Annotated in this window: 105 protein-coding genes, 1 pseudogene and 1 riboswitch (2 of these 107 only partly in view); of the genes and pseudogenes, 62 read left to right on the top strand and 44 right to left on the bottom strand. The window is 71.5% G+C overall.

The genetic code is table 11. The features are described 5' to 3' along the window. Together T9R20_RS01965 and T9R20_RS01970 are read left to right on the top strand one after the other, a co-directional pair. On the top strand, positions 1–216 hold the 3' end of the coding sequence (locus tag T9R20_RS01965; protein WP_322410883.1) for a hypothetical protein. The gene continues 444 nt to the left of window position 1, outside the view; the window shows 216 of its 660 coding nt (coding positions 445–660); its start codon lies beyond the left edge, outside the window; the stop codon is at positions 214–216. A 17-nt stretch (positions 217–233) separates the two neighbouring features. Next, the gene (locus T9R20_RS01970) at positions 234–956 is read left to right on the top strand and encodes a DUF72 domain-containing protein (protein ID WP_322410884.1); all 723 of its coding nucleotides are present in this window, start codon (positions 234–236) and stop codon (positions 954–956) included. Here T9R20_RS01970 and T9R20_RS01975 read toward each other — a convergent pair. Next, complete coding sequence (locus tag T9R20_RS01975) at positions 942–2,018, bottom strand: YihY/virulence factor BrkB family protein (protein ID WP_322410885.1); 1,077 nt, start codon at positions 2,016–2,018, stop codon at positions 942–944. The two genes, T9R20_RS01970 and T9R20_RS01975, sit on opposite strands and share 15 nt — an antisense overlap. Positions 2,019–2,226: 208 nt before the next feature. Between T9R20_RS01975 and T9R20_RS01980 the strand changes: the two genes are divergently transcribed. Both T9R20_RS01980 and T9R20_RS01985 read left to right on the top strand, forming a co-directional pair. Further along, on the top strand, positions 2,227–2,751 hold the full coding sequence (locus tag T9R20_RS01980; RefSeq protein WP_322410886.1) for a transporter substrate-binding domain-containing protein: 525 nt from the start codon (positions 2,227–2,229) through the stop codon (positions 2,749–2,751). Next, entirely contained in the window at positions 2,748–3,728 is a 981-nt protein-coding gene (locus tag T9R20_RS01985) for a cation transporter (protein WP_322410887.1), read from the top strand. The genes T9R20_RS01980 and T9R20_RS01985 overlap by 4 nt, the downstream gene beginning before the upstream one ends. A gap of 5 nt (positions 3,729–3,733) precedes the next feature. Here T9R20_RS01985 and T9R20_RS01990 read toward each other — a convergent pair whose 3' ends face one another. After that, positions 3,734–4,651, bottom strand: a complete 918-nt coding sequence (locus T9R20_RS01990) for a LysR family transcriptional regulator (RefSeq protein ID WP_322410888.1) — start codon at positions 4,649–4,651, stop codon at positions 3,734–3,736. A 130-nt stretch (positions 4,652–4,781) separates the two neighbouring features. Between T9R20_RS01990 and T9R20_RS01995 the strand changes: the two genes are divergently transcribed. Then, positions 4,782–4,904 (top strand): hypothetical protein, encoded by a 123-nt coding sequence (locus T9R20_RS01995; protein WP_322410889.1) that lies wholly within the window; start codon positions 4,782–4,784, stop codon positions 4,902–4,904. A 55-nt stretch (positions 4,905–4,959) separates the two neighbouring features. Further along, positions 4,960–5,499 carry a YaeQ family protein gene (locus T9R20_RS02000; protein ID WP_322410890.1) on the top strand — a complete coding sequence of 180 codons (540 nt, stop codon included), beginning with the start codon at positions 4,960–4,962 and terminating at the stop codon, positions 5,497–5,499. Positions 5,500–5,519: 20 nt separating this feature from the next. Here T9R20_RS02000 and T9R20_RS02005 read toward each other — a convergent pair whose 3' ends face one another. Beyond that, positions 5,520–5,963: a YbhB/YbcL family Raf kinase inhibitor-like protein gene (locus tag T9R20_RS02005; RefSeq protein ID WP_322410891.1), complete on the bottom strand. Its 444-nt coding sequence runs from the start codon at positions 5,961–5,963 to the stop codon at positions 5,520–5,522. Between the two features lie 219 nt (positions 5,964–6,182). Here T9R20_RS02005 and T9R20_RS02010 point away from each other — a divergent pair, with 219 nt between their 5' ends. The 4 genes from T9R20_RS02010 (at position 6,183) to treS (ending at position 10,593) form a co-directional block, all read left to right on the top strand. Beyond that, entirely contained in the window at positions 6,183–6,614 is a 432-nt protein-coding gene (locus T9R20_RS02010) for a DUF6325 family protein (protein ID WP_322410892.1), read from the top strand. Position 6,615: 1 nt separating this feature from the next. Next, the gene (locus T9R20_RS02015) at positions 6,616–6,975 is read left to right on the top strand and encodes an SHOCT domain-containing protein (RefSeq protein ID WP_322410893.1); all 360 of its coding nucleotides are present in this window, start codon (positions 6,616–6,618) and stop codon (positions 6,973–6,975) included. A 205-nt stretch (positions 6,976–7,180) separates the two neighbouring features. Further along, positions 7,181–8,017: a universal stress protein gene (locus T9R20_RS02020; protein WP_322410894.1), complete on the top strand. Its 837-nt coding sequence runs from the start codon at positions 7,181–7,183 to the stop codon at positions 8,015–8,017. Between the two features lie 263 nt (positions 8,018–8,280). Next, positions 8,281–10,593, top strand: a complete 2,313-nt coding sequence (gene treS / locus T9R20_RS02025; RefSeq protein WP_322410895.1) for a maltose alpha-D-glucosyltransferase — start codon at positions 8,281–8,283, stop codon at positions 10,591–10,593. Positions 10,594–10,622: 29 nt separating this feature from the next. Here the strand turns inward: treS and T9R20_RS02030 are convergent, their stop codons facing one another. The 6 genes from T9R20_RS02030 to T9R20_RS02055 all read right to left on the bottom strand — a co-directional run bounded on the left by T9R20_RS02030 (position 10,623) and on the right by T9R20_RS02055 (position 20,222). Further along, positions 10,623–11,864: a phosphotransferase gene (locus T9R20_RS02030; RefSeq protein ID WP_322410896.1), complete on the bottom strand. Its 1,242-nt coding sequence runs from the start codon at positions 11,862–11,864 to the stop codon at positions 10,623–10,625. A 75-nt stretch (positions 11,865–11,939) separates the two neighbouring features. Continuing rightward, a complete protein-coding gene (locus tag T9R20_RS02035; protein ID WP_322410897.1) occupies positions 11,940–12,617 on the bottom strand; it encodes an ABC transporter ATP-binding protein in 678 nt (225 codons plus the stop codon). Further along, positions 12,614–13,495 (bottom strand): ABC transporter ATP-binding protein, encoded by an 882-nt coding sequence (locus tag T9R20_RS02040; RefSeq protein ID WP_322410898.1) that lies wholly within the window; start codon positions 13,493–13,495, stop codon positions 12,614–12,616. Before T9R20_RS02040 ends, T9R20_RS02035 begins: the two co-directional genes overlap by 4 nt. After that, a complete protein-coding gene (locus T9R20_RS02045) occupies positions 13,492–16,197 on the bottom strand; it encodes an FtsX-like permease family protein (protein WP_322410899.1) in 2,706 nt (901 codons plus the stop codon). The genes T9R20_RS02040 and T9R20_RS02045 overlap by 4 nt, the downstream gene beginning before the upstream one ends. Continuing rightward, positions 16,194–19,241 carry a hypothetical protein gene (locus T9R20_RS02050; protein ID WP_322410900.1) on the bottom strand — a complete coding sequence of 1,016 codons (3,048 nt, stop codon included), beginning with the start codon at positions 19,239–19,241 and terminating at the stop codon, positions 16,194–16,196. Before T9R20_RS02050 ends, T9R20_RS02045 begins: the two co-directional genes overlap by 4 nt. 108 nt (positions 19,242–19,349) lie before the next feature. Beyond that, a complete protein-coding gene (locus tag T9R20_RS02055; RefSeq protein ID WP_322410901.1) occupies positions 19,350–20,222 on the bottom strand; it encodes a PhzF family phenazine biosynthesis isomerase in 873 nt (290 codons plus the stop codon). A 134-nt stretch (positions 20,223–20,356) separates the two neighbouring features. Between T9R20_RS02055 and T9R20_RS02060 the strand changes: the two genes are divergently transcribed. Genes T9R20_RS02060 through T9R20_RS02080 form a run of 5 tightly spaced genes read left to right on the top strand, consistent with a single transcriptional unit; the run spans position 20,357 to position 26,865 of the window. Further along, on the top strand, positions 20,357–22,738 hold the full coding sequence (locus T9R20_RS02060) for a glycoside hydrolase family 3 N-terminal domain-containing protein (RefSeq protein ID WP_322410902.1): 2,382 nt from the start codon (positions 20,357–20,359) through the stop codon (positions 22,736–22,738). Beyond that, positions 22,735–23,721, top strand: coding sequence for a sugar phosphate isomerase/epimerase family protein (locus T9R20_RS02065; protein ID WP_322410903.1), 987 nt, complete (start codon positions 22,735–22,737; stop codon positions 23,719–23,721). The genes T9R20_RS02060 and T9R20_RS02065 overlap by 4 nt, the downstream gene beginning before the upstream one ends. Further along, on the top strand, positions 23,718–25,445 hold the full coding sequence (locus T9R20_RS02070; protein ID WP_322410904.1) for a dihydroxyacetone kinase family protein: 1,728 nt from the start codon (positions 23,718–23,720) through the stop codon (positions 25,443–25,445). The genes T9R20_RS02065 and T9R20_RS02070 overlap by 4 nt, the downstream gene beginning before the upstream one ends. Then, positions 25,445–25,915, top strand: a complete 471-nt coding sequence (locus tag T9R20_RS02075) for a ribose-5-phosphate isomerase (RefSeq protein ID WP_322410905.1) — start codon at positions 25,445–25,447, stop codon at positions 25,913–25,915. Before T9R20_RS02070 ends, T9R20_RS02075 begins: the two co-directional genes overlap by 1 nt. After that, complete coding sequence (locus T9R20_RS02080; RefSeq protein ID WP_322410906.1) at positions 25,912–26,865, top strand: 3-hydroxyacyl-CoA dehydrogenase family protein; 954 nt, start codon at positions 25,912–25,914, stop codon at positions 26,863–26,865. Before T9R20_RS02075 ends, T9R20_RS02080 begins: the two co-directional genes overlap by 4 nt. A 43-nt stretch (positions 26,866–26,908) precedes the next feature. On the opposite strand, the gene T9R20_RS02085 is transcribed toward T9R20_RS02080, so the two are convergent. The 6 genes from T9R20_RS02085 to T9R20_RS02110 all read right to left on the bottom strand — a co-directional run bounded on the left by T9R20_RS02085 (position 26,909) and on the right by T9R20_RS02110 (position 31,663). After that, on the bottom strand, positions 26,909–27,661 hold the full coding sequence (locus tag T9R20_RS02085) for an aquaporin (RefSeq protein ID WP_322412226.1): 753 nt from the start codon (positions 27,659–27,661) through the stop codon (positions 26,909–26,911). A gap of 35 nt (positions 27,662–27,696) precedes the next feature. Beyond that, entirely contained in the window at positions 27,697–28,359 is a 663-nt protein-coding gene (locus tag T9R20_RS02090; RefSeq protein ID WP_322410907.1) for an arsenate reductase ArsC, read from the bottom strand. Beyond that, on the bottom strand, positions 28,356–28,769 hold the full coding sequence (locus T9R20_RS02095; protein WP_322410908.1) for an arsenate reductase ArsC: 414 nt from the start codon (positions 28,767–28,769) through the stop codon (positions 28,356–28,358). Before T9R20_RS02095 ends, T9R20_RS02090 begins: the two co-directional genes overlap by 4 nt. 55 nt (positions 28,770–28,824) lie before the next feature. Then, positions 28,825–29,712, bottom strand: coding sequence for a metalloregulator ArsR/SmtB family transcription factor (locus tag T9R20_RS02100; RefSeq protein WP_322410909.1), 888 nt, complete (start codon positions 29,710–29,712; stop codon positions 28,825–28,827). A gap of 137 nt (positions 29,713–29,849) precedes the next feature. After that, positions 29,850–30,356, bottom strand: a complete 507-nt coding sequence (locus T9R20_RS02105) for an N-acetyltransferase family protein (RefSeq protein ID WP_322410910.1) — start codon at positions 30,354–30,356, stop codon at positions 29,850–29,852. Next, positions 30,356–31,663 carry an NAD(P)-binding domain-containing protein gene (locus T9R20_RS02110; RefSeq protein WP_322410911.1) on the bottom strand — a complete coding sequence of 436 codons (1,308 nt, stop codon included), beginning with the start codon at positions 31,661–31,663 and terminating at the stop codon, positions 30,356–30,358. Before T9R20_RS02110 ends, T9R20_RS02105 begins: the two co-directional genes overlap by 1 nt. A gap of 82 nt (positions 31,664–31,745) precedes the next feature. On the opposite strand from T9R20_RS02110, the gene T9R20_RS02115 reads away from it, so the two are divergent. Continuing rightward, positions 31,746–32,096 (top strand): metalloregulator ArsR/SmtB family transcription factor, encoded by a 351-nt coding sequence (locus T9R20_RS02115; protein WP_322410912.1) that lies wholly within the window; start codon positions 31,746–31,748, stop codon positions 32,094–32,096. Positions 32,097–32,115: 19 nt separating this feature from the next. On the opposite strand, the gene T9R20_RS02120 is transcribed toward T9R20_RS02115, so the two are convergent. Next, entirely contained in the window at positions 32,116–32,733 is a 618-nt protein-coding gene (locus T9R20_RS02120; protein WP_322410913.1) for a TetR/AcrR family transcriptional regulator, read from the bottom strand. Between the two features lie 170 nt (positions 32,734–32,903). Here T9R20_RS02120 and T9R20_RS02125 point away from each other — a divergent pair, with 170 nt between their 5' ends. From T9R20_RS02125 to paaE, 9 genes are all read left to right on the top strand, one after another. Then, the gene (locus T9R20_RS02125) at positions 32,904–33,644 is read left to right on the top strand and encodes an enoyl-CoA hydratase/isomerase family protein (protein ID WP_322410914.1); all 741 of its coding nucleotides are present in this window, start codon (positions 32,904–32,906) and stop codon (positions 33,642–33,644) included. Continuing rightward, positions 33,641–34,546, top strand: coding sequence for a 3-hydroxyacyl-CoA dehydrogenase family protein (locus T9R20_RS02130; protein WP_322410915.1), 906 nt, complete (start codon positions 33,641–33,643; stop codon positions 34,544–34,546). The genes T9R20_RS02125 and T9R20_RS02130 overlap by 4 nt, the downstream gene beginning before the upstream one ends. Next, entirely contained in the window at positions 34,531–36,603 is a 2,073-nt protein-coding gene (gene paaZ / locus T9R20_RS02135) for a phenylacetic acid degradation bifunctional protein PaaZ (RefSeq protein WP_416182929.1), read from the top strand. Before T9R20_RS02130 ends, paaZ begins: the two co-directional genes overlap by 16 nt. A 5-nt stretch (positions 36,604–36,608) precedes the next feature. Beyond that, on the top strand, positions 36,609–36,998 hold the full coding sequence (paaI, locus tag T9R20_RS02140; protein WP_322410917.1) for a hydroxyphenylacetyl-CoA thioesterase PaaI: 390 nt from the start codon (positions 36,609–36,611) through the stop codon (positions 36,996–36,998). 225 nt (positions 36,999–37,223) lie between these two features. Further along, positions 37,224–38,180, top strand: a complete 957-nt coding sequence (gene paaA / locus T9R20_RS02145) for a 1,2-phenylacetyl-CoA epoxidase subunit PaaA (RefSeq protein WP_322410918.1) — start codon at positions 37,224–37,226, stop codon at positions 38,178–38,180. After that, positions 38,180–38,485, top strand: a complete 306-nt coding sequence (gene paaB, locus T9R20_RS02150) for a 1,2-phenylacetyl-CoA epoxidase subunit PaaB (RefSeq protein ID WP_322410919.1) — start codon at positions 38,180–38,182, stop codon at positions 38,483–38,485. The genes paaA and paaB overlap by 1 nt, the downstream gene beginning before the upstream one ends. Continuing rightward, entirely contained in the window at positions 38,482–39,318 is an 837-nt protein-coding gene (gene paaC, locus T9R20_RS02155) for a 1,2-phenylacetyl-CoA epoxidase subunit PaaC (RefSeq protein WP_416182930.1), read from the top strand. Before paaB ends, paaC begins: the two co-directional genes overlap by 4 nt. Continuing rightward, positions 39,312–39,830, top strand: coding sequence for a 1,2-phenylacetyl-CoA epoxidase subunit PaaD (gene paaD / locus T9R20_RS02160; protein ID WP_322410920.1), 519 nt, complete (start codon positions 39,312–39,314; stop codon positions 39,828–39,830). Before paaC ends, paaD begins: the two co-directional genes overlap by 7 nt. An 11-nt stretch (positions 39,831–39,841) precedes the next feature. Further along, positions 39,842–41,005 carry a 1,2-phenylacetyl-CoA epoxidase subunit PaaE gene (gene paaE / locus T9R20_RS02165; RefSeq protein WP_322410921.1) on the top strand — a complete coding sequence of 388 codons (1,164 nt, stop codon included), beginning with the start codon at positions 39,842–39,844 and terminating at the stop codon, positions 41,003–41,005. 315 nt (positions 41,006–41,320) lie between these two features. Here paaE and T9R20_RS02170 read toward each other — a convergent pair whose 3' ends face one another. Further along, entirely contained in the window at positions 41,321–42,292 is a 972-nt protein-coding gene (locus T9R20_RS02170; protein WP_322410922.1) for an ROK family protein, read from the bottom strand. 52 nt (positions 42,293–42,344) lie between these two features. Between T9R20_RS02170 and T9R20_RS02175 the strand changes: the two genes are divergently transcribed. Genes T9R20_RS02175 through T9R20_RS02185 form a run of 3 tightly spaced genes read left to right on the top strand, consistent with a single transcriptional unit; the run spans position 42,345 to position 44,315 of the window. Next, positions 42,345–42,980, top strand: a complete 636-nt coding sequence (locus tag T9R20_RS02175; RefSeq protein WP_322410923.1) for an SDR family oxidoreductase — start codon at positions 42,345–42,347, stop codon at positions 42,978–42,980. Then, complete coding sequence (locus tag T9R20_RS02180; protein ID WP_322410924.1) at positions 42,977–43,411, top strand: MarR family winged helix-turn-helix transcriptional regulator; 435 nt, start codon at positions 42,977–42,979, stop codon at positions 43,409–43,411. The genes T9R20_RS02175 and T9R20_RS02180 overlap by 4 nt, the downstream gene beginning before the upstream one ends. Then, complete coding sequence (locus T9R20_RS02185; RefSeq protein ID WP_322410925.1) at positions 43,404–44,315, top strand: SDR family oxidoreductase; 912 nt, start codon at positions 43,404–43,406, stop codon at positions 44,313–44,315. The genes T9R20_RS02180 and T9R20_RS02185 overlap by 8 nt, the downstream gene beginning before the upstream one ends. Positions 44,316–44,843: 528 nt before the next feature. Here T9R20_RS02185 and T9R20_RS02190 read toward each other — a convergent pair. Then, a pseudogene (locus T9R20_RS02190) lies at positions 44,844–45,218 on the bottom strand (SDR family NAD(P)-dependent oxidoreductase); the annotation flags it as partial. A gap of 50 nt (positions 45,219–45,268) precedes the next feature. On the opposite strand from T9R20_RS02190, the gene T9R20_RS02195 reads away from it, so the two are divergent. Then, positions 45,269–45,844 carry a helix-turn-helix domain-containing protein gene (locus T9R20_RS02195; protein ID WP_322410926.1) on the top strand — a complete coding sequence of 192 codons (576 nt, stop codon included), beginning with the start codon at positions 45,269–45,271 and terminating at the stop codon, positions 45,842–45,844. Positions 45,845–45,886: 42 nt separating this feature from the next. On the opposite strand, the gene T9R20_RS02200 is transcribed toward T9R20_RS02195, so the two are convergent. Next, complete coding sequence (locus tag T9R20_RS02200) at positions 45,887–46,360, bottom strand: YdeI/OmpD-associated family protein (protein WP_322410927.1); 474 nt, start codon at positions 46,358–46,360, stop codon at positions 45,887–45,889. A 115-nt stretch (positions 46,361–46,475) separates the two neighbouring features. Here T9R20_RS02200 and T9R20_RS02205 point away from each other — a divergent pair, with 115 nt between their 5' ends. Continuing rightward, positions 46,476–47,564 carry a hypothetical protein gene (locus T9R20_RS02205; RefSeq protein ID WP_322410928.1) on the top strand — a complete coding sequence of 363 codons (1,089 nt, stop codon included), beginning with the start codon at positions 46,476–46,478 and terminating at the stop codon, positions 47,562–47,564. 118 nt (positions 47,565–47,682) lie between these two features. Beyond that, positions 47,683–48,675: an NADP-dependent oxidoreductase gene (locus T9R20_RS02210; RefSeq protein ID WP_322410929.1), complete on the top strand. Its 993-nt coding sequence runs from the start codon at positions 47,683–47,685 to the stop codon at positions 48,673–48,675. 36 nt (positions 48,676–48,711) lie between these two features. Here T9R20_RS02210 and T9R20_RS02215 read toward each other — a convergent pair whose 3' ends face one another. Beyond that, positions 48,712–49,143 carry a GIY-YIG nuclease family protein gene (locus T9R20_RS02215; protein ID WP_322410930.1) on the bottom strand — a complete coding sequence of 144 codons (432 nt, stop codon included), beginning with the start codon at positions 49,141–49,143 and terminating at the stop codon, positions 48,712–48,714. A 71-nt stretch (positions 49,144–49,214) separates the two neighbouring features. On the opposite strand from T9R20_RS02215, the gene T9R20_RS02220 reads away from it, so the two are divergent. Next, entirely contained in the window at positions 49,215–50,222 is a 1,008-nt protein-coding gene (locus tag T9R20_RS02220) for a hypothetical protein (RefSeq protein ID WP_322410931.1), read from the top strand. 31 nt (positions 50,223–50,253) lie between these two features. Here T9R20_RS02220 and T9R20_RS02225 read toward each other — a convergent pair whose 3' ends face one another. From T9R20_RS02225 to nhaA, 3 genes are read right to left on the bottom strand one after another with little or no spacing between them, the layout of a single operon-like run. After that, positions 50,254–50,604 (bottom strand): UBP-type zinc finger domain-containing protein, encoded by a 351-nt coding sequence (locus T9R20_RS02225; protein WP_322410932.1) that lies wholly within the window; start codon positions 50,602–50,604, stop codon positions 50,254–50,256. A gap of 34 nt (positions 50,605–50,638) precedes the next feature. After that, positions 50,639–52,282 (bottom strand): FAD-dependent oxidoreductase, encoded by a 1,644-nt coding sequence (locus T9R20_RS02230; RefSeq protein WP_322410933.1) that lies wholly within the window; start codon positions 52,280–52,282, stop codon positions 50,639–50,641. 10 nt (positions 52,283–52,292) lie between these two features. Then, complete coding sequence (nhaA, locus tag T9R20_RS02235; protein ID WP_322410934.1) at positions 52,293–54,185, bottom strand: Na+/H+ antiporter NhaA; 1,893 nt, start codon at positions 54,183–54,185, stop codon at positions 52,293–52,295. Positions 54,186–54,393: 208 nt separating this feature from the next. Here nhaA and T9R20_RS02240 point away from each other — a divergent pair, with 208 nt between their 5' ends. From T9R20_RS02240 to T9R20_RS02270, 7 genes are all read left to right on the top strand, one after another. Beyond that, on the top strand, positions 54,394–55,401 hold the full coding sequence (locus T9R20_RS02240; protein ID WP_322410935.1) for a LacI family DNA-binding transcriptional regulator: 1,008 nt from the start codon (positions 54,394–54,396) through the stop codon (positions 55,399–55,401). Between the two features lie 230 nt (positions 55,402–55,631). After that, complete coding sequence (locus tag T9R20_RS02245; protein WP_322410936.1) at positions 55,632–58,589, top strand: family 43 glycosylhydrolase; 2,958 nt, start codon at positions 55,632–55,634, stop codon at positions 58,587–58,589. Between the two features lie 86 nt (positions 58,590–58,675). Then, on the top strand, positions 58,676–61,102 hold the full coding sequence (locus T9R20_RS02250) for a family 43 glycosylhydrolase (RefSeq protein ID WP_322410937.1): 2,427 nt from the start codon (positions 58,676–58,678) through the stop codon (positions 61,100–61,102). A 150-nt stretch (positions 61,103–61,252) separates the two neighbouring features. After that, entirely contained in the window at positions 61,253–61,888 is a 636-nt protein-coding gene (locus tag T9R20_RS02255) for a hypothetical protein (protein ID WP_322410938.1), read from the top strand. Positions 61,889–62,002: 114 nt separating this feature from the next. Continuing rightward, positions 62,003–63,184 carry a WxL protein peptidoglycan domain-containing protein gene (locus T9R20_RS02260; protein WP_322410939.1) on the top strand — a complete coding sequence of 394 codons (1,182 nt, stop codon included), beginning with the start codon at positions 62,003–62,005 and terminating at the stop codon, positions 63,182–63,184. Beyond that, entirely contained in the window at positions 63,181–63,480 is a 300-nt protein-coding gene (locus T9R20_RS02265) for an LPXTG cell wall anchor domain-containing protein (protein WP_322410940.1), read from the top strand. The genes T9R20_RS02260 and T9R20_RS02265 overlap by 4 nt, the downstream gene beginning before the upstream one ends. 90 nt (positions 63,481–63,570) lie before the next feature. Beyond that, positions 63,571–64,596 (top strand): glycosyltransferase family 2 protein, encoded by a 1,026-nt coding sequence (locus tag T9R20_RS02270; RefSeq protein WP_322410941.1) that lies wholly within the window; start codon positions 63,571–63,573, stop codon positions 64,594–64,596. Between the two features lie 78 nt (positions 64,597–64,674). Here the strand turns inward: T9R20_RS02270 and T9R20_RS02275 are convergent, their stop codons facing one another. Together T9R20_RS02275 and T9R20_RS02280 are read right to left on the bottom strand one after the other, a co-directional pair. Then, positions 64,675–65,130 (bottom strand): CinA family protein, encoded by a 456-nt coding sequence (locus tag T9R20_RS02275; RefSeq protein WP_322412228.1) that lies wholly within the window; start codon positions 65,128–65,130, stop codon positions 64,675–64,677. Continuing rightward, a complete protein-coding gene (locus T9R20_RS02280; protein ID WP_322410942.1) occupies positions 65,130–65,564 on the bottom strand; it encodes a hypothetical protein in 435 nt (144 codons plus the stop codon). The genes T9R20_RS02275 and T9R20_RS02280 overlap by 1 nt, the downstream gene beginning before the upstream one ends. 186 nt (positions 65,565–65,750) lie before the next feature. Here T9R20_RS02280 and T9R20_RS02285 point away from each other — a divergent pair, with 186 nt between their 5' ends. The 3 genes from T9R20_RS02285 (at position 65,751) to T9R20_RS02295 (ending at position 67,387) form a co-directional block, all read left to right on the top strand. Beyond that, positions 65,751–66,044, top strand: coding sequence for a hypothetical protein (locus T9R20_RS02285; RefSeq protein ID WP_322410943.1), 294 nt, complete (start codon positions 65,751–65,753; stop codon positions 66,042–66,044). Positions 66,045–66,136: 92 nt separating this feature from the next. Beyond that, positions 66,137–66,997: an SDR family oxidoreductase gene (locus T9R20_RS02290; protein ID WP_322410944.1), complete on the top strand. Its 861-nt coding sequence runs from the start codon at positions 66,137–66,139 to the stop codon at positions 66,995–66,997. 48 nt (positions 66,998–67,045) lie between these two features. Next, positions 67,046–67,387 (top strand): ATP-dependent DNA ligase, encoded by a 342-nt coding sequence (locus tag T9R20_RS02295; protein ID WP_322410945.1) that lies wholly within the window; start codon positions 67,046–67,048, stop codon positions 67,385–67,387. Between the two features lie 197 nt (positions 67,388–67,584). On the opposite strand, the gene T9R20_RS02300 is transcribed toward T9R20_RS02295, so the two are convergent. From T9R20_RS02300 to T9R20_RS02325, 6 genes are all read right to left on the bottom strand, one after another. After that, positions 67,585–67,938, bottom strand: coding sequence for a hypothetical protein (locus T9R20_RS02300; RefSeq protein WP_322410946.1), 354 nt, complete (start codon positions 67,936–67,938; stop codon positions 67,585–67,587). Between the two features lie 7 nt (positions 67,939–67,945). Then, positions 67,946–68,098 (bottom strand): hypothetical protein, encoded by a 153-nt coding sequence (locus tag T9R20_RS02305; RefSeq protein WP_322410947.1) that lies wholly within the window; start codon positions 68,096–68,098, stop codon positions 67,946–67,948. A 109-nt stretch (positions 68,099–68,207) separates the two neighbouring features. Next, a complete protein-coding gene (locus T9R20_RS02310; RefSeq protein ID WP_322412229.1) occupies positions 68,208–70,484 on the bottom strand; it encodes a glycoside hydrolase family 3 N-terminal domain-containing protein in 2,277 nt (758 codons plus the stop codon). 94 nt (positions 70,485–70,578) lie between these two features. Further along, entirely contained in the window at positions 70,579–71,460 is an 882-nt protein-coding gene (locus T9R20_RS02315; RefSeq protein WP_416182931.1) for a carbohydrate ABC transporter permease, read from the bottom strand. Beyond that, a complete protein-coding gene (locus T9R20_RS02320; RefSeq protein WP_416182932.1) occupies positions 71,457–72,470 on the bottom strand; it encodes a carbohydrate ABC transporter permease in 1,014 nt (337 codons plus the stop codon). Before T9R20_RS02320 ends, T9R20_RS02315 begins: the two co-directional genes overlap by 4 nt. A 1-nt stretch (position 72,471) precedes the next feature. Continuing rightward, positions 72,472–73,761, bottom strand: a complete 1,290-nt coding sequence (locus T9R20_RS02325) for an ABC transporter substrate-binding protein (protein ID WP_322410949.1) — start codon at positions 73,759–73,761, stop codon at positions 72,472–72,474. A gap of 159 nt (positions 73,762–73,920) precedes the next feature. Here T9R20_RS02325 and T9R20_RS02330 point away from each other — a divergent pair, with 159 nt between their 5' ends. After that, on the top strand, positions 73,921–74,919 hold the full coding sequence (locus tag T9R20_RS02330) for a LacI family DNA-binding transcriptional regulator (RefSeq protein ID WP_322410950.1): 999 nt from the start codon (positions 73,921–73,923) through the stop codon (positions 74,917–74,919). Here T9R20_RS02330 and T9R20_RS02335 read toward each other — a convergent pair. The 3 genes from T9R20_RS02335 to T9R20_RS02345 all read right to left on the bottom strand — a co-directional run bounded on the left by T9R20_RS02335 (position 74,891) and on the right by T9R20_RS02345 (position 80,660). After that, a complete protein-coding gene (locus T9R20_RS02335) occupies positions 74,891–76,120 on the bottom strand; it encodes an ROK family transcriptional regulator (protein ID WP_322410951.1) in 1,230 nt (409 codons plus the stop codon). The two genes, T9R20_RS02330 and T9R20_RS02335, sit on opposite strands and share 29 nt — an antisense overlap. Positions 76,121–76,197: 77 nt before the next feature. Continuing rightward, a complete protein-coding gene (locus T9R20_RS02340) occupies positions 76,198–79,530 on the bottom strand; it encodes an endo-1,4-beta-xylanase (RefSeq protein ID WP_322410952.1) in 3,333 nt (1,110 codons plus the stop codon). 101 nt (positions 79,531–79,631) lie between these two features. Continuing rightward, positions 79,632–80,660, bottom strand: a complete 1,029-nt coding sequence (locus T9R20_RS02345; protein ID WP_322410953.1) for a LacI family DNA-binding transcriptional regulator — start codon at positions 80,658–80,660, stop codon at positions 79,632–79,634. Between the two features lie 116 nt (positions 80,661–80,776). Between T9R20_RS02345 and xylA the strand changes: the two genes are divergently transcribed. The 6 genes from xylA to T9R20_RS02375 all read left to right on the top strand — a co-directional run bounded on the left by xylA (position 80,777) and on the right by T9R20_RS02375 (position 86,853). Beyond that, a complete protein-coding gene (xylA, locus tag T9R20_RS02350) occupies positions 80,777–81,964 on the top strand; it encodes a xylose isomerase (RefSeq protein ID WP_322410954.1) in 1,188 nt (395 codons plus the stop codon). Between the two features lie 100 nt (positions 81,965–82,064). Continuing rightward, the gene (gene xylB / locus T9R20_RS02355) at positions 82,065–83,363 is read left to right on the top strand and encodes a xylulokinase (protein ID WP_322410955.1); all 1,299 of its coding nucleotides are present in this window, start codon (positions 82,065–82,067) and stop codon (positions 83,361–83,363) included. A 54-nt stretch (positions 83,364–83,417) separates the two neighbouring features. Continuing rightward, the gene (locus tag T9R20_RS02360) at positions 83,418–84,122 is read left to right on the top strand and encodes a GTP pyrophosphokinase family protein (RefSeq protein ID WP_322410956.1); all 705 of its coding nucleotides are present in this window, start codon (positions 83,418–83,420) and stop codon (positions 84,120–84,122) included. 82 nt (positions 84,123–84,204) lie between these two features. After that, a complete protein-coding gene (locus tag T9R20_RS02365) occupies positions 84,205–85,095 on the top strand; it encodes a transposase (protein ID WP_322410957.1) in 891 nt (296 codons plus the stop codon). Between the two features lie 49 nt (positions 85,096–85,144). Continuing rightward, entirely contained in the window at positions 85,145–86,365 is a 1,221-nt protein-coding gene (locus T9R20_RS02370; protein WP_322410958.1) for a cation:proton antiporter, read from the top strand. Next, a complete protein-coding gene (locus T9R20_RS02375; RefSeq protein WP_322410959.1) occupies positions 86,362–86,853 on the top strand; it encodes a glutaminase in 492 nt (163 codons plus the stop codon). The genes T9R20_RS02370 and T9R20_RS02375 overlap by 4 nt, the downstream gene beginning before the upstream one ends. A 21-nt stretch (positions 86,854–86,874) precedes the next feature. Here the strand turns inward: T9R20_RS02375 and T9R20_RS02380 are convergent, their stop codons facing one another. Then, positions 86,875–87,621, bottom strand: a complete 747-nt coding sequence (locus T9R20_RS02380) for a glutamine amidotransferase-related protein (RefSeq protein WP_322410960.1) — start codon at positions 87,619–87,621, stop codon at positions 86,875–86,877. 78 nt (positions 87,622–87,699) lie between these two features. Between T9R20_RS02380 and T9R20_RS02385 the strand changes: the two genes are divergently transcribed. The 4 genes from T9R20_RS02385 to T9R20_RS02400 all read left to right on the top strand — a co-directional run bounded on the left by T9R20_RS02385 (position 87,700) and on the right by T9R20_RS02400 (position 93,066). Further along, positions 87,700–88,317, top strand: a complete 618-nt coding sequence (locus tag T9R20_RS02385) for a sigma-70 family RNA polymerase sigma factor (protein ID WP_322410961.1) — start codon at positions 87,700–87,702, stop codon at positions 88,315–88,317. Further along, positions 88,304–88,774, top strand: coding sequence for a hypothetical protein (locus tag T9R20_RS02390; RefSeq protein WP_322410962.1), 471 nt, complete (start codon positions 88,304–88,306; stop codon positions 88,772–88,774). Before T9R20_RS02385 ends, T9R20_RS02390 begins: the two co-directional genes overlap by 14 nt. 53 nt (positions 88,775–88,827) lie before the next feature. Further along, positions 88,828–90,483, top strand: coding sequence for a S8/S53 family peptidase (locus tag T9R20_RS02395; RefSeq protein ID WP_322410963.1), 1,656 nt, complete (start codon positions 88,828–88,830; stop codon positions 90,481–90,483). A 129-nt stretch (positions 90,484–90,612) separates the two neighbouring features. Continuing rightward, on the top strand, positions 90,613–93,066 hold the full coding sequence (locus T9R20_RS02400) for a CHAT domain-containing protein (protein ID WP_322410964.1): 2,454 nt from the start codon (positions 90,613–90,615) through the stop codon (positions 93,064–93,066). Positions 93,067–93,256: 190 nt separating this feature from the next. Here T9R20_RS02400 and T9R20_RS02405 read toward each other — a convergent pair whose 3' ends face one another. From T9R20_RS02405 to T9R20_RS02420, 4 genes are all read right to left on the bottom strand, one after another. Further along, positions 93,257–93,868 (bottom strand): LysR substrate-binding domain-containing protein, encoded by a 612-nt coding sequence (locus tag T9R20_RS02405; RefSeq protein ID WP_322410965.1) that lies wholly within the window; start codon positions 93,866–93,868, stop codon positions 93,257–93,259. Between the two features lie 46 nt (positions 93,869–93,914). Continuing rightward, positions 93,915–94,322, bottom strand: a complete 408-nt coding sequence (locus T9R20_RS02410) for a transferase (RefSeq protein ID WP_322410966.1) — start codon at positions 94,320–94,322, stop codon at positions 93,915–93,917. A 152-nt stretch (positions 94,323–94,474) separates the two neighbouring features. Further along, positions 94,475–95,248, bottom strand: coding sequence for a DNA-formamidopyrimidine glycosylase family protein (locus T9R20_RS02415; protein ID WP_322410967.1), 774 nt, complete (start codon positions 95,246–95,248; stop codon positions 94,475–94,477). Then, positions 95,241–99,995 (bottom strand): ATP-dependent helicase, encoded by a 4,755-nt coding sequence (locus tag T9R20_RS02420; protein ID WP_322410968.1) that lies wholly within the window; start codon positions 99,993–99,995, stop codon positions 95,241–95,243. The genes T9R20_RS02415 and T9R20_RS02420 overlap by 8 nt, the downstream gene beginning before the upstream one ends. 114 nt (positions 99,996–100,109) lie before the next feature. On the opposite strand from T9R20_RS02420, the gene T9R20_RS02425 reads away from it, so the two are divergent. Then, positions 100,110–101,171, top strand: a complete 1,062-nt coding sequence (locus T9R20_RS02425; protein ID WP_322410969.1) for a hypothetical protein — start codon at positions 100,110–100,112, stop codon at positions 101,169–101,171. A gap of 2 nt (positions 101,172–101,173) precedes the next feature. Here T9R20_RS02425 and T9R20_RS02430 read toward each other — a convergent pair whose 3' ends face one another. Continuing rightward, positions 101,174–102,769 (bottom strand): ABC-F family ATP-binding cassette domain-containing protein, encoded by a 1,596-nt coding sequence (locus tag T9R20_RS02430; RefSeq protein WP_322410970.1) that lies wholly within the window; start codon positions 102,767–102,769, stop codon positions 101,174–101,176. Positions 102,770–103,387: 618 nt separating this feature from the next. Between T9R20_RS02430 and T9R20_RS02435 the strand changes: the two genes are divergently transcribed. After that, positions 103,388–103,750, top strand: coding sequence for a hypothetical protein (locus T9R20_RS02435; protein WP_322410971.1), 363 nt, complete (start codon positions 103,388–103,390; stop codon positions 103,748–103,750). Positions 103,751–103,783: 33 nt separating this feature from the next. Here the strand turns inward: T9R20_RS02435 and T9R20_RS02440 are convergent, their stop codons facing one another. After that, complete coding sequence (locus T9R20_RS02440) at positions 103,784–104,479, bottom strand: alpha/beta hydrolase (RefSeq protein WP_322410972.1); 696 nt, start codon at positions 104,477–104,479, stop codon at positions 103,784–103,786. 87 nt (positions 104,480–104,566) lie between these two features. Between T9R20_RS02440 and T9R20_RS02445 the strand changes: the two genes are divergently transcribed. The 4 genes from T9R20_RS02445 (at position 104,567) to T9R20_RS02460 (ending at position 107,462) form a co-directional block, all read left to right on the top strand. Next, positions 104,567–105,190, top strand: a complete 624-nt coding sequence (locus T9R20_RS02445) for an NUDIX hydrolase family protein (RefSeq protein WP_322410973.1) — start codon at positions 104,567–104,569, stop codon at positions 105,188–105,190. Between the two features lie 9 nt (positions 105,191–105,199). Further along, on the top strand, positions 105,200–106,036 hold the full coding sequence (locus T9R20_RS02450; RefSeq protein WP_322410974.1) for an ATP-binding protein: 837 nt from the start codon (positions 105,200–105,202) through the stop codon (positions 106,034–106,036). A gap of 88 nt (positions 106,037–106,124) precedes the next feature. Further along, positions 106,125–106,397: a hypothetical protein gene (locus T9R20_RS02455; RefSeq protein WP_322410975.1), complete on the top strand. Its 273-nt coding sequence runs from the start codon at positions 106,125–106,127 to the stop codon at positions 106,395–106,397. A gap of 138 nt (positions 106,398–106,535) precedes the next feature. Further along, on the top strand, positions 106,536–107,462 hold the full coding sequence (locus T9R20_RS02460; protein WP_322410976.1) for a DnaJ domain-containing protein: 927 nt from the start codon (positions 106,536–106,538) through the stop codon (positions 107,460–107,462). A 51-nt stretch (positions 107,463–107,513) separates the two neighbouring features. Here the strand turns inward: T9R20_RS02460 and T9R20_RS02465 are convergent, their stop codons facing one another. After that, positions 107,514–109,031, bottom strand: a complete 1,518-nt coding sequence (locus T9R20_RS02465; protein WP_322410977.1) for a D-alanyl-D-alanine carboxypeptidase — start codon at positions 109,029–109,031, stop codon at positions 107,514–107,516. Positions 109,032–109,065: 34 nt separating this feature from the next. Continuing rightward, a riboswitch (TPP riboswitch) is annotated at positions 109,066–109,176 on the top strand. On the opposite strand from T9R20_RS02465, the gene T9R20_RS02470 reads away from it, so the two are divergent. From T9R20_RS02470 to T9R20_RS02480, 3 genes are all read left to right on the top strand, one after another. Continuing rightward, entirely contained in the window at positions 109,169–109,813 is a 645-nt protein-coding gene (locus tag T9R20_RS02470) for an ECF transporter S component (protein ID WP_322410978.1), read from the top strand. Its footprint overlaps the riboswitch before it by 8 nt. A 3-nt stretch (positions 109,814–109,816) precedes the next feature. Then, the gene (locus tag T9R20_RS02475) at positions 109,817–111,319 is read left to right on the top strand and encodes an ABC transporter ATP-binding protein (protein ID WP_322410979.1); all 1,503 of its coding nucleotides are present in this window, start codon (positions 109,817–109,819) and stop codon (positions 111,317–111,319) included. After that, complete coding sequence (locus T9R20_RS02480; RefSeq protein WP_322410980.1) at positions 111,316–112,104, top strand: energy-coupling factor transporter transmembrane component T; 789 nt, start codon at positions 111,316–111,318, stop codon at positions 112,102–112,104. The genes T9R20_RS02475 and T9R20_RS02480 overlap by 4 nt, the downstream gene beginning before the upstream one ends. Positions 112,105–112,549: 445 nt before the next feature. On the opposite strand, the gene T9R20_RS02485 is transcribed toward T9R20_RS02480, so the two are convergent. Further along, entirely contained in the window at positions 112,550–113,059 is a 510-nt protein-coding gene (locus T9R20_RS02485) for an SRPBCC domain-containing protein (protein ID WP_322410981.1), read from the bottom strand. After that, a protein-coding gene (locus T9R20_RS02490) for an aminoglycoside 3'-phosphotransferase (protein ID WP_322410982.1) crosses the window boundary here: on the bottom strand, positions 113,056–113,750 show its 3' portion. It continues 40 nt past the right edge of the window; only the last 695 of its 735 coding nucleotides appear in the window; its start codon lies off the right edge, out of view; the stop codon is at positions 113,056–113,058. Before T9R20_RS02490 ends, T9R20_RS02485 begins: the two co-directional genes overlap by 4 nt.

Genomic DNA, 113,750 nt, shown 5'->3' on the forward strand with positions numbered 1-113,750 from the left:
GCGATCGCGGGCAGCCAATGGGACATCCTGGCGACGCTCGACAGCTTCCCCCGCATCCCGGTAACGCCCGAGACCGCCACACTCACCGGCATCCTCACGGCCGTCGGCGCGGCGATCGTCGCCCTCGTGGGCGCCGTCCTCGGCGGGATGGCCGGGATGCGCTACCACCGTCGCGTCGACCGCGTCGGGTTCGGCAGGTCGACGACCGCGTCCTGACCGGTCGCTTCCCCGCGATGGCACGCATCGGCACCTCCGGCTGGAGCTACGACCACTGGAACGGCGTGCTCTACCCGCCGGGTCTTCCCTCCCGCGAGCGTCTCGCGCACTACGTCCGTGAGTTCGACACAGTCGAGGTGAACGCCACCTTCTACCGCTGGCCTCGCGACATCACTTTCGCGGGCTGGCGGGCGCGTCTGCCGGCCGGGTTCCGGATGACGGTGAAGGCTCCCCGAGGGCTCACCCATGGGCGGAGGCTGCATCAACCCGAGCAGTGGCTCGACCGCGTAGCGGTCGGATTGCATGCGCTCGCCGACCGGCGCGGACCCCTTCTCGTGCAGCTGCCGCCCGACATGGAGCGCGACGACGAGCGCCTCGACTGGTTCCTGCGTCGCACCCCGTCGTGGATGTGTCCGGTAGTGGAGTTCCGTCACGCGTCGTGGCACGAAGAGGAGGTCTTCTCCCTCCTCGAGCGTCGCGGCGCCGCCTACTGCGTGATGAGCGGTGCGGGGCTGGCCTGCATCCTGCGCGCCACCGCGTCCCTCGTCTACGTCCGGTTGCACGGACCGGATACCGGCGCGCTCTATGCCGGCTCATACTCCGACGCCGACCTGACGTGGTGGGCCGAGCGCATCCGCGAATGGGAGGCCCAGCGGCACGAGGTGTACGCCTACTTCAACAACGACGGCGCCGGAAACGCGGTGCGCAATGCCCGAACGCTCCGGTCATTCCTCGCCTGATCCGCCCGATTGCGCGGCCCCGGTGCGAAGACGGCGGCCTTCCTCGACATCCCGGCGCTCCTTCTCGGCAGCCTTGTCGCTCTTCCGAGTGTCGCGGGGCGGTAGCTGGATGTCCTTCTCGGCGGCGATCCCGCCCTGCAGCTCGCGGCCCCGTTCGAGCTCGGCGTCGAACTCGGCGCCGAAGAGAAGTGCGAGGTTGGCGATCCACAGCCACAGCAGGAAGACGATGACCCCGGCGAGCGACCCGTAGGTGCGGTCGTAGTTGGAGAAATTGGCGATGTAGAAGGCGAACCCGGCGGTGGCCACCACGAGGACCACGATGGCCAGCAGCGCCCCGAGACTCAGCCACCGGAACTTCGGCTGCTTGGCGTTGGGGGTCGCGTAGTACAGGATCGCCACCATCAGGACGACGATGACCGCGAGCACGGGCCACTTGGCGATCGACCAGACGGTCTGCACCACCTCGTCGAGCCCCAGCGCGCGGCCTACCGCCTCGGTGACGGGGCCCGAGACGACGAGGATGATCACGCACACGAGGATCAGCGCGATGCCGATCACGGTGATGACGAGCTGCGCGGGCTTCAGCTTCCAGAACGGACGCCCCTCTTCGATCTCGTAGATGCGATTCATCGCCCGGCTGAAGGCGCCGACGTAACCCGACGCCGACCAGATCGCCAGCAGGACGCCTGTGATCAGCGCGAGCCCGGCCGCCGGGGACTCCGCGAGCTGCTCGATCGGCCCGCGAAGTGCCTGCGCGGTGTCTCCGGGAGCGACCTGGTCGAGGATGCCGAGAACCGTGCCCGCCGCGGCGTCACCCTGTCCGAGCACGCCGAGCAACGAGAACACCGCCACGAGGCCGGGGAAGATCGACAGCACCGAGTAGTAGGTGAGCGCGGCGGCGATGTCGGTGCACTGGTCGGAGGAGAACTCCCGCGCCGTCTTGCCGAGCACGTACTTCCAAGACCGTTTGTGCAGTTCATCGGGCGAATCCGGTTTGCTCGGAGCCTCGGGATCAGGGGCCGCCTCGGTGGTGCGGTCGTGCTCTGCGGTGTCGCTGGTCATGACGTCCTCCCGGTTATCGGTCGCGAGTGCAGCATTGTGGGCCGCACGACGCGTCAGCCGGACGGGACTTGATTTACGCGGCGCCCCGGGCTATCGCGCGACCGTGCGGGAAGGACCGAAGAGAACGACCCATGAGGGCGCGTAGCCGTGTCTGCGTCGTCTGGCAAGTCCCGTGACCATGGCACCCGCGGGTGCGCACGATGGAGTCGTGGTCGATCGGAGGAAGGCCCGTGAGAGCGGCAGGAGGAGTTCGCGACGATCCCTGGCCGCCGCCGCTTTCGGCGTGGCACTGCTGCTCACCGGGTGCGGGCAGCCGCTCATGCCCGCCGACCCTGACGGGACGCTGCAGGACGTCCGCGGCGACGTGCTGCATGCCGGGGTCACACCGAACGGTGACCTCATGAACGTTTCCGGCGATGAACCGTCCGGCTACGAGGCCGACGCGATCCGCGCCTTCGCCGAATCGCTCGATGCCGACGTGGAGTGGACCGTCGGCGCGGAGGAGACGCTTGTTCGGGGCCTCGAAGACGGCACCCTCGATCTCGTCGCCGGGGGCATCACCGATAAGACACCGTGGACCGACAAGGCCGGTGTCACGCGCGCCTATCGCGAGGTGGTCGACGATCAGGGAGGCACGCACATGCTCGTCATGCTCGTGCCGCTCGGTGAGAACGCCTTCCTCTCCGAGCTCGAGGAGTTCCTCTCCGCACATGTGGAACAGGGCGACGGATGACCGCCCAGACGGCGCGGTTCGGACACAGCGAGCTGCCCGAGCACCAGCGCGAGGTGCTTCGCCAGGCGATCCGGCTGGAGTGGATCACCATCGCCTTCCTCGTCGTATCGGTGACGCTGGTGGGGCTCGTCCTCGGCAACTCCCAGGCGATGAAGGCGGCGTGGATCGAAGACCTCCTATCGTTCCTGCCTCCTCTCGCGTTCCTCGTCGCGGTGCGCGTGAGCCGGGCGCTTCCGACTGCGAAGCACCCCTACGGCCAGCATCGCTCGGTGGGCATCGGGCACCTCGTGGCTGCGGTGGCGCTGATGACGATGGGCACCTACCTCCTGGTCGATTCGGCGATCGCCCTGATCCTCCTCGAGCACCCGACGATCGGGACGGTCGAGATCTTCGGGGCGACGATCTGGCTCGGCTGGCTCATGATCGGCGTGATGGCGCTCATCGCCCTTCCGCCGGTCTTCATCGGCCGCGCGAAGATGACGCTGGCCGAAGAACTGCACGACAAGGTGCTGTATGCCGATGCTGACATGAACAAAGCCGACTGGATGACCGCGGTCGGCTCGATCGTGGGGGTCACCGGCATCGGTCTCGGCGTATGGTGGCTGGACGGAGCCGCCGCCATGTTCATCGCAGGCAGCATCCTCTGGGACGGGCTGCGGAATACCGGCGCGGCGATTACCGATCTGATGGATGCCCGCGCCACGACCTTCGACGACGCGGCGCCGCATCCGGTGGCGATCGCGGTCGACGACTACCTCCGGACCCTCCGCTGGGTGGATGACGCGGGCAGCCGCGTCCGCGACGAGGGGCATGTGTTCCACATCGAGGCCTTCGTCGTTCCGCGAAAGGGGCGGATGCCCTCGCTCGACACGCTGGAGGACGCGCGCACGGCGTGCATCGGCCTCGACTGGAAGGTGCAGGACATCGTGGTGGTGCCGGTGCGGAAACTGCCCGACGTGGTCGACCACCGCGGGTGACGCCTTCAGGTCGCGTGAGCTGCCTCGATCTCGGCGGCGTTCGCCCGCAGGATCTCGAGGACCGTGCGCACGGCGAGACGTTCGGCGGTGTCGGGCCGAAGCAGCGCGACGATGTCGCGCTCCGCGTCCACTCCGCGCAGCGGCTTCAGCACCACGCGACTCGGATCGATCCCGCCGGAGGTGGAGCGGGGGATCAGGGAGACACCGAGGCCGGCCGCCACGAACCCCTCGACCATCCGCAGATCGCTGATGCGCTGGAAGATGGCGGCACGACGCCCCGCGGCCTCCTCGATGTCGTGCAGGATGCGTTCGAAGGGGAAGCCGATCGGCACCCCGATCCACGGCTCGTCGACGACGTCGCCGGCGGTGAGATAGCTCCTGCCCGCGAGGCGGTGGTCGGCCGGTAGCGCGATGTCGAGCGCCTCGGTCATGAGCGGCACGACCCGCAGCCCCCTACCGCCCCAGGCGCGCGCGCCGCGGAGGGAGTGGGCCAGCACGATGTCGTAGTCGGCGGTGAGCGAGGGGAAGTCCAGCAGTTCATGATCTCCGTCGGCGCACGACAGGATGAGCCCCGGCGTGCGCGACACCTCGTGCAGAACCCCCGGCAGCAGCACCTGCCCCGCCGACGGGAACGTCGCGAGACGCACCTCGCCGCTGGGGTGGTTGCGGAACTCGTCCCAGAGGGCCGACGCACGCTCGAGCGCGACCGCGACGTCGCCGGCGCTGCGGGCGAGGGCGTGCCCGGCGCTGGTCAACTGGATGCCGCGGCCGACGCGCTCGGTGAGGGGAAGGCCTGCCTCGCGCTCGAGCACCTTGAGCTGCTGCGAGACGGCCGAGGGCGTGCGATGCGTCGCAGCCGCCACGGCGGTGATGCTGCCGCGCTCGGCCAGCTCGCGCAGGAGATCCAATCGACGTACGTCCATGAAGCAAAGCTACATCGACATTGCAGAACTGTTCGCTTGTGCTGAAAGGTTTGCGGGCGCACGATGGAAAGGTCGAGTAGAGCAACGGGGCTCGTCGTACATCGACGTCCACCTTACGAAAGGCCCGATCATGGTCGTCTTCTTCGCTCTCCTCATCGCCACCGCCGTCGCCGCCATCGCCGGTGCGGTCGCGCTCACCATGACCGACGGCTACGGGCGCGTCCCGACCCGCACGTACGCACGCGTCATCTGACCGATCGGCCACGGCGGGCGTCGCCCGCCGTGGCCGCGGCGTAGGCTCGTTGACCATGGCCGCCGGCGCAGTGATGCACACCTTCGAGGTGCAGCTCGCCGATGTCGACCGGGGTGTCTACGACGAGGTGACGGTGCGCGCAGCGCGGCATCCGTCCGAGACCGACGCGTACATGGTCACCCGGGTGCTGGCATACCTGCTCGAGTACGAAGACGGCGTCGCGTTCAGCGGGGGCATCTCGGCCACCGAGGAGCCCGCCGTGCTGATCCGCGATGCGACCGGCCGCATCACCGCGTGGATCGAGGTCGGAGCGCCCGACGCCGGGCGCCTGCACTTCGGCAGCAAGCTCGCCGATCGCACCACCGTGTACACCCACCGCGATCCGGCGAAGGTGCGGGCGGGCGTGGCCGGCAAGACGATCCACCGCGGCGAGGACATCGTGCTGCACAGCTTCGACCGGGGCTTCATCGACGCCGCGGTCGACGCGCTGGCGCGGCGGAACACGATGACGCTGTCGGTGACCGAGCGGCAGCTCTATCTCGACCTCAACGGCACGGCTCTCAGCTCGGCGATCCACGACCAGCCTCTCGTCTGAGCGGCCGAGGCGGGAGTCCCTCAGCGCTGGAAGTGCCCCACGAACCGGTTCTGCTCGATGACGGCGTCGGCGTAGTCGCGCAGGAACTCCTCGCGGCTGGGGGTGCCTGTCACCTCGCGGTCGAGGGCGTACACCCAGAAGTAGTAGTGGTGGCGGCCGTGGCCGGCAGGAGGCTGCGGTCCGTACCATCCGATCTTCCCCGCCCCGTTCGGGCCCGCGGTCGCCGCGGCGGTGTCGACGGTCTGGTCGACCGGCGGCAGACCGTAGAGGACCCAGTGGGTGAAGCCGTTCGGCAGCGGCGCGTCGGGGTCATGCGAGATCACGACCACCTCACGGGTCCCCTCGGGGACGCCGGTGATCTGCAGCCGGGGCTCGGCGTTGCCACCGTCGGCCGAGAAGCGCTCGGGCACGTCGCCGAGGTCGGGGATGTCAGGGCTCGAGATCGTGAGTTCGTCGATACGCATGAATACATCCTCACCCGGGACGGATGCCGTCGGCTCGGCGGACGGCGATCGCCTCGCGTTCTCCCAGCCGACGGTGAAGGAGTTCTCGGGAACAGAGGAGGGTCTCTGTGGAAACAGAGGATGGCGCGGGGCGTCCCCGTCGCGAGAGGATGGCCGTATTCCCGGACACTGCGCGCGGCCTGCCGTCACGCGCCCCGTCGCGACGAGAGAGGACACCCGATGGTCGAGTTCCGGTACGGGCCGGTCGAGCTGTATCTGGTCGGCTTCGACAGCGATCGCCCCCACCCCGACGCCGTGGCAGCGCTCCGCGAGATCATCGAGTCGGGCGCGGTGCGCCTGCTCGACCTGGTGGTGCTGCGGAAGTCGGCCGAGGGCGACATCGAGATGATCGAGGTCGAGGAAGAGAACGCCCTCGGCATCGAGGGGATCGAGCTCTTCGCCGCAGGGCTCACCGCCTCGGAAGACATCGACAAGCTCGCCGAGCTCATCGCCCCGGGCAGCTCGGCGGTGCTCGTCGCCCTGGAGATGACGTACGCGCGCGCCCTCGCCGAGAAGGTCGCGCAGAGCGGCGGGACTGTGCTGACCGCCGAGCGGATCCCCGCACCGGTGGTCAACGCCGTGGCCGACATGATCGACGCAGAGGAGAACTGACATGCCCTTCCGACGCATGGGACGCCCGGGCCTCCTGGGCCTCGCCGCCCGCACCGCCGTGGTCGCCGGGACCGCATCCGCCGTGAGCGGTGCGATGCAGGGATCGCGCGAGCGCAAGTCGCAGGCGCAGTACGAGCAGGAGCAGTACCAGGCCGCGCAGCAGCAGGCGCAGATGGATGCGGCGGCGCAGGCCGCCGTCGCCGCACAGATGCCGCAGGCTGCCGCGCCCGCGGCATCCGCTCCGGCTGCCGGGGGAGGCGACGACATGATCGCGCGCCTGCAGCAGCTCGCCGCCATGAAGCAGGCCGGGGTGCTGACCGAGGAGGAGTTCGCGGCCGCGAAGGCGAAGCTCCTCGGCTGACGCGGGCGGCGCACCGCGCGCGATCCGCGGCTCGCCGCCCGTGGCTCGCGGCTCGCCGCCCGCGAGAATGCAGCTGGGTGCCGAGAGTGCGGGTGAACCCCGAGTCCTCGTCGCGCAGATGCACTCTCGCGGTGACAGCGCAGGTGGTGACAGCGCAGGTGGTGAGCGGTCAGGTGGTGAGGGATAGACGAGGGAAGGGACGATGATGTCCGAGGTGATTGCCGTCGGGCTGACCGACGCGCCCGTGGCCGACCGTGCGCTCGCGTGGGCGGCAACCCGCGCCCGTGACCGGCGGCAGCGCCTGAGGCTGATCTCGATCCTCGGCGGCGCAGTCGGTGTCGTGGGGGAGGATGCCCTCGTGCAGGGCCTCCTCGCGGCGATGCGCGAACGGGCCGAAAGGGCCGCCGCGGGCCTTCGCGCCGAGGGGCTCGAGGTCGAGGTGATCGTCGAGCGCGGCAACCCGACCGAGAAGCTCATCGCCGCCGCCGAGGGGGCGGCGCTGCTGGTGATCGGCAGCGATCATCGCGGCCCGGAGGCCGGTGCGACGCGGGGCCCGCACGGCTTCCGCATCGTCTCCACCGCGTCCTGCCCCGTGGTCGTCGTGCCCGACGTCGAGCTCGGCGAGCGTCGGGGCGTGGTCGTCGGTGTCGACGGGTCCGAGACCTCGGAGCACGCGGTGGCCTGGGCCGCCGCCGAGGCCGACCGTCTCGGCGAGCCGCTGATCGCCGTGGGCGCGTGGGTGCCGCTCCCCTCCCGCAGCCACGGCCACTACCCCGAGCAGTACCTGCAGAACATGCAGGCCCTCACCGAGGAGAACCTGTCGATCGCCCTCGCGGGGCTCCGAGGCCGGTATCCCGACCTCGAGATCGTCGCGCGCGCGGAGCGCGGGCACCCGGCCGAGATGATCAACCGTCACGCCGCGACGGCCCGGCTGGTCGTGGTCGGAACGCACGGTCGCGGCGCGTTCCGCCGTTTCGTGCTCGGCTCGGTGAGCTACGACGTGCTCGCCGATCTCGCGGCCGTGACGGCCGCCGTCCGCTGATCGCCGCGGCGCGCTGATCGGCGCGGCTCCGCGCGGTGGCGCGCGGCGTTTCGCGACGACCCACCACCCCGCCCCAGCGCCGAAACCCACCTCCGGCGCCGAAACCGACCGTGTCGCGATGGGTCTCGGCGGGGCACGTGGGTTTCGAGCGCCGCGCCGTGCCCGGCCGGCCAGGCGGACCGGCACCCACGGACCGCCCTAGCCGTCCCCCGGCCGACACGCCAGACCTCGCGTCCGACGCCGTGAATACGTACGGTCGAAGGATGGCGCGCGACGAGTACCGGCCGGAGGACCTCTACACCGGCCCGATCGACCTCCCCCTCCTGCACGAACTCGACAACGACACCTCCGAACCCGACACCCCCGAGATCAGCTACGACGAACAGCGCTACCCCGCGCGCCCGCGACGACTGCGGCCCCGCGACAACCTGCGTTCCGGCCGGGTGCGGCGCATCGCGACCGACCCGCGCACCGCGAACGGCAGCAACCCGTCGTACGTCGAGTGGCTTGTGCGGCAGTCGATGCTCAAGGATGCCGACGTGCTGGCCCGGCAGCTGTCGGGGCAGCCGTCGATGTGGCGGAACCCCTACGCCCGCCCCGACGCGCGGCGCGCGATCGCGACGAGCGACGTCTGGTTCACCGCCTACCCGATCTCGCTCATCACGCGGCCCGGGCAGTCGTTCCTCGCCGCCCTCGGCGACGACGCGCTGTGGTCGGCCTTCGAGCGCGTCGGGATCACGGCGATCCACACCGGCCCGGTCAAGCGCGCCGGCGGCATCGCCGGATGGCTCGAGACGCCGAGCGTCGACGGTCACTTCGATCGCATCAGCACCGCGATCGATTCGGCATTCGGCACCGAGGAGGAGTTCCGCGCCCTCTGCGACACCGCCGACAGTCACGGCGGCAGCATCATCGACGACATCGTGCCGGGGCACACCGGCAAGGGAGCCGACTTCCGCCTCGCCGAGATGGGCTTCAAGGACTACCCCGGGATCTACCACATGGTCGAGATCCTCGAAGAGGATTGGGCCCTCCTCCCCGACGTGCCCGACGACGTCGACAGCGTCAACCTCGACCCCGCGACCGAGCACGAGCTCGCCGAGCGCGGGTACATCATCGGCGCCCTGCAGCGGGTGATCTTCTACACCCCCGGGGTGAAGGAGACGAACTGGAGCGCGACCGCGCCGGTGCTCGGTCCCGACGGCGTCACCCGGCGCTGGGTGTACCTGCACTACTTCAAGCAGGGCCAGCCCTCCATCAACTGGCTCGACCCCACCTTCGCCGGTATGCGATTGGTGATCGGCGACGCCCTGCACTCCCTGGGCGACCTCGGCACCAGCGCCCTCCGCCTGGACGCCAACGGCTTCCTCGGCGTGGAGAAGAGCGCCGAGGGCCTCCCGGCCTGGTCGGAGGGCCACCCCCTCTCGCACGCGGCGAACCACATCATCGCCGGCATGGTGCGCAAGGTCGGCGGATTCACCTTCCAGGAGCTCAACCTCACCATCGAAGACATCCGCGACACCGGGGCGGTAGGAGCCGACCTCTCCTACGACTTCATCGGGCGACCCGGCTACCATCACGCACTGGCGACCGGACGCACCGACTTCCTGCGCCTCGCGCTCACCTCGTCCCTCGAGCTCGGGGTGCAGCCGGTGCAGCTCGTGCACGGGCTGCAGAATCACGACGAGCTCACCTACGAGCTGATCCACTGGGCGACCCGCCACGCGGAGGAGGAGTACCGCTTCCGCGGTCGCGAGATCACGGGCAGCGATCTCGCCGAGCTCGTGCGCGCCGAGCTCACCGAGAGCCTCACCGGCACGGCGGACTTCAACCGCGTGTTCACGCAGAACGGCATCGCCTGCACCACCACGTCGCTCATCGCCGCCGCCCGCGGCGCCGCGCGGCTCGACGACGTCACCGAAGCCGACATCCCCGCCATCCGCGACGCCCATCTGCTGCTCTGCGCCTACAACGCGTGGCAGCCGGGGGTCTTCGCGCTGTCGGGGTGGGATCTCGTCGGGATGCTGACCGTGCCCGCCGCCCAGGTCGCCGACCTCATCGCCTCGGGCGACACGCGCTGGATCGAGCGCGGAGCCCACGACCTGCTCGACGTCGACCCGAAGGCGACGCGCTCGGCCGCCGGGATGCCGCGGGGACGGTCGCTGTACGGCTCGCTTCCTGCCCAGCTGGGCAACCCGGGGTCGTTCGCCTCACGGCTGTCGGACATCATCGAGCTGCGCCGCCGCCACGGGATCGCGACCGCCACGCAGGTCGACGTGCCGCAGGTCGCTCACGCCGGCATGCTCGTGCTCGTGCACCGGCTCGACGACGGGGTGCCCAATGCCGACGCCCCGCTGCAGGTGACGGTGCTGAACTTCGCCGACGAACCTGTGGAGGGGACGGTCCGCTCGAAGCAGCTCGCGCGGCGCTCCGAGGTGCGCGACGCCGCCACCGACGAGGTGATCGGCCACGTCGACGACCTGCAGAGCTTCACGGTGTCGCTCCCCGCCTACGGCGGGGTGTTCCTCCTCCTCGAGCCGGGCGAGCCCGACGAGGACGAGGATCCGATCGGATGATCCCCTGATCGGATGCCGCGGCCGGTCGTTCAGCCCGCGAGAGCGGCGTCGATCCCCGCCAGCGGCACCGGCAGCCACGTGGGGCGATTGCGGGCCTCGTAGATCGACTCGTACACGGCCTTGTCGAGGACGAGTGCCCGCAGGATGACCGGGTCGAGGCCCACCGACCCGTCGGCGCCGTCGTACGCCTCCACGAACGCGGCGCGGCAGGCGGCCGCCCACACGCCTTCCGGTGCCCCGCCGACCGCGCCGGCGTAGTCGAAGGAGCGGAGCATGCCCGCGACATCGCGCACCGGCAGGTCGGGCACCGCGCGCTCGTGCATGGGGCGGAGCGGTTCGCCCTCGAAGTCGACGATCCGCCACCCGGCGCCGGGTACGGCGAGCACCTGGCCGAGGTGCAGGTCGCCGTGGATCCGCTGCAGGCGGGGCCATGGTCGTGCGAGGGCGGCCTTGTAGACCGTCTCGATCGCCGCCGCGCGGTCGGCGACGGCGGGCACTTCGGCGACGGCCAGCATGAGGCGGCGGCGCCACGTCACCTCGGCCGCGGCGACGGCCTCCGGCCCGCCGTCGGCGGTACCGAGCGCCTGCCCGAGGGCGCCGTGCACCCCAGCGACCGCGACGCCGAGGTCGCGGGCGGCATCGGTGAAGTCGCGCCCCTCGCGTGCGGCCTCCAACGCGATCGCCCACCCGTCGCGGACCCCGGGAAGGAACTCCTGAGCGAATCCGAGCGTGCCGCGGGCGACCCCGCCCTCCTCGCCGCTGTCGGGCCACTCCGCGTCGACACTGCCGAAGAACTTCGGGACGAACGGCGACCCGGCGGCGCTCAGGGCGCGCTGCACCGTGACATCCGGATTCTCCCCGTCGTGCAGAGTGCGGAACAGCTTCAGGATGATGGTGGGCTGACCGTCCTCGTCGAAGACGATCGAGGTGTTCGACTGCTCACCGGTGAGCACACGGCTGCCGGTGACCCGACTCACATCGACCCCCATGGCCTCCAGGGCTGCGATCGCGAACGGCGGATGCTGCGCCGCATCGATCTCGCAACCCGCGGGCGTGCGGGTGATCAGCGCGGGGGTGTCGGGGGTCGTCGGGACGCTGGAGACGGGCACGTGGTAGAGAACCGGCCGGGCGCCGGCGTCATCCATCAGAAGGTAACGGGTCGCGTGTGGCGCCGACTGGGTGTCGAGGAGCCGGAAGCGGGGCTCATGGCTCTTTCCCGCATACCAGCGTTGCTGCGCCACCCAGGCGCCCAGTTCGTCTGCAGAAGGCACCATCCCACCTTGGCGTGTGGAGATGGCCGGGTAAAGCACTGGACGATCGTTGCCAGGAGGCGTAAAGGATCGGGGTCAGACCAGGGCGCCGTCGCGCAGCACGAGGATCCGGTCGGCCAGCGCCGCCATCCGTGGGTCGTGGGTGGACACGATCGCGGCGACCTGCTCACCGTGCACGAGGTCTGCCAGCAGGCGCATCATTGCCTCGGCGTTGGTGCTGTCCAGCTGCCCGGTCGGCTCATCGGCGATGATGACGCTCGGGCGGTTGGCGAGGGCGCGCGCGATCCCCAGGCGCTGCCGCTGCCCACCCGAGAGCTCCGCGGGTCTCTGGGCGCCGTGCGCGGCGATCCCGACCGACTCGAGGAGGTGATCGATGCGCCGCTGACGCTCGGCGTGGCGAACGCCGGCGAGCCGGAGCGGCAGGTCGACGTTCTCGCGAGCGGACAGCTCCCCGAGCAGCGCGGAACCCTGGAAGATGAAGCCGAACTCCTGCCGCCGCAGCTCGACCTGCTGCCGCTCGGCAGTCGCGTCGAGCAGCATCCCCCGCACGCGCACCTCCCCACGGGTGGGGGTGTCGAGACCGCCGAGGAGGTTCAGCAGCGTGGTCTTCCCCGATCCGGAGGGGCCGCGCAGCACCACGAGCTCCCCGGCCGACAGGTCCAGCGAGACGTTCCGCACCGCGCGAACACGCGCCCCTCGCCGCCCGTAGGAGCGGTGGAGGGCGGAGGCCCGCAGGACGACGGCTCCCGTCATCCGGATGCCTCGGGGCTCGATGTCGGATGCACCTCGACATGGTCGTCCTCGAGCTCGAGTCGGACGAGATCCCTCAGCGACAGCGCGCGAAGGTAGTCCTCCGGCAGCTGCAGGCGGCCCACGCGGTCGAGCACCGCGTACTCGCGCGCGTGCGTGCGCTCCTCGCCGTGCTCGTCGACGCGCTGCTCGCGGTGCACCTCGGTCGCCAGGCGCCCGTCGCGGATCTGCACGGTGCGACGCACCTGCCGGGACACATCCTCGTCGTGCGTGACGATGAGCACCGTCGTGCCGAGCTCGCGGTTGACCTCGCGGAGCGAGGCGAACACGATCTCCGAGTTCCTCTCGTCGAGCTCGCCGGTCGGCTCGTCGGCGAAGAGCACCGCCGGCTCGTTCGCCAGCGCGACCGCGATCGCCGCGCGCTGCTGCTGGCCCCCGGACAGCTCGGCCGGGCGCCGGTCGCCGAGGTCTCCGATCGCGAGGACCTCGAGCAGCGCGTCGGCGCGCGCGCGGCGCAGGCGACGGGGTGTGCGCGCCACCGCCAGGGAGGTCGCGATGTTCTCGATGACGGTGAGTGCGGGGAGGAGGTTGCGGGATGTCTGCTGCCAGACGAAGCCCACGGTGCGACGCCGGTATCGGGTGCGCTCCCGGCCCGACATGGTGAGCAGATCGTGGCCGGCCACCGTCGCCGATCCCGCAGTCGGGATGTCGTGGCCAGAGAGGATCGCCAGCAGAGTGGACTTCCCCGACCCGGATGCGCCGACCACGGCTGTGATCTCTCCGGCATCCACCGAGAGGCTGAGCCCCTGGAGAGCCTGCACCTCGACCCCCTCGGCGCTGTAGATGCGCACCAGATCGGTGCACTGGATCTGAGTGGTCATCGCTCTCCCATCCGGAGGGTCGTGGCAGGGGTGTGTCGCGCGGCGATTGCGAACGCGATGACGGCGGCGATCGCCGTCGTCATCGCGACGGCCGCCAGCGCGATCGCCAGCGAGGCGGGATCGATGACGAGAGGCGGGGCGAGACGGCCGCCGACGAAGGGACGGAGGTCGACCACCGCGGTCACCAGGCGCGGGAGGAGGAACCCGATCGCGATTCCCACGAGGACCGCGACCAGGACGGGGGGAGCGAACTCCCACAGCAGGAGCCGTCGCTGCTGGCGGGCATCGGCTCCGATGATGCGCAGCACGGCGACGGAGCGCGCCCGGGCTTGCGCCGCCGACACCGTGGCCAGCGCGATGCCGGCGAGGGTGAGGCCCAGGGCGGCCGCCGCGGCCCAGGGAAGCGCCGCCTCCAGGCCCTGCGTGAGAGGTGACGTGCGGGCGCGCGAGATCAGGTCGGCCGCGGCGACCGTGGAGACCCCTCCGCGCTCCGCCTCGGGAACAGAGGCCGAGACGATCGCGTCGACGCGCTCGCCCAGGGCAGAGGGGTCGGCCCCGTCCGAGAGGGCGACGAGGAGACGGTCGGGATCGCGAGGCTCCCGGGCGAGCGCATCGAGGTGCGACGCATCGACCACTGCCCAGCTCCGTCCCGGACCGGGGAGCGCGGTCACCGGAGCGGAGCCGGCGACCACGACCGGCGACCGGCCGATGCGCGCCCCCGGGCCGAGGGCGGCGGCGACGTCGTCGGAGACGAGAAGGGGCACGCTGCCGGCGCGATCCGCGAGGCCGGAGAGCGCGGGCAGATCGGGGCGGACATCGGCGAGGGCGGTGGTGTCGGCGACGAGGAGTGTCAGCGACGTGGGCGCCGCCGCATCGTCGACACGGACGCCGGCGATCTCGGTGATGGCGCTGACGGCGGCGACCCCGGGCAGGCCCGCAACACCCTCCACGGCCGGAGAGGGGATCGCCGGCGCACTGACGAGGATGTCGGAGCCGAGCCCCTCTTGAGCGCCGGTGACGATTCCCGACCGGATCGTCGACCCGAGGATCGACGAGAAGACGACCACGGCGACACCGAGGATGAGGGCGAACGAGGCGGCGAATCCGAACGAGGGGACGCGCACCGCCCGCGCTGCGCCGAGAAGCGCGACGGCGCTGTCGCCGCGTCGCAGTCGGTGCTGCAGGAGGAGAAGTGGAATCGGGGCGAATCGGAGCGCCACCAGGCAGACCGCCGCAGCGACCAGGAGAGGAGCGAGGACGAGCAGCGGGTCGATTCCCGCACCGGCGGATGGGTCGACACCGCGCCGGGCGAGCAGGATCACCGAGAGTGCGGCGAGAGCGACCACCCCGCCATCGATGAGGAGTCGGCGACCCCCGATCCTGTGCGGGTCGCGACGGGTCTGTCGCCGGGTCGCCGGGGCGGCTCGGAGCGCGAAGAGTGCGGGGACGGCGGCCGCGACGAGGGCGGGCAGGGCCCAGCCCGACACGCCGACGGGCTCGGGGACGAGCGCGGTGGCGACTCCGACGCCGACGACCGCCGCGGGCAGGGCGATCGCGACGCCTTCGAGGCCGAGTGCCGCACGGAGCTGCAGGTCGCTCGCCCCGCGGGCGTGCGTCAGATCGAGGATCGGTCGTCGGCGGGTCGCGACGGCGTCGATGCCGAGCGCGAACACCGCCAGCACGACGCCGAGAAGCCCGGAGAGAGCCAGGGCGAGAAGCGCGGTCACCGTGGCCGTTCGCCCCGTCGCCTCTTCGATCTCGTCGCCGAGCAGGGTGGTCACGGTCACCTCCCCGCCGTAGGGCATGACGATGCCGCCCGCCAGCGCGCTGCGGAGCTGGTTGAGAACGCGCTCGGCGTCGGTCGCCTGAAGAGTCTCGGCCGAGACGGGGTAATAGGCAAGGAACGTGCCGGTCGTCAGGCTGGTCGTCAGCCCGCCGAGCGATGCCGTGTCGACGATGACGGTTCCGCGCACCGTCGCCGGCTCGCCGGGCGCGGTCTCCACGATCGGCTGGGCCAGGTCGGAGACCTGGGCCCAGTGGCTCGCGTCGGGGTCGAGCGGGTCGTACAGTGCCGTGACCACGAGCTCGAGCGCTCCGTAGCGAAGCGTCTCGCCCACCGTGATGCCGGCGGCCTCGGCCGTCGCGGTCGAGAGGGCGACCTCGAGCGGGGGATCCACGCCTCGTGCCGACTCGTCGCCCGCCCAGGCGGCGGGGGGCGTGCCCGCCACGATCTCGACGCGGTCGCGCCAGCCGGGATCCACGGCGAGACGGGCGAAGAATCGCGTCTGTCCCTCCGGATCAGCGCGAGCGGGGGAGTCGCCCACGGGAACCGCGTCGCGCGGCTCGGAGCGGGCGACCCACGCCGGGTCGCCCGTGAGAGACCGGAGGGGCTCGGTGAGATCCTCGCCGAAGGCGGCGATCGCGGCGTCGGTCGGCGCGACCAGCCGATCGACAGGGGTCCCGGCGAGTCCGGGAACGAGCCCGATCGTCCCGACGGCGCGGATGTCGCGGATCGGCGCGGGCATCGCCGAGATGCTCTGCTGCAGTTCGGCGGTACCCAGACGTGCGCCCAACCGCGGTGCGATCGCTGCGGCGAAGACGGCGGCCGACACCAGCAGCGCGATGAGCAGCGTCGCTCCAAGGCCGTCAAGGCTCAGGCGTCCGAGGAGCGCGAGTGTCCCCACCCTCGATCGGCGGGTCATCCGACGTCCTCCGCTCGTCCGGGACTGCGGGCATCGCGCCTGGTCCGAGCGACCGCGCCGAGGGTGACCCCCAGCGATGCGCCGATCAGCAGGAGGATCGCCACCGTGCCCGTCCGACCGTCGACGAGGAGCGCCATCCCCCGCCCGAGGGCATCGTCCGGCACCGCCGCGCGCGCGAGCTCGGGGATCGTGAGCAGCGCGACCGCCGCGCCCGCAGCGAGCCCGACGGCGACTCCTGCGCCGATGACGAGCAGCCACTCCTGGGCGCGGATGCTGCCCTGCGCCGACGCACCGAGCCCGAGGGCGCGGAGCGTCGCGAGCTCCGACCGTCGTGAGCGTCGGACGCCTCCCGCGACCGCGACCATGGTGGCGACCGCGAGGAGCGCTGTGACCGCGGCGACGGTCCACAGGACGACGACCGAGGCGCCGACGATCCGCCTCGTGGCCGCAGGATCGGCGGTGACGATGCCGGCCCCGGGGGCGACGACCTCTCGGATGGCGAGAGCGGCAGCCTGCGGATCGTCCGCATCCACCCAGAGCGAGGACGGGGCGACCACGCCGCGGGGCGCTCGCAGCGCGTCGAGCTGGAGCACAGTGAGGTCGACCAGGAGCGCGACCGGCTCGGCCGCGGAGGGGATGGCAGGGGCGATCGCCGTCACCACTCCGGTGTAACGCGCGACCCGCTCGATACCGAACGAGAGGCGGTCGCCGACGGTGAGACCGTACTGCTCTGCGAGTGCATCGGAGATCGCCACCGGTGGCTCGGCCAGACCGGCGGGCTCTTCCACGGGGGCGACCCGCACGTCGGTCACGCCCGGCCTCGCGAGGAAGCCGCCGTCCGGTTGCGGATCCGGCGGGACGAGGATGTCGCCGACCCGGGCCGCCCACTCGGTCTCGGCGAAGAGCGGGGGCGATCCCGACGGGCCGGCGACGAACGTCGGCGGACCGACGCGCGCTTCGTCGCCGACCACGGCGTCCTCACCGAAGGCCACATCGAGCGCGACGACGTGACGGGCCGCGTCCGTGGCCGAGGAGCCGACGGGAAAGGTCGCGACCACCGTCCCCTCCGCACCCCCGTCGACCGCCGCCGCGTCGACCGACCCGGGGATCCGTCGGAGTACCCCGTGATCGTCGAGGAGGACGAGGTCGAAGGCGGGTGCCGCAGTCAATCCGCTCACGGTCGTGGTCATCCGGATCTCTTGCACCCCCACCGGCACCTCGGGCCCGCCCGGGTCGACTCTCACCGCCGCCATCAGTTCGGCGGGATCGACGAGCGTCATCGCCGCGGCGGGTACGGCATCGAGGGCGCTGACATCGGCAGCGACCAGCGCGCCCGATCCGTCGCTCAGCTGCAGCGGCGCACCCTGCACCGGGAACACGGCGCTGACTCCTGGGGCCCGGGCGACGCGATCGACGTCATCCGGGGTGAATCCGCCGCGACCGGCGACGACCTGCACGGGGGCGCCGGCTCTGACGGCGCTGGTCTGTGTGAAGGCGACATCCCAGGTCCGCGTGTAGGCGGCCGCCGTCACAACGGTGCCCGTCGCGACGGCGAGCACCGCCACCACTGCCGCCAGCTGTGAGGGCGCCCGCGCGACGGCGCGGGTGGCGAGGAGATTCGTCACCCGGCGGCGTCCCGCGCCCCTCTCGACAGACCGTGCGACGAGCGGGAGGGCGAGGAGGAGCAGGAGCACGCCCGCGACCAGGGCGAGCGCCGGCGCGGCAGCCGCGACCGGGTCGACCCCCGGCGCGCCGTTCGCATCGCGGATGACCGGAGACCCGTACAGCCGCAGCTGCCAGACGGCGATTCCTGCCGCCAGCGCGACGACGAGGGTCGCCGCGGGAGAGATCGCTCGTCGCAGGCGTCCTCGAGCGACGGTGCGCATGGGGGGTCCCGACGCGCGCGCGGCGCACACCGCATGGGCGGCCGCGGTGATGACGACGAGGACGCAAGCCGCCGACGCTGCCACGGCCGGTGAGGCGATGGACCCGAACACAGAAGGGAGCGCCGCGGTCACTGCCGCCGCGACGAGCGCACCGAGGATCGCGCCGCCGGCGGCGGCGACGCCGCCCTCGACGGCTCCGGCCCGGGCCGCCGCGAGTGCCGACCGACCGCGCGCCCACAGCAGTGCGTGCTCGGTGATGCGCCGTGCCGTGAGATAACGGGCGAGCTCCACGAGGGTGATGACCGTGGCCGCGAGAAGGAGGACCACCGCGACCGGGGTGATCGCGCGCATCCGCTCGACGTCCGCCGTGACAGCCTGGGCGGTGCCGGTGAAGGCACCCGGCGTCGACAGCCCGTCAGTCGGGACGCCCGCCGCGGCCAGGCGTGACCGAAGCAGTGGCCAGCTGCGCAGAATCTCTTCGAGACCACCGACGGTGACGTCTTCCGAAGCGGGCACCGCCACCCACTGCACGCGCGGACGGGCATCGGCGAACGTCCCCCAATCGGGGTCGTCCAGGGCGAAGGGTCCGATCTCCGGGCCGGCGCCCCGTGTCATCCGCTCATCGCCGAGCCACTCGGGGGCCTGCGGATCGTCGACGAGCCAGGTGCCGACGATCACCACGGTGCGGCCGCCGAGGGTGACCTCCGCCCCCGGGCCGAGGCCGAGTCGCGCCGCCGCATCGGCCTGCATGCTCGCCTCGTCGGGGGTGGCTGCCTCCCTGCCCGTGACGATTCGGGCCGCTCCGGCGAGGCCGTCGGTCGTGACGACCAGCGCGTCCTGCTCGTCGATCGGTGGGCCGAAGGGCATCTCCGCCCATACCGACGAGGTCACGGAAGCGTTCACCGAGTCGGGGACGGCTGCGCCGATCACCTCCCGCACCGTGTCGTCCTGCGCGACGGGGTCCGGGGCCAGGGGCAGGCGCGCTGCCAGGGCGAGGTCTGCTCCGGCACGCAGGGTGAGACTTTCGCGCGAACCGGCGTCCGCCGTCACATCGAGCCGTCCGAGCAGCAGGAGGAGGGCCGCGGCCACCAGCCCGACGACGGCGGCGACCGCGGCGAAGACCAGAGCGTAGGGACGAGCCCGCCTTAGCGACAGCACCTGGGGTCCCCTCACTACTGCGTGTGAGGGGAGTTTACGTCGCGGCCTGCCGCTGTCGAGGGGCTCGTCGCGCGCAAGTTCCGAACGGGCTCGCGCGTACTCGGAGGGTCAGCCTCCGACCGCCGGGTCGGGAAGACGCACCGCCGATCCGGAGACCACGATCCCGCCGGCGGCCGGAATGTCCACGGTGAGGCGGCTCGGCCGGCCGACGTGCGATCCCTGCGAGATGCGGATGCGACGCGGCGGCGTCACGGCTCGCGTCTCGCGCAGATACCCGCCGAGGGCGGCGGCGCCCGCGCCCGTCGCGGGGTCTTCGCTGATCTCTCCGACGGGAAAGACGTTGCGCACGTGCCACTCGGTCTCGGTCTCGGGCCAGGCGACGATGATGGTGGCCGCCCACGCTTCTGCATCCATGAGTTCGCGGGCGGCGGCGGGGTCGAAGATCATGCGATCGAATACGGTCCGCGAGCGGAGGACGAGCAGCGGATGTCGGTTGCCGGCGAACGCCAGAGCCGGCGCGTGCGCCGCGGCGAGGTCGGCGCTCGCCAGGTGCAGCACCTCGAGGATGCGACGCAGTGCGTCCTCGGAGAGTTCTTCGACGAAGGGGTCGACGCTCGTGAAGGAGATGACCCGACCCGCGGCGGTGTCGTCCACGCGGATGTCGATCCGTCCGACCGGGGTGGCGAAGGCGTAGTCACCGCCTCCGTTCGTCTCGGCGAGCGCGGCTGCCGTCGCCACCGTGGCATGGCCGCAGAAGGGCACCTCAGCTCGCGGGGAGAAGTACCGGAGCGACGCGTCGCTCCGATCGCCGCGGGTGACGAAGGCTGTCTCGGAGTAGCCGACGTCGGCAGCGACGCGGAGCATCTCGTCATCGGTCATCCCGTCCGCGTCCAGCACGACACCGGCGGGATTGCCGCCGGCGGGATCGGAGGAGAAGGCAGCCCAGCGCTGCACGTGCGACGCCGAAGGCGATGAGTCCATCACGCCTTCACCGTACGCCCCGGGGCGGTGCCCACTCCCGCAATCCGGGATGTCCACCCCTACAACGTTGTATCAAATCGCGATAGCCTAGATCCGCCAATTGTTGTTACAAGCGACAAATGCGGGAGTCGAGGATGACGGATGTGACGGATGTCGCCGACAGGGCGTCGTCAGGGGCCGGGCGACCGCGCTGGGCCGATCCGTCCCTCGATCCCTCCACCCGCGTCGAGATGTTGCTCGCGGCGATGACCGACGAGGAGAAGATCGCGCAGCTCGGCGGCTACTGGGCCGATACACGCGATTCGACGCAGCTCATTGCGCCGATGCAAGACGTGCTGTCGCGCGGCCGGCCGCCGTTCGACGAGGCGGTGCGCGACGGGATCGGGCATCTCACCCGGGTGTTCGGCGTGACGCCCGTGGCCGCCCGCGACGGCATGCAGAAGGTGCAGGACGCCCAGCGCCACCTGCGTGAGAACACGCGCCTGGGCATCCCGGCGGTCGTGCACGAGGAGTGCCTGACCGGCTTCACGACGTACGGCGCGACGGTCTATCCCGCCTCGATGGCGTGGGCGGCGACCTTCGACGCCGACCTCGTCCGCGAGATGGCGGCCGCGATCGGCGCCGACATGCGCGCGGTCGGCGCGCACCACGGCCTGTCGCCGGTGCTCGATGTCGTCACCGACTACCGATGGGGCCGGGTGGAGGAGACCCTCGGCGAAGACCCGTACGTCGTCGGAACGCTCGCGACCGCCTACGTCCATGGCCTGCAGCACAGCGGCATCATCGCGACGCTCAAGCACTTCGCCGGCCATGCCACCTCGCGCGGCGGACGCAATCATGCCCCGGTGTCGCTCGGCGAGCGGGAGCTGCGCGACCTCGTTCTCCCGCCCTTCGAGATGGCGGTCCGGATCGGCGGGGCCGCGAGCGTCATGAACTCCTACACCGAGCTCGACCGCGTGCCGGCCGCCGCCGACCGGTGGCTGCTCACCGACCTCCTCCGCGACGAGTGGGGCTTCTCGGGCACCGTCGTGTCGGATTACTGGGCGGTGGCGTTCCTGAAGTCGAAGCACCAGGTCGCCGAGACGATGGCGGATGCCGGTCGGCTGGCGCTGCACGCCGGGATCGATGTGGAGCTGCCCGACATCGCCGCGTACCGGCTCCTCCACGACGATGACCCTGACCCGGTCCGCACGGCATACGACATCGACACCGCCGTGCGTCGGGTGCTCCACCAGAAGCTCGAGCTCGGCCTCCTCGACGCCGGGTGGACGCCGCCCGAGCCGGCCGACGTCGATCTCGACAGTCCGCGCAATCGCGACATCGCGCGTCGGCTCGCGGAGGAATCCATCATCCTGCTCGACAACAGCAGGGGTGTCCTCCCTCTGGCGACGTCAGTCCGGCGGATCGCGGTGGTCGGCCCGATCGCCGACGATCCCCGCGCCATGATGGGCGCCTACTCGTATCCGATCCACGTGATGCCCCGGCATCCCGAGATGGGCCTCGGGGTCGACGTCGTCACTTTCCCCGAGGCGCTTCGCATCGCCTTCCCGGGCGCCGAGCTGCGCGTAGAGCACGGCGTCCCGCTCGCAGATCCCGCCGACGACGCCGCCATCGCGCGCGCCGTCGAGGCCGCGGCATCCTCGGATGTGGTCATCGCCGTGGTCGGCGATCGTGCCGGCATGTTCGGCAGGGGCACCTCGGGAGAAGGATCGGATGCGCCCGACCTCGGCCTCCCCGGTGAGCAGGGGCGTCTCGTCGAGGCCGTGCTGGCGACGGGGACGCCGGTGGTGCTCGTCGTGATGTCGGGCCGTCCGTATGCGCTCGGGGACTACATCGACCGCGCGGCCGCGATCGTTCAGGCATTCATGCCCGGGATCGAGGGCGCGGCGGCGCTCGCCGCGGTGCTCTCGGGGACCGTCAACCCGAGCGGCCACCTGCCGGTGCAGGTTCCGCGGACCGGTGCCGCGCTTCCGCACACCTACCTCGCGCCGCCCCTGGGGCAGGACGGCGACCGCATCAGCAACCTCTCGATCGCCCCGGCGTTTCCCTTCGGGCACGGGCTGTCGTACACGTCGTTCACGCTCGGCGACGTGCGGCTCGACTCTGAGCGCATCGCTGCCGACGGCCGCGTGTGCGCGAGCGTCGAGGTCCGCAACGCCGGCGAGCGTGCCGGCGCGACGGTTGTGCAGCTGTACGCGAGCGACCCCGTGGCGCAGGTGACGAGGCCGGTCCGCCAGCTCGTGGGGTATGCGCGGGTGCACCTCGCCCCGGGCGAGGGCGCCATCGTGCGGTTCGATGTGCACGCCGACCGCTTCTCGTTCACCGGGCTCGACCGCCGCCGCATCGTCGAACCCGGCCGGATCGACCTCGTGGCCGGGCTGTCGCTGACCGACACTTCCGGCATCGCCACCCTGACCGTCGACGGGCCCGGTCGCGTCGTCGATGAGCCGGTGCTCGTCACACCGGTCGACCTCATCCCGATCACGCCCGAGCCCACCGAAGGAGACGCGGGATGACCGACTTCCTCGCCGACGACTGGCCCATCGCCGCCGCCGCACTGCCCTTCTCGGGCCGCACCGCCGACGGACGGTCCGTCACCGAGGCGGGTCCCGACGTGTGGCGCGAGGTCCTCGTCGAGGTCGCCGACGCCGGTTTCGACCGGATCGACCTGACCGACTCGTGGCTCCGCATCGGCGACCTCGACGCTCGCGGTCTCACCGATCTCTCCGCCGTGGCGGCGGAGGAGGGTGTCGTCCCGACATCCGTTTCGGCCATCCGGTGCAGCGTCATCGATCGCGAGCGCGGCGAGGCGAATCTGGCCTACAGCCACCGCACCCTCGACGCGGCGGCGGCGCTGGGAATCGAGACCGTCTCGTTCGGCCTCCACCAGGCGCTGACACCCGACCAGCAGGCGCAGCTGTGGTTCTGGACCGTCGAGGGTCACCGCGACGACCCTGCGGACTGGGACGCGGCGGTGGCCCGACTGCGGGAACTGGGCCGTCACGCCGCCGAACTCGGCATCCTCGTCTCGCTCGAGATGTACGAAGACACCTTCCTCGGCACCGCCGACTCGGCGGTGCGCCTCGTCACCGACATCGGCATGGACAACGTCGGCCTGAACCCCGACATCGGCAACCTCGTGCGCCTCCACCGGCCGATCGAACCGTGGTGGGAGGTCGTGGAGAAGACGCTCCCGTACGCGAACTTCTGGCACGTGAAGAACTACGCCCGGGACGAGGATGTCGCGCGCGACCTGTACACCGCGGTGCCGGCGCCCATGCCCTACGGCCTCATCGACTACCGCCGGGCCTTCCGGTACGCGATCGAGCAGGGGTTCCAGGGCGTCATCTGCGTGGAGAACTACGGCGGCGACGGATTGACGGTCTGCGCCGACAACCGCGACTACCTCCGACGCCATGTGCTCCCCACGCGCGCGGGGTACACCCGCGGCGCCAGCCGGGTGCGGCAGATTGGCCACGCACAGAGAGGTGCATCATGACGAGAATCCACAACGATCCGTCCGACTTCGTCTCCCAGGCGCTCGCGGGGTTCGCGGCGGCCCACCCGAGCCTGATCCGCGCCGTCGACGGCGGAGTGGTGCGCGCGGCGCCCGCACCGCGAGGAAGCGTGGCGCTGGTGGTCGGTGGCGGCTCGGGTCACTATCCCGCGTTCGCGGGTGTCGTCGGGCAGGGGCTCGCCGCCGGGGCTGTGTGCGGCAATATCTTCACCTCGCCGTCGGCCGGCCAGGCGTACCGAGTGGCGAAAGCCGCGCACCGGGGCGGCGGGGTGCTGTTCAGCTTCGGCAACTACGCGGGCGACGTGCTGCACTTCGGCGAGGCCGAGGAGCGTCTGCGCGCCGAGGGCATCGACGCCCGGACGGTGCTCTGCACCGACGACATCGCCAGTGCCCCGATCAACGAGATCGACAAGCGTCGCGGTATCGCCGGCGACTTCGTGGTCTTCAAGGTCGCGGGGGCGGCCGCCGAGCGGGGTGACGACATCGACGAGGTGGAGCGCCTCGCCCGCCACGCCAATCACCGCACGCGCACCCTCGGCGTCGCCTTCGGCGGGTGCACGTTCCCGGGGGCGGGCGAACCGCTCTTCACCGTGCCGGAGGGGATGATGTCGATCGGCCTCGGCATCCACGGTGAACCCGGGATCCGCGATGTGCCGAGGACGAGCTCGGCCGAGCTCGCCGGCATCCTCGTCGATCAACTGCTCGCCGACGTTCCCGAATCCCGCGGCGCCCGGGCCGCGGTCATCGTCAACGGTCTCGGTTCGGTGAAATACGAAGAGCTCTTCGTCCTCTTCGGCGACGTCGCCGCACGGCTGCGGGACGCAGGGATCACCGTGGTGGAACCCGAGGTCGGTGAACTGGTCACCAGCCTCGACATGGCGGGGGCGTCGGTCACTCTCCTGTGGCTCGACGAGGAGCTCGAACCGCTGTGGGCCGCGCCCGCGTACACGCCCGCGTACCGCAAGGGAGCCGTCGACCCGGCCGCGCCGGGTGACGAGGAGGGGGAGGATGTCGCAGACCTCGCCGCTGCCGAGGTCGCTGCGGCGTCGGACTGGTCTCGCGCCGCTGCGACGAGAGCCCTCGCCTACCTCGAGGCCGCGCGCGCGGTCATCCATGAGAACGAAGCCGAGCTCGGACGCATCGATGCCATCGCCGGCGACGGCGACCACGGCGTCGGCATGCGCACGGGCATCGACGCGGCGTGCGCCGCCGCCGATCCGTCCGTCGGCCTCTCCGCGATGCTCACCGCCGCCGGAGACGCGTGGAGTGAGAAGGCCGGGGGCACCTCGGGTGCGCTGTGGGGTGCGATGCTCGCCGCCGTCGGACGCACTCTCGATGACGAGAATGTCGACGCCCGTGACGCGGTCGCTGGCGCAGCCCGCGCCGCGCTCGACGCCGTCACCTCGCGGGGCGGCGCGACGGTCGGCGACAAGACCATGGTCGACGCGCTCGACCCGTACGTCCGCACGCTCGAGGAGCACCTGCGGGTAGGCGACGCGGTGGGGGCTGCTCTGCTGGCCGCGGCGGGAGCCGCGTCGACCGCGGCGGAGGAGACGGCGGCGCTTCGCCCGAAGCTCGGCCGAGCCCGTCCGCTTGCGGAGAAGAGCATCGGGCACCCCGACGCCGGAGCCACCTCGCTCGCCCTCATCGCCATCGCCCTCGCGCGCACCGCCGGGCAGGACGAGACATCCCGGAAGGAACAGTGATGACCGACACCCTGCGGATCGTCGTCGGAAGCGACGACGCCGGCTATGAATACAAGACGGCGCTGAAGGAACTGCTCGAGGCCGATGAGCGCGTCGCCGTCGTCACCGACGTCGGCGTCGGCGGCGATGAGCACACCGACTACCCCCATGTCGCGGTCGAGGCGGCCCGGCGCATCGCTCAGGGCGAGGCCGATCGGGCCCTCCTCATCTGCGGGACCGGGCTCGGTGTGGCCATCTCGGCGAACAAGGTGCCGGGCGTGAGAGCGGTCACCGCGCACGACAGCTACTCGGTCGAGCGCTCCGTGCTCAGCAACAACGCGCAGGTGCTGACCATGGGGCAGCGCGTCATCGGTCTGGAGCTCGCCAAGCGCCTGGTGGGCGAGTGGCTCGAGTACCGCTTCGACCCGTCGTCCGCCTCGGCGACGAAGGTCGCCGCGATCGACGCGTACGACCGCGAGGTGAGCGCATGAGCCGCATCGCGATCGTCGGCAGCGGCTACATGGGCGGCGGGATGGCACAGGTGTTCGCCCTCGGCGGCCACGACGTCGTGATCTCCGATGTGACGGCCGAGATCGCCGCGGCCAACCTCGAGCGCATCCGCACCGAGACGGCGCAGTTCGAGGAGCAGGGGCTCTTCGCCCCCGGCGCGACCGACATCATCACTGCGCGCATCTCGGCGGCCGAGAGCATCGAGGTGGCCGTCGCGGACGCCGACGTCGTCGAAGAGGCGGTGCCCGAACGCATCGAGATCAAGCACGAGACGCTGCGGCGCATCTCGGCTGCCGCACCAGCGTCGGCCGTCATTGGCAGCAACACGTCGACCATCTCGATCGCCGCGCTCGCCGAGGCCGTCACTCGGCCCGAACGATTCCTCGGGGTGCACTTCTCCAACCCCGCGCCGTTCGTGCCCGGGGTGGAGATCATTCCGCACGCAGGGACCGACGAGGCGACGATCCGGGCGGCGGAGGAGATCATCGCCGGGTCGGGCAAGGTGCCGGCGCGCGTGAAAGATGTCACGGGGTTCGTCCTGAATCGCCTGCAGTACGCCCTCTTCCACGAGGCGACGCAGCTGGTCGAGGAGGGCGTGGCCACGCCGGAGGACATCGACGCCGTCGTCCGATCGACCTTCGGGTTCCGACTGCCGTTCTTCGGGCCCTTCGCGATCGCCGACATGGCGGGCCTCGACGTCTACGCGTTCTGCTACGCCTCGCTCCAGGGCACCTTCCCGGAGCGCTTCGCAACGCCGGCGATCCTCGCCGAGCGGGTCGCGGCCGGGGAGCTCGGGACGAAGACCGGCTCGGGGTTCCGCGACATCGCGCCGGAGCGGATCGCCGAGCTCGTCGCGTACCGCAACCGGGCCTACGCCAAGATGGCTCAGCTTCTCGACGAGCTGGGGCCGTCGCCGTTCGACGCGGTGTGACGGCTGCCGCGGGCGATCGACGCTTCCCCGGTCGACCAGCGTTCTATCGACCGAGCGAAGGTCGATCACCGAGCGTGGAGCGCGAGCCGGGGGAGGGGCGGTCTGCGGCGGCGGGGAAGAGCAGCCCGATGAGCCCGACGGCGATGAGCGCACCCGCGAGCTGGGCGCCGACGAACCACAGCGCCGAGACCGGCGCGATGCCCGCGAACGTGTCGGTGAAGACGCGCCCGAGGGTCACCGCGGGGTTGGCGAAGGACGTCGAGCTGGTGAACCAGTACGCCGCCCCGATGTAGGCGCCGATCGCGGCGGCGATCACGGGGATCGACCGCTGGGCGCGGGTGAGCCCGGCGATGAGCAGCACCAGGCCCGCCGTGGCGACGACCTCCGCGAGGAGGGTTGACGGGGTGGCACGATCGGTCGTCGAGATCGACGTGGAGACGTCGAACATTGCGTTCGCGAGGATGGCGCCGCCGATGCCCCCGACGGCTTGCGCGACAACGTAGGCGACCACGACCCGCGGGCTGAGCCCTGAGCGATCCGCGCGGCCGAGGAGCGCATCCGTGAGCGAGACCACGGGATTGAAGTGCGCGCCCGAGACCGGTGCGAACAGCAGGATGAGTACGCCGAGACCGAGGGCGGTGGCGAAGGAGTTCTCCAGGAGCTGGAGCCCGACGTCGTCGGACAGTCGCTGCGCCGCGATGCCCGAGCCCACGACGATGGCGACGAGGAGCCCGGTGCCGAGGAACTCCGCCAGGGCCCGACGCCAGACGGGCGCGGGCGCGCCGTCGACCGTCACTACCGGACCGGGCGCGGTGTCGGGCAGCTCGGTCGTCACGCGCGGGTCGCCGCGAGCCCGGGCACGAGCTCGCCGAGCAGGTGCTCGACATGCGCGCGCACGTCGTCGCGCACCAGTCGCACCCCGTCGAGGTCGAGCTCCGCCGGGTCGGCGAGCTGCCAGTCGAGGTATCGCTTGCCGGGGTAGAGGGGGCAGGCGTCGCCGCATCCCATCGTCACGACCGCGTCCGCGGCGCGGACGACGTCGTCTGTGAGGGGTTTGGGGAACTCGTCACCCACCTCGATGCCGATCTCGGCCAGGACGGCGACGACCTGGGTATTGATCTCGGCAGCCGGCTGCGACCCCGCCGACCGCACGTGCACCCGCTCGCCGGCCAGGTGCCGGGTGAGAGCCGCCGCCATCTGCGAGCGGCCGGAGTTCTGCACGCAGACGTACAGGATCTCGGGCACGGGCTTGGCGATGAGACCCTTCGATTGGGCCAGGGCGGTGAGGCGGTCACGGGCGAACTTCTCGGTGACGCTCGGGAGGTGACTTGAGACCGTGGCAGTCCGCGCGAGCGCCGCGTACGACTCGAACACGACCCGCTCGACGGTCTCTTCGTTGACCATGCCGGTGAAGCTCTGCGCGAGGCGCTGCGCGGCGCGGTGCAGGACGGCCTCGTTGGAGAGGAGGCCCTGCATCCCCGAGGTGACGCTCATGACGCGCTCGCCGGAGTGAGTTCGGAGATCAGGTCCTTGATCCGGCCCCGGATGTCGTCGCGGATGCGCCGCACGGCGTCGATCCCCTGGCCGGCGGGGTCTTCGAGCTCCCAGTCCTCGTAGCGCTTGCCGGGGAAGATCGGGCAGGCGTCGCCGCATCCCATCGTGATGACGACGTCGGACTCCTTGACGGCCTCCACGGTGAGGATCTTCGGCTGCTGGCCGGCGATGTCGATGCCCTCCTCGGCCATGGCCTCGACGGCGACCGGGTTGATCTGGTCCTTCGGCTCCGACCCCGCGGAGAGGACCTCGACGCGATCGCCGGCGAGCTCTCGCAGGAATCCGGCCGCCATCTGCGACCTCCCGGCGTTGTGCACGCAGACGAACAGGACGGTGGGCTTGTCGGACATCCGGTCCTCCCTCTCTCGGTTTCGAGAAAAGCATAGACCACCATCTATCAATTCTCTAGGCGGCGGTCTCCGCGAGTGAGCTCAGGAGGTCGCGCACACGCGCCTCGATGTCGTTCCGGATGCGACGGACGGCCTCGGCCGGCTTTCCGACCGGATCCTCGATCTCCCAGTCGAGGTAGCGGCGTCCGGGGTAGACCGGGCACGCGTCGCCGCATCCCATCGTGATGACCCAGTCCGCCGCCCGCACGGCCTCATCGCTCAGGGGCTTGGGGAATTCTCCGCCCAGCGGCACCCCGATCTCGTCGAGCGCGTGGACGATCGAGGAGCGCACGTCGGCCGCGGGGGCAGAGCCCGCGGTCTTCACGATGACGCGGTCGCCGGCGAGTTGGCGGACGATCCCCGCGGCGATCTGCGAGCGGCCGGCGTTCTGCACGCAGACGAACAGCACGGTCGGGCGGTCGGGCGCGTGCCCCTCGATGCGGGTGAGATCGTCGAGTCGGGATGCGGCGAACGCGGCCGTTCGCGAGGTCTCCAGCGCCGGGCGGCCGGCCACGGTGAGCAGCCGATGACTGTCGGTGACGTAGCGGGCGACCGTCTCGGGGCTGAACACCCCGCGGTAGCGGGCGGTGAGGTCGTCGATCACGCGCGAGAGATCGGCTTCGCCTGAGGCGGTCGCGGGCCCGAGGAGAGCCGAGACGCGCTCTTCGTGTGCCGGGTCGAGGGAGTACCACACCCGCCTCCCGTCCTTCTCGCGGCGCACGATCCCCTCGTCGTGGAGCGCGGCCATGTGATGGCTGACGGTGGGCTGGCGCAGGCCGAGAGACTCCGCGACCCGTCCGACGAGCACGCGGCCGTCGGCGCTGTCGCGGATCATCCGCACGATCCGTGCGCGGGTCGGGTCAGCGAGGAGCGTCAGCCCCGCGTCATCCGTTCCCATACTCATAGACGGCAGTCTATGCGCCGCTCGCCGCACGGATGTCGGTGAATCCACCGTTTGTCGGATGCTGCCGGCCCAGCCGTCCGACGATGACGCGGATCTCCGACGGACGGTCGCGTCACCGGGGGTGGCGAGAGCGAGGCTCAGAGGCCGTTGCGGGCCGATCGGCGCTCCAGGAGCACCGTCGAGCGCCACTGACCGGCGTGCGGACCGTTCGTCGACTGCGCGATGTGCTCGCGGGTGCCGACGACCCGGAATCCGGCGCGCTCGTGGAGGCGGAGGCTCGCGGTGTTCTCGGGGAAGATGCTCGACTGCACCGTCCAGTACCCGGCCGCGTCGGCGGCATCCAGGAATGCCTGGAGGAGCACGGCACCGATCCGGCGGCCCCGGAATAGGGAGTCGACGTACACCGAGTGCTCGATGACGCCGCGGTAGACCTCGCGTGCCGAGACGCGGGAGGCGGCCACCCACCCGGCCACCTCGCCGTCGAGCTCGGCGACGAGCCGTGGGTGCGCGATCTTGCCCGAGTCGAACTGCTCCCACGACGGCGTCGTGCTCTCGAACGTCGCCTCTCCCTCCGCGATGCCCTCGGCGAGGATCGCCTCGACGCGCGGCCAGTCCGACGCCGTCATCGCCCGCACCGAGATCATCAGCAGCAGGAACCGCCGACATCCGTGGAGCAGACGCCGGTCGTCGGCAGGGTGAGCGAGACCGTCGTCGCTGCGGCCATGTCGCCGGCGATCCACGCCGTGATGGAGCGCACCTGCTCGTAGCCGGTCGCGAGGAGGAACGTCGGTGCGCGACCATAGGACTTCATTCCGGCGAGGAAGAAGCCGGGCTCGGGATGCCGCAGCTCGGCGAATCCGTGGGGCTCGACCGTGCCGCAGGTGTGCACGTTCGGATCGATCAACGGGGCGAGGCGCCGCGGGGCCTCGACGATGTCGTCGAGATCGAGCCGGATCTCGCGGAGCATGTCGAGGTTCGGGCGGAAGCCGGTCGCGGCCACGACGAGGTCGGTGACGTGGTGTGCGGGTTCGCCGCGACGGGTGCCGATCACGCGGATCCCGTCGCCGTACGGTGCGACCCGCGAGATCTCGAACGAGTCCACGCGGCGGATGCGACCGGTGTCGACGAGCGCGTCGACCCGCGAGCCCAGACGCGCCCGGTCGGCGAGCTCGTCGTCGGGAGAGGTGGTGACCCGGACGGCGCCCGCGTTGCGGATCAGCCACGTCACCCGGGTCTCGGGCTCTTCGTCGGCCAGCGCCGCGAGGGCGAGGAGGGTGTTCGCCGCGGAGTGCCCGGCGCCCACGACCGTGACGTCGCGGCCGGTGAGTCGGGCGCGATCGGCGCCGGCGACGTCGGGGAGGGCGTGCAGGATGCGGTCGGAGACCTCGGCGGTGCCGAGCGGGTCGAGGCCCGAGGAGGCGAGGGGGTTCGGGGTCGTGTACGTGCCCGAGGCGTCGATCACCGCTCGCGCGGCGAGGTCGACGATCTCGCCGCCACGGTCGATGCGCAGGAGGAACGGGGTGTCGGCGCGACCGGCGGTCCGGGTGCGGTCCATGCCCTCGCGGGCGACCGCGGTCACGCGCGTGCCGTAGTGCACGTGCGGGGCGATCTCCTCGAGCGCGGCGAGCGGCTCGAGCAGTCGGTCGGCGAGTTCGTGGCCGGTGGGTGCGGTGTCGAGGTCTGCGGGGGCCGTCCAGCCGTTCCGTTCGAGCAGGCGCTGCGCGGCGGGGTCGACGAGGTGGCGCCAGGGGGAGAAGAGGCGGGTGTGTCCCCAGAGCCGTACGCCGGATGCCGGGGCGGGGCCCGCCTCGAAGACGTCGAACGCGATGCCGCGCTCGGCCAGGTGCGCGGCGGCGGCGAGCCCGATCGGTCCGGCGCCGATGATCGCGACGGGGAGGGTGGCCAGGCGCGGCGTCGTGCGGGTGCGCGGAGCGAGGTCGAGGAGTGTCATCCCGGAACCTTCCATATCGATGAACGTCGATTCAGTATGGAGGGGTCTATCGATGGTTGTCAATATTGATTAGTATCGATGCATGCCCGCCTCCCTGCCCCTCCTCGACGTCCCCGCGGCGGTCTGCTGTGCACCCCTGACGCGTGAGCCGCTGGGGCCCGAGGATGCCGAGAATCTGGCGTCGCAGCTGAAGGCGCTCGCCGATCCGGCCCGGCTCCGACTCCTGTCGATCGTGGCGTCCTCTCCCGATCAGGAAGCCTGCGTCTGCGACCTCATCGAACCGCTGGGTCTCGCTCAGCCCACGGTCTCGCACCATCTGAAGGTGCTGACGCGCGCGGGCTTTCTCTCCCGCTCCCAGCGGGGGACGTGGGCGTACTATCGGCTTCAGCCCGAGGCGCTGCCCTCGATCGCGGCGGTCCTCACGGCTCCCTGACGCGCGGCGCGGGCGGATGTCAGGGGCGCCGGGGGCGCAGGCCCTCGAGGGCCTGCGCAAGAACCGCGTCGGCCAGGGAATCGGCATCGAGTGCGCCGCCCGGGCGGTACCACTCGGTCAGCGAATTCACCATGCCGAACACCAGGCGGGTGGCGACGGCCGGGTCTACGTCGGGGCGCAGCATCGCCTCGTCCTGGGCGCGGGTCACGACCTCGGTGACGCGGTGGTCGAAGGCGCGGCGGCGCTCGAGCGCGGCCTGTTCGACGGGTCCGTTGCCGCGCACGCGCAGCAGCAGCGTGACCTCGGGAAGCTTCTCCACGAGGACGCCGACGGCGCCCCGAATTACCCGCTCGAGCTGCGCGCCCGCTTCGGCGGCCGGTTCGTCGAAGACACCCTCGAGGGCGGTGAGGGCGTCGTCGAGGGCGAGGCCGAGCAGCTCGTCCTTCGAGGAGAAGTGGTGGTACAGCGCAGACTTCGTCACGCCGAGTCGGTCGGCGAGATCGGCGACCGAGGTCGCGTCGTACCCCTTCTCGATGAAGAGGGCGACGGCGACGGCGAGCACGTGTTCGCGGTCGTTCCCCGGCCGCCCGCGCCGCCCGCGCGGCGCGGCGTCGGCGGCCGCGGTGTCGCTCGTCACCTGCTCACTCTCGCATCTTCCCGCTCCATGGGCGAGCGACCGCGCGTTTCGTCTCGTCGCTTCGCTCCTCGCTCGACGACCGGGGGGATCGTTGCGGGCGGAACCGCCGCCTGACAGAATTACTGAACGATCGGTCTGCAACACGTTCGCGACGAAGCGGAAGGCCCCGGATGACCCGCTCACCCCTGCGCGTCGAGCACGCCTCCGACTGGACCGTCGTCACCCTCGACCGCCCCGAGGTGCGCAACGCCATCGACCAGGCGACCGTCGATGCGCTGCACACGGTCTGCGCCGACCTCGAGCATGAACCCCGGACGTTGATCGTCACCGGCTCGGGCGGCATCTTCGCCTCGGGCGCCGACATCGCCGAGCTCCGCGTCCGGCGCGCCGCCGACGCCCGCCGGGCGATCAACCAGGCGGTCTTCATGCGTGTGCGCGCCCTCCCCATGCCCGTCATCGCCGCACTCGACGGCTATGCCCTGGGCGGCGGGGCCGAGCTCGCCTACGCCGCCGACATCCGCATCGCCACGCCCTCGGTCAAGATCGGAAACCCCGAAACCGGCCTCGGCATCATGGCCGCCGCCGGGGCGACCTGGCGCCTTCCCGCGATCGTCGGCGAGGCGCGCGCGGCCGAGATGCTCCTCACCGGCCGCATCCTCGACGCCGACGAGGCGCTGTCGTGGGGGCTCGTGTCGGCGCTGCATCCGGCGGATGAGCTCCTGGCCGCCGCGCACGCGCTCGCCGATCGCATCGCCCGCAACGACCCGCTCGCCACCCGGTACACCAAGCAGGTGCTGCAGACCGAACCCCTCGACCAGCCCGCGCTCGTGAACGAGCTCCAGGCCGAGCTGTTCGAGAGCCCCGAGAAGATCCGCCGCATGACCGCCTTCCTGGAACGGAGAGCCCGATGACGGATGCCGCTGAGCCCGCGCCCCGCCCCGACGCGCCGACCGGCCCGATCGCCCCGCCCTCGCGGGTCGGCGTGCTCGGCGGCGGTCGGATGGGCTCCGGGATCGCGCACGCGTTCCTCCTGGCCGGGTCAGAGGTCACGGTCGTCGAGCGGGACGCCGAGGCCGCCGAGGCCGCACGCGGCCGCATCCTCGCGAGCGTCGCCGATTCCATCCGCCGGGGGGCGACCGATCGCAGCCAGGCGGCGCTCGCGGCATCCGTCCATCTCTCCACCGACGTGAGCGACCTCGCCGGGGCGGGCCTCGTCGTCGAGGCGGTGCCCGAAGACCGCGACCTGAAGCGCGACGCCCTCGCGCGCATCGAGGCGGTCATCGCGCCCGACGCCGTGCTCGCCAGCAACACCTCGTCGATCGGCCTCGCCGCACTCGCGGGCGCCTTGCGCGACCCCGCTCGCTTCCTCGGGCTGCACTTCTTCAACCCGGTGCCCGCGTCCCGGCTCGTCGAGATCGTCGTCGGCGACGTGACTGCGGCCGGCGTCGTGGAGAGCGCGCGCGGGTGGGTCGAGGCGCTCGGCAAGACGCCGATCGTGGTCGCCGACGCCCCCGGTTTCGCGTCGAGCCGGCTCGGGCTGGCGCTCGCGCTCGAGGCGATCCGCATGGTGGAGGCCGGGGTCGCGAGCCCCGCCGACATCGACGCGGCCATGGAGCTCGGCTACCGCCACCCCGCGGGGCCCCTCCGCACGACCGACCTCGTCGGACTCGACGTCCGCCTCGCGATCGCCGAAGAGCTGCACGCCACTCTCGGTGACCGCTTCGCCCCGCCCGACCTGCTGCGCCGCATGGTCGCCGACGGCCGCCTCGGCCGCAAGACCGGGCGCGGCTTCTACGAATGGAGCACGCCGTGACCGACATCCTCCCCAGCTATATCCGCGACGGCTGGTGGGCGCCGGAGGAGGATCCGGATGCCGCGGTGGTGCGCGACGCCTCGACCGGCGAGCCGGTGGTGCGCCTGAGCACCCGCGGCCTCGACCTGCCCGCCGCACTGGACCATGCCCGTACCGCCGGGCAGGAGCGCCTCGGCGCGCTGACCTTCCACCAGCGGGCGGTGCTGCTGAAGGAGTTCGCCCTCGTTCTGCAGGAGCGCAAGGAGGAGCTCTATGCGCTGTCCGAGCGCGCGGGCTCCACGCGGCGCGACTCGCTCAGCGACGTCGACGGCGGCATCGGCGTGCTCTTCACCTATTCGTCGAAGGGACGCCGGGAACTGCCGAACGCGAAGGTCTACGTCGACGGGCCGGTCGAGCCGCTGTCGAAGGACGGATCGTTCCTCGGGCGGCACGTCTACACGCGCCTCCCAGGCGTCGCCGTGCAGATCAACGCCTTCAACTTCCCCGTGTGGGGAGCGCTGGAGAAGTTCGCCCCCGCCTTCCTCGCGGGCGTTCCCACCGTGGTCAAGCCCGCCTCGCCGACGGCCTACATCGCCGAGGCGTGGGTGCGCATGCTGGTCGAGACCGGGCGACTTCCCGCCGGGTCGCTGCAGCTGGTGAGCGGGCCGGTGCCCGACCTGTTCGGCGCGCTGCGGCTGGGCGACCTCGTCGGGTTCACCGGCAGCGCGACGACCGCAGCGCGCCTACGCGCACAGACCCCCGAGGGAGTGCGGTTCACCTCCGAGACCGACTCGATCAACGCCTCGGTGCTCGGCCCCGACGCCGCCCCCGGCACGCCGGAGTTCGACGCTTACGTGAAGCAGCTGCTGGTCGAGATGACCACGAAGGCGGGGCAGAAGTGCACCGCGATCCGCCGCGCGATCGTCCCCGCGGCGGCAGTCGACGCCGTCGTCGCAGCGCTCGGGGAGAAGATCGCCGAGAGGGTCGTGATCGGCGACCCGCGCGCAGCGGGCGTCACGATGGGTCCGGTCGTCTCGCGCGCGCAGCGCGACGAGGTGGTGCGGCAGGTGCGTGCGCTCCAGGATGCCGGCGGGCGCCTGCTTCTCGGCTCCCTCGACGCGCCCGAGGTCGTCCACGCCGACGGGGCGGTCGGGCCGGCACCCGAGGGTGCGTTCGTCGCGCCGATCCTCGTCGGGTTCGCGGATGCCACGGCGCCCGCTGTTCACGAGGTCGAAGCCTTCGGGCCGGTCGCGAGCGTGCTGCCCTACGCCTCCCTCGCCGAGGCCGCCGACCTCGTCGACCGCGGCGGCGGGTCGCTGGTGACCTCGGTCGCGACGAACGATCCGGATGTCGCGGTGGAGCTCATGACGCGGATCGCCGCGTTCAACGGTCGCGTCCTCTTCCTCAGCCGTGAGAACTCCCGCACCTCGACCGGGCACGGCGCGCCCGTCCCGCACCTGGTGCACGGCGGGCCCGGTCGCGCCGGCGGCGGTGAGGAGCTCGGCGGCATCCGGGCCGTTCTTCACCACATGCAGCGCACCGCCCTGCAGGGCTCACCCGAGATGCTCACCGCACTCACGGGCGTGTGGCATGCCGGCGCCGAGGCGCGGCCGGGCGGGACGCATCCGTTCCGCAGATCCCTCGCCGAGCTGCGGATCGGCGACCAGGTCGTGTCCGCGACGCGCAAGGTGGGCCTCGACGACATCGAGACCTTCGCCCGGTTCACGGGCGACACCTTCTACGCCCACATGGACGAGGAGGCCGCCGCCGCCAACCCGTTCTTCCCTGGCCGCGTCGCCCACGGGTATCTGCTGGTGTCGTGGGCCGCGGGCCTCTTCGTCGACCCGGCGCCGGGCCCGGTGCTCGCGAACTACGGCCTCGAGAACCTGCGGTTCGTCACGCCGGTGTCGCCGGGGGATGAGATCCGGGTCGTCCTCACCGCGAAGCAGATCACGCCGCGCGAGACCGACGAGTACGGCGAGGTGCGGTGGGACGCGGTCATCCGGAACCAGCGCGACGAGATCGTCGCGACCTACGACGTGCTCACCCTGGTCGCGAAGGAGGGGGCATCGGTGTGAGACGGATGCTGCAGCGGGATCGGGTCTTCGACGCCTTCGGGATGGAGGTGATCGTGGATGAGCCGGGGCGGGCGGTCATCAGGATGCGGGTGCGCGAGGACATGACGAACGGCTTCGCCATCACTCACGGCGGCGTGGTGTTCGCCCTCGCCGACACCGCCTTCGCCGTCGCGTGCAACGAGCCCGACGGACCCGTCACCGTGTCGGTCGGTGCCGACATCGTGTTCTTCCGCTCCACGAGGCCGGGCGATGTGCTCACCGCGGAGGCGCGCCACCGCGTGACCCGGGGGAGGACCGGGCTGTACGACGTCACGGTGACCGACGCCGAGGGTGAGGTGGTCGCGGAGTTCCGCGGGCACGCGCGCCGTACCGATCGGCGCCTCGACGACGCCTGACGCTCGCCCGCGGCCTCCGCTCGCCTGTCACGTTATGCGGTCGGGCGTAGCCGATTGCGACAGGCGAGCGGTGTGGGGTGGCAGCGCGAGTGGTTCGCCTGTCACGTTGTGCGGTCGGATGCGGCCGATTGCGACAGGTGAGCGGCGGTTGTGGGGGCGGCTGGTTGCCGTCGAGACGGCGGCCGCCTAGAATTACTGAACGAGCGGTCTGTAAAGGAGTCGACGATGACGGACCTCACCGCCGAGGAGCAGCACTTCGATGCGCTCATCGCCGCCGATCAGCGCATCGAGCCCCGCGACTGGATGCCCGACGCCTACCGGCGCACGCTCATCCGGCAGATCTCGCAGCACGCGCACTCCGAGATCATCGGCATGCAGCCCGAGGGCGGCTGGATCACCCGCGCGCCGAGTCTGAAGCGCAAGGCGATCCTCCTCGCCAAGGTGCAGGACGAGGCGGGGCACGGCCTCTACCTCTACTCCGCCGCCCAGACCCTCGGCATCACCCGCGACGAGATGACCGAGCAGCTCATCGACGGCAGAGCGAAGTACTCCTCGATCTTCAACTACCCAGCCCCCACGTGGGCCGACATGGGCGCGATCGGCTGGCTCGTGGACGGCGCGGCGATCTGCAACCAGGTGCCACTCTGCCGGGCGTCGTACGGCCCGTACGGGCGGGCGATGGTGCGCATCTGCAAAGAGGAGTCGTTCCACCAGCGGCAGGGCTTCGAGATCCTCCTCACCCTCATGCAGGGGACCGACGCGCAGCGGGCGATGGCGCAGGACGCGGTGAACCGCTGGTACTGGCCGTCGCTGATGATGTTCGGCCCGCCGGATGACGCCTCGCCGAACTCGGCGCAGTCGATGGCGTGGAAGATCAAGCGGTTCTCGAACGACGACCTGCGTCAGCGATTCATCGGGATGCTGGTGCCGCAGGCCGAGATCCTGGGGGTGACCCTGCCCGACCCCGAGCTGCGGTGGGACGAAGAGGCGCAGCGCTGGCACACCGGCGAGCTCGACTGGGACGAGTTCCGCGAGGTGCTCGCGGGGCGCGGTCCGCTCAACGCCGAGCGGCTGCGTCACCGGAAGGCGGCGCACGACGACGGCGCGTGGGTGCGCGAGGCGGCGGCGGCGTACGCGCAGAAGCGGGCAGCCCAGGCCGCGCCCAAGCGGGCGGTGGCGTGATGCCGACGCCGGGAGCCTCCGACCGCGAGACGTGGCCGATGTTCGAGGTGTTCGTCCGCTCCGGGCGGGGCCTCAGCCACGTCCATGTCGGGTCGCTGCATGCGCCCGATCCCGAGCTGGCGCTGCGGAACGCCCGCGACCTCTACACCCGCCGGGGCGAGGGCACGTCGGTCTGGGTCGTGCCGGCCGAGGCGATCACCACCAGCGACCCCGACGCGAAGGGCGCGTTCTTCGAGTCGTCGTCAGGGAAGAACTTCCGCCACGCGTCGTACTACACCGCGTCCGAGGGGGTGCCGCACCTGTGACCGGTCCTCACCCTCACGTCGAGCCTCATCCTCACGTCGACGTGGTCGAGCACGAGCTCGCCGCCGAGCTCCTCGGCGACGATGCGGCGCCTGCGTCGCGCGACGTCGCCGAGTACGCGCTGTGGCTCGGCGATGACGCCCTGATCCTCTCGCAGCAGCTCATGCAGTGGGTCGCGCGGGCTCCCGAGCTCGAAGAGGACGTCGCGCTCGCGAACATCGCGCTCGACCAGCTCGGCCACGCCCGTTCGCTCCTCCGCTACGCCGGCACTGCCGACGGCCGGAGCGAAGACGACCTCGCGTTCTGGCGTGACGACCTGCAGTTCCGGGCGGCGTGGCTCTTCTGCCTGCCCAACGGGGATTTCGCGCACACGATCGTCCGGCAGCTCGTCGCCGCGAGCTTCCAATTCGCCCTGTACTCCGCCCTGCAGTCCTCGGCCGATGCGACGCTCGCGGCGATCGCAGCGAAGGCGGTGAAGGAGGTCGAGTACCACCGCGACCACGCGGTGCAGTGGACGCTCCGGCTCGCGGGCGGCACGGACGAATCCCGGCGGCGGATGCTCGTCGCTCTGCGTGATACCTGGCCGTACGTCGACGAGCTCTTCCGCGACGAACCCGTGATCGACCGGCTCGAGGGCATCGCGGTGCGGCCGTCGGCGCTGCGCGCCGAGGTCGATCGGGTGCTCGACGCCGTCTTCACCGAGGCCGAGCTCGACCGCCCCGAGGTCGCGCCGTCGAGCGGAGGCGGCCGCCGCGGCATCCCGTTCCCCGCCCTCGGCGCCATCCTCGCCGAGATGCAGGTGCTCGCCCGTGCGCATCCGGGGGTGACATGGTGAGCGTGCGCGACGCCGCCGGCATCCGCCCCGCGCCCGACCTCGAGACCGCCCGTCGCACCGCCGGTGAGGTCGCCGACCCCGAGGTGCCGGTGCTCACCATCGCCGACCTCGGCATCCTCCGCGACGTCGCGGTCGACGGCGACGCGGTGACGGTGACGCTCACCCCGACCTACTCCGGATGCCCCGCGGTCGACGCGATCCGCGACGACGTCGTGCTGGCCCTCACCCGCGCGGGCTTCGCCCGCGTCGACGTGCGCCTGACGCTCGCGCCCGCGTGGACCACCGACTGGATGAGCGAGGACGGCAAGGCGAAACTCCGGGCCTACGGCATCGCCCCGCCGACGGGCCGCGCCGCGGTGCGCGGACCCATCCCCGTCACGCTCGGCGTGGCGTGCCCCCGCTGCGGCACGCTCCGCACCCGCGAGGTGTCGCGGTTCGGATCGACGGCGTGCAAGGCGCTGTACGAGTGCCAGGAGTGCGGCGAGCCCTTCGACCACTTCAAGGTGCACTGAGGAGTCGCCCTGTGAGTACCGCACGGGCGACCGACGACGTCGCCGAGACCCTCCTCGCCAATGCCCGCGGGGGCGCCGGAGCGCGCCGACGGGCCCGCTTCCACTCGCTCGCTGTGAGCGGGGTGCGCCGGCTCACCGACGACGCGGTCGAGGTGACGTTCGCCGTGCCGCCCGAGCTCGACGACGAGTACGCCTTCCTCCCGGGTCAGCACGTCGCCCTGCGCGCACATGTCGAGGGCGAGGAACTGCGCCGGTCGTACTCGCTGTGCCGTCCCCCGACGCCGGGCTCCATCAGCGTCGCGATCAAGCGGGACGCCGGCGGCCGATTCTCCACGTGGGCGCAGACCGGCCTCGGGCCGGGCGACCGCATCGACGTGATGAGCCCGCAGGGCTCGTTCACGTCGTCGCTTGCAGACCTCGACGGCGCCCACGTCGCCGGGATCGCCGCGGGCTCGGGCATCACCCCGATCATGGCGCTCGCCACCGTGATGCTCGGCCGATCGACGTCGTCGCGCTTCACGCTGGTCTACGCCAACCGCTCGTCGGCCGACGTGATGTTCCTCGACGATCTCGCCGACCTCAAGGACCGCTATCCGACGCGTCTGGCGGTGCATCACGTGTTCTCGCGTGAGGAGCGGGCAGCCCCGCTGCTGTCGGGTCGGCTCGATGACGCGCGCATCCGTGGCATCCTCTCGAATGTCGTCCTCCCCGACACGGTGGACGAGTGGTTCCTCTGCGGACCGCTGGAGCTGGTCGACCGATGCCGCACGGCATTGACGGATGCTGGGGTGTCGCGCGAGCACGTGCGCTTCGAGCTGTTCACGACCGGGGCCGAGGGTGCTGCGCGGGTGTCCGCCGCCGCGCCGCCGCAGCGACCCCGTGCGGATGAGCCCGTGCGTCGCATCGATCTGCGCCTCGACGGTCAGAGCGCGAGCGTCGCGTCGCCCGTCCACGCGCGCGAGACGGTGCTCGCCGCGGCGCTGCGCGTGCGCCCCGATGCGCCGTACTCGTGCTCGGGAGGCGTCTGCGGCACCTGTCGGGCGCGCCTCGTCGACGGCGCGGTCACGATGGACGAGAACTACGCGCTCGAGCCCGATGAGATCGCCGCGGGCTACATCCTCACGTGCCAGTCGCGCCCCACGACCGAGCGGGTAGTCGTCGACTACGACGTCTGACGTCGCTCGGAGCGCGTCCATTTCTCGTTCATCCGTCACAGATGTACGCCTTGGGGCCTTCAGGCGTACATCTCCGACGAATGAAGGGTGGGTTGAGGTTGCGAGCCACGAGCGCGGGTCCCCGGGCCGGATGCCGCCGTGCCTGCGTGCACCGCGGCCGCCCGCTCGCAGCATCCTGCGTCCGAGGATGCCCCGACCTCTCCTTCATTCGTCGCAGATGTACGCCTTTGGGGCCTTCAGGCGTACATCTCCGACGAATGAAGGAGGGGGAGGGCGGGGTTCCCCCGCTCGCGCGGGCGGCCCGGCGCAGCCGCGTCAGAGCAGGTCGTCGCGGGCGCGCAGCGCCGCGGCGCCGAGGAGCGGCCCGTCCGCCGACAGACCCGAGGGCCGGACGAGGACCGGCCGGGTGCGGGGGAGCGCGCCCCACCGGATGACGGCGGCATCGACGAGGTCGAGATAGTCGGGGCGGACGCGTGAGAACCCGCCGCCGATCGCCACGACCTCGAGGTCGACCAAGGCGGACACGCTCGCGATCGCCTGTCCGACGGCCTCGGCGGATCGCCGGGTGGCCGCATCGGCGACCGGGTCGCCGGCGGCGAAGGCGGCAGCCAGGTCTTCTCCGGTCTCACCCTGCCAGCCCCGACGGCGGGCCCAGGCCACCGTCGCGGGGCCGGATGCCGTCTCCTCCAGCGTCGTCCCGAAGGCTTCGTCCCCGGCACCCGCGCCACCCGCATGACCCAGACCCGCGCCACCCGGACCCCCCGGGTCCACGACATGGAGCTGACCGATGTGTCCGGCGTTGCCGGTCGTCCCCGACAGCAGCCGCCCGTCGACGATGAGTCCGCCGCCGACACCGGTCGAGACGACCATGCCGAGCGATGTGGAAGCTCCGCGCGTCGCGCCGAGCCAGTGCTCGGCGAGGGCGATGCACGTGCCGTCGAGCCGCAGGGTCGCGGGCGCACCCGCGGCGGCCTCGACCAGGTCGCGCAGCGGAAACTCGCGGATCTCCGGCAGGTTGAGCGGGCTGACGCTGCCCCGGTCCAGGTCGATCGGGCCGGCGGCGCCGACACCCGCGCCGGCGACCGGGTCGGGCGCGCTGGCGAGCGTCGCGGCGACGAGCGACCGGATGACTGCCGTCAGGGCGTCGACGCCGATCGAGCGGCCCGTCGCCTGCCGATGCCGTGAGCCGGGCATCACCGCTCCGCGTCCCCGGTCGTCGACCACGACCAGGGCGGCCTCGGCTTTCGTGCCGCCCAGATCCACGGCCAGGTACACGTCGTTCGTCACGGCTCACACGTTATCGCGCCCGGCATCTGCTTTAGTCGCTAAAGTAAATCCCATGACCACCATCGCCCTCTTCGGCGCGACCGGCAAGACCGGGCGACGCGTGCTCGACCGCTCGCTCGCCGCCGGCCACACCGTCCGCGCCCTTGTTCGAGACCCCCATGCGCTCCTTGTGACCTCCCCGCGCCTGACCGTCGTCCCCGGCGACGTCCGCGACCCCGCCGCGGTCGCCGAGACCGTGCGGGGAGCGGATGTCGTCCTGAGCCTGTTCGGACAGGTGAAGGGTTCACCGCCCACCCTTCAGACCGACGGCACCCGCGTGATCGTCGAGGCGATGCACGAGGCCGGCGTCACCCGCATCGTCACACTTTCGGGCGGGGGGCTCCGCGACGAAGAGCACGATCGCCCGAAGACGGCGGACCGCGTCATCCGATTCCTCTTGAAGACGCTCTCGGGGCCCGTGCTCGCCGATGCGGAGGGCCATCTCGCGGTGCTGCGCGCGTCGGGCCTGGACTGGACCGTGGTGCGCGGTCCGCGCCTCACCGAGAAGCCCGGCGTCCGCAGCTACCGCGTCGGATGGGTCGGCGTGAACGCCAGCACGCAGATCAGCCGCGACGACCTCGCCGACTTCATCCTCACGCAGGTCGACGACCGCACCTTCGTCGGGTCGATGCCGTTCGTGAGCGCATGAGGACGGATGACCGCGACGTGGCCATCGGCAGGGTGCTCGAAGGAGTCGTCTCGGCCCGCCGGCTGCTCGGCGACGCCCGGCGGCGCCCCTTCGCCTCGCTGATGCTCACGAGCTCGCAGCTGGAGGCGCTCTTCGTGCTCACCCACGCGGCGGAGCCGATCACCCCGAGCGCACTGGCCCAGCGGCTCGGGGTCACCGCCGGCGCGGTCACCCAGCTCCTCGACGGCGTGAAGCGAGCCGGCCTCGTGGAGCAGGCCGCGCATCCGGATGACGCGCGCTCCCGCGTCATCCGACTCACGGCGTCTGCGCGCGCCGAGGTCGACGTCTTCGAGGCCGGGGTGGTCGCCGAGATGCGGCCGCACTTCGCGGATCTCTCGACGTCGGAGCTGAACCAGCTCGCCGCTCTGCTCGGGCGGGTCGGTCGTGAGTGACGCCGGAGCCGGCGCGGTCCTCGTGACGGGCGCGACCGGAACGGTGGGGTCATCGGTCGTCGCCGAACTGCGCGCCCGAGGTGTGGCCGTGATCGCCGCCGTGCGGGATCCCTCGACGCCGGCGGCTCGGGCGCTCGGCGTGCCGCTCCGCCCGTTCGACTTCGACGGCTCTGCGAGCCGCGCTGCGGAGGCGATGGAGGGTGTCGACCGGCTCTTCCTCCTGCGGCCCCCGCCGATCGCCGACGTCGCGACCCACCTCTTCCCGGTGATCGACGCGAGCCGCGCTCGTGGGGTGCGCCAGGTCGTCTTCCTCTCGCTCCAGGGTGTCCAGTTCAATCGCCGCACCCCGCATCACGCCGTGGAGGCCTACCTGAGACGGACCCGGACCCCGTCGACGTTCCTGCGACCGAACTTCTTCATGCAGAACCTCTCGTCGGTCCACGCGGCCGAGATCCGCGCCGACGACGAGGTCTTCGTCCCTGCGGGGCGATCGCGTACCGCTTTCATCGATGCCCGCGACATCGGCCGGGTCGCCGCGCAGGTCTTCACCGAGCCCGGCCACATCGGCAGGGCGTACACGCTCTCGGGCGAGCAGTCCCTGGGCTATCGCCGCGTCGCGCTCATCCTCAGCGACGTGCTGGGCAGGCCGATCCGCTACGCGCGCCCGAGTGAGGATGACTACCTCGAACGTCTGCGGCGGAACGGGGCCTCACCCGAGTACCTCGCGGTGCAGCGGATGATCTACCGCATCGTGCGCGCCAACGTCTCAGCGCTGCCCAACCGGACGGTGCGTCGACTCACCGGGCGCCCCGCCACCACCTTCCGGCAGTTCGCTCTCGATCACCGCGATGCCTGGATGCCCGACGGACCCGGTGGCGGCCTCCAGCCAGGCCCAGAGGCGTGACTGGCGACCGGCGTCATAGGTGACGGGCTCGGCGCTGGTCTCGCGGCCGATCTCGATGTAGGCGTCATGCCGGTCGGCGTGCCGATCGCCCAGGGCGAGGTCGGCGACGTGTCGCGCGGTGCCCCGCGGGGTGGTCGCGCCTGGGAGGATCGACATGGCGGGCATGATGCGACGCCACACCCAATCCATGTACGCCGGCATCCCGCGCACCAGCCCGGTGCCCGCGACCAGGCCCGGGTCGTAGACGTTCAGGCGCCGCCCGGAGGCGGCGAAGCGCTCGGCCCAGGGGTGCGCCAGGGTCACGAGGGCCAGCTTGCTCGTCGCGTAGGCGACACCGCCGCGCTCGCGCTCGGCCCGGAATCCGCGGCGAGGAGTGTCGTCCACGCGGGCCAGGTCGGCAGGATCCTGCCACACCGGGTCGGGCACGAGCCCGAACGACTGCCGCTTGCCGCGATGGGTGGAGGAGCCGAACAGGATGGCGTGGCCCGCCGACGCGAGCGCCCCCTCGAGCCCCGCGAGGAGCACATGCTGCGCGACGACGTTGATCGCGAAGGTGAGCTCCCATCCCTGCGCGCTGACGTGCCGGCGATCGAGGAGCTGCCCTCCGGCGTTGAGGATCGCCGTGTCGATCGGAGGCACCGCCCCGGAGCGGACGAGATCGGAGACCTCTCGGGTGGCGCGGGTGACCGAGGCGAGATCCGCGAGGTCGAGAGTGATGCCGTGCGCGTCGCTGCCGGCATCCCAAGCGCCTGCCACCGCCTCGTCGAGGGCACGACGGTCGCGGGCGAGAAGGATGAGTCGGGGATGCCGGGGGTCGGCGCGCAGACGCTCGTAGACCGCCTGGCCGATTCCGCGGGTGGGGCCGGTAAGGAGCACTGTCGGCGTGATGTCAGTTTCTGTCATGACTCAAGCGTAGGCGATGTCATGATGTGACACAAGAGTAGGGTGGGTTCATGCCCCGCTGGCCTGAGGACTCCCGCGATCGACTCGTCGCCGCCGCCGTGTCGCTCTTCGCCGATCACGGATTCGGGGCGACGACCGTCGATCAGATCGCCGAGAGCGCGGGGGTGACGCCGCGGACGTTCTTCCGGCACTTCCGCGACAAGGAGGAGGTGCTGTTCGCCGAGGACGACCGGCTGCTGCCGCTGCTTCTCTCCGCCATCGCCGCCCCGGCGGCGCCTCTCCGCGCTGACGACCTCATGCGGCACGCGCTGGGCGCCCTGGCCGACGCCATGGAGCCCGAGCGCGACCGGCTCCGCGTCCGGCACGCCATCATCCGCACCGACGTGGCGTTGACGGGAAGGGAATTGGCGAAGCAGGCCGCCTGGCAGCCGCAGATCGCCGCGGCGATCGCGGAGCGCGGATTCCGCCCCGCCGACGCGGAGCTCCTGGCCGCGATCGGGTTCGCGCTGTATCGCACGGCGTTCGTCGCCTGGCTGGAGGACGACGACCCTGAGCCGCTCCGCGAGCGCGTTGATCGCGCCCTGCCGTCCGCCCGCTCGGTGATGGACCTCGCCCCCGGCGGCTGACACCCGCCGCTCCGGCCGCGCGTCAGCCCGACCGGACTGCGGTCAGAGGCTCTCCAGAAGCGACCGGATGCGACGGGCGCGCGTCGCCGCCGTGGCCGCGCCGTCCACCGGCACGAGCTGACGGCGGCGGGTGGCGGGCGGCAGCAGGTCCCACCGCTCGCGAAGCCCGGCGTCGGCGAGAGCCTCGGCGAGATCATCCGGCACCGGCACCTCGTCGGGGTCGACGGGGGCGAGCCATCCCGTCACCGGATCACCGACCTCCAGGCGCAGCCGCCGCAGCAGCGAGGAGCCGGCCCACACGAAGGTGTCGTCGATCACCGGGGCGCGGGTGAGCGCGAGGTTCACCGCGACACCCTCGAGCTCCCCGGCCACGCGCCGGGTTCCGACCTCGTCGGCGGCTCTGACGAGGTCGACGGGTACGCGCAGCACGGTGTAGCGCGATCGCCCCCAGACCATCGGCTCGATGAACCCCGTCACGTCGCGACGCCCGCCCAGGAGCGGCCAGGACTCGCCCATGTCATCCTCCGTCGCCGCGTCCGTCGTCCCGCGGACGGACGGTGCGGTCGGACTCTACCGGTCGAGGCGGTGCGGCGATACTGTGACCTCACCCCACCTCGCCGAAGGGGATGCCGTGACATCGTCCGCCGCTGAGCCGGTCGCCTCCATGCCCTCGGGCGTGCGTCTGCGCATCGAGAGCGAGGCGTTCTACGCCTTCGTCGCGGCGGCCCTCGCCGGCGGAATCCTCGGGCTGCTCCTCGGGGCGCTCGGCCCGTCACGTCCGCTGTCGGGCCCCGGATCGTTCGGCTGGGTCGCCGCCGCGGCCTGCGCGGTCGCCGCGGCCGGGGCCGCCGGGGTCGGCTACTGGCGCGCCCGTCGCGAACGCGGCCAGGAATGGCGCCTCGCCCTGTCGTCGTGGCGATTCAGCGTCAACGCCGTCGCCGTCGCGGTCGTGCACGCGGCCCTGGCGACGCTCGCCGCGCTCGTGGTCTTCCTCGTCCTCAGCGCGGGGCTGCGCGGCTGGACGGTGACCACCTTCTGGTCCGCCGTGCTGCTCGGGGCCGCTCCGGCCGTCACGGCCTATCTGGTCTACCTGTCTGCGTCGAAGATGACCACCCAGCGCATGTCGTCGCTGCTGCTCGTCTTCGTCGTGACCGGCACCCTCACGGCCATGGTCACGACCCCCGATCCGCTCTGGTGGGAGATCCACTTCAGTCACCTGGGCACCTTCTGGGATCTCTCGAGCGTCGTGTTCAACGGCACGCTCATCGTCGGCGGCCTCCTCGTCACGGCGTTCTCGGTCTATGTCGCCCACGACCTCGCCGCGGTCGCGACAGCGGGACGGCTCGACGCCGCGGCACGCTGGCGGATCGTGCCCACGCTCTTCGTCGTGATGGGGATCATGCTCGCGGGCGTCGGTGCCGTTCCGGTGTCTCTCAGCGTGCTCGTGCACAACCTGTGCGCGATGGGACTCGCGGCGATGTTCCTTGCGCTCCTCGTCGGCGGCCCCTGGCTGCTGCGGGGCCTGCCGCGCGCGTACTTCTTCGCTGCGACCCTCTTCCTCGTCGCCCTGCTGATCTCGCTGGTGCTCTACGTGGTCGGGTTCTTCGGCCTCACCGCCTTCGAGATCGTGGTGTTCGCCCTCATCTTCGGCTGGATCGCCGTGTTCATCCGGTTCCTCACCGCCGATCGGCCCATCGAGGCCGCCGACGCGCTGGCGTGACCGCGTCGATCTGCGGATGTCCTGCATCCGTTCGAGAGGGTGGGGACGAACAACTCTGTGACGGGGACGAGGGTGTCCGCCGGGCACCCCGGCCCGGCGGCGGCGAAAGGGGATCGGGATGGCGAAGAAGCTCACGGAGGCCACGGTCGTGGAGTACGACCGGATCGGCGACACCGACGTGCTGCAGGTGCGCACCTCGCCGCTCCGGCCCCCGGGTCGCGGCGAGGTGACCGTCGAGGTCATCACCGCGGGCATCAGCCATATCGACGGGTTCATCCGCAGCGGCCGAGAGGAAGCCTTCTCGCACGATCCGTTCCCACGTCGATCGGGCAGCGACTTCGCCGGCACGATCGTCGCCGTCGGCGAGGACGTCCACGGCTTCACCCGCGGAATGGATGTCGTCGGGCACGTCCGTGCCGGAGCGCACGCGTCGGCGCTCACGGTCCCGACGTCGGTGCTGGTGAAGAAGCCGCGCACCGTGTCGTGGGAGGCCGCCGGCGGACTCTTCCTCGCGGGCGCCACGGCGCTGGACATCCTCGATCAGGTGCGCGTCGGCGAGGGCGACACGGTCGTGGTGTCCGCCGCAGCCGGCGGCGTCGGCAGTCTCGAGGCGCAGATCGCCCGGCACCGCGGAGCGACGGTGATCGGCACGTGCGGCGACCGGAACTTCGACTACCTCCGACAGCTGGGCATCAAGCCGGTGCTCTACGGCCCCGGCATCGCCGACCGCATCCGCAAGGCGGCGGGAAAGCCCATCACGGCCATGATCGACAACTTCGGCCAGGACGGTCGCGCCCTGGCCGAAGACCTCGAGATCTCGCCCTCGCGCTACCGCTCCAGCGAAGACCGCCGCGACGCCGAAGTGCGGCTGCTGCAGGACGATCCCGAGTCGGTCGCGAAGGCGACGTCGCTGCTGGAGCGGGTGGCCCAGCTCGCCGAGAAGCGCGCGTTCACCCTGCTGGTGTCGGGACTGTACTCCCTCGACGACGTGGCCGAGGCGTACGCCGATTTGGGCAAGCTCCACGCCCGCGGCAAGGTGGTGCTCGCCACACGCCCGGTCACCACGGTGCGGACGTTGAAGGCGCGGGATGTCTGGGAGGCGGCCGGCTGAGCGACCCCGGAGCCCGCGCGGCGATGCGGACCCGTGTCACAGCCGCTCGCGCAGCGCCTGGCTCACCCACCGCGCGTACGACCGCCACGGATCGGCACTCCCGGGAAGTGCGTGGATGTGAGCGAGCAGCTCCGGCGCCGACGTGAACCACTCGCCCCCCTCGCGGAGGTGGGCGAAAAGACGGTGGCGTGACCGCTCGACGAGCCGGTCGCCGGGTTCGAAGGCGAGCAGCTCGTCGTGCCGGATCGCCCGCAGCCGAGCCCGCGGCTCTCGCGAGGTGCCGATCTTCACCCGGTCGGCGTAGCCGAGGTAGTAGACCACGTCGATGCGGGGCGGCGGGAGATCGGGATCGGGGACGTCGCCCGCTCTCCACTCGCACGCGGCGCAGAACCACGCCTCGGCGCGGCGTACCCCCTGCGGCTCACCGCACAGCACGCACGGCCCCGGCATCGCCCGACGGATCCCCATGGCGGCAGGGTACGCACCGCCTCCGACAGGCCGGCGGGGGCGTGTCGGAGACCCGCGCTAGTTTCACGCCCATGGCGGAGAGGGTGGAGCTGTGGTGGGCGAGGCGGCAGTTCTCGCGCGGCACCGAGGTGCCGTACGCGGTGGGTACGTACCGCGAGGCGTGGGCCGCCTACCCGGTTGTCGCGCGCCAGTACCATCCCGATCTCAACGCCGGGATCGCCCTGTCGCAGATTCCCCCCGCCGCCGACGTGATGCTGCGGTGGCAGTGCGATGCGGGACACCTCTTCGCCGCGACCCCGACCGAGCAGCGCAGCCGCCCCGGCCGTGTGCGCCGGAAGTCGTCGTGGTGCCCTGAGTGCCTCGCGGGGGCCACCGGGCGTGGCGCGTTCCCCGCGCTCGCGCTGCCGCCCGCCGGCGAGGCGCGCGCGGTGCCCTCCGATGCAGCGCCCTCGGGCGCAGCGCCCTCCGTTTCGGCGCCCTCGACCCCCTGGCCCTCGACCCCCTCCGCCGCAGCGCCGGGGCTCAGCTCCCCCTCGATCCTCGCGCCCTCGCCGCGCTCGCCCTCTAGCCCGGCCACCCCGGCCCGGCCCCCTCGCCGGCGCCCCGCCCCGCGACGTCTGTGCGAGAAGACCCCCGATCTGCCCTCCGGGGCCTCGTTCGCGAGCGCGTGCGCACCGAAACCTGCCTCTGCAGCGGAGGGTCTGCTGCACGAGCGGCTCTTCGGCGCCCTCGCCGTGACCCGCGGTCACAACGCCGTGCGCGTCTCGCGCCCCTTCTTCGAACACCGCGAGGTGTGGCCGGACCTCGTCCTCCCCGAGCTGCGCATCGCCGTCGAGTACGACACGATCGGCCGCTTCGGGCTCGAGCACGTCGGCGCCCGCGAGGAGTCCGACCGGCGGAAGGATCGCCTGCTCCGCGAGGCCGGGTGGGAGGTCGTGCGGCTGCGCACCGGGAAGCTCGAGACGATCGGTCCGCACGACATCCGCGTCGGCTCGATCGGCCCGCGAACGGTGGGGATGCTGCTCGACGCCTTCCGCGGCATCCGCGGGTCGCTCCTCATCGACGCCTATGCGACATGAGCCGCCCCCCGCCACCCCGCGCGGCGGCGGCTCACTGCGCGCGCAGCACCTCGCGCCAGTTCAGCGGCACCCGACCCCGGGGCCCGGGCGCCGGCTGCTCGTCGGGGTGACTGACAGGCGGTGCGAGCGCGGGGCCGTCGATCATGCTTTCGTCGAGGTAGTCCCAGAACCAGTCCTCGCCGGGTTCGAAGCTCTGGATGACGCGGTGCCCGGTCTCACGGAAGTGCGCGGTCGCGTGGCGGCCCAGGGAGTCGTCGCAGCATCCGACGTGGCCGCAGGCCGCGCACCGCCGCAGGTGCACCCACCACCCGTCGTCGGCGAGGCACTCCACGCAGCCGGTGCCGCTCGGAGGTGCCTGCGGGTCGATCGCGGTGTCCGTCATGCGTCCTCCTCGGTCGCGCGTTCGCTCGCGCGCATCATCCGGCCAGGGCCCGGTGCACCGAGGCCACGGCGCTGGATCCCTCGCCGACGGCCGCGGCCACGCGCTTCATCGACCCACGGCGCACGTCACCGGCGGCGAAGATGCGGGGGAGCGAGGTCTCGAACGGCAGCGGCTCGCGGCCCATCGCCTGCCACCGGGTCAGCGACTGCAGGGTGATGTCGGTGCCGGTGCGGACGAAGCCGTCGTGGTCGCGATCCAGCTCGGGGAGCCAGGATGTCGCGGGGTCGGCGCCGATGAAGCAGAACAGTCCGCGCGCATCGACCTCGCCGACGCTGTCGATCGCGACCTTCCGCAGGCCCCGGTCGCCGTCGAGTCCGACGATGTGCGAGCGCGTGTGGATCTGGACCCGGGGGTCGTCGGTCAGGCGGTCGACGAGGTAGCTCGACATGCGGGCCGAGAGGTCGCCGCCGCGGACGACCAGATGCACGGCGCATCCGTTCGCCGAGAGGTACAGCGCCGCCTGGCCGGCGGAGTTCGCTCCGCCGACCACGACGACGGGCGACTCGGCGACCTGCCGGAGCTCGAGCGGGGTCGCGGCGTAGTAGATTCCCGAGCGCTCGAAGTCCTCCCACCGATCCAGCTGCAGGCGGCGGTAGCTCGCGCCGGAGGTGACGATGGTGCTCCGGGTGCGGATGCGGCGGCCGTCGGCCAGGGTGACGTCGAGGTCGTCACCGTGCGGCTCGATCGAGGTCGCCTCGCACGGGGCGTACACCCGCACGCCGAATTTCAACGCCTGCAGTGTCGCCTGCCCGATGAGGTCACCGCCGCTGACGCCGAACGGGAACCCGAGGAAGTTCTCGATGCGAGAGGTGGCGGCCGCCTGGCCACCCGGTGCCACGGCGTCCAGGAGCACGGTCTCGAGGCCCTCCGAGGCGCCGTAGATCGCCGCCGCGAGCCCGGCCGGTCCGCCTCCGACGACGACGAGGTCGACGACCTCGTCCGCCTGACCCTGATAGCTGAGCCCGAGGCGGTCCGCGACCATGCCGGGGGTCGCCCGCACGATCGGCTCACCCTGGATGAAGGCGACGGGAAGATCGTCGGCGGTGAACTGCGCGAGCTTTCCCGAGGACTCGGCCATGTGCACGTCCTGATCCGTCACCGCGTGCGCGGCGTGGATCAGGTCGATGCGCTCGGCGAAACGCCGCAGGGCCAGGAACTCGCTCGACCCGTCGCGGCCGAGGAACTTCAGCGTCCACGCCGCCGACCCGCGGCGCAGCGATTCCCGGCGGGCCCACAGCGCATGCAGGATGATGTCGCAGAGCTCGTCGTCCTCGTTCATGATCCGGCGCAGCTCCGGGCGCGCGAGCGCGAACATGCGGCCTCCCTCGGTCGCCCGCGCGGAGAGGAAGGCGGCCTGACCGTTGAGCAGGCCGAGCTCTCCGACGAGAGAGCCGGGGCCGACGGTCGCGAGAATCTCCTCATCCGCCCAGGCGAGGGCGTCGCGGACGATCTCCACCTCTCCGGACCCCACGAGGATCATCGGATAGTCGCGATCGCCGGAGCGGAACACGTAGTCGCCGGCGGCCACATCGAGCGGCTCAGCGGCGGAGGTCAGGCGCTCCCATTGGGAGTCGGTCAGGGTGGGTGCTTGGACAGGGTCGAGATTCGGACCGGCCATGTCCAGAAGGTTACTCAGCCGAAGAGGCCGGAACAGGGGCTTCCGGCGCCGTCTGTGACGCTTGCAGCGAACGGATCAGGGTCTGCGCGTCGTAGGGGCCGTGATGCCGGCGTCCGCCCAGGAAGAAGGTGGGCACGGACGAGATGTTCATCGCCTCGGCGTCGAGCATGTCGTCGCGGACCCGCGCCGTCACCTCTGGCGCGGTCAGATCCCTTTCGAACCGGTCGACGTCCAGACCGAGCGAGGCCGCGAGCCTGACGATGTCGGAGGGGAGCTGGTGCTCCTGATCGGAGAACAGACCCCGTTCGAACTCGAAGAACTTGCCCTGCATGGCCGCCGCCTCCGAGGCCTCGGCACCTGCCAGGGCATTCGGATGCTGCTGAGTCAGCGGCGCGTGACGCCACACGTACCGCAGCTGGTCGCCGAGCTCCCTCCGCACCTCCTCGATGGAACCCGAAGCCTTGAGGCAGAACGGGCACTGGAAGTCGCCGTACTCGACGATCTCGTAGGGGGCGTCCATCGACCCGAAGACGTGGTCGCGGCGGGGGTCGACCGGTCGGACGAGCGTCTCGCCGGTCTGGATGTCGGGATGCAGCGCGTCCGACATGCGGAAGACGATCGTCGCGAGGACGAAGGCGAGGACCGATGCGGCGAGCACTCCGACCCGTCCCTCGTTCTGCGCGGCGTCATCGTCGATCGCGAGATCGACGATGAACAGGGAGATGGTGAAGCCGATGCCGCACAGTGCTGCGCCGCCCGCGATCCTGTCGAGCGTGAGGCCGGGACCGAAGTCGCCGATCCTCAGCAGCCGGAGCACCGCCGACGAGCCGAACACGCCGAGGAACTTCCCGACGACGAGCCCCACGACGATTCCCCAGGTCAATGCCGACGTCATGGCCCCGGCGATGATCTCGGGGGTCAGCTGCACTCCGGCGTTGGCGAGGGCGAAGAGCGGCAGGATGACGTAGGCCACGTACGGGGCGTAGGCGGACTGCAGGCGCTCGTTGATCGAGATCGACTCGCGGAGACTGTTCGCCGCCGCGCGGGCGTACTCGGTGTTCGGCGACTGCCGGAAGGTGCGGGCGAGGTCGAGCGCGTGCTCGACGTCGCGGCGGTTGGGGCGGTACACCGGCACGAGGAGCGCGATCGCGACGCCTGCGAGCGTCGGGTGCACCCCGGAGGCGAGGAAGGCGAGCCACACGATGATCGCGAGCGTCGCGTACACCGGTCCCCGACCCGTCGGGAGGTAGCGGGTGAGGTACACACCCACCAGCCCGACCGCCGCGATGATGAGGGGGAGCGGGGTGAAGTTCTCGGTGTAGACCAGGGCGATGATGCTCAGGGCTCCGATGTCGTCGACCACGGCGAGGGAGAGGAGGAAGATCCGGAGACGACCCGGAATCCTCGGCCCCACAAGCGCGAGGGCCCCCACCAGGAAGGCGGTGTCGGTCGAGATCACCACTCCCCAGGCGTGCGCGTAGCCCGAGGGAAGGGCGATCCAGAAGAACAGCAGGGCCGGCACCACCAGCCCCGCGATCGCCGCGGTGACCGGCACGAGCGCCCGTGACCAGCTGGTGAGCTCCCCGATCGCGAACTCGCGGCGCACCTCCAGTCCGACGGTGAAGAAGAAGATGGCCATGAGGGCGTCGTTCACCAGCGCGTGGAGGGTGAAGTCGAGCTGGATGTCGCCGAGCCCGACGGTGAGGTGCATCTCCCAGAAGGCCTCGTAGGCGTCGTGGGCGACGTTGGCCCAGACGACGGCGATGACGGTGGCGACCAGGAGCAGCAGGGCCGCGGCCCGATTCTGGCCGATCGCGCCGATCTTCTCCGCGATGGAATGCCGCCGCCGCGGACGGGGTGCGCGCGCGGTGGGCGGGGCGTCGGAGGCCGTGGATGCGCTCATGATCGGACCCGGCACATGCTAGACCACTCCGAAGTCGGGCACATCACCGGCCGTGAGAACGAGAGGTCGCCGCAACGCCCCGGGAGCTCCGTGGTCGCTCGTCACACACTTGTTGCAACGTTGTATATTCGCTAGCCTGCCACACAGCGCGGGTCGCGCCGGACGCAGCAACGGAGCGCGCGACGGAATCCGGGCAGAAGGGTTCTCGATGATCGAGCGCAGGGTGACCCTCCGCGACGTCGCGCAGCGCACCGGGGTCTCGGTCACGACCATCTCGAAGGTGCTGAACGGCGGGGGTGACGTCTCTCCTCAGACGCGGGCCCTCGTCGAAGAGCATCTCGACCGCAGCGGCTATCGGCGACGCCTTCCTCAGGTCGGCACCGGCTACATCCAGATCGTCGTTCCCGGCCTCACGGGCGACTGGGTCTTCGGAATCGTCTCGGGTGTCCACGACGCCGCCGCGCGTGCGGGTCACGGGGTGGCGGTGGTGGTGAACGACGATCGCGACGGCGGTGACCCCGGCTGGGTCGACGAGGCCCTTCGTCGCAGCGCGGTCGCCGTCGTCGTGCTCGTGGACGCGGTGCCCGAGGCGGCCCGGGCGCGACTGCGGGCCCGCGGCATCCCGTTCCTCCTCATCGATCCGTCGGGAGACCCGACCCCCGACGTGCCGGCGGTGTCCTCGGCGAACTGGTCGGGAGGTCTCGAGGCCGCCCGGCATCTGCTCGGCCTCGGCCATCGCCGGATCGCCGCGCTGACGGGCCCGGCGACATCGCTTCCCGCCATCGCGCGGGTGGACGGCTTCCGTGCCGCGATGACCTCGGCGGGCGTGGCGGTGCGCGAAGATTGGGTGCGATTCGGCGGCTTCACCGCCGAGTCCGGCGAGCGCGAGGCCCGGGCGCTGCTGGCCGACCCCGATGATCGGCCCACGGCGATCTTCGCAGGCAGCGACATGCAGGCGGTCGGCGTCCTGGATGCCGCCGCCGCCGCAGGTGTCGCGGTGCCCCGGGACCTGTCGGTCGTCGGGTTCGACGACCTGACGCTCTCCCGATACGTCCGGCCCCGGCTGACCACGATCCGGCAGCCGCTGCGCGAGATGGCCGCGCAGGCGACTAAGACCGTCCTCGAACTGGTCGATCACCCGAATCTGGAGCGCCCGCGCATCGAACTGTCGACCCGGCTGGTGGTGCGCGAATCGACCGCGCAGCCCTCTCGGTGAAGCTCGGCGAATCCCTTGCGTTCTCGCGCTGTTAACGGTAACACTTAAGCACTCCCCAGGGATCGGCCCCGGATTCATCGCAGAAGACGATGCCGCCCCCTCCTCCGGATCGGTCCGAGAGATCCTTGACCGTCCCTCAGGGTGAGCGCTAACTTCTTAACGCGTTAGCGCTCACAGTAAACGTTGTGTGGCGCGGCGACGGTGACGTCGCAGCCAGCGAAGGAGCTGAAATGACGCGGGACCGGGTGACCTCGGCGGTGGATGCGCCGCGCAGATCATGGCGAAGGATGCTGGCGCTCGTGGCGGCCGGCGCAGTGATGGGAGCGGGTTTGCTGCCGATCGGACAGGCGGCCACCGCCGCGGAGGAGTGGGATCCGCCGTCCTCGTACACCTCCACCGACAACGGCGACGGCACCTACCGGGTGCCGCTGCTGAACTCGGATGTGCCGGATGTCTCGGTCGAGCGCATCCCCGCCGCCGAGAACGACGAGGGTCGCGACCTCTACTACATGATCAGCACGACCATGCATCTGAGCCCCGGGGCGCCGATCATGAAGTCGTACGACCTCGTCAACTGGGAGATCGTCAACTACGTCTTCGACCGCGCGAACATCGGCGATGACTTCTCGCTCCGCAACGGCCGGACCTCGTACGGCCAGGGTCAGTGGGCGTCGTCGCTCCGCTACCACGACGGGCTCTGGTACGTCGCCTTCAACACCAACAACCTCGGCGGCTCGTACCTCTACACGACCGACGACATCGACGACGGCTCGTGGGACCGCATCTCGCTCGGCCGCTCGTACCACGACCCGTCCCTCTTCTTCGACGTCGACGGCACGCCCTACATCTTCTACGGCTCGGGCTCGACCAGTGCCGTGAAGTACAGCGCCGACTTCTCCACCGTCCTCGCGGAGTACCCGCAGATCATCCGCCCCGCCGACTATCCGAACGCCCCCGTGGGGGGACTGTTCGAAGGCGCGCAGGTGACATACATCGACGGGACCTACTACATCGTCATCATCACCTGGCCGTCAGGACAGGGCCGTCAGGTGGTGCTGTTCCGCTCCGACGATCTGCTCGGACGCTACGCGACGGCCGATGGGTCGAACCCCTACGAGGCGAAGGGCGTGCTCAACTCCAACGGGTTCGCCCAGGGAAGCCTCGTCCCGATCGCCCGGGAAGACGGCGGCACCGACTACTGGGGCATGTTCTTCCGTGACACCTTCCCCATCGGCCGCATCCCCGCGCTCATCCCCGCGACGTGGGGCGAGGACGGCTGGCCGGTCTTCGGGAACAACGGCAGCGTGCCGGTCGGCGGGTCGTTCGACAAGCCGATCGCGCTGAGCCCCGAAGAGGAGCGGCTCGAGCGCCTGAAGTCGGTCGTCGTCTCGGACGACTTCGCCAATGACGCACCGGAGCGGGCGTACATGGACGAGAACTGGACCATTCCGCCGGGACCGACCGTCGACGAGACGCTTCTCGGAGTGGAACTGGTGCAGAACGGCGGCTTCGAGAACGGCACCACCGGGTGGATCGTCAACGACACCGCCACCCTCACCGCCTCGTCCGACGCCGCTACCGGGGCGGGGGCCGTGCAGGTCACCTCCCGCCAGACCACCGGCTCGGGCCCGGCGCAGGACCTGTCCGGAAAGCTGCAACGCGGTATCACCTACGACGTCTCCGCCAAGGTGCGCTACACCGATCCGCTCGCTCCCGCGACCAAGCAGTTCTTCGTCACGGCCCGCTACGGCTCGAGCACCTTCACGAACCTCGCGACGGTCACCGCGCCGCGTGGGCAGTGGGCGACGATCACCGGATCGTTCACGGTGCCGGCAGGTCAGAACGTCGACACGGCGCGGATCTTCGTCGAGACGCCCTACACGCAGAACCCGGGGGCGAACCCGTCGCAGCACCTGATGGACTTCGCCGTCGACGACGTCTCGGTCACCGGCCGTCCCCTCACACAGGAGACGGCACACCCCGACGAGATCGCACCCAACGGCTCGCGGCTGGCCCTGCAGTGGCAGTGGAACCATGCGCCCGACAACCGCTACTGGTCGCTCACCGAGCGCGAGGGGTGGCTCCGCCTCACCAACGGCAAGGTCGTCACGGGGAACACCCGTCACGACAAGCTCGCGAACGACGATGAGGCGACCTACCTCGAGGAGGCGCGCAACACGCTGTCGCAGCGCACGTTCGGTCCGAGTCAGTCGGCGGAGATCTCGATGGACATCTCGGCGATGAAGAACGGGGATGTCGCCGGGCTCGCCGCCTTCGGACGCAACTTCTCCTACGTGGGCGTCAAGCGCGTCGACGGCGTCAACACCGTCGGAGTGGTGAACCGCACGACGCCCTTCACCGCGACGATCGACCAGAACGCCGTCGAAGCCTTCGTGCCCGGGACGACGGCAGCTCTCGGCGACGCCACGCAGGTGCATCTGAAGGCCGATCTTGACTTCGCCAATCCGTCCGGGCAGCTGTGGACCACCTTCTCGTACAGCCTCGACGGGATCAGCTGGACCCCGCTCGGCAACCGGGTCGGGCCCCTCACCCTCGACGGGGCGCTGACGCACTTCATGGGGCACCGGATCGGGGTGTTCAGCTACGCCACGCAGGCCACCGGCGGGCATGTCGACATCGATCACTTCCTGCTCAGCGACGTGCGGTCGGCCCAGAACCTGCCGCTCGACACCACCGCGCTGGATGCGGCGATCGCCCACGCCGGAACCCTCGACGCCGCCGACTATCCCGACGAGGACTGGCAGGCGATGCAGGCCGCCCTCGTGTGGGCGCAGTCCGCTGCCGCCGGCCCGGTCGGCACGCAGAACCAGATCGACGCCCCCGAGCGCGCCCTGAGCCTGGAACTCGCCCGACTCGGCGTCATCCTGCCCGATCCCTCTCTGGACATCGATCTGACGGCGGCGACCCGCTGCGCAGCGGGGAAGGTGCAGGTGACGGCGCTCGTGACGAACCCGAACGGGGTGCCCGTGCGGGCAGCGGTGTCCTCTGATTACGGCACGAAGACCTTCGTTGCCGTTGCCCCCGAGAAGTCCGCCACGCACGCCTTCACCACGCGTCAGACCTCGATCGTCGCCGGCGAGCTGACGGTCACGGCCACGGCCGAGATCGACGGTGAGACGGTCACTCGGACGACGACCGCGCCCTACGACGCGCGCACGTGCGGCTGACCGTGCGCGTCACGAACCCCGCCCCCACAACTGAATACGACCGACAACTGAACACCGACGTCCGAAACACATCAAGGAGATATCTCTTGCACGAGCGCGCCTCGAAGCGATCCCGGTTCCGGATCGCCGCCATGGCCGCCGCCGGCATCCTGATGGCAGCGAGTATCGCTGTCACCAGCCCGGTGTACGCGGCTGAAGAGGAGCTCATCGTCAACGGAGGGTTCGAGAACGGTACCGAGGGGTGGTTCGCCAACAACGGCAACGCCACCGACGGTGCCACTCTGACCATCGTGAACGATGCGTTCTCAGGGTCCAACGGTCTGCGCGCCTCCGCGCGTCAGACCACCGGCTCGGGTCCGATGCAGGATCTGTCCGGCAAGCTCCAAGCCGGCCAGACCTACACCGTCACGGCCCGGGTCAAGTACGACAACCCCAGCAGCCCTGCGACGAAGCAGTTCTTCGCGACGATGCACTACGGCGGGTTCACGTACACCAACCTCGGCAGCGTCACCCCGGCTCGCGGCCAGTGGGGGTACATCAACGCCACCTTCACCATCCCCGCAGGACAGAACGTCACCACCACGCGCCTGTTCATCGAGACGCCGTACAACGCCAGCCCGCAGAGCGACCCGAACCTGCACCTCATGGACTTCACGGTCGACGACGTCTCGCTCGTCGGCGCTCCGCCGCCCCCGCCGCCGGCCGCCCCGTCGAAGACCGTCGAGGTCGTCGGCAAGCTGCCGGGTGAGCACAACCCGCTCATCGGTCACAAGTTCGGCGCCGACGGGTACGGGTTCGTCCACGACGGTCGCGTCTACATGTACATGACCAACGACACCCAGGGTTACGCGCCCAACCCCGCCACCGGAGTATCCCCCGGCATCAACTACGGCGACATCAACCAGATCACGCTCATCTCCACCACCGACATGGTGAACTGGGTCGACCACGGTGAGATCCCGGTCGCCGGCTCGCAGGGCATCGCGCCGTTCACGAACAACTCGTGGGCGCCGGGCATGGAGAAGAAGGTCGTCGACGGCGAGGAGAAGTTCTTCCTCTACTACGCCAACGGCGGCGGCTCCAGCAACGTCATCACCGGTGACTCGCCCCTGGGTCCGTGGGTCAGCGAGCGCTCCAGCACGCTGATCAACGGCAGCACGCCAGGCGCCCAGGGCGTCAGCTGGCTGTTCGACCCGGCACCGCTGGTGGACGACGACGGCCAGGCGTACCTCTGGTTCGGCGGCGGGCCCGCCTCGACGGCCTTCCCGGCTGCCGAGCGGTTCAACAACCCGAAGAACATCCGCGTGATCGAGCTGGCCGACGACATGGTCAACACGCAGGGCACCGCCGCGGTCGTGGACGCCCCCGTGGCGTTCGAGGCGGCGCAGGTGTTCAAGCGCGAGGGCAAGTACTACCTGTCCTACTCGTCGCACTTCGGCGGCAACGACTTCGGCGGCAATCAGACGCCTCTTCCGGGCTACCCGGGCGGCGGTCAGATCGGCTACATGATCTCGGATGACCCGATGTCGTGGCCGAAGGAGACGTACGCCGGTGTGCTCTTCCCGAACCAGTCGCAGTTCTTCGGTGCGGGAACCGGTGGCAACAACCACCAGTCGGTGTTCGAGTACGAGGGCAAGTACTACTTCACGTACCACGCCCCCACGCTCAACAAGCGCATCAACGGCAACACGACGCAGGGTTACCGCAGCCCCCACATCCAGGAGCTGACCTTCAACGAGGACGGCACCATCCAGCAGGTCGTGGGCGACTACGCAGGTGTCGATCAGGTGCGCGACTTCGATCCGTTCCGCACCTTCGAGGCCGAGACCCTCGGCTGGACGAAGGGCATCGCGACGGCGAAGATCGACGGCGGCTCGGCGGAGTTCGGCGACACCGCTCCGAACCTCGTCGTGCGCGACATCGACAACGGTGACTGGACCGGTCTGTCGTCGGTGGCCTTCGGCGACACCGGTGCGGCCTCGGTCACCGTCACGGTCAAGCCGCTCCAGGAGGGCGGCGCGATCCAGGTGCGCGACGGCAGCGACACCGGTGCGGTGCTGGCGACCATCCCGGTCACCGGCGAGATCGGGGAGTGGACCGAGCTCAGCGCCGACCTCACGGGTGCCACCGGCACGAAGGACGTCTTCTTCACCTACACCGGTGAGAGCGGCGACCTGTTCGAGCTGGACAACTGGGCCTTCACCGAGGGTGCGGCGCAGCCGTCGCTCGACGTGACGGCCGAGGCTGCCACCCGCTGCGCGGCGGGCAAGGTGCAGGTCACCGTCAAGGTCACCAACAACGATGACGTCGCGGTCCAGGTCGCGGCGGTGTCGGAGTACGGAACCAAGACGTTCGCCTCGGTCGCCCCCGGCAAGTCGGCCACCCACGCCTACACCACCCGCGCCACGAACATCGCCGGCGGCGATGTCGACGTGACCGCGAGTGCGACCGTCGACGGCCAGCCGGTCTCGACGCTCGTGTCGGCGCCGTACGACAGCCGCACCTGCGGCTAGCAGTCCCCGTCCGGGGCCGGGCGATCCGCCCGGCCCCGGACTCCCGCGAGACATCTCGGTCGGACCAGGCGGTTCGGTTGTGATGTCGTAGTGTTCTCGGTAACATCTGCTCGGGCGTCGTAGCCGCCGCCCGAAGAACGGAGCAAGACAATGAAGTTCCCCCAGGGCCTTTCGGCCCGGATAGCCGTAGCCGCCGTCGGTGGCCTGCTGCTGGCAGGCGGCGCGAGCGCCGCGATCGCCGACGAGCTCGACACCGGCGACGTCGACGTCACGGTCGACATCGAGTCGACCGACGACGGCGCGCTGACCCTGACCGTGGACGGCACCTCGACGAGCCTCGCCGAGGTTGTGTCGGGCGACCCGACCATCCGGCAGTTCGACGGACAGCTGCCCGAGGTCACCGTGAGCGACACGCGCGACCCCGACAGCATCCCGGACGGCTCGTTCTGGTCGGTGTACGGGCAGGCGACCGACTTCGTCGGCCAGGAGGGTCAGCCCGACATCCCGGCCGGGAACCTCGGCTGGACGCCCGAGGTGATCGGCGAGTACGAGTTCATCACCGAGGGCGACCCGATCGGCACCGTCCTCGACGACGGACCCGAGGCGAGCGTCGGACTGGTCGAGGGTGAGCTGCTCTACTCGGCGTTCACCTCGGAGGACGCCGTGAACGAGGGCAACAACGCATGGTCGGCGACCGCCGGCCTGACGCTGAAGACCGGTGCGGATGTCGCTCCCGGCGCCTACGCGTCGGTGCTGACCATCTCGCTGTTCGAAGACATCGGCTGAGCGAAGGCCGAGGTCCTTCCGGATCTACCCATCGGAAAGGAGGGGGTCGAGATCTCCCCACGGATCTCGACCCTCTCCGCTCTGTCCCCCCCGGATGAGTGAAGGAGTACGTTCATGCGCCGACGGATGACGCGAGCCGGCCTGGTCGCGGCGATCGCCCTGTCAGGCGCGTCGCTCCTGGGTGTCGTGCCGGCGGCCGCAGCGGCGCCGGTAGCCGTGGTGTCGGCGGGCGCCGCCAGCGCCGCCACCGACGATGAGATCACCTGGTCGGTGACACCGGCCGACGAGGCATGCCCCGACCAGCGCGGCGTCATCGAGCAGGAACTCGACCCGGGCCAGTCGCGCACCGACCGCTTCGCGGTCCGCAACTTCAGCGCCATCCCCGTCACCTTCGCGCTGAGCGCGGCCGACGGCTACTACTCCGACAACGGTCGCTTCACGATGCTGCCCTCGAGCGAGCCGTCGGTCGACGCCGGCACCTGGATCACCCTCCCCGAGTCGGTCACCGTCGAACCCGGCGGCACCACCGTCGTCACCTTCACCACCGAGGTGCCCGACGATGCCGTCCCCGGCGACCACGCCGCGGGGATCGCCGCGTCGGTCCTGTCGGCCGGCACCGACGCGACCGGGACCGGTGTCGGCGTCGAGAGCCGCGTCGGCTTCCGCATCACCACGCGCGTGACCGGAGAGCTCGCTCCCGCCGCCACCGTGCAGGCGGTCGCCGGCTCCTACGACCTGTCGTGGAATCCCTTCCGACCCGGCGAGGCGACCGTGTCGTTCGAGGTCACCAACACCGGCAACACCGCCGTGCAGGCGCAGGGCACCCTCACCGCGGGCAGCGCATCGGCGGACTTCCCCGCGGCGGGAGAGGCCGTGCAGCAGCTCCTTCCCGGTGAGACGCGCACCCTCACCCTGGCGCTCGCCGGCGTCTGGCCGACCGTCGTCGTGCCGCTGGCCGTCGATCTCACGCCGACCGCGCGCGACTTCGCCGGGTCCGACCTGCCGGTCACCGCCAGCGCCGCGTCAGCGACGCTCTGGGCTCTTCCCCTCCCGCAGCTCATCCTGCTCGTCGGGGTCGGCCTGCTGCTCGCGGCGCTCCTCTGGCGCCGGAGGCGTTCACGGGCCCGCCTGGCCGCGATCGTGGCGGCGGCTCGCGAGGAGGGCTTCGCCGCCGCCCGCACCGTCGACGGCGCGAGCGCGGAGCCTGCGCTGGCCCAATCCTCCGCGACGGCGACGTCCCCGACCATCGACCCCTCACCCCCAGGAGAATCAGTGACCCGACGGAGCCTCAGGTGATCGCCGCGACGAACGCCGGAGACGTCGCGCCCGGCGAGGGCGGGGTCGATGTCCTCGTCGACATCGCTCCGGCGGAGACGCCGTCGCCGACGCCCACACCGACGGTCACTTCGACGCCGTCGGTGACGCCGACTCCCGGTGTCACCGCCGCGCCCGGCTCGGGCGGCTCGGTGCCCGACGGGCTCGGGGCCACCGGCGTGGATCCCACGGCGGCGATCGTGCTGGGCGCCGCTCTGCTGCTCTCCGGCGTCGCCGCGCTCCTCGCTCGCCGGCGGAGACGGATCAGCGCGCGCTGACATCGGCCCGCGAGAGCGACGACTACCTGATCATCGATCCCAGAGTCAAACCCCGCGCGGTGTCCGGGCGGCGCTCCCTAGGGTCATCGGATGGCCTCTTCGAACGCCCGCCCGAATCGCCCGCGAATCAGCGTCGTCATCCCCGTGAAGGACGACGCGGAGGAGCTCCGACACGCACTCGCCGCGCTCGCGGCGCAGACGGTCCCGCCCGCCGAGGTCGTGGTGCTCGACAACGGTCGCCCCGCCGCCGGCTCCGTCGATGAGGTCGCACGGATCGCGCGGGAGGCCGGCGCGCGTCTGGTGCGCGAGCCCGGCGGCGGGATACCGGCGGCGAACGCCGCCGCCTTCGACGCCGCGACCGGCGACATCGTCGCGCGCATGGACGCCGACTGCCGGCCCGGACCGGCGTGGGTGGCGGGCATCGTCCGTGCCTTCGAGGCGGATCCCTTGCTCACCGCCGCGACGGGTGGCGCCCGATTCATCGACGGTCCGAGGTGGCTCCGCCGCCCTCTCGCGTGCGTCTACCTCTTCGCGTACCGCGCCACGCTGTGGCCGGCTCTCGGTCACACGCCGCTATGGGGATCGAATCTTGCCGTCCGCCGGGAGGCATGGGTGCGGATCGCGCATCTCGTCCACCGCAGTGACCCCGAAGTGCACGACGATCTCGACCTCTCCTTCCATCTCGGGGAACGTCACCGCATTCGTGCGGTGCGCGGGCTCCCCATGGGGGTGTCGATGCGACCGTTCGCCGATGCGTCGGCGATGCGTCGGCGGTTCGGCCGCGGCATCCACACGGTACTCATCCACTGGCCGCGGGATATCCCCCCGGTCCGCGTTCTCCGTCTTGCGCTCGCCCGCGCGACGGGACGGACCTTCCCCGCCGCCGCCCTGATGTCAACGGGGTCGACCCGTGCCCGTGCGGCAGGAACAGTGGAGTCCATGAGCGACATGACGGCAGACCACCCCTCCGATCCGACCGACGCGGCCGACGGCGCGCAGACTCACGAGCCCGCGCCCGCCGGGGACGAGACCGACATCGCTGCGGTGGATGACGGCGACTCGCTCCGCGACCGCAGCGACCTTCAGGATCTTCCTCCTGCGGACGCGACGAAGTAGCGCAGGGAGTGCACCCTCGGCGGGAGGGAGCGCACCCTCGGTGGGAGGGAGTCCACCCTCTCTGGGGGGAGTGCGCGGTCAGGCGAGGCGGTCGAGGAAGACGTGGAGCGCGGCGTCGACGCTCGCCTCGAGCACCTCGCCAGGGTCATCGGTGTCGAGCACCAGCGCTCGGTGCCCGCTGCCGGTGTCATCCGCCCACCCCACGTACACGGTGCCGGGAGGGTGTCCGTCCGAGGGATCCGGACCTCCGACGCCGGTCACCGATACGGCGATGTCGGCGATGATCAGCCGGCGCACACCCCGGGCCAGCTGCTCGGCGCACTGCGGAGAACACGGATCCGTGCCAGGTTCCAGCCCGAGAAGGCGCTCCTTGACGTCGAGGGCGTAGCAGACCACCCCGCCGGCGAACCATTCCTGCGCTGACGCGCCCTTCCCGATCGTCGAGGCCAGCAGGCCGCAGGTGAGGGACTCGGCCACGGCCAGCTGCACCCCGCGTTCCTGCGCGCGCTCCGCCAGAGCCTCGACGGCGTCCATCACGGGTGGACGCCCGGCGCGGTGTCGTCGTCCGAAGGGCTTTCCAGTTCGCGGACCAGGGCGTCGAGGTCGACGTCGTCATCGAGTCCGGCGTCCTGCAGACGGCGCGACAGGATGTCGCGAAGCTGGTCCTCCCGGGCGTTGCCGAGCTGGATGTCGGCTCGGGTCTGCACCAGGATCCCGCGCACCTCTTCGCTCAGCGTCGTGGAGTTTTGATCCTCCAGGGGTGCGTCCTGGGTGGCTATGTCGTCGGATTCCTCGCCGCGCGGACCGACCCCGGCGATGTCGTTCTGGCTCGACGCCTCGGCATCTGCGGAACCTGTGCCTTCCGGGACGACGGCCGGGGCTGCGCCCGAGTCGGCGCCGCCGCCCCCCGCGGGCGTCGGGCTGACGGACGCCGCCTGGTCGTCATCGTGCGGCTGGTTCGTGGTCATGTGGTGTTCCCTTCTCGGGCGCGGCGCCGTCGATGGACGATACCGCTGCTGCCCCCCACCCTGGCGCGGGTCGCAGCGATTCGCACCCGGTTGACGGCGTCGACGAAGCCGATTATCGGAATCACGCGAACCCGTTCTGTCAAGGGCCTGGGCTTCGACGCGTTCATCGGCGCATGATCGACTCGGGTGAGTGCGATGTACAACGTCAGTGATCGATTCCTCGTCTTCGTGCCGGTGTCCGGAGACACCTGGCTGCTCTGCGATCGGTCGCATCCGGCCGATGACCCCCGGGCGGTGATCGCGATCGCCACACGCGCCGTCTTAGGTGTGGACGTGATCTGGCGTCACGGCATCCGCGCCCCTCGCCGCTTCGATCGATTCGACGATGTGGTCCGCACGGCGGCCGACGTGCTCTCGCCCCGCAGCGGCGGGCCCCGCCGACCGGTACCGATCCCGCACCGCCCGCCCGCGCGCGGGTGAGCCCGCGGCATCCGGCTGTCAAGCCCCTCGCCCCCGCGCGGATCCGCGACGAACCTCGAGGCGTCATCGTTCTTCGAGCAGAGGAGCCGCCAGTGTCGGATGACGCCGAGCAGACGTTCCCTTCCCAGGGGCAGGAGCAGCCCGGGCAGACCCGGGAGATGCTCCCCGAACCGGACCATGGGGAGGGCGGCTACGTCGGGTCGGGACGTCTGGCAGGAAAGCGTACCCTCATCACCGGCGGTGACTCCGGCATCGGACGCGCCGTCGCGATCGCCTTCGCGCGGGAGGGTGCCGACGTCGTCATCACGGCGCTGCCGGAGGAAGAGCAGGATGCCGCGGCCACCGTCGCGCTCGTCGAGGACGCCGGCCGCACCGGCGCGGTGCTTCTCGGCGATCTGCGAGACGAGGAGTTCGCGGCCCGCATCGTCGACGACGCGATCGGCCGCATGGGCGGTCTCGATGTCGTCGTGCTGAACGCCGCGTACCAGGCCGATCGCGACAGCCTCGCCACGCTGTCGACCGAGGAGTTCGATCGTGTGTTCCGCACCAACCTGTATGGGCTCATCTTCTCCGCCCGCGCTGCCCTGCCGCGACTGACGGCGGGCGCCTCGATCATCGTCACCTCGTCGGTGCAGGCGTTCCAGCCTTCGCCCGGGCTGATCGACTACGCGATGACGAAAGCGGCTCAGGTGGCTTTCGTGAAGGCCCTTGCACAGGAGGTGGGCGAGCGGGGAATCCGGGTGAATGCCGTCGCCCCGGGGCCGATCTGGACACCCCTCATCCCGGCGACCGGGTTTGACGAGGAGAAGCTGACCTCGTTCGGCACCGACACCCCTCTCGGACGCGCCGGTCAGCCCGCGGAGCTCGCAGGCGCCTACGTCTACCTGGCGTCGGACGATGCGTCGTACACGTCGGGCGCCGTCCTCGCCGTCACCGGTGGCAAGCCGCTCTAGCGGCAGCTTCGCCCCCGATCGGGACGCCGGACTGACTAAGATTTCCCTATGGGCAGGTTCATCTACGACACGATGGCGAATTCGGTGGACATCGAAGACCGCACTCTCGCTCATCTGCGCATCGTCGTGATGAACAAGCTCCGCCGGTCGGAGTCGTTCATGTTCGACGTCGAAATCGGAGACGGCAGCGGGCGGCGCAGCTTCTGGATGCATCCGTCGGTGCCGATGCAGTTCCACTTCTTCGGCAGCCGCAATCCGCGGATCAACCGCCTGTGGATCGAAGAGCTCATGCTCGCCGCGAGCGGCCCGAACGGCCTCAGCATCACACCCGAGCCGGCCGAGGAAGAGAACCCGCCGAGCCCGGGGTCTGCTCCGCGCGGTCTGAGCTGAGGCACCCACGCGCCGGACGCTGTGTGGCGCGCAGCGCATCCCCTCGGGCGCGATCCGTCAAAGGATGCGGCCTGCGTCGCATCCAGACCGCATCTATCGACGGATCGCGATCGGGCGCGGGGGTCGGGACGCGCGATCCGTCAGAAAGTGCGCAGGGCGCGGGACCCGCGGGGCGCGCAACACACGCGCCACGCCACTCAACGCAGCGCGCGGAGCTCCGCGATGTGCTCTGGGGACCCCTCGGACGAGGAGTCCATGTGCTCGGCGACCAGGGTGATCCCGCCGCTGGCGTTGGCCGAGCCCATCAGCTCGTCGATCCACGCTCGGCTGATCGCGGGCGCCTCCGGCTCGTCGAAGACGAAGCGCAGCGGGATGGACGGGTGCAACCAGATCGTGCTGCGCCCGGTCGGCTCGTCATCCGGATGCCGCCACGAGACCGTGAAGCTCTCATCCCGGCGGAGCTTCGTGGCGATGACGATCTTCAGGTGCGACAGCGCCCGGTCGTCGATGTCGATGGGGGTCGCCGACCCGCCGTAGAAGATGGTGCCCACGGCGCGGTCAACCCCGCCCGACCGCGGATCGCTCCGGGGGAAGCAACGGGTTCGGCTCCGAGGGGTTCGGCGCGGTCGGTTCGCTCGGCGTCGGCGCGAGGGGCTCGGCGGGCGTGGACCCCGGGGTCTCCTCGGGAAGAGGGAGTGCAGCGTAAGTCATGACAACCTCCTTCACGCTCCACCCTGCGCCCGGCCCGCTGCGCATCCCAGTGGGTTGACGGTCCGGCGCGAGGGGTATATCCGCGCGCACGCGCGTGCCGGACCCTGCGTCAGCTGACCGCCGCCGGCATGGAGGCGGTCACGCCGTCGGTGGGAGCCGGCGCGGGCCTGACCCGGGCTGTCGCGATACGCGGGTCGCTCGCACCGACGGGGTGGACCTCTCCGGTGATCTCGATCGAGGCCGTGGTCTCGCGATCGACGACCGACGTGCCCGCCCAGAGGTCTACCCTGCCCGGTTCGACGATGCGGGTGAGATCGCGCCCGCTGAACGCGAGCCGCTGAGTGGGGACCTCGAACGACACGACCGCCGCGTCGCCCGGCTCGAGCGTCACGCGCTGGTAGGCGAGCAGCTGCGCCTGCGGACGGGTGACGGATGCCGCGACGTCGTGGGCGTACAGCTGAACGACGTCGGTGCCGGTGCGATCGCCGGCATTGCGTACGGTGACCTTCGCGGTGAAGACGGCGCCCGCGGCCACCGATGCGTCGACCGTCAGGTCCTCGTGATGGAACGCCGTGTACCCGAGCCCGTGCCCGAACGGCAGCACGGGAGCGTTCGCGGCGCTGGTGACCTCGGAGGGCCCACCGAGATGCGGATGCAGGTAGGTGTAGGGCTGCGCGCCGGCCGCGCGGGGGAGCGACACCGGCAGACGGCCCGACGGGTTGACCGCGCCGGTGAGGATGGCGGCGAGGGCGGTCCCGCCCTCTTCGCCCGGGAAGAAGGACTGCACGACGGCCGCGGGGGCGTGCTCGCCCTCCACCGCCCAGGCGATGGCGTAGGGGCGCCCGGTGAGAAGGACCATCACCGTGGGAGTGCCGGTGGCGACGACGGCCTCGACGAGCTCGCGCTGCACGCCGGGCAGGTCGAGCGACTCGACGTCGTTGCCCTCGCCCACCGTGCCGCGGCCGAACAGACCTGCACGGTCGCCGACGACCACGACCGCCACGTCGCTCGCTGCGGCGAGCTCGACCGCCGCGGCGATCCTCGACCGGTCGTCGCCCTCGACGTCGCATCCGGCCTCTTGGGTGATCCGGGCGTCGGGGAGCGCACCGCGGAGCGCCTCGAGCACGGTCGGGATCTCGAAGCCCATCGCGGTGCCCGGGTGGTGCGCCAGCACGTGGTTGGCGAACGAGTAGCAGCCCATGAGGGCCTCGGCGCTGTCGGCGTTGGGCCCGAGAACGGCGATCCGACGCGTGTCGCGGCCGAGCGGCAGCATCCCGTCGTTCGTCAGGAGCACCGTGCCCTCCTCGGCGAGGCGTCGCGCGACGCGTCGGTGGGCAGGGCTGTCGAGGTCGATCCGGCGGGGCGGGCTGTCGAAGTCGGCGTCGAGGAGGCCCAGGTCTTCCTTCTGGGTGAGGACGCGGGTCACTGCGCGGTCGATCACGGCCTCGTCGAGGAGGCCGGCGCGCACCCTCTCGGCGAGCGCGGGGTAGGCGTCGAGGGTGGGCAGCTCCACGTCGATCCCGGCCTCGAGGGCCAGCTGCGCAGCCTCGCCGGGGTCGGCGGCGATCTGGTGCATGGTGTGGAGGAAGGCCACGGCGAAGTAGTCCGCGACGACGACGCCGTCGAAGCCCCATCGGTCGCGCAGCAGTTCGGTGAGGTATTCGCGGGATGCCGCGACGGGGACGCCGTCGATCTCGGCGTAGGAGTTCATCACCGCGCGCACCCCGCCGTCGCGCACCGCCATCTCGAACGGCGGCAGGAAGACATCGGCGATCTCGCGGGGTCCGGCGTGCACCGGCGCGTGATTGCGGCCGGCCCGCGAGCCGGAGTAGCCCACAAAGTGCTTCAGGGTGGCGTGCACCCCGGCATCCTGGAGCCCCCGTACGTAGGCCGTCCCGATCGTGCCGACGACGTAGGGGTCTTCGGCGATGCACTCGTCGACCCGGCCCCACCGCGGGTCGCGGATGACATCGAGCACCGGGGCCAGACCCTGGTGGATGCCGAGCTCGCGCATCGAGCCGCCGATGAGGCGACCCATCTCGGCGACGAGGTCGGGGTCGAAGGCCGCGCCCCACGCCAGCGGCGTGGGGAAGGTCGCCGCCTGCCACGCCGCGAGACCGGTGAGGCACTCCTCGTGGACGAGCGCGGGGATGCCCAGGCGGGTCTCGCGCTGCAGCCGGCGCTGCTCGTTCCACAGCCACTCGGCCCGGGCTATGGGATCGACCGGACGCGTGCCGTAGACCCGCGTGAAATGACCGATGCCGTGCACGACCGCATCCTCGAACCGCGTCGAGGTCTTCATCTCGCCCGCGAGGGGAGCCACCACCTCGTCGCCCTGGTCGATCCAGAAGCCGACGAGCTGGCCGAGCTTCTCGTCGAGGGTCATGCGGTGGACGAGGTCCAGGACGCGCTCGGAGGCCGAGAGGGCAGGAGGGAGTGTCACGATGCTGCTTTCTTCGATGTCGACGAGGGAAGAGGCGTCAGCCCTTGACGGCACCGGTGAGGCCGCCGACGATGCGACGCTCGAAGAGGCTGAAGAAGATCAGCGCCGGGAGCATCGACAGGGACGTGAACGCCAGCACCCGTGCGGTGTCGACGGAGTACTGCGAGGAGAACTGCTGCACACCCAGGGGCAGGGTGAACGCCGCCTCGTTGTTCAGGATGAACAGGGGGAGCAGGTAGGCGTTCCAGCTGCCGATGAAGGCGAGGATCGACACCGTGATCACCCCGGGCACGGCCAGGGGCAGCACCATGCGCCAGAAGAACGCCAGGCGACCGCAGCCGTCGATGTAGGCCGCCTCCTGGATCTCATCGGGAATGGCGCGCAGGAACGGCACCAGGATGATGATCGTCACCGGCAGCGCGAACGCGATCTGCGGCAGGATGACGCCGGGGAGGCTGTTCATCAGTCCGAGGTTGCGGATCACGATGTACAGCGGCGTGATCGCGACGGTGATCGGGAACATCAGGCCCGCGGCGAAGAGGGCGTAGAGCGCACCGCGCCCGCGGAAGCTGTAACGGGCGATCACGTAGCTGGCCATGAGACCGAGGGCGACGGCGCCGACGGTGGTCGCCAGGCCCACCAGCGTGGAGTTGCCCACCTGCGTCCAGAACTGCGGGGCCGCCAGCACGCTGGCGTAGTTCTCCCAGCGCCACTCGGTCGGAAGCCCGGCGGGGTTGACGGTGATCTCGGAGTTGCTGCGGAAGCCGCCGATGATGATGTACAGCACCGGACCGAGCATCATGCCGATGACGACGAGGGCGATGAAGTAAACGCTCGGCGGACCCCAGGGGAGCTTCTTCGCGGGCGCACCCTTGCTGCGTCGACCGGCGACGCGGGTGGTGATGGTCATGGTGCTCATCCGGCACCCCTTTCGGTGATCGCCCCGGCGGTGTCGCGTCGCAGCACGTAGCGCTGGTAGATCAGGGCGACGGCCAGCGAGATGAGGAAGATGACGACGGCGACGGCGTTCCCGTAGCCGAAGTTCCCGGCGTTGCGGCCGGTGGCGACCATGTAGATGGCCATGGTGTTGGTGCCCGCCACGGATGCGACGTACTGACCCCAGATGATGTAGACGAGGTCGAACAGCTGCAGGGCGCCGATGATGGACAGGAACGCCCAGATCCGCACGGTGGGTCCGAGCAGCGGCAGGGTGATCCGCCGCTGGATCTGCCAGTACGACGCGCCGTCGATCGCGGCGGCCTCGTACAGCTCCTCGGGGATCGACTGGAGGCCGGCGAGGAAGAGGATGACGGCGAAGCCGACGTACTTCCAGGTGAGGATCGCCATCAGCGTCCAGATCGCGATCGCGGGATCGGAGAGCCAGTCGGCGGCGAGGAAGCCGAGGCCGACGTTCTCGAGGAAGCCGTTCAGCGCGCCGCGCGTGGCCAGGAGCAGGCTGAACCCGGTGCCGACGACGACCTCGGCGATGACGTAGGGGACGAAGATCAGCACCCGGATGACCGACTGACCGCGCATCCTGCGGTTCAGCAGCAGGGCCAGCAGCAGCGCGACCGGCCCCTGCATCACCAGGGAGGCGATGACGATGAAGGCGTTGTGACCGAGCGCCGCTTGGAAGTTCGGATCGCTGAAGATCACGAAGTAGTTCTGCAGGCCGACGAAGTCGGTGGCGGGGCCGAACCCCGACCAGCGGAAGAACCCGTAGTAGGCCGCCATCACCACGGGAAGGATGACGAAGCCGACGAAGAAGGCGACGGCGGGGCCCACCATGAGGAGGACTTCGAGGCGGCCCGACCAGCCCAGGCCCCGCGGACGGCTCTTGTCCCGCCGCACGGACGGGGGCGGCGTGGCGCCGCCCCCGTCGTGCTGCGCGAGATCGGAGTCCGTGGTGGACATCTCGCGGACGGTCATGTCAGCCCTGCGCGCCGGCGGTGTTGACCGACTGGATGAACTGCTCGGGGTCGCTGTTGCCCGCGAGCATGTCGACGACCGCCACGTTCAGCGCGTTGCCGACGTTCTGGCCGAGGACCGTGTCGAGCCACTGCGAGACGAACGGGGCGCTGTTGTACGCCTCGAGGATCTGCTGCAGGTAGGGCTCGGTCACCGCTTCCTGCGCCACGGTGTTCACCGGCGGCGACTGGAAGGCCTCGTAGTACAGCTGCTGCTGCTCGGCGCTGGCGACGAAGTTGAGGAAGTCGACGCACTCGTCGGGGGCGTCTGCGGCGCAGGAGTAACCATCGACACCGCCCATCATCGAACCGGGCTCACCCTCGCCGCCCTCGATCTCGGGGAACGGGAACCAGGCGAGGTCGGGGAGAGGCTGCTCGTCGGGCGTGAGGGAGGCGATGACACCCGGGTTCCACGCGCCCATGAGCTCCATCGCGGCCTGGCGGTTGGCCAGCAGGCCCGCCGACGATCCCGCGCCCTGCTGGGCGGGAGTGGTCAGGAAGCCCTCGTTGAAGGGCTCGATCGAGGCGAAGTCCTGGAGGTTCTCGGCGGCGCGGGTCCAGCACTCGTCGCTGAAGTCCTTCGAGTCGCCGGTCTCTTCGATGACCTCGGGGCTGCACTCGCGGAGGGCGAAGAAGTAGTACCAGTGCGCGGCGGGCCAGGCGTCCTGGGCGCCGAGGGCGATCGGCGCGATGCCGGTGCCCTTGAGGGATTCGACGGCTGCTTCGAGGTCGTCGATCGACGCGGGGGTCTCGGTGATCCCGGCCTCGGCGAAGGCGTCCTCGCTGTACCAGAAGCCACCGGGGAGCACCGACAGCGGCATGGCCCACACCGAGTCCTGATAGGTCTCGGCGGCGAAGGAGCCCTCGGGGATCTCGGCGCGCACGTCGTCGGAGATCACGTCGGTGAGGTCCTTCAGCTGACCGGCGTTGACCATGTCGGCCATCTTTCCGCCGCCGCGCTGCAGGAAGATGTCCGGCGGGTCGCCGGCGTTCAGCGCGGTCTGGAGCAGACCGTCGAGGTCTTCGTTCTGCACCGACTGCATCTCGATGGTGACGCCCGGGTTCTCCTCCTCGAACGCCTCGATGGCGTTCGTCCAGAACTCCTGGCCGGGGCCGGTGGTGGAGTTCTGCCAGAGGGTCATCTGCACGCTTCCGTCGGCGGACTCGCCGCCGCCTCCGCCGGAGCATGCGCTCAGTACGAGCGCGCCGGCGAGCAGTGACACCGCGCCCGCTGTGATTCTGCTGGCTTTCATGTGATTCACCTGTTCTCTTCCTTGAGGTGCACGCTCGGTCCTCGAGGTGCTGCGAATTCCGGGCTGCTGTCGGGACCCGGACGGCGTCCAGTCTTCGGAACGGACGGAAAGGTGTCAAACGTTTTCGAAAACAGTTTCAATGGGGCTAGCATCCCCTCCATGGGATCCCGTCCGACGATCACCGACGTCGCCCGCGCCGCGGGCGTGTCGGCGGCGACGGTGTCCAAAGCCGTCAACGGCCGCTACGGCGTCGCCCCCGACACCGTCGAGCGCGTGCTGCAGGTCGTCGCCCAGCTCGGCTACGAGTCGAGCCTCGTCGCGTCGAGCATGCGCTCGCGCAGAACCGGGGTGATCGGTGTGCTGGTGGCCGACTTCGAGCCGTTCAGCGCCGAGATCATGAAGGGCGTGGGCCGGGCGCTCCGCGACACCCACTACGACCTTCTCGCGTACAGCGGATCGCGTCAGCAGAACGGCGAGGGATGGGAGCGCCGGTCGCTCAGCCGTCTGAGCGGAACCCTCATCGACGGGGTGATCATGGTCACCCCGACCGTGGTCGGTGCGAGCGCCGAGGTGCCGATCGTCGCCGTCGACCCCCACACCGGTCGCGCGGACCTCCCCACGGTCGAATCCGACAGCTTCGCCGGCGCCCGTGAGGCCACCCGGTATCTGCTGGAGCTCGGCCACCGCCGCATCGGGTTCATCGCGGGTCGCCCCGACCTGCGGTCATCCATCCTTCGCGATGCCGGGTACCGGCGCGCGCTCTCGGATGCCGGGGTGGCCTACGACCCCTCGCTGGTGCGGGTCGGAATGTACCAGCCCGACGTCGTGCGAGAGCAGGCGCGCGCGCTGCTGGCGCAGACCCGCCCGCCCACCGCCGTCTTCGCGGCGAACGACCTGTCTGCGCTGGCGGTGATCGACGTGGCCGCAGGGATGGGGCTGCAGATCCCCGACGATCTGTCGGTGATCGGCTTCGACGACATCCCCGAGGCGACGCAGGGCCCGGTGTCGCTGACGACGGTGCGTCAGCCCATGCAGGGACTCGGCGCCACCGCCGCCGGCATGCTCGTGACGCTGATGAACGGCGAGACGCTCGAGGCCACACATGTGGGGCTGGCGACGCGGCTCGTGGTCAGGGGGACGACGGCGCCGCCGCGGTGACGCGTGTCTCGAGGCCGTCGTCGGGAAGGTCGGGCGCACTCGCCGGGTCGGCGAGGAGGCTGTCGAAGACGACCTCGGCCGCCCCGATGAGCAGCCGGTCCTCGGCGAGGGAGGCCAGGCGCAGCCGGAGGTCTTCCGTGGCCGCCGGCATGGCCTGCGCCCGCACCCGGGCGAGCAGATCGTCGACGTCGACCTCGGCGATCGTCGCGAGGAACCCGCCGAGCACCACCACGGACGGGTTCAGGACGTTGACGGCGTTGGCGAGGGCGGTGGACAGGATGCGGCGCTGCCGCTCGACCTCGCCGGCGACGGCGGCGCGGGTCTCGGGATCGGGCGGGTCGGCGAGGGCGGCGGCGAGCGTGGGCTCGTCGGCGGAGTCGAGTCCGACCGCCGCGAGCAGCCGCGATCTGCTGACCTCGTCCTCGAGCACCCCGTCGACGGCGAGCCGGTCGGCGCCGTCGGCGATCCCCGGGCGGTTCTGACCGAACTCGCCGGCGTACCCGCCGGATCCTCCGACGGCGACTCCGCCGACGATGAGGCCGCCGCCGATGCCGCTCGCGCCGCCGTTGAGGTAGACGACGTCGTCGACGCCGCGCGCGGCGCCGAAGAGGTGCTCGGCCATCGCGCCGAGGCTCGCGTCGTTGGCGACCCGGGTGCGCAGGCCCGTCGCCTCGGCGACGAGATCGCCCAGGGGTACATCGCGCCAGTGCAGGTGGGGGGCGTCGCGGACCAGTCCGTCGGAGGCGCGGACCAGGCCCGGGACGGCCAGGCCGACGCCCACGATCGCGGCATCGGCGAGCGGGCCCTGACGCCACACGGTCAGACGCTCGGCCAGGAGGGCGGTCGCCTCCTCGGGGGTGGGTGGGCGGTCGACCTCGTGACGCTCGCGGATCACCGTCGTCTGGTCGAGGCGGACGGCGGCGAGCGTGATCGCATCGACCTCGGGGTTCGCGGCGATCGCGACGACCCGCGGCGAGAGGGCGACGATCGGCGAGGGCCTGCCCACCCGGCGGGCCGGGTCGGGTGCACGCTCGGTCACGAGGCCGTGGCGCACGAGCTGACCGACGAGGTCGGCGATCGTCGACCGGTTCAGGCGCGTGGCCTCGGTGAGGCTCGCCCGCGACAGCGGCCCGGTGCGGTGCAGCAGCGTCAGGATCGTCGACAGGTTCCGCTGCCGACCGCCGGGCCCGACCAGACTCATCGCTCCAGTGTAGGGAGGAGGGTGCCCCGCGCCCGGACGGACGCGGGGCACCATGGTGTGAGAAGGAGAGGTCCGTCTCAGCCCTGCATCCGCTCCCTTCGCCGCTGGACGAGGATCGCACCCGCGAGGAGGGCCAGCAGCCCCGCGAGACCCAGCCCGAACGGCAGGCCACCACCGGTCGCGGCGAGCGGGTTGCGCGGGTCGTCCGCCGTGCCGCCACCGGACCCGCCGGACGCCGGAGGCGTGGTCGGCGTACCGGGCTCGCCGGGCGTGCCCGGCCCGGTCGGCGGCGGGGTGGACTCGCCCGGGGTGGGTGTGGTGCCTTCCGCCGCGACCAGCTCTCCCACGCCCCAGCGGGCAGTGGACTGGTAACCGGCGCCGGTGGGGTCGGCCCAGTTGCGGATGCCGGTGCGCGCGCCGTCGGAGGCGTCGTTGACCTGGAAGTCCAGACCGTGGAACGTCCCCTCACCGCCTGAATCGAGCAGGCTGATGCGGGCCTCGACGATGTAGCCGCCGTCGACGATCGACACCTGCGACTCCACGCGGTTTCGCTGGAACGCCTCGTCACCGGTTCCGAACGACACGGCGCCGGCCGCACTGATGCGGATCTGGGTGTCGTCGTAGCGGTACGAGCCGTTCTTGACGTTGCCGGCGTCGACGTAGATCTCGACCGAGTCCTGGATCCAGGGGTCGGACCCTGAGACGTCGACCACGGGGTCGGCGACCTCGGCCAGGACGAACAGCGCGTTGTCCTGCCAGAGGGTCCGCACCGACGCGGTCGCGCCGCCCGTCCCCTCGACCTGGCGGTCGGTGGTCACGGCGTTCGCCGCAGCCCACGCGTCCTCCACGGCGCCGTCGATGGTCGGCGCGTCGGCTGCCTCGACGACCTCGACGAACGAGAGCGGCTCGACGAGGGTGAGGTTGCCGAGCTCTCCGGCCGTGTTCCACCCGGCCGTGGCGTCCCCATCGTCGATGCGCACGTCGAAGCGGACCACGTCGCCGAGCGCCGCGTCACCCAGAGGCAGCGCCGCCACGACCCGGTAGCCGGTCTCGGTCTCGGTGACCGCCGCGGAGACGTCGCCCTCGCCGTCCCGGCCGACGACGTACTGCTGGTCGCCCACGGTGAAGGCGACGCCGTCGGCGTCATCCCTCGATCCATCCGTCACCTCGATGTACGCGGTGAGGGTGCCGGGCTCCCAGCGCAGCTGGAATGCGCCGCTCTGCTCGATCGGCAGCAGAGGGAGGCGCTCCCACTCGGACGCGCTCGTCGCGGCGTCGTCCACAGGGACGGAACCGCCGAACACGAACGCGCTGCGCTGCCGCGCGGGGAGCTCCTCGTCGACGGCGCCGAAGTAGGCGGGCTTGCCCTGATAGGCGTCGTCGAAGAGCAGCGGAGCGCCGTTGGCCGAGCGCCAGCTGCGGCCGTCGGTGAGGCCCCACACCGTCACGCTGTAGAGCTCGTCGATGTTCTCGCGGAACACGCGGAAGGCGTCGCGGTAGTAGTAGCCCTGCTCGATCAGCAGCGCCTCGCTCACCGGAGTGCCCGTGGTGACGTCGAGCTCGGTGACCACCTGGGTCACCGGGAGGTCGGCGAACGTGCGGATCGCCTGCTCCAGTGCCGAGACCGGCATCGCCAGGCTCACGTGGAACTGGTGACCCACGCCGTCGATCGGCACGCCGCGGGCGAGGAGCCGCTCGACGAGCGCGAGGTACCGGCCCTGCTTGCCCGACTGCTCGGTGTTGTAGTCGTTGATGAAGAGCGTCACCGGTCGGTCGGTGCCGTCGGCGGCGTAGACGTCGTTGAACGCCTCGTCGGCGTACTGGAACGACAGGTCGATGAACTCCTCACCGAGGATGCGGTACCACTCGCTGCGGCGGAGGCCGTCGTCGTACTCGGAGCCGTCGGAGACGACCTCGTTCACGACGTCCCACGCGTTCAGCGGGTTGGTGCCGCCGAACTCGCCGTACTCGGTGGCGAGCCACTCGGCGACGTTGAAGATGTGCTCGCGCAGGCGATCCCGCAGGATCTGCTTGTCGCCCTCGCTCGTGGTGAGCGGCGAGCCGTCGGCGGCCTGGAAGAAGAACGCCGGCGTCTGGCTGTGCCACACCAGCACGTGGCCGTACACCGCCAGGTCGTTCGCCTCGGCGAAGTCCATCAGCGCAACGGCCTCCGGGTTCGGGCGGAACTGGCCGTTCGCGTCGTACCAGGCCTCGGGCTTCATGTAGTTCTCGCCCGTGATCTGGTCGAAGTGACGAAGCAGCAGCTCCGAGGCGACACCGGTCGTCTCGCGACTGTCGATCGCGACGCCCACGGGCACGTCGAGTGTGTCCTTCAGCGGAGTGAGTTCCTGGATCTCACCGGGCTCGGGAACACTCACCTGGATGTCGTCGAAGTACAGGTCGGACGTGTTCGTGCCGTTGTAGTCGGTCTCGAAGTAGAGCAGGCCCGTGTCGAACGCCTGGAGCGGGAAGGATGCCCGCACCTGGGTCCACCCCGAGTTCGTGACGGTCGCGAACTGCGCCAGGGTCGAGAAGGTCGTCGCCCCCTGGTAGTCGCGCTGCAGGCTCAGCCAGACCGGACTCGTCGGCTGACCCTCGCCGAAGCGCACCGAGGCGGTCACCTCATAGGTGGTGTCGGACTGGAGCTCGGCGATGTCGTGCCCGAAGCCCGAGCCCTGCGAGGTGCGTCCCGTCAGGGCTGCCGCCTGGCTACCCTGCTGCGCGTCGTCGGTGGTGAGGGCCACCGTCGGGGCGCCGCTGCCGCTGTCGCGCGGACCCCAGCCCCCTAGACCCTCCTCGAAGTCGTTCGAGAGCGCGGTCGGACCGGTCACCGGCGGGGTGCCGGGATCGGTCGGCTCGGTCGGGTCGGTGGGCTCCGTGTCGAGCGCCGTGAGGACGAGGTCGTCGACGTAGTAGGTGTACGGCGCGGGCGTCGTCAGCTCGGACGTGCCGATGTAGAGCTGCAGCGCGGTCAGGTCGGCCCCTTCGGGCACGGTGTACTCGCCGGTCACGGTCGTCCATGAGGCGGCCGAGATGGTGGTGTTCCCGATCCAGGTGAAGTCGGGCTTCATCACGAAGCGCGCCTGGGTGTCGGGGACGCCCTCGGCGAGCTTCATCCGTGCCGAGACCTCGTAGGTCGTTCCGGCCTCGAAGATGCCGGCAGGGCTCTGTATGCCGTCGAAGTCGGCGGTCCTGTCCTGGACCGCCAGCACGCGGCTGCCGTCCACCTCGGGGAAGGCGAGTGTGTTCTCACCTCCGCCGCTCTGGATCCAGCTGCCGGTGGTGCCGTCCTCGAAGTCGATCGAGGCGATCACGGTGTCGGCGGCCGAAGCGGCCGACAGGGGGGCGACGATCAGTGCAGCGGCTGCCAGGACGGCGGCCGCAGCGGATCGGGCGCGATGTCGTCTCACGAATACGCTCCTTTGCGCGGGGGTTTGTCGTGGTCGCAAACCTATGTGCGCAAAAGGGGCCGAGAAGGCCTTCCTCATGGAAACGTTACGAAACCCTGCACTTAAGTTTCGGGGCCGGGCGCGTCCGTCGGCACCGGTGCCGTGCTCTCCCTCACGACGAGGTGCGTGGCCAGGTCCATGCGCAGCGTCTCGGGCTGGCCGCCCTCGCCGAGTCGGAGCGCCAGGCGCGTCGCCTCTTCGCCCATCCGCCGCAGCGGCTGGTGGACCGTCGTGAGCTGCGGGCTGAACCACCGCGCCAGGGGGATGTCGTCGTACCCGACGACGGAGAGGTCGCCGGGCACGTCCCACCTGGCCGCGCGTGCCGCGGCGATGACGCCGATGGCCTGAAGGTCGCTGCCGGCGAAGATCGCGGTGGGCCGGTCGGGGAGAGCGAGCAGCTGCCGCGCCCAGACCTCGCCGCCCGAGGGGTGGAAGTCGCCGAATCGCACCCAGTCCGGATGGACGGGGAGCCCCGCGGCGTTCATGGCCGAGCGATAGCCGTCGAGGCGCGCGTGCGAGCACAGCGCGTCGGGTGGGCCGGTGATCGCCGCGATCCGGCGGTGTCCCAGCTCGATGAGGTGCCGGGTTGCGGCGAGCCCGCCGCTCCAGTTCGCCGACCCGACGGCCGGGACATCGGCGGCCGGATCGCCGGACGGGTCGACGATGACGAACGGGATGCCGCGGCGCTTGAGCTTGTCTCGGTGCGCGCGGGCGAGATCCGAGAACACCAGGATGACCGCCGCCGGGCTCCGGCGAAGCGCGCCGTCGATCCAGTCGTCGCCCGGGGCGTGCCGGTCGCCGCTGAGGGTGAGCACCATCGACAGTCCTGCGTGCGCGGCCACCGTCTCGACCCCGGTGATGAGGTCGGCCGACCAGCTCGGCTCGAGCTCGTGGAGGACGAGCTCGACGTGATCGCCCCGTCGACCGGTCGCGCGGCGGGTGTAGCCGTGCTCGGCGAGGAGCTGCTCGATGCGGGCGCGGGTCGTCGCCGCGACATCCGTCCGGCCGTTCAAAACCTTCGACATCGTCGCGATCGAAACCCCGGCCTCCCGGGCCAGCTGCGCCAGCGTCACGCGCGTCGTGTCACCCATGCCGCGAGTGTAATCCGAAAGTTTCGAAGACGGAGCGACCCGCTGCGATGGCGGTGGACGCGGCATCCGTTCTGGTATAGGTTGTTAACCGCAACATTTTCCCGCAAAGGAGCGCCATGCCCACCCCCACCCGCGCCGACAAGTTCTCGTTCGGCCTCTGGACCATCGGATACAACGGCACCGACCCGTTCGGCGGCCCGACCCGCCCCGCCCTGGACGTCGTCCACGCGGTCGAGAAGCTCGCCGAGCTCGGCGCCTACGGCCTCACCTTCCACGACGACGATCTGTTCGCCTTCGGCTCGACCGACGCCGAACGTCAGACGCAGATCGACCGGCTGAAGGGCGCGCTGGCCGACACCGGCCTCATCGTGCCGATGGTCACCACGAACCTGTTCTCCGCACCGGTGTTCAAGGACGGCGGCTTCACCTCCAACGACCGTCAGGTGCGCCGCTTCGCGCTGCGCAAGGTGCTCCGCAACATCGACCTCGCCGCCGAGCTCGGCGCGAAGACGTTCGTCATGTGGGGCGGCCGCGAGGGCGCCGAGTACGACGCGGCCAAGGACATCCGAGCGGCCCTCGAACGCTACCGCGAGGCCGTGAACCTCCTCGGCGACTACGTCACCGACAAGGGCTACGACATCCGCTTCGCCATCGAGCCGAAGCCGAACGAGCCCCGCGGCGACATCCTGCTCCCGACCCTCGGGCATGCGCTGGCCTTCATCGACTCGCTCGAGCGGCCCGAGCTCGTGGGCCTGAACCCCGAGGTCGGACACGAGCAGATGGCGGGTCTGAACTTCGCCGCCGGCATCGCCCAGGCGCTGTACCACGGCAAGCTCTACCACATCGACCTCAACGGGCAGCGCGGCATCAAGTACGACCAGGACCTCGTCTTCGGTCACGGCGACCTGCACAACGCCTTCGCTCTGGTCGACCTCCTCGAGAACGGTGGCCCGGGCGGAGTGCCCGCCTACGACGGCCCGCGGCACTTCGACTACAAGCCCTCGCGCACCGAGGACGAGACCGGCGTCTGGGACTCGGCGGCGGCGAACATGCGCACCTACCTGCTGCTCAAGGAGCGGGCCGCGGCCTTCCGCGCCGACCCCGAGGTGCAGGAGGCGCTCGAGGCTTCGAAGGTCACCGAGCTCGCCCAGCCGACGCTGAACGCGGGGGAGTCGTACGACGACCTGCTGGCCGACCGCTCCGCGTACGAGGACTTCGACGCGCAGGCCTACCTCGGCGGGCACGGCTTCGGCTTCGTCCGCCTGCAGCAGCTGGCCACCGAGCACCTGCTCGGCGCGCGCTGACCTCTCGAAACCCACCTATCCGCGCGAAACCCACCGTGCCGCCGTCGGTCTCGACGGCCGCGGTGGGTTTCGGCGGATCACGCCACACGCAAGGAGAGCCATGGCGCTCGTGATGGGGGTCGACTCGTCGACCCAGTCGTGCAAAGTCGTCATCGTCGACACCGCCACGGGCGACGTCGTCCGCGAGGGGCGCGCCACCCACCCCGCCGGCACCGAGATCGACCCCGCCGCCTGGTGGACCGCCCTGCAGGCGGCGATCGAGGATGCCGGCGGCATGGCGGATGTCGCGGCGTGGGCCATCGGCGGGCAGCAGCACGGCATGGTCGTGCTCGACGCCGACGGACGCGTCATCCGTCCGGCTCTGCTGTGGAACGACACCCGGTCGGCCCGCGCGGCCCGCGACCTCATCGCGGAGTTCGGCGCCGACGACCTCGCGCAGCGCTCCGGCCTCGTGCCGGTCGCCTCCTTCACCATCACGAAGCTCCGCTGGCTGCGCGATGCCGAGCCCGACAACGCCGCGCGCGTGGCCGCCGTGGCGCTCCCTCACGACTGGCTCACCTGGCGGCTGCGCGGCTACGGTCCCGCCGGCGCGGCCCCGCATGGTCCGGTTCTCGACGAGCTCGTCACCGACCGATCGGATGCCTCGGGCACGGGGTACTGGGACCCCGAGACCGGCGGCTACTACCGTGACCTGCTCTCCGCCGCGCTGGGCCGTGACGCTCACCTGCCGCGTGTCCTCGGCCCCGACGAGTACGTCACCGACACCGACGGTCGCCGCGTCGGCGGCGGTGCGGGCGACAACGCCGGCGCCGCGCTGGGCCTCGGTGCCGCCCCGGGCGACGTCGTGATCTCGATCGGCACGAGCGGCACGGTCTTCGCCGTCAGCGACGAGCGCACGATCGATCCGACCGGCACGGTCGCGGGCTTCGCCGACTGCACGGGCCGGTTCCTCCCGCTCGTCGCCACCCTCAACGCCGCGCGCGTGCTCGACGCGATCGCCCAGCTCCTGGGCGTCGATCACGCCGAACTCAGCCGCCTCGCGCTCGCCGCCGAGCCGGGGGCGGCGGGCCTCACCCTCGTGCCCTATTTCGAGGGCGAACGCACGCCGAACCTCCCCGACGCCACCGCGTCGCTGGGCGGAATGACGCTCGCCTCCACGACTCGCGAGAACCTTGCGCGTGCCGCGGTCGAGGGGATGCTCGGCGGGCTCGGCGCGGGCCTGGACGCCCTCCGCGACCTCGGAGTGCCCCTTCGCCGCGCCCTGCTCATCGGCGGGGGAGCGCAGTCCGAGGCCGTGCGCGAGATCGCGCCCCTCGTGCTCGGCATGCCCGTCGAGGTGCCCGCACCCGGCGAGTACGTCGCCCTCGGCGCGGCACGGCAGGCCGCCGGCATCCTCTGATCGACGCGGGCACCCTCTCAGCCCGCTCAGAGCCGGCGCCCCTACCGTCGCCTCATGGCCAGCGCCCCCGACGACGACGACCGCATCTCGGTGAGCCCGGCCGAGATGCGCGCGCTCCGCGACGAGATGCAGCGGTTCCTCCTCGAATACCGGTTCGGCATGCAGGAGATCGAGACGAAGATCGCCATCCTCCGCGACGAGTTCCTCTACCTGCACGACTACAACCCGATCGAGCACGTGTCGAGCCGCGTGAAATCTCCCGACAGCATCGTGCAGAAGGTCGCGCGCAAGGGTCTCGAGCCCGAGTTCGCCGCGGTGCGCGAGCACATCACCGACATCGCCGGGGTCCGCATCACCTGCAGCTTCGTCACCGACGCCTACCGCCTGTTCGACCTGCTGACGCGCCAGGACGACGTGACCGTGCGCAGCGTCAAGGACTACATCGCCGACCCCAAGCCGAACGGCTACAAGAGCCTCCACGCGATCGTCGAGGTGCCGGTGTTCCTCTCCAGCGGCCGCGTCTCGGTGCCGGTCGAGGTGCAGTTCCGCACCATCGCGATGGATTTCTGGGCGAGCCTCGAGCACAAGATCTACTACAAGTACGACCGTCAGGTGCCCGAGGGGCTCATCGAGAGCCTGAAGGATGCCGCGGACACCGCGTCCGAGCTCGACGCCCGCATGGAGCGGCTGCACCGCGAGCTGCACGCGCCGCCGACGCCTCCCGGGCCCCCGCCGCGCCGCGGCGCTCTGGCGGTCTGACCCTGTGCCGCGGCGCTCTGGCCGTCTGACTGCGCGCGCCCTCCGAGCCATTGATGCCGTCGTCGCGGGGCAGAATGGGGCGATGGCCGGTGACGAGGCGGGCGACGCGGGCGGCGGACGAGACGGCGCGGGTGAGGACCTCGACGCGATCGCCGCCGAGCTCTACGCCCTCCGCCCCGACGAGTTCACCGCTGCGCGCAACGCCCGCGCGCAGGGCGTGCCGCGGGCTCTCGGCACGCGCATCCGCGCCCTCCGCAAGCCCGCCGCCTCCGCCTGGGCGGTCGACCTCCTCGCCCGCGAGGGCCTCATCGCCGATCTGCTCGAGCTCGCTGTAGCGCTCCGCGAGGCGCAGGACGACCTCGACGCGCGGGAGCTGCAGCGTCTCGGCCGCGAGCGCCGTGCGCTGGTGCAGGCGCTCGCCCGCCGGGCGGCGTCGCTCGCCGCCGACCGGGGCGTGACGATCAGTGCGGCCGCGCGCGACGACGTCGCTGCGACCCTGACCGCCGCGCTTCTCGACCCGCTCGCGGGTGCGGCGGTCGCCACGGGGCGGCTCATCCGCCCCCTAGAGGCGACCGGCGTCGACCCGGTCGATCTCTCCGCGGCGGTGGCCGGCAGCATCCCGGGCGTCTCGGACGCGCCGCGGCGACCGGACCGCACCGCCGACGATCTCGCCGCGCGCCGGGCGCGAAAGGCGGCCGAGCAGGCGGTGCGCACCGCCGAGCGCGGAGCGAGCGACGCCGAGCGCGAGCTCCGTCGCGCCGACGCACTCCTCGCCACGGCCACGGAACGCGCCGACCACCTCGCCGAGCGGGTCGACGAGCTCCGGGCGCAGCTCGCCCGGCTGGAGAAGGACGCGCGCGCCGCCACCGCCGCGCGCGCCGACGCCGCCGCCGCGCAGGCCGCCGCAGCGGCCCGAGCCGAGGACGCGCGCCGCGCGCTCGAGGCGGCCCGCGGGGCCGTTCCCCCGGAATGATCCGCGCCGCCCGCTGACCGTCGACCCCACTGTCGCTACGCTGAGCGACGTGGACGGGTTGGACATCGCGGCGGTCGTGATCGCACTGGTCGCCGTTGCGGCACCCCTGCTGGTGCGCGGCCTCAGCCGCTGGGTCGCGGTGCCCATCGTGGTGTTCGAGCTCCTCCTCGGCATCATCGTCGGCCCGCAGGTGCTCGGCTGGGTCGGCGAGTCGGCGTTCATCGACTTCCTCAGCGAGTTCGGCCTCGTCGCGCTGTTCTTCATCGCCGGCTCCGAGATCGAGGCGAGCGCCCTGAAGGGGCGGGGCGGCCGGTTCGCCTGGTTCGGCTGGGCGATCAGCATCGCCGTCGGCGTGGGGATCGGCTTCGTGCTCTCTCCCGGCGAAGCGGGAGTCATCATCGGCATCGCGCTCGCCTCGACGGCGCTCGGGGCGCTCGTGCCGATCCTCCGCGACAGCGGCGACCTGCGCACCCCCTTCGGCCGCTCGGTGATGGCGGTGGGAACCGTGGGCGAGTTCGGCCCGCTCATCGCGATCACGCTGTTCCTCGGCGGGCGCGACATCGGAACCGCCACCGTCGTGCTCCTGGTCTTCCTCGTCGTGGCGGCCGGGGCGATGGTGCTCGCGTACCGGATGCCGCAGGGCCCGCTCTACACGGTCGTCACGGCCACTCTCCACACCTCGGGCCAGTTCGCCATCCGGGTGATGTTCCTCATCATCGCCGCCCTGGTGGTGCTGAGCGTGATCCTCGGCGTCGACGTGCTGCTGGGCGCCTTCGCGGCCGGGGTCATCTGGCGCCTCCTCATGCGGGGGGCGGGAGAGAAGCAGCGCAAGGACGTCGAGACGAAGGTCGAGGCGGTGGCGTTCGGCTTCCTCATCCCGGTGTTCTTCATCGACACCGGCATCGAGTTCGACCTCGCGAGCTTCATCGCCGAACCGCTGCTGATCCTCGCCGTTCCCGTCGCGCTCGTCGCGCTGCTCGTCGTCCGCGGGCTGCCGTCGATGCTCGCCGCGCCACGGGGCTCGAGCGTCCGCGATCGCGTCGCGACGATGTTCATGGGCGCCACAGCCCTCCCGATCATCGTGGCGGTGACGACCATCGGCGTCGATGAGCAGGTGCTCGAAGGATCCACAGCCGCGGTGCTCGTCGGGGCGGGGATGCTCTCGGTGCTCCTCTTCCCGCTCCTGGCGGCCATCACCCGCGGGAAGCGGGCGACGTCCGCCGACGACACCCTCGAATGGGACTCCGCACCGATGTCCGACCCCGCGTGAGCGCCGTCGACGAGCTGCTCGCCGGCGCCCGCGCGCGGCTGGCCGGCGTTCCGCGCGAGGGCCTCGGAGAACTGCTGCCGCCGCGACGCCTGCTCGGCATCCGCCGCTCGCCGCGCATCGTGCGGCAGGGCGACGCCTGGCATCTCGGGACCCTCCTCCTCACCGACGACGAGCTGCTGGCGACGGGCGACATCCTGCGTGCGCGCGCCGAGGTGCGGCGCGGGTTCACCGCCGAGTCTCAGCGCCGGCGGGCGGAGCTGGCCGCCGCCGCGCGGCGGGGAGGCTTCGCCGAGGGCGAGACCGTCCACATCGGGTGGCGGCGACTGGATCTCGACGCGATCGGCCGCGGCGCGGCATCCGATCCGGTGCGGATCGCGGGCGGCGAACCGCAGGTCAGATGGAGTGCGAAGGGCGGTTGGGTTCCCCTCGCGCGCTATCTCGAGGAACGCGTCGATCTGCTCCTGAATCCGCCCGGGGGTGCGACCTGAGCCTGTCGGGCCCGATCGGCGTCAGGCGTGGGCGCCGAAGCGCGCGCCGAACGCGGCGAGCAGGCGCTCCGGTTCGCTGACCGGTGCGGCGAGGACGCGGCCGGCGATGACGTCGTAGTCGCTCGCGTCGTAGTAGCCGTCGTTGCGATAGACCTGCATGCGCTCGGTGAAGGCGCGCGGCGTCAGCTCGGGGTGGAACTGCGTGGTGTAGAGGCGGTCGCCGACGCGGTAGGCCTGCACGGGGCACGCCTCGTTCGTCGCGAGGTGCACCGCGCCGGGCGGGAGGGTGGCCGTGCCCTCCTTGTGACCGGTCAGAGCGGCGAAGGCCGGCTCGATCGACGCGAAGAGCGGGTCGTCGTGCGCGGCCGCCGTCACCGACACCGTCGTCGGACCGGCATCCTCGGGGAAGCCCCGGCTCACCTCGCCGCCGAGGAGGCGGGTGACCACGCTGATCCCGTAGCAGGTGAACATCGCCGCGATCCCGTCGCCCGCGGCGGCGGCCGCAGCCACCCGCTCGAGGTCTCGTTCGACGCGCCGCTGCACCTCGGTCTTGGTCGACTCCGGGTCGACGACGTTGAACGGGCTGCCACCGACGACCACGGCCCGATAGCGGTCCAGCGCGTCGTCGGGAAGCGCTGAGCGGACCAGATCGTGACGATCCATCCGATCGCTTCCCACACCCATCGCCTCGCGGAACGAGGCGTATTCGGCCTCCGCCGCCGCCTCCTGGGGCCGCGCGCAGAGGTAGAGCAGATCGGCTGAGGTCACCCGTGAAGTTTAGGTCGGGCTCGGATGTATCACACGCCCGGGTGGTGCCTCTGACCTGGTGTGGCCACAATGGGCGCTATGACGCATGCTGACGCGGATGCCGGGGTCGACCCTGCCCGCCCTCTGCGTTGGGAGCTGGCCGCCACGCTGTTCCAGCGGTGGCGAGACGGTGATCGCAGCGCGATGGACGATCTGGTCCGACTCATGACCCCGACCCTGTGGCACATCGTGCGCGCCTACGGCATCGACACGGCGCTCGCGCAGGATGTCGTCCAGACGACGTGGCTCACCCTCGTGCGTCGGCACGAGTCCATCGTCGAGCCCCTCGCGATCTCGGGATGGCTCACGACCACGGCCCGCCGCGAGGCGTGGCGGGTCGGGCGCCAGCAGCGCCGTGCCGATCCGACCGAGGTCGACGACCTCGAACCGCACCTGCCGACCCAGGAGTCGGCCGAGCAGACCGCGCTCCGCGACGATGCGTCGCGGCGACTCTGGCTCGCGGTGAATCAGCTCAACGAACGGTGCCAGCGCCTCCTCCGCGTGGTCGCCTTCGACGAACGTCCCGATTATGCGCGCATCGCGAAGGACCTCGCGATGCCGATCGGGTCCATCGGTCCGACGAGGCAGCGGTGTCTCGGCAAACTGCGGGCGATCCTCGCAGAGGAAGGAGAGGACGGCAGAGATGACGACGGATGAATCCGCCGATGCCCGTCTGTTCGCACAGCTTCGCGCGGTGTGGGAGGAGGTCGACCCGATGCCCGCGGGCCTGGTCGATCGGATGGTCGCCGCCGTCGCGGTGGAAGACCTCTCCCGCGAGTACGCGCTCCTGACGCTCGTGGAGGGGACCCTCGCCGCGACCCGTGGCGACGCGGACACGGCGACGCTGCAGTTCAGCGACGGGAGGACGAACGTGCTGCTGCACGTCTCGGTCGCCGACGACGGCCGGCGCCGCGTCGACGGCTGGGTCGACGCCGAGCCGCTGTCGATCCGCCTCGTGCAGGAGGCGCGGGAGTGGACGACGGAAGCCGGCGAGCACGGCCGATTCGCCTTCGTCGACGTGCCTCCGGGGCTGACCCGGCTGCGCCTCTCGCTTCCCCCCGCCCCGGGCGAGACCGGCCCCGGCGAGTTCCAGACCCCGCAGTTCGAAATCTGATCCCGCCGCGCCCGCCGGGCGCGGTGCCGCCCTGATCGAGGAGACGCTCCACCATGGTCCGACCCGACGGAACACCCGACTGGCGCGATCGCGTCGACGCCGCCCGCCCCCGCGGCGTGCCTCTCGACCCTACGAGCGAGCGGGTGGAGGGCGTACGCCCCTACCCGACCGCGTACGACCCCGACCATCTGCTCATCACGGACGACGAGCTGCTCGACGAGATCCTCTCGATCCTGCGCGGCGCGGCCGGTGACTTCGGCTGGGGCGTGCGGCTCGAAACGGTGCGGGGCGAGCGTCTCACCGACGAGGTCGCGCGCGAGCGCGCGGGAACGGCGCGGCGCGAGCTCGGGCTCCCGCTGGTGCTCGTCGCCCGCATCTTCCCCGACCCGCAGCCCGACCGCGACGACGAGCCCGTGCCGCCGATCGACGCCTGGCGGCTGCTGCAGCGGGCTCGCGGCCGCTCGGACAAGGGCCTGCCCGGCGTGGGCCTCGACCACGTCATCTCGATCGACCCCTATGGCTCGACGAACCCGTACGGCTCGACGAACCCCTACGGGTCGACGAACCCGTACGGCTCGACGAACCCCTACGGGTCGACGAACCCGTACGGCTCGACCAACCCCTACGGTTCCACCAACGCTCCCGGGCCCGGTGCCTACGCCTATCCCGGTTCGGGCGGCCGGGAGGTGGTGTCGTACATCGGCGATCCGCCGCGCCGTGACGACGACTCGATCAAGGGACGCCGTCCGGTAGTCGCCTTCATGGACACCGGATGCGGCAGGCACGCCTGGCTCCCCGACAGCATCGTCGATCGTCACCTCCACAGCGGGGGCGAACCGGTCGGTGTGGTCGGCGCGGCGACCGACCCGGAGGAGATCGGCGACATCTCGGGTCCGTTCGACGGGTTCCTCGATCAGGCCGCGGGGCACGGCACCTTCGTCGCCGGAGTGATCCGGCAGATCGCGCCCGACGCCGACCTCATCTCCATCCGTGTCGCCGACAGTCAGGGGACCCTCCTCGAGGGGGAGTTCCTCGAAGCGGTGCGAGCGGTCGCAGAGCTGGTGATCCGCTACGCCCGCGGCGAGGGGGGCCGACCGATCGACGTGCTCAACCTCTCGCTCAGCTACTACCACGAGACACCCGAAGACGGGCAGTTCGACCAGACCCTGGTGACCTACCTCGTCGCCGCCCGCCGGCACGGCTGCGCTGTGGTCTGCTCGGCCGGCAACGATGCGACCGATCGGCCGGCGTTCCCCGCCGCCCTCTGGCGGTGGCCGGACGCGGACTTCACGGTGGAAGACCCCGACGACGCGGCTCCGCACCTTTCGGTGGGCGCACTCAACCCCAACGGCAAGAGCGTCGCTCTCTTCAGCAACGTCGGCGACTGGGTCCGCGTGTACGCGCCAGGGGTGGCCGTGGTCAGCTCCGCGCCTCCGCTGAACGGCGGTATCCAGGCGGGCACCCGCAACGACCGCTACGGCCTCCGACGCGAGACCATCGACCCCGACGACTTCACGGGCGGTTTCGTGATCTGGAGCGGCACCTCGTTCGCCGCCCCGTACATCGCGGGAGCCCTGGCCGAGATGGTCGGGGTAGGGCTCATGGACGGATCGCTCGACGAGAAGCCGGCGCCGCGGGTGAAGGCCCTGCGCACGGCGGGGGCGAAGCTGGAGAAGGACTGGAAGGGCACGACGCGGGCTCGGGCCTGAGTTCCTCAGTCGGTGACCGGACGCAACGGCGGGGATCGCGTGCGACACACCGGCTCGCAGCATCCGAGTCCGGTGTGCCGGGCATCGGCCCCGCCGTTGCGCGCGCCGCTGTCTGCGCCATGATGAAGGGTGGCCACCAGGACCGCCGATGATCTGCACCGGCTCGCCGTCGAGCTCTGCATCTCCGGGCGCTATGCGCGCGCGCTCCGCGTGCTCGCGCAGGCCGCGGGTCGCACGGACGACGCCGACCTCATCGCGCGCATCGAGGGGACCCGGGCGCTGGCGCTGCAGCGCACCGGCTCGCCCGCAGACGCCGAACGGGTGCTGCGCGGAGCCCTGTCTGCGCGTGGTCTGACGTCGCACACCCGTGCCATCCTGCGCGGGCAGCTGGGGGCGCTGTCGATGTACGGCGGTCGGCTCGACGAGGCCGAGCGCCTGTTCGGCGAGGCGATCGGAGCCCTCGACGAGGTTGACCCGCTCGCCTCCGCCCGGGTGCGGATGAATCGGAGCCTCGGCCGGATGCAGCTGCGAGACCTCGAGGGTGCCGCCGCGGATGCGGAATGGGCGGCGACGCGTTTCGCCGCGGCCGGCCTCGCGACCGATGAGGCCCACGCCCGGCACAATCTCGGCTACATCTCCCTGCTCTCGGGCGACCTCGTCACCGCGTTGGAGGCGATGGTCACGGCTCGCCCCGCAGCGGCGACGACCCCCGTCGCGGGAGCGGTCGGCGATATGGACCGGGCCGAAGTGCTCCGCGACGCCGGGCAGACCACCGAGGCGGAGCGCCTGCTCGAACGCGTCGCGGCCGTGTTCGGCGCGCACCGGATGCCGCAGTCCCGCGCGGAGGCCGAGTTCCAGCTCGCACGATCGCTTCTGGCTCACGACCCCGAGCGTGCCCGCACGGTGGCGCTCGCCGCATCCAAGCGATTCCAGCGGCTCGGAAACCAGGCCTGGGCGCACCGGGCGGAGGCGATCCGTCTGCGTGCGCAGCTGCACGCCTCACGGCGTGGGCCGAGGCCGGAACTCGCCGAGCGGGTGGCGGAGGTCGCGGCCGGCCTCGGGCGGGCGGGGTTCCGCGGCGAGGCGATCGCGCTGCGTCTGACCGCCGCCGCGGCCGACCCCTCGCTCGACGGGCGTCGCGTGCGCATCGGTGAGGATGCTCCGCTGGAAGTGCGCCTGATCGGAGACGAGGTGAAGGCCGCGCGGGCCCGGCGACGGGAGCGATACGCCGACGTCCGACGGCATGCGGCGCGGGGCATCGACACCCTGGCGTCCTGGACGGCGACGTTCGGGAGTCTGGATCTGCAGACCTCGGCGGCGATGCACGGTGCGCGACTGATGTACACGGGCCTCGACGCGGCGCTGCGGTCCGAGGCCCCGGCGGTCGTCTTCGAGTGGGCCGAGCGCGCCCGCCATCTCAGCCAGCAGTCGACCCCGCTTCGCCCGCCTCCCGACCCGCAGCTGGCCGCCGAACTCGCCGAGCTGCGGACGATCCGCGCGGAGAAGCCGGGCATCGATTGGCTCGACGATCCACGCGCTTCGGAGCTGCGGGAGCGAGCGCGACGCCGGCAGTGGGCGCAGACCCGAGCGGGTGAGGCGTCCCGGCTCGTCACGCTGCAGGCCGTGCGGGACGCCCTCGATACCGACACCGCGGTACTGAGCTACGTGTACACCGGGACGGCTCTCGCCGTCCTCGTCTCGGACAGTGCGCACGATGCCCTCGTCCCGCTCGCGGACCCCGGGCGGATCGGACGACTTCTGTCCGGGCTGCGCGCGGACCTCGATATGGCGGCGGCCGTGCGGTCCGGCCCGATGGCCGCGGTAGTCCAGGCCGCGCTGCAGAGCCGCCTGACCGAGCTCTCCGCGGCCCTCCTCGACCCTGCGCTCGCCCGGACCGACCGCCGCCGGCTCGTCCTCACCGTGCCGGGCATCCTCAGCGGGGTTCCATGGGGAATGCTCCCGTCGATGCAGGGACGGGTCTTCACGGCAGCGACCTCGGCGACCCGCTGGATGCACGCCCCCGCCCCGACGGCATCGGTGCGCCCCGGGCGAGCGATCGGCTTCGTGGCCGGACCGGCGGTGCCGCGCGGCGAGGAGGAGATCTCCCGGGCGAGGTCTGCCTGGGCGTCGACTGCGGCGCTCGTCGCGGACGACGCGACCGTGCGCGCGACGGCGGGGCTCGCGGCGTCATCCGATGTCCTCCACATCGCCGCGCACGGTCGCCACACCGCCGACAACCCGCTGTTCTCGGGTCTGGAGCTCACCGACGGCGTGCTCTTCGGATACGACATCGACCTCATCCGCGAGGTTCCCCGCGTCGTGGTGCTCTCGGCCTGCGAGGTCGGTCGCTCGTCCGTGCGGTGGGGCGAGGAGGCGCTCGGGATGACCCGCATCTGGCTCCACGCCGGAGCGGCGTCGGTGATCGCCGCCCCGGTCAAGGTCGCCGACGACGACGCCTGCGAGCTGCTGGCGGCGATGCACGAGGGTCTGGCCGCCGGGGAGGCGCCGGCGGAGGCGCTCGCCGCGGCCGCGCGGCGCACGGGGATCCGAGCACCTTTCCAGGTGCACGGTCGAGGGTTCTAGAAAAACTCCGCACGGCCTGTATCAGGGCCGTATGACGACGCTCCCTCACTGTGAAGCGGCAGTGAGTGCGGTCGGCCGAACCCGACCGGGGGGCACTCAGGATCTGCCGGGGGGCGCGCTCCCGCGGGGCGTGAGGATCCATGCTGCTTCCAGGGGTGTCGCGGGGGTTTCGGTCCGCGGCACCCCTGCTTCACGTGCGGGACGAACGCGCACTCCGGCCACGGACGATGCCGATGAAGGTCTGGATGTGTGCGGCGACCTCGTCGTCGGGAGCCTCCTGCGGCCAGGCCAGACCGATGGGAGACTGCGGCCCGTCGACCAGCGGGCGGAAGGTGGCGTCACGGCGGTGGTGCAGCCGGGCGAGCGACATCGGGACGATCACGACCCCTGCGCCGCTGGCGGCGGTCGCGATCGCCTCGGCCGTGTCGAGCGTGCCCTCGAAGGAAGGCGTCAACGCTCCGGGCACAGGGACGTCGAGGACGTCATCCGTCGGTGTGTAGACCATTTCCCCCAGGAGGTCGTCGACGGTGAGTTCGTCGGCGACGCTCAGGTGCGAATCGGTCGACATCACCACAACAGGAACCTCGTCGTAGAGGGGGATGAGGTGCAGACCGTCCCGATCGACAGAGCCACGCACCAGCGCCGCGTGCACGTCGCCCCGGGTGAGACGATCACGCTGCTCGGCAGCCGCGATGGGCACGAGTTCGAGCGGCACCCGCGGCATCCGCTCTTTCCAGATGCCGATCCACTTGCCGGGTGTCGCCCCGGCCACCGCGCCGAGGAGGAACGGTCGAGCAGCCATGCGCTTCAGGCTAGCGGCGCCCGTGCCGGTGGGGTGGGCGCCGGGGTCATGCCGCCAGACGGAACCCCCGGCGATCGGTCGCCACGCGTTCTCCGTCGGCGATCGTCTCGTCGTCGCGGATGAGGGAGTTCACCGCGACGCGGGCGCCGGCGCCGATGTTCGTGCGGACGCCGATCCGCGCGCCGCCTCCGATGACGGCACCGGGGCCGATGTGAGCGTGAGGTGCGATGTCGACGTCGGGGCCGATCATGGCCTCCGCCTCGATCCAGGCACCGCGTCCGACGCGAGCGCCGGCAGCGATCTGCGCGCCGGGTTCGACGTAGGCGCCGGCCTCGACGATGGCGGTCGGGTGCACCTTGGCGCCGTGCGCGATCAACCCGCGACCGTTGACGTGCTTGCGGTAACGGAGCGTCTCGCCCTGGTCGTTCTCGATGTCGACGTAGTTCTTGCCCACGATCTCCTCCTTCAGCGCCTAAGCTGCGCCGAGTACAGATACAACCGATGCCTGCACAGATACATTCCCTCGCATCAGCCCGCTTGGATGCAGGGGGTTGCAATCTCTTCGTCGCGGAGGTACACGCCGGATGGGATGTCGGCGCGGAGGTTTCAGCCCTGGCAGACCGGGCACCAGAAGATGATGCGCTCGCGGGTCGGGTCCGCCCCGAGCTCACCGCCGAGGATCTGCGTTCCGCATCGGCGGCACGGACGTCCTTCGCGTCGGTAGACCCAGGTGCTCTGACCGGGACGGGAGTCTCCGGTGAACGTCCGCCCCGAACGGTCGCGGTTGGCGCGGATCATCCGTGCGCCGACGTCGAGCAGCGCCGCCGTATCGACCTCGGGTGCCGGGGTGGTGGGGAGGATGCCGCGGACGAAGAGGATCTCGTTGGCGTACTCGTTGCCGAAACCGGCGACGTTTCGCTGCTCGAGAAGGGCGACATGGATCTCGCGCGGATCGGCGGAGAGACGCCGCGCGGCCTCTGCCGGGTCCCAGTCCCTGGAGAGGGGGTCAGGCCCGAGGTGATCGACGAGTTCGCCCTCACGGTCGGTGGGGACGACGGCGATGTCGGCCAGGTCGAATCCGACGGTGTCCCACTCGGTCGTCCCGACGATCGCCCGGGCCTTGTACCCCGGTTTGCGCCAGCGCCCGCCGCGACGGTACAGGTGCCACTCGCCCTCCATCTTCAGATGGCTGTGCAGCGTCCACGGGCCGATGCGGTGCAGGATGTGCTTGCCCCGCGGAAGAACCGCGTGCACGGTCTCGCCGGTGAGGTCGACCGTCGCGACCTGGGGGACCCGCAGATCGAAGCGGGCCACCGGGTGGCCGGCGAGGGCCTCGTGCAGACGCCGTGCTGCGCGGAAGACGGTGTCGCCCTCAGGCACGGCGGCTCGATCCCGCGGCCGCTGCGGCGGCCGCGGTGGTGCGGCGGAGCGTCAGTCCCCGGGGGCTCTCGACGAACCCCGCCTCGCGCAGGGCGCCGCCCACGTCGGTGCCCAGCACGAAAGCGCCGTTGACCTGCTCGATCGTCACCGTGTCCAGGCGGCGGGCGGCGATCGTCGCGGCCAGATCGCGGGCCGCCGCCTGCAGCTCCGTCACGTCGTCGGTGAACGCCAGCGTGGACTTCCCCCCGCGCTCGACGTACAGCACCAGGCGACCGTCGACGAGCACCACGAGACCCCCGGCCTTGCGGCCCGGACGGTGGGACACCCCCTCGACACGAGGCCACGGGAGGGCCGCGCCGTAGGGGTTGCCGGGATCGGTCGCCGCAAGGGTGACCGCCGCCAGCGGCGGCGGGTCGGGGAGTGCGGCGAAGTGGCGAAGGCGATCGACCGTGCTCGACGCGGCGAACTGGGCGGCGCCGAGCTTCTCGATCACGTATCCGCGACGGCAGTGACCCGCCTCTTCGAAGCCGGCGAGCACCCGATAGGCCTGTGCGAAGCCGCCCGGCATGCCCTCGGACTGCACCGAGCCGCGCGTGACGACCCCGTAGCGGTCGAGGAGCAGGCTCGCTGCCGCCGTCGCGCGGAGCGCGGCGTCGGGCTCGGAGGTGGGGAGCAACGACCAGCGCCCGCCGATGGCCGGTGGCCGCGGCGGTGCCGACGGCGTGACGCGGGGGAGCGATGCGCCGCGGTACATCCGCGCGCGCGGCGCGCGCCGGCTGACACGATGCGCCTGCGAGCCACCGGTGAGGAGGGTTCGGATGGGCGCGAAGGTGTCGTTGGTGACGCGACCCGTCCACGTCAGCGCCCACAGGGCGTCGATGACGGACTGCTCGTTCTCGGCGTCGGTCAGCGAACGCAGCTGCGCGGCGAAGTAGGCGCCCCCCGCCTCGAGCACCTCGATGATCCGGGACTCGAGAGAGCCCTCGGCCAGCGCGTCCTCGGCGGGTGCGAGCGTCAGCGGCACGGTGTCGGCAGGATGCAGCGCGATCCAGCCGTCGCGTCCCGGCAGCGAGCCGTGTCCTGACCAGACCACCTCGCCGCTCGTGGTCAGTTCATCCAGCAGCGCCGGGGTGTAGTCGCTGACGCGCGACGGGAGGATGAGCGACTCCCACGCGCTGGCGGGGATGGGTACCCCGGCCAGCTGCTCGATCACGGCGGCGACCCCGTCGATGCCCTCCAGTGGGCGTGTGACGTGCTGCCATTCCGGCAGGAACCGCGCGAAGGCGTCGGGGGGTACGGGTTCGACGCTGCCTCGGATGGCGGCGAGCGAGCGCATCCGCAGGCGGCGCAGCACCTCGCTGTCGCACCACTCCGCCTCCTCGGCGCGACCGGTGCGGTCGTCGCCGACGGGCAGGAAGAACCCGCTCGACAGGCGGCCCTGGGCTTCGAGCCGCTGCAGGGTCAGGCGCGCGACGGCCGAACCGATGCCCAGACGCGACGCGACGTCGTCGGTGCGGAAGGGGCCGTGGGTGCGCGCGAAGCGCGCGACGAGATCGCCGAGCGGGTCGGCGAGCGGCTCGAGGAAGGCGACGGGGATGCCCACGGGGAGGGCTACTCCGAGAGCATCGCGGAGGCGGCCGGCATCCTCGATGCCCGCGACGCGGGCGACACCGCCGATGGTGACCGGGATCGCGCGACGCGCGTCGACGAGGGCGTCGAGGAGCGCCTGGGCGGTCTGGCGATCCGCCCCTTCGCCGGCCGACTCTTCGTCCGGTTGAAGGCGCGCGGCGACGTCTTCCGCGTCGAGCGGACCGAGCAGTCGCAGCAGGTCGGCGACGCCCTCGAGACCCTTCACGCGGCGTTCGGGATCCAGCCTCTGCACCTCGCGCTCGAACTGCGCGATGACGTTCGGGTCGAGCAGCTCCCGCATCTCGACCTTGCCGAGCAGCTCACCCAGGAGCGCCGGATCGACGGAGAGCGCGGCAGCGCGACGCTCGGCGAGGGGCGAGTCGCCCTCGTACATGAACGCGCCGACATATCCGAAGAGCAGGTCGCGAGCGAACGGGGAGGGCTGGCTGGTGGTCGTCTCGATCAGCCGGATGCGCCGGTCGGCGATGCTGGCGGCGATGCGCAGCAGCGACGGGAGGTCATAGACGTCCTGCAGCACCTCGCGGAGCGTCTCGAGGATGATCGGGAAGGTCGGGTAGCGCCGAGCGACCTCGAGCAGCTGGGCGGAACGCTGGCGCTGCTGCCACAGCGGGCTCCGCCGATTGGGGTTCGTCCGCGGCATGAGCAGGGCCCGCGCGGCGCACTCCCGGAACCGGGAGGCGAACAGCGCCGACCCGCCGACCTCGTCGGTGACGATCTGCTCGAGTTCGTCGGGCTCGAAGACGAACAGTTCGGCGCCGGGCGGCTCGGCCGTGGCATCCGGCACCCGGGCGATGATCCCGTCGTCGCTCGCGACCGCGGCTCCTTCCACGCCGAGGCGCTCGCGGATGCGCGCGTTCACCGCGAGAGCCCAGGGCGCGTGGACCTGCATGCCGAAAGGGGAATGAAGGATGACGCGCCAGTCGCCCACCTCGTCGCGGGACCGCTCCACCGTCAGGGTGCGGTCGGTCGGAAGCGATCCGGTGGCCTCGCGCTGCTCGGCCAGGTAGGTGAGGAGGTTCTGCTGCGCGTGCGCGTCGAGCCCCGCGGCATCCAATCTCTCCGCCGCCTTCTCAGGACCTGCGGCCGACACCTCTCGCGAGAACTTGCCGAGCGCCTCGCCGAGTTCGGCGGGTCGCCCGATCCCGTCGCCGTGCCAGAAGGGCAGCTTGCCGGGCTGGCCGAAGGCCGGCACGACGTTGACCCGGTCGTGGGTGATCTCGACGATGCGCCAGCTGGTCGTGCCGAGGGTGAAGACGTCGTTGACGCGGGATTCGTAGACCATCTCCTCGTCGAGCTCGCCGACGCGGGCGTTGCTGCTCTCGCCGGCGACGAACACCCCGAAAAGACCCCGGTCGGGGATCGTGCCGCCGCTGGTCACAGCGATCCGCTGCGAGCCCGGTCGACCGGTGAGGGTGCCGTGGTCGCGATCCCAGACGAGCCGGGGCCGCAATTCGGCGAACTCATCGGAGGGGAACCGCCCGGCCAGCAGATCGAGCGTGGCCTCGTAGGCCGAGCGGGGGAGGGTGCGGAACGGGGCGCTGTTCTTGACCGTCTCGAACCAGCCCTCGACGTCGATCGGTCCGAGGGCGCACGCGGCGACGGTCTGCTGGGCGAGGATGTCGAGGGGATTCTGCGGGACGGCGATCGCCTCGATCTGCCCCGCGAGCATCCGCTCGGTCACGATCGCGGTGTGCAGCACGTCGCCGCGGTGCTTGGGGAACAGGGCCGCCCGGCTCACCTCGCCCACCTGGTGGCCTGCGCGGCCGATGCGCTGCAGTCCCGATGCGGCGGAGGGGGGAGCCTCGACCTGGATGACGAGGTCGACCGCGCCCATGTCGATGCCGAGCTCCAGACTCGAGGTCGCCACGACGCAGCGGAGGACGCCGGACTTCAGCTCCTCCTCGACCTGGGCGCGCTGCTCCTTCGACACCGACCCGTGGTGGGCCTTGGCAAGGACCGCGGGGGCCCCGGCCGATGACCCGGCCTGCGCCATCATCGCGGCCGGCACGGCCGGGTCGGGGATCTCGGCGCCGATGCGCTCGGCGTAGATCTCGTTCAGCCGCCCGGTGAGTCGCTCGGCCAGGCGTCGGGAGTTGGAGAACACGATCGTCGAGCGGTGGGCGAGGATGCGATCCACGATCGCCTCTTCGACGTGCGGCCAGAGCGATCCCGTCCGCTCCTCGGGAGCAGAATCGGGCGCGTACCAGTCGCCGGACGCGTCGCCGCCGTCATCCGGTTCGGGCGGTGCGCCCGGGGGCGGCGGCGGATTGAGCATGTCTTCGACGGGCACGACCACCCGCAGATCGAACGCCTTGGTCGAGCGCGGCGCGACGATCTCGACCGGCTGCGAGCCACCGAGGAAGCGTGCGACCTCGTCGATGGGGCGGACCGTGGCCGAGAGGCCGATCCGCTGGGCCGGCGCGGCATCCGCGTCGTGCGACCGTCGCAGCCCCTCGAGCCGCTCGAGGCTCACCGCGAGGTGCGCACCGCGCTTGGTCGCGGCCACCGCGTGCACTTCGTCGATGATGATGGTGTGCACCTCGCGGAGCGTCTCGCCCGCCTGGCTGGTCAGCATGAGGTAGAGCGACTCGGGGGTGGTGATCAGGATGTCGGGCGGATCGGTGACGAGCTTGCGGCGGTCGCTGGAGGAGGTGTCGCCCGACCGCACGCCGACCGTGACGTTCGGCACCGGCTGGCCGAGGCGCCGGCCCGACTGACCGATCCCGACCAGGGGGGAGCGGAGGTTGCGCTCGACGTCGACACCCAGCGCCTTGAGCGGCGAGATGTAGAGCACCCGCGTGTGCGCCGGCGGTGCCGTCCGTGCGCTGCCGCGCCGGCGACGGGGAGCGTCGTCTGGCGTCGTCGCCGGGGCATCCTTCTCCCGGAAGATCCGGTCGATCGCCCACAGGAACGCCGACAGCGTCTTGCCCGAGCCCGTCGGGGCGACGACGAGGGCGTGCTTGCCGCGCGAGATCGCATCCCACGCCCCGGCCTGCGCCGCCGTCGGTTCGGCGAACGCGCCACGGAACCAGTCCTGGGTCGCAGGACCGAAGCGGCCGAGCACCTCGGGTGCCGCGACCGTCGAGGCGTCGCTCATCCCTCCATCTTCCCGCGCCCCTCCGACATCGGGGCGGGTGGACGCGTTATGGATTCGTTGTCGGGCAGGGGAAGGGAAGAAGAGCCGGACGTCCTAGATTTGTTGCGCCGGCGCGTGACGCCGATGACGACAGGACTATGGATGTTCCGCCGCCACCGCCCCGCCGCTGTTCTCGTCGTCCTCGTCGTCACGGCCGTGGCGATGGCCGGATGCACCGGGCGGGAGGAATCGCGATCCCCTTCGCCCACCGCGTCGCCCACGGCGACGGCGACCGCCTCGGTGACACCGACGCCCGACACGGTGTCGGTGCCCGGCGGAGAGAAGCCGCCGACGGTCTTCGACGACGACTGCGAGCGGATGATCTCGCCCACCGCGGTGGCAGACGTCATCGGGTTCCCGGTCACCGTCCGGAACGAGGGTACTGCGACCGCCGTGGCCAACCTCGGCGGGCTCGGCTGCACGTGGGAGGGGGAGGGCGGGATCATCCGCGCGGCGGCCATGCCCCAGGCGGCCCTGGGCGAGACCGAGTTCCCCGCGGACCAGATTCCGTACTACTTCGAGGAGTGCGACCCCGGATGGGTGTGCGGATGGCGAGGCGAAGGCGAACGTCTGTGGACCGCCGTGTCGTTCCAGCTCTGGTCGGGGATGACCCGTGAGGCCGTCGACGCGTGGGGTCAGGAGATCGGTGCGGCCATCACCGCGGCGTTCGGGGTGACGGCCTATCCGTCGTGGGAACGCGAAGACGCGGAATGGTGGCCGGTGCTGGATTGCGCCCGCGTCGCCGAGCGACTGAGCACGGAACTCGGAACGTCGGTGACCGGCGAGGCGGGCGGCTACCACGACCCGCCCGCGCCGGAGGTGCTCCTCGCGGCGGAGGCGTCCCACGAATCACAGTGCTACCTGACCTTCGGGCCGCAGCAGCCGCCTGTCGAGGTGCTGACGGCGGGGGGTCAGGCCTGGGCTGTCCCCTTCTTCGAAAGCGACCAGCCCTACGACGTCGGCGTCGACGGCATTACCGCCTATGGCAACTCGGGCTACGACTCGATCGACTCGAGCGCGTACTCGCTTACAGACGGAGTCAACGCAGCGACGGTCTATTTACGGACTCAGGATGAGCTGCCCTCCGATGAGATCCTACGGGGCCTGGCGGTGATCGCGGCCGAGGGCTGGCGCTGAGGTCAGGGCTCTTCCAGCGCACCGTCCCGCAGCTCGAGCACGAGGTCGACTCCGAGACGCCCGAGGAACGCGTCGTCGTGGCTGACGACCAGCACGGCGCCTCGATAGGCCGACAGCGCCGTGACGAGCTGGTCGACGGTGTCGAGGTCGAGGTTGTTCGTCGGCTCGTCGAGGACCAGCAGGTGCGGGGCGGGGTCGGCCAGGAGCAGGCGGGCGAGCGCGACGCGGAACCGCTCACCGCCCGACAGCGCCGAGACCGGACGGTCGACCGCCGCGCCGCGGATGAGGAACCGGGCGAGCCGGTTGCGCAGCTCCACCGAGCCGGTCTGCGGCGCGGCAGCGGCGACGTGGGAGAACACCGACTCGTCATCCCGAAGTCCGTCCACGCGTTGCGGCAGGTAGCCGATCCGGTCGGTGTGGGTCTCCAGCCGGATGCCGCCGACCGACCCTCCTCCGCCGACGAGTCGTTCCAGGGCCGTCGTCTTGCCCGCTCCGTTGGGGCCGATGAGGGCGACGCGCTCGGGACCCTGGATGATCCAGGAGCGCTCGCCGCCGTCGATCGTGGCGATGCGACGACCGGCGGCGACCCCGGGATCGGGCAGGTCGATGCGCACCGCGTCGTCGTCCCGGACCCGGAGCTCGGCGAGGTCGAGCGCCGTGCGGGCGGCCTGCTCGCGGTCGGCCATCTCGCCGCGGTACTTCCCCGCCGACACCTGTGCGGCGCGCTTCAGCCCGCCCGCGACGATCTTCGGCACCCGCTTCTCTCGCTCGGCCTTGCGGCCCATCGCCAGACGATGGGAGATGGTGGTCTCGGCCTCGATGCGGTCGCGCCGCTCGCGCCGGTAGCGCTGCGCCGCCGCGCGCTCGGCCTGCCGAGCCGCGCCCTGTTCGGCCTCGAGCCACGCTCGCCACTTCGAGTAGGGACCACCGAAGACCGACAGCGCGTGGTCGTACAGCTCGGCCGTGTCATCCATCCGCTCGAGCAGGGCGGTGTCGTGGCTGACGACGATGAGCGTTCCGCGCCACTGGTCGACCAGGTCGTAGAGACGGTGCCGCGCATCGCGGTCGAGGTTGTTGGTCGGCTCGTCGAGAAGGGTGATGGCCGCCCTGCCCGCGCGGATGCCGGCGAGGGCGGCGAGCACGGCCTCCCCGCCCGAGAGCTCCCCGACGCGGCGGTCGAGCATCTCGGGCCGCAGGCCCGCTTCGGCGAGGGCCGCGTGGCAGCGGGCCTCGATGTCCCAGTCGTCGCCGACGGCGTCGAAGTGGCGCGGATCGACGTCGCCGGCCTCGATCGCACGGACGGCGCGCAGTGGTGGGCCGGCACCCAACAGGTCGACGACGGGCGTGTCGACGTCGAGTGTCAGACGTTGGGCGAGCGTCGCCACGTCGCCGGTGCGGTGGATTCGCCCCGCAGACGGGGTGAGGTCACCGCCGATCAGGCGGAGAAGCGTGGTCTTCCCCGAGCCGTTCCGGCCGACCAGGCCGGTCCGGCCAGAGGGGAACGAGCCCGAGAGGTCGCGGAGGGCGACCGTTCCGTCGGGCCAGCGGAAGGAGACGGCGTCGAGGACGACGGAGGGGTGAGTGGATGACTGCGGCATGAGGCCTCCCGGTGATGTCTGAGGGATGCACAGACACCGGGCGCCGGGATGCGGCAGAGAAGACCTGACGGATGCGGCGGGTCGACGGTGTCAGCGCGTGAACGCGGAGCCGTCGGATACCTTCACCGGTTTTCCTCACGTCGGGAACAGGACCTGAACACTGTAGCGGGTGACCCGGGGTGGCTCGCAAGGCTGAGGCGGCCTCGACCCGTCGAAGAATGCTGCTCGCGGGCCGCGCGGGCCGCACTATCTGACGGGTCGCGGGGGAGGGCGCGCTGTGCGGGGATGCGGCGCACTTCGCGCGCCGGCTGGCCGCGACCCGTCAGGAAGCGTCGCCTGCGGGCCTCGCGGGCCGCACTTTCTGACGGCTCGCGGGGCCGCGCGCTTGCCGGGCCGCGCCGGCTGGCCGCGACCCGTCAGAAAACGTCGTCTGCGGGCCGCGCGGGCCGCATTCTTTGACGGGTCGCGGGAGGGATGCGGCGCTTCGCGCGTGGGGCCGCGCGCGCGAGACGACTCCGCGACCCGATCGCGTGGCCCCGCTACTCTCCGCCGCGGGGCGGAGAGGAATCCGCCCGCCGAGGGACGCGGAGAGGGGGCGCCGCGCATAGCGTGAAGCCCATGGTCGAACACGAAGGCGCCGACGGGGGTCGCCCCGATCGGCGCGCAGCGGGATGGATCGGCGGGCTCGCCATCGGAGTCGCCGTAGGGGTGGCGCTCGGTCTGGCGCTCGGCAACGTCGGCGTGGGCATCGCCCTCGGTGCGGGGATCGGGGTGGCTCTCGCCGTGGCTTTCGGCGCGGCCCGATCGCCGTCGACACGACGCCCCGACCGCTCGGGCGGAGCGGAGGCCGCCGGAGCGTCGGGGGCAACGACCTGGGATGACCGGCACTCCGCCGACGGCGGATCCGACCGTGGATCCGACGGCGGATTCGACGGCGGAGGAGGAGCCGACGGGGGCGGCGGGGGCGGCGGAGGCGACTGACCCCGACCTGCTTCGCCAGACGCTCCGCTCGACCTACTCCGCCTCGGCCCCGCCCCCCGCCTGTTCCGGCGCGGCGAGACGCTTGTCGAGGAAGACCCGCACGTCGCCGAGCTCGTCCTCCGACACGCTGTGCGTCAAGCCGGGATAGAGCCTCCCGCTGAGGTCGACGTGGTCGGGGAGCCATGTCGAGGTGTGTTCGACGAGCGCCGCGGGGATCACATCGTCCCGAGAGCCGCGACCCCAGAACACGGGCGGGCGTCGGGCGGCGAGGGCCGTGTCGCCGGGGAGCGCCCCGGGCGCGACGTAGCCCGAGAGGTTGACCGCGAACGCGAACCGCTCGTGGTCCAGCCGCAGCGCCTGCAGCGCGACAGCGGCGCCCTGCGAGAACCCCAGGAGACCGACGCTCGTCGCCGGCGCGGTCGCGGCATCCAGCCAGCGCAGGAGCGCCTCGGCGGCGGACGTGACGGCCCCCGGATCGCGGCCCTGCAGCCCCTCGATCGGGTACCAGGAGTACCCCGGCGACGGCCAGGGCGGGGTCAGCGGTGCCCGCACCGCGGCGACGACGAATGCGGGAGGAAGGTGGGGCACCAGTCCGAACAGGTCGCGCTCGTCGGCTCCGTAGCCGTGCAGCAGGACGAGCAACGGCCTGCCTGCCCGGTCCCCCGGTTCCGCCGACCACAGCGCTGTGTCGTCATCCAGGTCGAAGGCGGGAGCGAGCTCGTCGGACATGCCGACATCCTTCCAGAGGTCGCCGACAGGCCTCATGCCGCGCTGGCGCTCCTGCGTGATTGCGACGCGGCGGGGTATACATGACCTATGCCGGTGCGCACCCCTGACCCCGACCCGAGCGAGAACGACGACGCCCGCGGCGCTCGCCGCGACCCGCTCGACGGGATCGGGGGAGGGTCGACGGGATCATCGGCGAACCCCGGTTGGCTGAGCGATGTCGAGCTGGCCGAGGCGCGCCGGCGCCTCCCGATGCTCTATGTCGAGGCCGTGCCGGTCCGCACCGACGGCATGGGCCAGGTCATCCAGGTCGGCATCCTGCTGCGTGCGACCCCGGTGGGCGAGATCACCCGCACGATCGTGTCGGGGCGGGTGCGCTACGGCGAAACGGTTCGCGACGCGCTGTTCCGCCACCTCGAGAACGACCTCGGCCCGATGGCGTTCCCGCTCCTGCCGCCGCAGCCCGTGCCGTTCACCGTCGCCGAGTACTTCCCCCTCCCCGGCGTCAGCGCTTTCCACGACGATCGGCAGCACGCCGTCTCGCTCGCCTTCGTCGTGCCGGTCACCGGCACCTGCGAGCCGCGCCAGGATGCCCTTGAGGTCACCTGGCTCTCGCCCGACGAGGCCGCGTCGGACGCCGTCGCCGCCGAGATGGAGGGCGGCCGGGGCAGCCTCATCCGTCTCGCGCTGGCGAGTGTGGGCGCGCTGCGCTGAGAGGGACGGATGCCGCAGAGCCCCCTCCTGGTCGACTTCGCCGTCGCGCTGCCGATCGCGGTCGGCATCGCGTACCTTCTCGCACGGCTGATCCTGGCGATCTTCGGTCGCCGGCTGTCGCTGAGCATCACGGCGATGACGCTCATCTCGCTCCTCGGCTTCAGCGTCGGGATTTTCCTGGCCGGGATGTTCCTGTACGGGCAGCGGCTGTGGATGCCCACGACCCTCCTCCTCACTTTCGGGTCGAGTCTCGCTCTGTCGTTCCTCGTCGCGTCGATCGTCGCGCTGACCCAGCGGGGCGCGGGTGAGGCAGATGTCCCGGCGGTGCTGCGCGCGGGCGAGTCGGAGCGCGTGGAGTTCAAAGAGACCGCGCGCTGGAACGTCCGCGAAGACAAGAAGGATGCCCGCATGGAGCTCGCGATCGCCAAGACGATCGCGGCGTTCCTCAACAGCCGCGGCGGGGTGCTCGTCATCGGCGCCAACGACGCCGGTGAGGCGGTCGGGCTCCACCGCGACCTCGCGACCCTGCGCACCCCCGACCACGATCGCTTCGAGCTGTGGCTGCGCGATCTGCTCTCCACCGCACTCGGACGCAATGCGGCGGCCCTGCCGCGCATCCGGTTCGTCGGTGTGCCGCCTGAGGGCACGGTCGTCTGCGCGGTGGAGTGTCCGCCCTCGCCGAAGCCCGTCTTCCTCGCCGCTCCCGGGGGCGGCGCGTCGACGGAGCTGTGGATCCGGGTGGGCAACTCCACCCGTGCGCTGCCCGTCGATGAGGCCCTCGCCTACGTGCAGCGGCAATGGCGCCCGACGCTGGCCACCGTGCTGACCGGCCGCCCCGCGGGCTGAGCGCCCTGGCCCGATCTCCCCCCTGCGGGGGAGGACGTGAGCGGTGAGCCGTCCTACCGTCGAAGCACCTCGACGCGAAAGGATCCGGATGACCGTCCCGAATGCTCCCGCACCGCCCGCGCAGATCGCGGTCTGGTACTTCGTCGGCGCGACCTTCGCCTTCGCGCTCCCGAACCTGCTCTATCCCGACATGGTGTTCTGGATGCGGATCCTGTTCTTCGTGGTCGGTGTGGCGCTCATGATCGCGGGTGGTGTGAGGCTCGGCCAGGAGATTGCGGGGCGGCGCGCTGGCAGGGGCCCCGACGGCGAGAACCGGGCACCCGGGCCCGCCCCGGAGCCGCCCGGCCATCCCCGTCCCTGACCGGGGACGCCCCCGGCTCGACGCGGCCGAGCCGCGCCCCCTCGCCCCCTGCGGCATCCCTCTATTGCCGAGCACACCGTCGGCGACCTCATCGGGGCTCTCAGCCGAGTCTCGACCAGCAGCGCATAGCCTGAAACGGTGTTCGACAGTCCGTTGTCCGCCTCCGCGTACGAGGTGCTCCAGGTCGACCCCGCGGCCGACGACGAGGAGCTGCGCCGCGCCTACCGGCTGAGGCTGCGCCAGACCCATCCCGACACCGGGGGCGACGCCGCGGTGTTCGTCCAGGTGCAGCGGGCATGGGAGCTGGTCGGCACCGCCGAGGCCCGCGCCGCCTACGACCGCGGGCACGGCTTCGGCGCCGAGCCGGCACCGGAATGGTCGGGATGGCGCCCGCCGGCGCCCCGCGCCGACACGCGTCCCCGCGCCCGGTCGTACGGACACCCCGGCGGCTGGCGTCGCGAGCGATATCTGACCCTCGTCCGCGAGTGGGTCGGGCGGGGTGTCACCGTCGAGGACCCCTACGACCCCGCGCTCGTCCGCTCGGCGCCCCACCACCTGCGCCGGCTTCTGGCCGACGCCCTCGCCGAGGAGGAGACCGCACGCACCGTCGCCGACCTCGGCATGGGCTACACGGTGTGGCACGATGTCGCCGCCTCGGGCCGCGACGGCGACCCCGACGTCAAGCTCGACCACATCGTGCTCGGGCCGAGCGGGCTGTTCGGCATCCTCTCCGAGGACTTCGGCGGCCCGGTGGGCGTGCGCCGGGGCGAGATCGTCGGTGAGGGCATCCCCGAGGGATCGGTCGCCGGGCTGCTGGCGCGGATGCGGGTGGTCTCCCGCGCCGCGCGCGTGAAGTTCACCGGCGCGATCGTGGTGCTCCCCGACGAGGACGTCGACGAGGCGATCCAGGAGCTCGGCCGGGTCAAGGGCATCCCGGTGGCGCTCGTCTCGCGGAGCGCGCTGGCCACGGTCCTCCGCCGCGGCCTTCCCGGTGCCCGTGCGATCGGCGGCACAGAGCTGTTCGAGATCCGCACGCGCCTGCAGCACACCGCGCAGTTCGTCTAGGTAGGCGACCGACCGCACCAACCGCCGGCCGGATCCCGCGCACGACCGCGCTCAGCCGGTCAGGCCGAACAGCTCCAGCGGGTGGGTGAGCCGCCACCAGAACGACGGCTCCTCGACGTCCTGCGCGAGCTCGAGCCCGACCACGCTGTCATCCAGGGCGCCGGTCGCGGTGAGCGCCCCGACCGTGTCACCCTCCGCGCGCAGGTCGTCGAGGTCGAAGGTCGACTCGACCGTGGCCGAGCCTCCGTTCCAGGCGATCACCGAGGCATCCGCGCTCGTCACGATCGGAACGTCCTCGCCCCACGCGGTGCGCACGTACCCGGCCGTCGTCCCCGCGGGCACCGCCACCGTCGGCTGCAGCTCGGCCTCGAGCTGGGCGTAGAGGGCGCGGGATGCCGCGAGGCGCGCCTCGTCGTCGGGCTGACCCAGGACGGCGGCGTAGAGGGTGACCGGCGTCTCGGCGATCGTGACGTTCTTCGCCGACAGCAGGCTCCACCGGTCGAGCGTGCCGGTCTTGATACCGACGACCCCGGGGTCGGTGAGGAGGCCGTTGGTGTTGGTCACCAGTCCTGCGCCGGGCAGGTCGACGGCCTGCTTGGCGACGATCTCGGCGACGACGGGGTTCGCGAGGGCCCGCCGGGCGAGCGGGATCAGGGCGTCGGGGCTCGCGCTGTTGCGCGCGTCGATGCCGGTGGGCTCGACGATCGTGATGCCGTCGATGCCATGGCGGTCGAGCCAGCTCGCCGCCGCGTTGGCGAAGACCGCGTCGGTGGGGTAGAGATACGACGCGAGGCGATCGGCATAGTTGTTGGCCGATCCGATGAGGATGCCCTCGAGCAGCTGGTACATCGACAGCGTGCCTCCCACGGGCACGTCGAGGGCCGACTCGCCTCCGGCGAGGTAGTCCCAGTACTCGTCGCTGTCGCGGCCGGTGAAGCGGAACTCCGGCCCCGGCTCGCCCACGGCGAGGGGAACCTCGTCGAGCACGACGAGGGCGGTCACGAGTTTTGTGATGCTCGCGATCGCGTTGCGGTCGGTGCTCGAGGCCAGGGGCCCCCCGATACCCTCGACGGCGATCGCGGCGCTCCCCTCGGCGGGCCAGACGGGCGCCGCGGCGGGCGCGGCGGCGGGCAGCACCTGCACGGCCTCGACCTCGGGGGTCACCGCGTACAGGGGCCAGAGCCCCGTGGTCGCGGCGTAGCCGCCCACGAGCCCGAGGATCACGGCGGCAGGGATGAGGACGCCGGGCCGGAAGACCGAGCGGCGCGGAGCGCCGGCGAGCAGGTCTGGCCCGACCGGCACGTACGGCACGCCCCCGCCGGAGAGGTCGGTGAACCCCGGGGGGCGGGCGAGGATCGCGTCCTCATCGACCCAGGTGAGGGCGGTGGGATGCTGCGACGTGGCGACGATCGACGGCTCGGCCAGGCTCGATCTCGTCGGCGACGGGCCGGCGTCGCCCTCGGGCGCGGTCAGCACGCCGCTGCGGGACGGCGAGGCGACAGCATCCCCGTCACCCTCCTGCCGGCGCTTCGCCCGTCGCGTGAGGGGGTGCCGGTCGTCCTCCGCCATTCGCCTACGCTACAACGCATCGGCGATATGATGATCGCCGAACCACGGGAGTCCGGCGAGCCGGGCTGAGAGGGAGCGAATCGCGCTCCGACCGTCGAACCTGATCTGGGTCATGCCAGCGCAGGAAGGGAGCACCGATGCACACGCATACGTCCACATCCTCATCCGTCGCGTCGACCAACGGCACCGGAGGCGGCCACCGCTTCCGCTGGCGGGTCATCGACATCGTCATCGCCAGCGTCCTCGGTGTCGCCGCGGGTCTGGTGTTCCTGCTCTGGAACATCGCCTACCTCGGGCCGAGCAATCTGCTGAGCCCGCTGCTGCCCGGACTCCAGGGCCTGCTCGACGGGCCGTGGCTGTTCGCCGGGGTTCTCGGCGCGCTCATCATCCGCAAGCCCGGCGCGGCGCTCTACACCGAGACGCTCGCGGCCGTGGTCTCGGCCCTCGTCGGAAACACCTGGGGCGGGTTCCTGACGATCGAAGCCGGGCTCGTCCAGGGCCTCGGCGCCGAGCTGATCTTCCTGCTCTTCTTCTACCGGCGCTGGAGCCTACCGGTCGCGGTGCTGGCGGGTATGGGTGCGGCCCTCGCCGGCGGCATCAACAACCTCATCCTCTGGTATCCCGGCTCGGGGGGCCTCTTCATCACGGTGTACATCGCCAGCACGCTGGTGTCGGGGGCGCTCATCGCGGGGGCGCTGTCGTGGGTGCTCGCACGCGGCCTCGCCGCGACCGGGGCGCTCGACCGCTTCGCGATCGGGCGCGAGGCACGCGCCCGCGTCTAGACCGTGGATCCGACCGGTACACGCCCGGGCGCGCTCGAGGCGCGCAGCTGGGGGTGGCGGCACGCCTCGCGTCGCGCGTGGGCGCTGCGCGACATCACGCTGCGCATCGAGCCGAGCGAACGCGTGCTCGTGCTCGGGGCCTCGGGGTCGGGGAAGTCCACCCTCCTGCACGGGTTCGCGGGCGTCCTCGGCGAGGGAGAGGACGGCGAGCGGTCCGGTGAGCTCCTCATCGACGGGATGCCGGCGGCCGACGCCCGCGGCCGGGCGGGCCTGGTGCTCCAAGACCCCGACGCCCAGGTCATCCTCGCCCGCGTCGGCGACGACGTCGCCTTCGGCTGCGAGAACCTCGGCGTCCCGCGCGCCGACATCTGGCCGCGGGTGCGGGCGGCGCTGGACGCCGTCGGGCTCGACGTGCCCCTCGATCGCCCGACCAAGGCGCTCTCGGGTGGGCAGAAGCAGCGGCTCGCAATCGCCGGGGCGCTGGCGATGCGCCCCGGCATCCTGCTCCTGGACGAACCGACCGCCAACCTCGACCCTGCGGGCGTCGTCGAGGTGCGTGACGCCGTCGCGCGCGTCGCGGCCGAGACCGGGATGACGCTGGTCGTCGTCGAGCACCGGGTCGACGCCTGGCTCGAGGTCGTCGATCGGGTGATCGTGCTGGGCGGTACCGGGGACGGAGCGCGCGGCGGCGGCGACGCGGCGGGCGGGGGCGCCGGGGTCGTCGCCGACGGCGCTCCCGACGAGGTGCTGCGCCGCGACGGCGCCTCCCTCGCCGCACAGGGTGTCTGGGTGCCGGGCCGGCCGCCGCGGCATCCGGCGCCGGCGACTCTGCCGAACGGGAAGCCGCTCCTCGAGGCCGACGACCTCGCCGTCGCGCGCGTGCGGGGTACGCCCGTCGCCCGCGTCGCGCATGCCGTCGTGCGCGAGCGCGGCGTGCTGGCGATCACCGGAGCGAACGGGGTGGGGAAGTCCACGGTCGGGCTCACCCTCGCGGGACTCCTCCCCCCGGCATCCGGTGCTCTTCTGGCGACCGACGCGCTCGCCGACGGGGCGGGGCCCGCGCCGATCCGGTGGAGTTCACGCGCGCTCCTCACCCGCATCGGCACCGTCTTTCAGGAACCCGAGCATCAGCTCCTGACGCGCACCGTGCGCGACGAGCTCGCCGTCGGGCCGCGTGCTCTCGGTATGTCCGAGCCCGACGTCGGGGCGCGGGTCGATGAACTGCTGCGGCGGCTGCGACTCGACCACCTCGCCGCGGCGAACCCCTACACGCTCTCGGGCGGCGAGAAGCGTCGGCTGACGGTGGCGGCGGCGATCGCGACGCGGCCGCGCGTGCTCGTCCTCGACGAGCCGACATTCGGGCAGGACGCCCGCACCTGGAGCGAGCTCGTGGCGCTTCTCGCCGAGCTGCGCGACGCCGGCACGGCGATCGTGGCGATCACGCACGACCGCGAGGTGGTGCGGGCGCTCGGCGCCGAGGAGCTGGCGATGGGGGCGCACGGATGACGCTCGAGCGCACCCGCGCGCGCACCGGCCCGGTGGCCGCGATCAACCCCGTCGCGAAGCTCGGCGCGGCGGCGCTGCTGACGGTGCCGCTCGTGCTGACGCTCGATCCGGTGTCGGCGGGAGTGGCGCTGCTGCTCGAGTTCGCGCTGTTCCCGTTCGCGGGGCTGGGGTGGCGCGAATTCTGGCGTCGCACGTGGCCGGTGTGGCTGGCCGCACCGCTCACGGCGCTGACGATCGCGCTCTACGGCGAGACGTCGGGACGGGTGCTTCTGGAGCTGTTCGTCGTCCGCGTCAGCGAGGGGTCGCTCGAACTGGCGTTCGCCACGATGCTGCGCGTGCTCGCCATCGCGCTGCCGTCGGTCGTGCTGTTCGTCACGGTCGATCCCACCGACCTCGCCGACGGCCTCGCGCAGGTGCTGCGGCTGCCGGCGCGTTTCGTGCTCGGGGCGCTGGCGGGGCTGCGCATGGTGGGGCTGTTCCTCGACGATTGGCGTGCGCTCGAGCTCGCGCGCCGTGCGCGCGGGGTGGCCGACCGCGGGCGGGTGCGGCGGTTTCTCGGCATGGCCTTCGCGTTACTCGTTCTGTCACTCCGCCGCGGGGCGACCCTCGCCACCGCGATGGAGGCCCGCGGGTTCGGCGCGCCTGGTCGCCGGACGTGGGCCCGGGAATCGACGTTCGGTCGCCGCGAGTGGGCGCTTCTGGCGGTCGGCGCCGCGGTCGGCGGGATCGCCGTGGTCGTGGCCGTGGTCGCCGGAACGTGGAACCTCATCCTCGGCCCGGGGTGAGGCGCGCGGCGTCGAGGGCGGCGAGTCGGTGCCGTGCTTCGAGGTGGCGCAAATGGCGGGGTTGCGCCGCTCAAGGTGACCCTTCGCGCCACTTCGTTCGGGCGTCGTGGGTGGAGGTGGCGCAAATGGCGGGCTTGCGTCGCTCAAGGTGACCCTTCGCGCCACTTCGTTCGGGCGGCGTACATCGAGGTGGCGCAAATGGCGGGCTTGCGCCGCTCAACGTGACCATTCGCGCCACTTCGTTCGGGCAGCGTACATCGAGGTGGCGCGAATGGCGGGGTTGCGCCGCTCAACGTGACCATTCGCGCCACTTCGTTGCCGTGCCCGCGCGCCGCCGCGCCGCTGGAGCAGATCGAGGTGGCGCGAATGGCGGGCTTGCCGCGCTCAAGGTGACCAATTGGGCCACATCGGCCTCGCGCGAAAGCTCTCCGCGCCGCCGCCTCGCTCAGCCCGCGTCGACCTTCAGATACTCCTCGCGGAGCGCGGGGTAGTACGCCGCCCACTCGACCTCGGCCACGTCGCGCCCCTCGCGCGCGGCGACGAGCCGGTCGAGGTAGTACTCCCAGCCGGGGCCGATCGACCCGACATCCTCCGCACCCCCGAGCAGCTGACCGAACGAGAGCACGGTCTCGCCGTCGTCCTCCTTCAGCTCGAACCACAGGTGCCACGTGCCGTCGCCGACCGCCGTGTCGGCGACGAGTCGACGCGGCTTGTCGCACTCGCGGATGGTGAACGTCTCCGCCGGCACGTTCTCGCCCTCGGCGGTCATGCGGAACATCACCTGCCCGTCGGCGGGGTCGCCCTCCCAGGTACCGATCCATCGCTCGAGCCGGTCGGCGTCGGTCAGGTCGCGCCAGACCTTCTTCGCCGAGGCGGCGAACGTCCGCCGCAGCACCAGGTGCCGCTCGCCGTCGATGGTCTCGACCGTTCCGGTCGCCCGGGGGGTTTCACTCATGTCGCGTTCCACAGCTCTCGGTAGTACGTCATCCGCTGCGCGTCCGGGTCGATGCCGTAGGCGGCGAGCAGGGTCTCGGTCCATCCTGGCCCATAGTTCCACTCCACGCTCATCGCGGCGACGGCGATGTCGGCCCAGCGGTCGGCGACGCCGAGCGCCCCCAGATCGACGTATCCTGCGACGCTCCCCGCGTCGGTGAGCACCGTGTTCGGGCTGCAGGCGTCGCCGTGGCAGACGACGAGGTCGTGCTCGCGCGGAGCCTCGCGCAGGACCTCAGGCACCCGGATGCCGCGTCGCGCCGCCTTCTCGAGGCGATCCGCGACGCGCCACGAGAACGGACAGTCATCGACCGGCAGCCGGTCGTGAAACGACCTCAGACCCGCACCGATCGCCGTCACGGCCACCTCGGGCTCAGCGATCCAGCGCGGCGCGACAGCGTTCTCACCCGGCATCGCCGCGGTGACGAGCCACTCCTCGGTGTCGTCGCCACCCACCGTGATCACCCGCGGCACCGAGATGAACCGGCCCGCCCACGCCAGGCGCTCGGCTTCGGCTTCGACGGTCGTCTCGTCGTTCCGCGGACCCCACTTCACATACCGGATGCCGCGGGCACCCGTCGCCCGGAACGTCAGACCCCCGATCCCGTTTCGCCACACCGGCACGAGGTCATCGTCGCCGGCGAGGCGGCGTA

Source organism: Microbacterium invictum (genome assembly GCF_034421375.1).
GTDB lineage: Bacteria > Actinomycetota > Actinomycetes > Actinomycetales > Microbacteriaceae > Microbacterium > Microbacterium invictum_A.

Coding starts and splice junctions, on each gene's coding strand:
- T9R20_RS02105 (WP_322410910.1), bottom strand. CDS start 30,356: ATGATCTCGGTGCGGGCGATGACGGCGTCGGACTGGCCGCGCGTCGAG.
- xylB (WP_322410955.1), top strand. CDS start 82,065: ATGGCGCTCGTGATGGGGGTCGACTCGTCGACCCAGTCGTGCAAAGTC.
- T9R20_RS02035 (WP_322410897.1), bottom strand. CDS start 12,617: ATGACGGGAGCCGTCGTCCTGCGGGCCTCCGCCCTCCACCGCTCCTAC.
- T9R20_RS02420 (WP_322410968.1), bottom strand. CDS start 99,995: ATGAGCGACGCCTCGACGGTCGCGGCACCCGAGGTGCTCGGCCGCTTC.
- T9R20_RS02225 (WP_322410932.1), bottom strand. CDS start 50,604: ATGACGGACACCGCGATCGACCCGCAGGCACCTCCGAGCGGCACCGGC.
- T9R20_RS02230 (WP_322410933.1), bottom strand. CDS start 52,282: ATGGCCGGTCCGAATCTCGACCCTGTCCAAGCACCCACCCTGACCGAC.
- T9R20_RS02465 (WP_322410977.1), bottom strand. CDS start 109,031: ATGGCGGAGGACGACCGGCACCCCCTCACGCGACGGGCGAAGCGCCGG.
- T9R20_RS02320 (WP_416182932.1), bottom strand. CDS start 72,470: ATGACCGTCCGCGAGATGTCCACCACGGACTCCGATCTCGCGCAGCAC.
- T9R20_RS02000 (WP_322410890.1), top strand. CDS start 4,960: ATGGCCGCCGGCGCAGTGATGCACACCTTCGAGGTGCAGCTCGCCGAT.
- T9R20_RS02445 (WP_322410973.1), top strand. CDS start 104,567: ATGCCGGTGCGCACCCCTGACCCCGACCCGAGCGAGAACGACGACGCC.
- T9R20_RS02435 (WP_322410971.1), top strand. CDS start 103,388: ATGGTCGAACACGAAGGCGCCGACGGGGGTCGCCCCGATCGGCGCGCA.
- T9R20_RS02130 (WP_322410915.1), top strand. CDS start 33,641: ATGACGGATGCCGCTGAGCCCGCGCCCCGCCCCGACGCGCCGACCGGC.
- T9R20_RS02260 (WP_322410939.1), top strand. CDS start 62,003: ATGCGCCGACGGATGACGCGAGCCGGCCTGGTCGCGGCGATCGCCCTG.
- T9R20_RS02365 (WP_322410957.1), top strand. CDS start 84,205: ATGGCCGGTGACGAGGCGGGCGACGCGGGCGGCGGACGAGACGGCGCG.
- paaB (WP_322410919.1), top strand. CDS start 38,180: ATGCCGACGCCGGGAGCCTCCGACCGCGAGACGTGGCCGATGTTCGAG.
- T9R20_RS02080 (WP_322410906.1), top strand. CDS start 25,912: ATGAGCCGCATCGCGATCGTCGGCAGCGGCTACATGGGCGGCGGGATG.
- T9R20_RS02200 (WP_322410927.1), bottom strand. CDS start 46,360: ATGGGCGAGTCCTGGCCGCTCCTGGGCGGGCGTCGCGACGTGACGGGG.
- T9R20_RS02210 (WP_322410929.1), top strand. CDS start 47,683: ATGGCGAAGAAGCTCACGGAGGCCACGGTCGTGGAGTACGACCGGATC.
- T9R20_RS02195 (WP_322410926.1), top strand. CDS start 45,269: ATGCCCCGCTGGCCTGAGGACTCCCGCGATCGACTCGTCGCCGCCGCC.
- T9R20_RS02275 (WP_322412228.1), bottom strand. CDS start 65,130: ATGGACGCCGTCGAGGCTCTGGCGGAGCGCGCGCAGGAACGCGGGGTG.
- paaD (WP_322410920.1), top strand. CDS start 39,312: ATGGTGAGCGTGCGCGACGCCGCCGGCATCCGCCCCGCGCCCGACCTC.
- T9R20_RS02115 (WP_322410912.1), top strand. CDS start 31,746: ATGCCCGCCTCCCTGCCCCTCCTCGACGTCCCCGCGGCGGTCTGCTGT.
- T9R20_RS02470 (WP_322410978.1), top strand. CDS start 109,169: ATGCACACGCATACGTCCACATCCTCATCCGTCGCGTCGACCAACGGC.
- T9R20_RS02110 (WP_322410911.1), bottom strand. CDS start 31,663: ATGACACTCCTCGACCTCGCTCCGCGCACCCGCACGACGCCGCGCCTG.
- T9R20_RS02175 (WP_322410923.1), top strand. CDS start 42,345: ATGACCACCATCGCCCTCTTCGGCGCGACCGGCAAGACCGGGCGACGC.
- T9R20_RS02455 (WP_322410975.1), top strand. CDS start 106,125: ATGACCGTCCCGAATGCTCCCGCACCGCCCGCGCAGATCGCGGTCTGG.
- T9R20_RS01970 (WP_322410884.1), top strand. CDS start 234: ATGGCACGCATCGGCACCTCCGGCTGGAGCTACGACCACTGGAACGGC.
- T9R20_RS01995 (WP_322410889.1), top strand. CDS start 4,782: ATGGTCGTCTTCTTCGCTCTCCTCATCGCCACCGCCGTCGCCGCCATC.
- T9R20_RS02020 (WP_322410894.1), top strand. CDS start 7,181: ATGTCCGAGGTGATTGCCGTCGGGCTGACCGACGCGCCCGTGGCCGAC.
- xylA (WP_322410954.1), top strand. CDS start 80,777: ATGCCCACCCCCACCCGCGCCGACAAGTTCTCGTTCGGCCTCTGGACC.
- T9R20_RS02100 (WP_322410909.1), bottom strand. CDS start 29,712: ATGAGTATGGGAACGGATGACGCGGGGCTGACGCTCCTCGCTGACCCG.
- T9R20_RS02240 (WP_322410935.1), top strand. CDS start 54,394: ATGATCGAGCGCAGGGTGACCCTCCGCGACGTCGCGCAGCGCACCGGG.
- T9R20_RS02440 (WP_322410972.1), bottom strand. CDS start 104,479: ATGTCCGACGAGCTCGCTCCCGCCTTCGACCTGGATGACGACACAGCG.
- T9R20_RS02270 (WP_322410941.1), top strand. CDS start 63,571: ATGGCCTCTTCGAACGCCCGCCCGAATCGCCCGCGAATCAGCGTCGTC.
- T9R20_RS02075 (WP_322410905.1), top strand. CDS start 25,445: ATGACCGACACCCTGCGGATCGTCGTCGGAAGCGACGACGCCGGCTAT.
- T9R20_RS02215 (WP_322410930.1), bottom strand. CDS start 49,143: ATGGGGATCCGTCGGGCGATGCCGGGGCCGTGCGTGCTGTGCGGTGAG.
- T9R20_RS02245 (WP_322410936.1), top strand. CDS start 55,632: ATGACGCGGGACCGGGTGACCTCGGCGGTGGATGCGCCGCGCAGATCA.
- T9R20_RS02330 (WP_322410950.1), top strand. CDS start 73,921: ATGGGATCCCGTCCGACGATCACCGACGTCGCCCGCGCCGCGGGCGTG.
- paaA (WP_322410918.1), top strand. CDS start 37,224: ATGACGGACCTCACCGCCGAGGAGCAGCACTTCGATGCGCTCATCGCC.
- T9R20_RS02325 (WP_322410949.1), bottom strand. CDS start 73,761: ATGAAAGCCAGCAGAATCACAGCGGGCGCGGTGTCACTGCTCGCCGGC.
- nhaA (WP_322410934.1), bottom strand. CDS start 54,185: ATGAGCGCATCCACGGCCTCCGACGCCCCGCCCACCGCGCGCGCACCC.
- T9R20_RS02450 (WP_322410974.1), top strand. CDS start 105,200: ATGCCGCAGAGCCCCCTCCTGGTCGACTTCGCCGTCGCGCTGCCGATC.
- T9R20_RS01975 (WP_322410885.1), bottom strand. CDS start 2,018: ATGACCAGCGACACCGCAGAGCACGACCGCACCACCGAGGCGGCCCCT.
- T9R20_RS01985 (WP_322410887.1), top strand. CDS start 2,748: ATGACCGCCCAGACGGCGCGGTTCGGACACAGCGAGCTGCCCGAGCAC.
- paaZ (WP_416182929.1), top strand. CDS start 34,531: ATGGAGCACGCCGTGACCGACATCCTCCCCAGCTATATCCGCGACGGC.
- T9R20_RS02430 (WP_322410970.1), bottom strand. CDS start 102,769: ATGCCGCAGTCATCCACTCACCCCTCCGTCGTCCTCGACGCCGTCTCC.
- T9R20_RS02315 (WP_416182931.1), bottom strand. CDS start 71,460: ATGAGCACCATGACCATCACCACCCGCGTCGCCGGTCGACGCAGCAAG.
- T9R20_RS02010 (WP_322410892.1), top strand. CDS start 6,183: ATGGTCGAGTTCCGGTACGGGCCGGTCGAGCTGTATCTGGTCGGCTTC.
- T9R20_RS01990 (WP_322410888.1), bottom strand. CDS start 4,651: ATGGACGTACGTCGATTGGATCTCCTGCGCGAGCTGGCCGAGCGCGGC.
- T9R20_RS02480 (WP_322410980.1), top strand. CDS start 111,316: ATGACGCTCGAGCGCACCCGCGCGCGCACCGGCCCGGTGGCCGCGATC.
- T9R20_RS02090 (WP_322410907.1), bottom strand. CDS start 28,359: ATGAGCGTCACCTCGGGGATGCAGGGCCTCCTCTCCAACGAGGCCGTC.
- T9R20_RS02255 (WP_322410938.1), top strand. CDS start 61,253: ATGAAGTTCCCCCAGGGCCTTTCGGCCCGGATAGCCGTAGCCGCCGTC.
- T9R20_RS02335 (WP_322410951.1), bottom strand. CDS start 76,120: ATGAGTCTGGTCGGGCCCGGCGGTCGGCAGCGGAACCTGTCGACGATC.
- treS (WP_322410895.1), top strand. CDS start 8,281: ATGGCGCGCGACGAGTACCGGCCGGAGGACCTCTACACCGGCCCGATC.
- T9R20_RS02065 (WP_322410903.1), top strand. CDS start 22,735: ATGACCGACTTCCTCGCCGACGACTGGCCCATCGCCGCCGCCGCACTG.
- T9R20_RS02390 (WP_322410962.1), top strand. CDS start 88,304: ATGACGACGGATGAATCCGCCGATGCCCGTCTGTTCGCACAGCTTCGC.
- paaI (WP_322410917.1), top strand. CDS start 36,609: ATGCTGCAGCGGGATCGGGTCTTCGACGCCTTCGGGATGGAGGTGATC.
- T9R20_RS02070 (WP_322410904.1), top strand. CDS start 23,718: ATGACGAGAATCCACAACGATCCGTCCGACTTCGTCTCCCAGGCGCTC.
- T9R20_RS02095 (WP_322410908.1), bottom strand. CDS start 28,769: ATGTCCGACAAGCCCACCGTCCTGTTCGTCTGCGTGCACAACGCCGGG.
- T9R20_RS02485 (WP_322410981.1), bottom strand. CDS start 113,059: ATGAGTGAAACCCCCCGGGCGACCGGAACGGTCGAGACCATCGACGGC.
- T9R20_RS02005 (WP_322410891.1), bottom strand. CDS start 5,963: ATGCGTATCGACGAACTCACGATCTCGAGCCCTGACATCCCCGACCTC.
- T9R20_RS02295 (WP_322410945.1), top strand. CDS start 67,046: ATGGGCAGGTTCATCTACGACACGATGGCGAATTCGGTGGACATCGAA.
- T9R20_RS02180 (WP_322410924.1), top strand. CDS start 42,977: ATGAGGACGGATGACCGCGACGTGGCCATCGGCAGGGTGCTCGAAGGA.
- T9R20_RS02360 (WP_322410956.1), top strand. CDS start 83,418: ATGGCCAGCGCCCCCGACGACGACGACCGCATCTCGGTGAGCCCGGCC.
- T9R20_RS02060 (WP_322410902.1), top strand. CDS start 20,357: ATGACGGATGTGACGGATGTCGCCGACAGGGCGTCGTCAGGGGCCGGG.
- T9R20_RS02280 (WP_322410942.1), bottom strand. CDS start 65,564: ATGACCACGAACCAGCCGCACGATGACGACCAGGCGGCGTCCGTCAGC.
- T9R20_RS02220 (WP_322410931.1), top strand. CDS start 49,215: ATGGCGGAGAGGGTGGAGCTGTGGTGGGCGAGGCGGCAGTTCTCGCGC.
- T9R20_RS02385 (WP_322410961.1), top strand. CDS start 87,700: ATGACGCATGCTGACGCGGATGCCGGGGTCGACCCTGCCCGCCCTCTG.
- T9R20_RS02405 (WP_322410965.1), bottom strand. CDS start 93,868: ATGGCTGCTCGACCGTTCCTCCTCGGCGCGGTGGCCGGGGCGACACCC.
- T9R20_RS02345 (WP_322410953.1), bottom strand. CDS start 80,660: ATGGGTGACACGACGCGCGTGACGCTGGCGCAGCTGGCCCGGGAGGCC.
- T9R20_RS02310 (WP_322412229.1), bottom strand. CDS start 70,484: ATGACCCTCGACGAGAAGCTCGGCCAGCTCGTCGGCTTCTGGATCGAC.
- T9R20_RS02125 (WP_322410914.1), top strand. CDS start 32,904: ATGACCCGCTCACCCCTGCGCGTCGAGCACGCCTCCGACTGGACCGTC.
- T9R20_RS02305 (WP_322410947.1), bottom strand. CDS start 68,098: ATGACTTACGCTGCACTCCCTCTTCCCGAGGAGACCCCGGGGTCCACG.
- T9R20_RS02045 (WP_322410899.1), bottom strand. CDS start 16,197: ATGACCCGCCGATCGAGGGTGGGGACACTCGCGCTCCTCGGACGCCTG.
- T9R20_RS02040 (WP_322410898.1), bottom strand. CDS start 13,495: ATGACCACTCAGATCCAGTGCACCGATCTGGTGCGCATCTACAGCGCC.
- T9R20_RS02015 (WP_322410893.1), top strand. CDS start 6,616: ATGCCCTTCCGACGCATGGGACGCCCGGGCCTCCTGGGCCTCGCCGCC.
- T9R20_RS02395 (WP_322410963.1), top strand. CDS start 88,828: ATGGTCCGACCCGACGGAACACCCGACTGGCGCGATCGCGTCGACGCC.
- T9R20_RS02055 (WP_322410901.1), bottom strand. CDS start 20,222: ATGGACTCATCGCCTTCGGCGTCGCACGTGCAGCGCTGGGCTGCCTTC.